Here is a 111,853-nt window from a genome sequence, read left to right as displayed (position 1 = left end):
ATGGAGGCCGAGCTCCGAGTCCGCGGGCTGGGCCTGCCCGGCTACCGTCAGGTGCGCATCGGTCTGCCCGCCACGGCGGCCATCCAGCGCCTGTGGCGCCAGCAGCGCCCGACGGCCGTCTACCTGGCCACCCAGGGGCCGCTGGGCTGGTCGGCCCTGCGCGCCGCCGAGCGGCTGGGCATCCCGGTGGTCAGCGGCTGGCACACCAACTTCGACCACTACTGCCGCGACTATGGCCTGCCCTGGCTGGCGCCGCTGGTGCTGCGCCGCCTGCGCCACTTCCACAACCGCACGGCTGCGACCCTGGTACCGACCCGTGCCCAGGCCGAGGCGCTTGCCGGCCGCGGCTTCGCCAACCTGCGGGTCATGGCGCGCGGCATCGACGGCGAACGCTTCTCGCCGGCCCATCGCGACCCGGCCCTGCGTGCCGCCTGGGGCAGCGATGACCATCGTCCGGTGGCGCTTCATGTCGGACGCCTCGCCGCCGAGAAGAACCTCGACCTGCTGCGCGACACCTTCACGGCGATGCTCGCCGCCCGCCCGGATATCACCCTGGTGGTGGTCGGTGACGGCCCGGGGCGAGCCGCACTGGAGCGCGCTCTGCCCGACGCCCACTTCGCCGGTTTCGTCGACAGGGAAAGCCTGGTGCGCCACTACGCCAGTGCCGACCTCTTCGTCTTCCCCTCGATCTCCGAGACCTGGGGCAACGTGGTCCTCGAGGCCATGGCCAGCGGCCTGGCCGTGGTGGCCTTCCGCCATGCCGCCGGCGCCGAGCTGATCGACGACGATCGCAACGGTGTCAGCCTGGCGGTGGGGGACGAGGCCGGCTTCCGGGAAGCCGCCGCGGCCCTCTGCCAACAGCCTGCCCGCTATGCCCGTCTGGGTCGCGCCGCCAGGGAGCGCGCCCTCTCCTATCGCTGGTCGGCAATTGCCGACACCTTCCTCGCCACCCTGGCCCAGCCCCGGGAGACTCACGATGAAGCCGCATCCACCTGCCGTGTTTGAACGCCTCGACCTCATCGAGTGGCAGCTCTGCCGGCGCCTGGCCGGCTTCAACGTCCACCCGCCCTGGCTGGCCCTGCTGCGACTTTCCAGCAAGCTGGGAGACTGGCCACTGTGGGTTGCGCTGATCCTCGCCCAGCCGCTGCTCCACCCCACCAGCGGCGGCCAGCGGATGGCCCAGTACACCGCCACGGCCCTGGTGGCCATCGGCCTCTACCGGGTGCTGAAGACCCGGCTGTGTCGCGAACGCCCCTTCATCACCTTCCGCGGTATCATCCGCTGCAGCGAGCCCGCCCGGGACCGCTACAGCTTTCCCAGCGGCCATACCATGCATGCCGTGCTGTTCTGCGTGATGACCGCCGCCCATGCCCCCTGGCTGCTGCCCTGGCTGGTGCCCGTCGCACTGCTGATTGCCATCTCGCGGGTGGGCCTGGGGCTGCACTACATCAGCGATGTGCTGGCCGGCGCTCTGCTGGGGATGGGCTTTGCCCTGGCCAGCCTGCACCTGGCCGGCTGACGCTGGCCGCCAGGACGGTCGGGATGGCATCCTGGCGTCATGACGTTACCCCCTCGCCTGCCGGGCGAGCGCCTGCTCGACGCGCCGGCCCTGACCCTCCTGCCCGGCCTGCTCGGTGAACCCGCTGCCACCGAGACGCTGGCACGGCTCGACCGCGAACTCGCCTGGCAGCGCCCTACCCTGCGCCTCTACGGACGCGAGCACCCGATCCCGCGCCGCCAGCTCTGGATGGGGGACCGCGACGCCCGTTACCGCTACTCGGGCCGGGACTTCCTGCCCGAGCCCTGGCATCCCGCCGTGGCGGCGCTGCGCGACCGGGTGGTCAGCGCGCTGGCCGACGCCGGCACCCGGGCCCGCTTCAACAGCGTGCTGCTCAACCGCTATGCTGGCGGCGAGGAGCGCATGGGCTGGCACAGCGACGACGAGCCCGAGCTTGGCCCGGCACCGCTGATCGCCGCGGTGAGCCTGGGGAGCGAGCGGCCGCTGCGCTTCCGCTGGAAGGACCGCTCCCATGAGGCCTTCAACGTCTGGCTGCCCCATGACAGCCTGCTGGTGATGGGGGCCGGCGTGCAGGAGAGGCTGCAGCATGCCCTGCTGCCACGCCGGCTCCCCGGGCTGCGCATCAGCCTGACCTTCCGCCTGGTGAACCCGACGTCGTCGCCTGCCTGACACGCCGCAGCCGTCGACGCTTGTCCTTCATGACAGAACGGCCACCCCGGACTGGGATGGCCGCTTATAGGCACTCGAAAGATAACGGTATAAAAAGAGGGGTATCAGCCCCGGTGGTAACCGGGCGTGACGAAGGGCATCCTGGTCACCGTCATCGGCAGGCGCTTGCCGCGCACCTCGGCATACACCGTGGTGCCGACCTCGCTGGCCTCGATGGCCACGTAGCCCATCGCCACCGGCCGGCCGACGCTGGGACCGAAGCCGCCGGAGGTCACGTGGCCAAGCCGGTTGTCCTCGGCATCATAGAGTTCGGCCCCCTCGCGCACCGGGGCGCGGCCCTCGCCGAGCAGGCCCACCCGCTTGCGGCAATGGTCCTTCTCCGCCACCTGGTGCAGGATCAGGTCGGCCCCGGGGAAGCCGCCGGCCCGCTCGCCGCCGCGACGGCGCGGCTTGCCGATGGCCCAGATCAGCCCCGCCTCCACCGGCGTGGTCCCGGTGTCGATATCGTGGCCGTAGAGGCACAGGCCCGCCTCGAGGCGCAGCGAGTCACGGGCGCCCAGGCCGATCGCCTCGACCTCCTCTTCCGCCAGCAACAGGCGCGCCAGGGCCTCTGTCTCCTCGGCGGCCACCGAGATCTCGAAGCCGTCCTCGCCGGTGTAGCCGCTGCGGCTGGCCCAGACCTCGATGCCGCCGATGGTGAAGTGGCCATGCTGCATGAAGACCATCTCGCAGGCCTCGGGGCACAGGCGCTGCATCACCTCGGCAGCCTGGGGTCCCTGCAGCGCCAGCAAGCCGCGGTCGACCACCTCCACCTGGTGGTCGGGCAGGCCGCGGCGCAGGTGGGCGATATCCTGCTCCCGACAGGCGGCGTTGACCACCAGGTAGAGGTGGTCGCCGGCATTGACCACCATCAGGTCGTCCAGGATGCCGCCCTCCTCGGCGGTGAACAACGCATAGCGCTGCATGCCCTCGGCCAGCCCGGCGATGTCGGCCGGCACCAGGGTCTCCAGCGCCTCGGCCGGATTCGGGCCGCGCAGCAGGATCTGCCCCATGTGGGAGACATCGAAGAGCCCGCAGGCACGGCGGGTATGCTCGTGCTCGCGCTTGACCCCCAGCGGGTACTGCACCGGCATGTCGTAGCCGGCGAAGGGCACCATCTTGCCCCCCAGTTCCACGTGCAGGGCGTGCAGGGGGGTATGCTTGAGTTCACTCATGTCGTCATCACTCATGGCTTGGGGGCCAACGCAAGAGAGGTGCCCCGAGGGCACCTCTCTTGCTGGACGCACCCTCAGGATTTGTCGTGGTCCAGCTCCTCGCCCGGCAGGATCTCCTTGCCGTCGAAGTAGTCACGGGCCAGCTTGAAGACCACCGGCGACAGCAGCGCCAGGGCAATCAGGTTGGGGATGGCCATCATGGCGTTGAAGACGCTTGCCAGCACCCAGACAAGATTCAGGTTCGCCATGGCCCCGAGCGGGATCGCGATGATGAACAGCACCCGGTAGAGCATGATCGAGCGGGTACCGAACAGGAACTGAAAGCACTTCTCGCCGTAGAAGGACCAGCCCAAAATCGTGGTAAAGGCAAAGACCGCCAAGGCAAAGGTCACCACATACTCACCGACACCCGGCAGCGCCAGGTCGAAGGAAACCGCCGTCAAGCGTGCACCAGTCTCGCCTCCGCTCCATTCAACGCTGGTAAGAATGACCAGGGCGGTGATGGAGCAGACGATGATGGTGTCGATGAAGGTACCCAGCATGGCGATCAGGCCCTGCCTGATCGGATTCTTGGTCTGCGCCGCGGCGTGGGCGATGGGGGCGCTGCCCAGGCCCGCCTCATTGGAGAAGATACCGCGCGCTACGCCGAACTGGATCGCCATGGCCACCCCGGCACCCGCAAAGCCCCCTGCCGCCGCGATGGGATTGAAGGCATGGTAGAAGATCATGCTGAACGCCGCACCGAGCTGGCTGGCATTGAGGATCAACACCAGGATACCCGCCAGCACATAGGCGATCCCCATGATCGGTACCAACTTGCCCGCCACCTTGGCGATGCGCTTGATGCCGCCGAGGATCACCGCACCGGCCAGTACCATCAGGATCAAGCCCGTCAACCAGTGGGGCATGCCGAGCGACTCGCTCAGCCCTTCGGCCACCGAATTGGACTGTACGGTGTTGCCGATGCCGAAGGCAGCCACGGCGCCGAACAGAGCAAAGGCGCCGCCCAGCCACAGCCATTTCTTGCCCAGGCCGTTCTTGATGTAGAACATCGGACCGCCGACATGGTAACCGGTGCTGTCGGTCTCGCGATAGCGCACCGCCAGCACCGCCTCGGCGAACTTGGTCGCCATGCCCACCAGGGCCGTGATCCACATCCAGAACACCGCCCCCGGGCCACCCAGGAAGATGGCGGTGGCCACGCCGGCGATGTTGCCGGTGCCGATGGTGGCGGAGAGCGCCGTCATCAGGGCATTAAAGGGCGAGATCTCCCCCTCTTCTTCCTTGGTCTTCTTCTCGCCTGGTGCCAGCTTGCGGTCACGCCCCTGCCACATCAGCTTGAAGCCGGTACCCAGCTTGCGGATCGGCATCAACTTCAGACCGGCCTGCAAGTAGATACCGACCCCCAGCAGAAGGACCAGCATGGGAACACCCCATACGAGGCTCTCCACCGAACTCAAGAATGTCATTAATGCTTCCACGAGAGTCTCCCTTATTCACGCTTGTTGTTGTGACCCGCCATGCACTCCGGGTATCGCCTGACCTCGGGAAAGACGAAATGGCATGGACGGGCCAGGCTTCGACGAAAGATCGACAGGACGAACGCCTTCACGATAGCGGATCCTGCCACTGATGCACCAGCCCGATGAACCTGGGGAGACACCTCGGCGGCACCGCTTACCATGACGCCAGCTGTTTCCGATCGGAAACGCGGCAAGCCTACTGTCGACGACGCCATGGAGCAAGGAGATGGTGCCTGGCACCGCCGGACGCCGGGGCGCGGCCAGGATCCCGACCGCCATGCGCCGTGCGGCCCGGCGGCATCCCGGTGCCCACCGCCGGCAGCAGGCCTCCCGCCGGGCCCGGCACTGGACGAACCGGCGCCGGCGAACCAACCTGTGAACGGGTCGAGAAGCGCCAGGCGTCGAAACGGCCCACCGGGAGGACTCGCCAAATGCCGACAATGGCGTTAGCATTCGCGAATCCGAAACCATTTTTCGTATAGGAAATCACGATGAGCTCTATCCCCGCCAACCTGCGCTATGCCGAAAGCCATGAATGGGTCCTCGACAATGGCGACGGCACCGTGACCATCGGCATCACCGACCATGCCCAGGAGGCACTGGGCGACGTGGTCTTCGTCGAGCTTCCCGAGGTGGGCCGTACCCTGGCCGTGGGCGACGAGTTCGGCGTCATCGAATCGGTCAAGGCCGCCTCCGACCTCTATGCGCCGGTGGCCGGCGAGATCCTCGCGGTCAACGAGGCCCTCGAGGACGCCCCCGAGACCGTCAACGAGTCGCCCTACGAGGATGGCTGGATCATGAAGGTGCGCCTCGAGGACGCCAGCGTCCTCGACGACCTGCTCGATGCCGACGCCTACCAGGCCGTCGCCGCCGACGAGGAGTGATCCTCACCCCGGCGCCCCTCGGCACCGGCCAGCCGTGCCAGCCGTGCCGGCCGCCGACGACGGGCGCCCTACCCGGCCTCGTCCCTGACGGGGCCGGCCCGTTTCGATGATTCCCCGGGGCGAGGCCCCATCACGCACACAGGGTGTTCCATGTCTTTCGACAACCGCCGTCTGGCCGATCTGGCCGCTCACGATGCCTTCCTCCAGCGCCACAACGGACCGGCCGGCGCCGACGTGGACGGCATGCTCACCTCCCTCGGCATGGAGAGCCTGCCCTCGCTGATCGAGGCTACCGTCCCCGCCGACATCCAGCTGGGACGTGAGCTGGACCTGGACCCGCCCAAGGGCGAGGCCGAGGCCCTGGACTACCTGCAGCGCCTGGCCCGCCAGAACCGGGTCGTCAAGAGCTACATCGGCCAGGGCTACTACGACACCCACCTGCCGACGGTGATCCAGCGCAACGTGCTGGAGAACCCCGGCTGGTACACCGCCTACACGCCCTACCAGCCGGAGATCTCCCAGGGCCGCCTAGAGGGGCTGCTCAACTTCCAGCAGATGGTCATGGACCTCACCGGCATGGAGCTGGCCAACGCCTCGCTGCTCGACGAGGCGACGGCCGCCGCCGAGGCCATGGCGCTGTGCCGGCGCGCCAACAAGAAGGCGAAAAGCGACACCTTCTTCGTCGCCGAGGACGTCTTCCCCCAGACCCTGGACGTGGTGCGCACCCGCGCCGCCTGGTTCGGCTTCGAGCTGGTGGTGGCCCCGGCCGAGGCGCTCGCCGAGCATGAGGTCTTCGGCGCCCTGCTGCAGTACCCCGGCGACAGCGGCGAGGTCCGCGACCTGGCGCCGCTGATCGAGACCGCCCGCGAGCGCGGCGTGATGACCTGCGTGGTCGCCGACCTCATGGGCCTGGTACTGCTCAAGGAGCCGGGGGCGCTGGGCGCCGACATGGTGGTGGGCTCCTCGCAACGCTTCGGCGTGCCGATGGGCTATGGCGGCCCGCATGCCGCCTTCTTCGCCACTACCGACAAGCTCAAGCGCTCGATCCCCGGCCGCATCATCGGCGTCTCGAAGGACAGCCGCGGCAACACGGCGCTGCGCATGGCCATGCAGACCCGCGAGCAGCACATCCGCCGCGAGAAGGCCACCTCCAACATCTGCACCGCCCAGGCCCTGCTGGCCAACATCGCCGGCTTCTACGCCGTCTACCACGGCGCCGAGGGGCTGCGCACCATCGCCTCGCGGATCCACCGCCTGACCACGATCCTCGCCGAGGGGCTCAAGGCCAAGGGCGTCACCCTGGTCCACGACAGCTGGTTCGACACCCTGCGCCTGACCGGCGTGGACGCCGGCAAGCTCCATGGCCGGGCCATGACCCACGACCTCAACCTGCGCTACTTCGCGGGCGGCGACGTGGGGCTGAGCCTCGACGAGACCACCACCGCCCACGATGTGGACGTGCTGTTCGACGTGCTGCTCGGCGAGGAGCACGGCCTCTCGGTGCGCGAACTCGACGACCGGGTGCTGGCCGAGGGACTCACCGGCATCCCGGCGGCCTGCCGGCGCGAGTCGGACTTCCTGACCCACCCGACCTTCCGCCGCTACCACAGCGAGACGGAGATGCTGCGCTATCTCAAGCGCCTGGAGAACAAGGATCTGTCGCTGGCCCACGCCATGATCCCGCTGGGCTCCTGCACCATGAAGCTCAACGCCACCAGCGAGATGATCCCCATCACCTGGCCGGAGTTCGCGCGCATCCACCCCTTCGCTCCCCGCGACCAGGTGGCCGGCTACCGGCAGATGATCGACGAACTGGCCGCCTTCCTGGTGGAAGTCACCGGCTACGACCACATCTCCATGCAGCCCAACTCCGGGGCCCAGGGCGAGTACGCCGGCCTGGTGGCGATCCGCCGCTACCAGGCCGCCGAGGGCGAGGGGCACCGCGACGTCTGCCTGATCCCGAGCTCGGCCCACGGCACCAACCCGGCCTCTGCCGCCATGGCGCGGATGAAGGTGGTGGTGGTGGAGTGCGACGGCGACGGCAACATCGACATCGAGGACCTGCGCGCCAAGGCCGAGCAGCACAGCGACGCCCTCTCGGCGATCATGATCACCTACCCCTCCACCCACGGGGTCTTCGAGGAGAGCGTGCGCGAGGTGTGCGACATCGTGCATGGGCACGGCGGCCAGGTGTACATCGACGGTGCCAACATGAACGCCCAGGTGGGCCTGACCCGCCCCGGCGACTTCGGCGGCGACGTCAGCCACCTCAACCTGCACAAGACCTTCTGCATCCCCCACGGCGGTGGCGGCCCGGGCATGGGGCCGATCGGGGTCAAGGCCCACCTGGCACCCTTCGTCTCCAACCACGTGGTGACGCCGCTGGAGGGGGTCGAGGCAAGCTGCGGCGCGGTCTCGGCGGCGCCCTTCGGCAGCGCCTCGATCCTGCCGATCTCCTGGGCCTACATCAAGATGATGGGCGCCCGCGGCCTGCGCGAGGCCACCGAGCTCGCGATCCTCAACGCCAACTACGTCGCGTCGCGCCTCGAGCGCCACTACCCGGTGCTCTACAAGGGCCGCAACGGCACCGTGGCGCACGAGTGCATCATCGACATCCGCCCGCTCAAGGCCGAGTCGGGCATCAGCGAGGAGGATATCGCCAAGCGCCTGATGGACTACGGCTTCCACGCCCCGACCATGTCCTTCCCGGTGCCCGGCACGCTGATGATCGAGCCCACCGAGTCGGAGTCGCGCTACGAGATCGATCGCTTCTGCGACGCCATGATCAGAATCCGCGAGGAGATCGACGCCGTGCAACGCGGTGACTGGCCCGCGGACGACAACCCCCTGGTCAATGCCCCGCACACCATGGCCGACCTGATGGACGCCGCCTGGGAACGCCCCTACTCCCGCGAGCTCGGCGCCTTCCCTTCGAAGGCGGTCAAGGCCGCCAAGTACTGGCCGGCGGTCAACCGTGTCGACAACGTCTTCGGCGACCGGCAGCTGATCTGCTCCTGCCCGAGCATCGACGAGTATCGTGACTGAACGACGCGACTGACGACGCCCATCGCCCGCGCGCCCCGCGGCAAGAGACAGGCCCCGCCATGGCGGGGCCTGCTGCCGTCAGGCCTCGTGGCGCTCCGGCCCCTCGCCGAAACCGAAGCGCTCGTGACGGCGCTGCTCGCGATAGCCCTCGAGCAGTCGCACGTAGCGCCGCGGCATCTGCTCGCCGGCACGCATGACCAGGTGCAGGGTCTCGTGGACCGGCTGAGGCAGGGAGAGCTCCTTGACCTGGCGCTGCCAGGGGGAGGTCTCCAGTACCACGCGCGAGACCACGGTGAACCCCAGCCCGCGCGCCACGGCATCCAGCACCATGCTCACCTCGTTGGTGAAGCCCTGGCGCGGGAAGTGGCTCATGGAGCGGAAGTCGGGAAAGTTGGCCCTCAGCAGGGCCCCGGCGTGGTCCTCCCCGCCCGAGTAGTTGATGAAGCCGATCCCCATCAGGTCGGCCAGGCCGTTGCCGGCGAAGTCCGCCGGCACCACCAGGCAGAGTGGCTCCTGGTGCCATGGCTCGCAGTCGAGGTCAGGATGGCGCACGGCCTCGGTGATGATCCCCAGGTCATGACGGCCACCCAGCACGTCGGCGACGATCTCGCCATTGAAGGCAAAGCTGTAGCTCACCGTGAGACCCGGCTGCATCTGCTGCTGGCCGAGGATGAAGGGATAGAGCATCAGGCCGACACTGCCCGGCGAGGCGAGGCGGCACTCGCCGCTGTCCAGGCTCTCGTCGTCCAGGGAGTGGCGGAACTGCTCATGCTCGGCGAACAGCTTGAGCGCGTAGTCGTAGGCACGCCGCCCGCTCTCCGTGAGCACGAAGCGCCGCCCCTGGCGATCCAGCAGCGGCTTGCCGAGGTACTCCTCGAGCTTGCGCACGTGCTGACTGACCCCGGGCTGGGTCATCTCCAGGCGGCGGGCAGTGCGCGTGAAGCTGCCGGTCTCGACCAGGGTGATGAAGGTGCGGAAATAGCGGGCGTTGAACATGGGCATCACGTCGCGGACAGTGGCCTGGCAGCCCGGATTCTACCAGCTTGCCGTCAGGCCCGCAGCGCTGCCCGCCCGTGGCGCGGCGTGGTAGCATCGCAGGACGAGCAATGCCGCCACGACGACAGGGAACGCCAAGCATGCCCGACACCATTTCCACCACCATCTCGCCGGAAGGCAGCCTCGAGATCCTCTCCCAGCAGGAGGTCGAGCGCCTCCACGACACCTCCCGGAGCGGCCTGCATGAGCTGCTGCGCAACTGCTCGCTGGCGGTACTCAACTGCGGCAACCCGACCGATGATGGTCTGGCCCTGCTGGAAACCTATCGGGACTTCGACATCGAAGTGCTGCAGCAGGACCGCGGGGTGCGCCTCAAGATCACCAATGCCCCGGCCGAGGCCTTCGTCGACGGCAAGATGATCCGCGGCATCCGCGAGCACCTCTCCGCGGTGCTACGCGACATCGTCTACGTCTACAACGAGATCCAGACCCGCCATCGCTTCGACCTGCGGACCGCCGAGGGCACCACCAACGCGGTCTTCCATATCCTGCGCAAGGCCGGGACCCTCAAGCCGGGACGCGACCCCAGCCTGGTCGTCTGCTGGGGCGGCCACTCGATCTCCCGCGAGGAGTACGACTACACCAAGTCGGTCGGCTACCACCTGGGGCTTCGCGAGCTGGACATCTGCACCGGATGCGGGCCCGGTGCCATGAAGGGGCCCATGAAGGGCGCCAACGTGGCCCATGCCAAGCAGCGCCGCACCCAGGGACGCTACCTGGGGGTCTCGGAGCCCGGCATCATCGCCGCCGAGGCACCCAACCCCATCGTCAACGAGCTGGTGGTGATGCCCGACATCGAGAAGCGCCTCGAGGCGTTCGTGCGGCTGGGACACGGCATCATCGTCTTCCCGGGGGGCGTGGGCACCGCCGAGGAGATCCTCTACCTGCTGGGGATCCTGCTGCACCCGGACAATGCCGACATGGAGCTGCCGGTGATTCTCACCGGGCCCGCCGATTCTGCCGACTACTTCAGGCGCATCGACGAGTTCCTGGTCTACACCCTGGGCGAGGAGGTACGCCGCCTCTATCGCATCGTCGTCGACGACGCCGTCGAGGTCGCCCGCACCATGCGCAAGAACATCGACGCGGTGACCGAGTACCGCCGCAACCGCCAGGACGCCTTCTACTACAACTGGCGCCTGACCGTGGCCCGGGACTTCCAGGAGCCCTTCGAGCCCACCCACGAGGCCATGGCCGGCCTGGCGCTCCACCGCGACCAGCCGGTCCACGAGCTGGCCGCCAACCTGCGCCGCGCCTTCTCGGGCATCGTCGCCGGCAACGTCAAGGAGAAAGGCATCCGCGCGATCGAGGCCCATGGCCCCTTCCGGCTGCATGCCGAACCGGAGCTGATGGCGCGCCTCGACGAGCTGCTGGCCTCCTTCGTCGATCAGGGCCGCATGAAGCTCGCCGGGGACTATGTGCCCTGCTATACGCTGGGCTAGGGGCAAGGGGCAAGGGGCAAGGGGCAAGGGGCAAGGGGCAAGGGGCAAGGGGCAAGCACCGTGCGCCCACACTCTGACAGACTACAAGAGTGTCTTTGTAAGATTTCCTTGTGACTTGCTCCTTGAACCTTGTAGCTGGGGCCGAGCTCAGCGAGGCACCCTGATCCACAGCCATAGGGCATGCAGCAGCAGTCCCAGGGTGGCGCCGTGGGAGACCAGCAGCTCCCAGCCGAAGAAGTCGCTGGTCAGGGCGTGCCAGGCCGCCATCACGACCAGGCCCGCGCCCAGGCAGAGGCCCAGGCGACGCAGCAGGGCGGGAAGGCGCGAGCGCGCCTCGCCCGGGAGCTGCCGCCACTGCATCACGGCCACCACGCCCACCACCGCCAGCGCCATCAGCATCAGCGACAGTTGCGTCTCGTGCCCCCCCACCTGGTAGCGCGGCAGGGTCGCCAGCATCAGCACCCCGAGCCCCAGCAGCAGGCTGAGACGCTCCGGTGTCGGCGTCGCGCCCACCTCAGGCCACCTTCAGCTGCTGGTTATCGATCCACTGCTCGACCCAGGGCAGGGCCTCGTCATCCGCCATGAAGGTCTCCATGGCATCCACCTCGAGGCGCTCGCCGAGGCGCTGGGCCCCCTGCCCCTCGAGCAGCGCATCGAGATGGCGTCCGGCACCGCAGAAGGTGTCGCCATAGGAGCTGTCGCCCAGGGCGATAAGGCCGTAGCGCAGACCACCAAGGCCGGGACTCTGCTCCTCGAGGTCGCGGGCGAAGGGCACGATGTTGCCGGGCAGGTCGCCGCTGCCGGTGGTGGAAACGCAGAACAGCGCCAGGTCGGTGGGCGAGCCGATGAGGTCGTCGAGGGTCGGCTGGTCGAAGATGGCTACCTCGTAGCCGGCCTCCTCGAACAGCGGCTTGACCTGCTCGGCGACGTCCAGGGCCCCGCCGTACATGGTACCTACGAAGATCTTGAGCATGGGCATGTCATGGATTTACCTGAGAATTTCGGTCGGATATTAACATGGGGGTGCGGCATGGGGCCACGCCCTGGCGCCTGCAGTGCCGCCAGAGCCCGAGTACAATGGTCGGACTTTCCCCTGAGGCGTGCACGGAGGCATCATGCAGCAGACCTTCGAGACCTGGATCACCCCGATCATGATCGGCGGGCTAATCCTCTTCATGTGCTTCATCATCTGGGACCTGGCGAAGAAGTCCCAGGCCGGCCGCTTTGGCACCATCATGCTCTTCGTGGTGCTGGGTGCCGGGATGCTGGGCTATGTTCTGAAGGTGGTCATCACCTGGATGCTTGAGAGCGGCAACGGCGTGTGACGACATGCCGAGCAACCATCCACGAAAAACGCCACTCCTGGGAGTGGCGTTCTTCATGGTCGCCAAGGAGATCAGTGAGCCTCGCCGCGGTACCCCTCGACCTGGCTCTTGAGCTTCTGGCCGGGCCGGAAGGTGACCACCCGCCGCGCCGAGATCGGGATCTCCTCGCCGGTCTTGGGGTTGCGACCAGGTCGTTCACGCTTGTCGCGCAGGTCGAAGTTGCCGAACCCCGAGAGCTTGACCTGCTCGTTCTCGCGCAGGCAGCCGCGTATCTCCTCGAAGAACGCCTCCACCATGGACTTGGCCTCGCGCTTGGAGAGGCCAAGCTCGGCGTGCAGATGTTCGGCCAGTTCCGCCTTGGTCAACGCACCCATCTTGTCGTCCTCGTGGCGCTGGTCGTGCCGATCGACGAGACACCCGGGCCTCAAGCGCGCAGCTCAGCCCCCAGATGCTGACGGGACTCCGCGACGATGGCATCAACCAACTGATTGATTTCCTCGTCATTAAGCGTGCGCGATGGATGCTGCCAGGTCAAGCCCAGGGCCACGCTCTTGAGGCCGTCCGGCACCCCCTTGCCCTGGTAGACATCGAACAGGTGAGACTCCACCAGCCACTCGCCGGCCTGGGCCCGGATGGTGTCGAGCAGCGACTGCACCGGCAGCCCCTCCTCGACCAGGAAGGCCAGGTCGCGGCGCACCTCGGGATGGCGCGAGAGCGGCGTGAAGGCCGGCACCCGCCCCTGGGTCAGTGCATCGAGGCGCACCTCGAAGAGCAGCGCATCGACCTTGAGGCCGAGCCTGGCGCGCACCGCCGGATGCAGGGTACCGATCCAGCCGGCCTCCTCGCCGCGATGCAGGACGCGTGCGCACTGGCCGGGATGCAGGGCCGGGTGCTCACCGGGCTCGAAGCGCCAGGCCTGGGGCTCGCCGAGGGCCAGCAGGCTTTCGAGGTCCCCCTTGAGGTCGAAGAAGTCGACCGGTTCCCTGCCGCCGGTCCAGCCCTCCGGCTCGCGCGGCCCGCAGACCAGCGCCCCGAGCATCGGGGTCTGGTGCAGATGGTCGAGCTCGCCGCGGAACACGAGGCCGGTCTCGAACAGCCGCACCCGGTCCTGCTGGCGATTGAGGTTGTGCTGCAGGGCCCGCACCAGCCCGGGAAAGAGGCTCGCGCGCATCACCGAGAGGTCGCTGGAGATGGGGTTGGCCAGCGCCGGCGAGACCGCCTCGGGATGCAGCGCCTGCTGCAGCTCGGGGGCGACGAAGCTGTAGGTCACCGCCTCCTGGTAGCCGCGTGCAACCATCTGGCGGCGCAGCCGTGCCAGCGGCGTGTGCGCCTCGTGGGCCGGGCGCAGGGCCAGACGGACCTGGGGACGGCGCACCGGCAGGCGATTGTAGCCGTGGATGCGCGCCACCTCCTCGATCAGGTCCTCCTCGATGGCGATGTCGAAGCGCCAGCTCGGGACCTGCACGGTCCAGTCCTGCTCGCTGACCGTCACCCCCAGGCCGAGGCGCTCGAGGATCTCGGTCACCTCGTCACGCGGCAGCGACTTGCCCAGCGCCTGCTCCAGTCGCGCGGCACGCAGGGTCGCCTGGCGGCCGTCAGGCAGGTGTGCCTCGCTTGCGACCTCCACCAGGGGCCCCGGCTCGCCGCCGGTGATCGCCAGCAGCAGGGCGGTAGCCCGCTCGGCGGCCTCACGGGGCAGGCTCGGGTCGACACCGCGCTCGAAGCGGTGCGAGGCGTCGGTGTGCAGGCCATAGGCGCGCGCCTGGCCGGCAACCGCCAGCGGCGAGAAGAAGGCGGCCTCGAGGAAGATGTCGCGGGTCTCGGGGCTCACGCCGGAGTGCTCGCCGCCCATCACGCCGGCGATCGCCAGCGGGCCACGCTCGTCGGCGATGACCAGCGTGGAGCCCTCCAGGGTGATCGCCTGGCCGTCGAGCAGCACCAGCTGCTCACCTTCCCGAGCCAGCCGCACGACCACGCTGCCGTGCAGGTTGGCGCGGTCGAAGGCATGCAGGGGCTGGCCGAGCTCGAGCATCACGTAGTTGGTGACATCCACCACCGGGTCGATGGCGCGGATGCCGCTGCGGCGCAGCCGCTCGACCATCCACAGCGGGGTCTCGGCGGTGACGTCGACGCCCTTGATGAGGCGACCGATGTAGCGCGGGCAGCGCTCGGCATCCTCGACGCGTACCGGGAAGGTCTCATCGAGGCTGGGCGCCACAGGGGCGAGCTCGGGGCCCGAGACGGCCAGCCGGTTGAGCACCCCGACCTCGCGAGCCAGCCCCTTGAGGCTCAGGCAGTCCCCGCGGTTCGGCGTGAGATCCACCTCGATGGTGTGGTCGTCGAGGCCCATGAAGTCACGGAAGCCCTCGCCTACCGGCGCGCCGGGCGGCAGCACGAGGATGCCCGCGGAGGCTTCCTCCTCGAGGCCCAGCTCGGAGGCCGAGCAGATCATGCCGCGGGACTCGACGCCGCGAAGCTTGGCCTGCTTGATCGTGAAGTCACCGGGCAGCACCGCCCCGACCCGGGCGAAGGGGACCTTCTGCCCCAGGGCCACATTGGGTGCCCCACAGACCACCTGGACGGGCTCGCCGCTGCCGTCATCGACCCGGCAGACGTTGAGCTTGTCGGCATCGGGATGCGGCTCCTTGCCGACCAGTTCCGCCACCACGACCTCGCTGAAGGGGGCGGCCACCGGTTCCACGGCATCGACCTCCAGGCCGGCCATGGTGATCTGGTCGGCCAGCGCCTGGGTGGAGAGCGCTGGCGAGACCCAGTCACGCAGCCACTGTTCGGAAAATTTCATGTCAGATCCTATCGCTGTGTTCTGCTTGTCCGGGGGTCGATCAGGCGAACTGGCGCAGGAAGCGCAGGTCGTTGTCGAAGAACAGCCGCAGGTCATTGACGCCGTAGCGCAGCATGGCCAGCCGCTCGGCGCCCATGCCGAAGGCGAAGCCGGTATAGCGCTCGGCGTCGATGCCGGAGTGGCGGAACACCTCGGGATGCACCATCCCGCAGCCCATCACCTCCAGCCAGCCACTGTGGGAACAGACCCGGCAGCCCTCGCCACCACACATCACGCACTGGATGTCGACCTCCGCCGAGGGCTCGGTGAAGGGGAAGTAGGAGGGCCGGAAGCGCACCGAGAGGTCATCACGCTCGAAGAAGGCGTGCAGGAAGTCCTGGATGGTGCCCTTGAGGTCGGCGAAGCTGACGTCCTCGTCGACCAGCAACCCCTCGACCTGGTGGAACATGGGGGTATGGGTCAGGTCGGAATCGCTGCGGTAGACGCGGCCGGGACAGACGATGCGGATCGGTGGCTCGGCCTCCTTCATGGTCCGCACCTGTACCGGCGAAGTATGGGTCCTCAGCAGTCGGGTGGCATCGAAGTAGAAGGTATCGGCCATGCCCCGTGCCGGGTGGTGCGCGGGGATATTGAGGGCCTCGAAGTTGTGGTAGTCGTCCTCGATCTCAGGACCGACCGCCACGTCATAGCCGATGCGGGTGAAAAGCCCCTCGATGCGCTCCAGGGTCAGGGTCACCGGATGCAGGCCCCCGCTGGGCTGGCCTCGCCCCGGCAGGGTCACGTCGAGCCGCTCGGCGGCCAGGCGCGCCTCGAGGGCCGCCTTCTCCAGGGCCTGACGCCGCTCGTCCAGTTCCTTGCCCAGGGCCTGCTTGGCCTGGTTGATGCGCTCGCCCGCGGCCGGGCGCTCCTCGGCAGGCAGCTTGCCGAGCCCCTTGAGCAGCGCGGTGATCTCGCCCTTCTTGCCGAGATAGCGGACGCGCAGCTCGTCCAGCGCGGCCAGGCTGTCGGCGGCGTGGATGGCGTCGCGGGCCTCGGCAACCAAAGTGGGAAGGTGGTCCATCCGTTGAGCTCCGAAGTCTTTCAAAAAAACAGGGGAAGAGCGGCTGCTCTTCCCCTGCGACGATCATGGTCCGGCGTCACGGCATATGCCGCGGCCGGCCAAGGGTCGACGTCCCTTACTGGGCAGCCTTGGCCTTCTCGACGATGGCGGCAAAGGCAGCCTTCTCGTTGACGGCCAGATCGGCCAGCACCTTGCGGTCAATCTCGATACCGGCCTTCTTCAGGCCACCGACGAAGCGGCTGTAGGACAGGCCGTGCTGACGGGCACCGGCGTTGATGCGCTGGATCCACAGGGCGCGGAACTGGCGCTTGCGCTGGCGGCGGTCACGGTAGGCGTACTGGCCGGCCTTGATGACAGCCTGCTTGGCCACGCGGAAGACGCGTGAACGGGCACCATAGTAGCCCTTGGCCTGCTTGAGGATCTTCTTGTGACGGCGACGTGCAACGACGCCACGCTTGACGCGAGTCATGGCTTACTCCTGACGGTAGAGGGTTGCGACCAAGGGGTTACAGGTTCGGCAGCATGCGCTGCACGAGCTGCTTGTCGGCGTCGTGGATCTGCTTCATCCCACGCAGCTGACGCTTCCGCTTGGTGGACTTCTTGGTCAGGATGTGGCTGCGAAACGACTGCTTGTGCTTGAAGCCGTTGGCCGTCTTCTTGAAGCGCTTGGCAGCGCCGCTGTTGCTCTTGATTTTCGGCATGAGGTTAACTCCGCTCGAGGTTTCTTCAGAAAATCCGTGGCCGACGGAAGGGCCTTGCGCCTTCCGCCCGTTGGACTGGCCGTCGGATCACTTCTTCTCTTACTGCTTCTTCTTGGGGGCAATGATCATGATCATCTGGCGCCCTTCCATCTTGGGGAAGGACTCCACGGTCCCGATCTCCTCGAGATCGGCGGCGATCCGCTCCATCAGCTTGCGGCCGATGTCCTGGTGCGCCATTTCGCGACCGCGGAAGCGCAGCGTGACCTTGCCCTTGTCGCCACCTTCGAGGAAGCGGATCAGGTTCTTCATCTTGACCTGATAGTCCCCCTCGTCGGTGCCAGGCCGGAACTTGACTTCCTTGACCTGAATCTGCTTCGTCTTCTTCTTCTGAGCAGCCTTCTGCTTCTTCTGCTCGAAGACGAACTTGCCGTAGTCCATGATCTTGCAGACGATGGGGTCGGCATTGGAAATCTGCACGAGGTCCATACCGGCCGCTTCGGCTCGCTCCAGCGCCTCGCTGGTGGGCACGATGCCCAGCTGCTCGCCGTCGCTGTCGATCAGGCGAACCTGATCCTCGGTAATCCGCTCGTTCATGGGGGGGCGCTTGTCTTGAACACGCCCTCTTGGGTTGCTTCGCTTGATGGTTCCGTCTCCACTTCAGCTTGGGAAGATGTCGCTATTGCCGCTCGGCCCGAACACGGTCGATGAAGGCATCCACCCCCATCGTACCAAGGTTCTCGCCACTGCGCGTACGCACGGCCACCGAGTCGGACTCGACTTCCTTATCTCCCACCACCAGGAGATAGGGGACCTTCTGCAACGTATGCTCGCGGATTTTAAAGCCGATCTTCTCGTTCCTCAAGTCCGACTTGACGCGCAGGCCGACTTTCTGCAGTCGCTCCATCACCGACATGGCATGGTCGCGCTGCGCATCGGTGATGGTCATGACCACCACCTGCTGGGGTGCCAGCCACAGCGGCATGGCGCCGGCATAGTGCTCGATGAGGATGCCGAGGAAGCGCTCGAAGGAGCCGAGGATCGCCCGATGCAGCATCACCGGGGTCTTGCGGACACCGTCCTCGTCGACGAACTGTGCCCCCAGCCGGCCCGGCAGGTTGAAGTCGAGCTGCAGGGTGCCGCACTGCCAGACCCGGTTGAGGCAGTCGCGCAGCGAGAACTCGATCTTGGGCCCGTAGAAGGCACCCTCGCCCGGCTGCAGCTCCCAGTCGAGACCGGTAGCGTCGAGCGCGGCCTCGAGACCGGCTTCGGCGCGGTCCCAGAGCTCCGGCTCCCCCAGGAAGTCGTCGTCGGGTCGGGTGGAGAGCTTGAGCTCCACGTCATCGAAGCCCAGCTCCCGATAGACCTTCATGGTCAGGGCAATGAAGGCCTCGGCCTCGGACTGGATCTGCCCCTCGGTGCAGAAGATATGCGCATCGTCCTGGGTGAAACCACGCACCCGCATCAGGCCGTGCAGCGCACCGGAGGGCTCGTTGCGGTGGCAGCTGCCGAACTCGGCCAGGCGCAGTGGCAGGTCACGGTAGCTCTTCAGCCCCTGGTTGAACACCTGGACATGGCAGGGGCAGTTCATCGGCTTGACCGCGTAGTCGCGCTTCTCCGACTCGGTGGTGAACATCATGTCACTGTAGTGCCCCCAGTGACCGGAGGCCTTCCACAGCGAGAGATCGACGATCTGCGGCGTCTTGATCTCCTGGTAGCCATTCTCGACCTGGACCCGGCGCATGTACTGCTCCAGGGCCTGGTAGATGGTCCAGCCGTTGGGGTGCCAGAAGACCATGCCCGGCGCCTCTTCCTGGAGGTGAAAGAGGTCCATCCGCTTCGCCAGCTTGCGGTGGTCGCGCTTCTCGGCCTCCTCGAGCCGCTTCAAGTAGGCCTTGAGCTGCTTCTTGTCGGGCCAGGCCGTGCCGTAGATCCGCGTCAGCATGGGGTTCTCGGCGTTGCCGCGCCAGTAGGCACCGGCCAGCTTGGTCAGCTTGAACGCCTTCAGGTGCCGGGTATTGGGCACATGCGGCCCCCGACACATGTCCACGTACTCCTCGTGATGGTAGAGCCGGATGGTCTCTCCCTCGGGGATCCCGCGCACGATCTCCTGCTTGTAGGGCTCCTCGCGATGCAGGAAGGTCAGCATCGCCTGGTCACGGTCGACGTACTCGCGCACCACGTCGTACTCGTGGTCGATCAGCGCCTTCATGCGGGCCTCGATCGCCTCGAGGTCATCGGGGGTCACCGAACGCCCGAAGTCGACGTCATAGTAGAAGCCGTCCTCGATCACCGGGCCGATGGCCATCCTGGCCTCGGGATAGAGCTGCTTGACGGCGTGGCCGATCAGGTGGGCGCAGGAGTGCCGGATGACCTCCAGGCCCTCCGGGTCGCGGGCGGTGAGGATCGCCACCTCGGCGTCACGGTCGATGACATCGGCGGCATCCACCTGGACACCGTCGATCTTGCCGGCCACGCAGGCCTTGGCGAGGCCGGGGCCGATGCTCTCGGCCAGCTGCATCACGGTGAGGGGGGCGTCGAAGGATCTCTGGCTGCCGTCGGGCAGGGTCACGATGGGCATGAAGGGTTCCTTGTGCGCAGTGGTGATCCATACCAGGGATCACGTGTCGCCAGCAGAATGGTCGTGGAAAAAACGACGCCTAGCCTAGCAGAAGCGCCCCCTGCGGCGCCATGGGGGCGCAGGGGGCGCAGGGGGCGCAACACGAGAGAAGGCGCCCGGAAGGCGCCTTCTCTCTTTCTCTTTCTGCCGTCAGCCCCGGGACGCGCCCGGGGCCATGGGCCGGGTCAGGGCAGGATCACTCCCACTCGCCCAGCTCCACGCGACGGTTCTCGGCACGGCCCGCATCGGTGTCGTTGGTGGCAACCGGCTGGGACTCGCCGTAACCGATGGTGCGCATGCGATCACTCGAGACACCCTGGCTGGCCAGGTAGTCGGCGACAGAATCGGCACGACGCTGGGACAGGTCCTGGTTGTAGGCATCGCTGCCCACGGAGTCGGTGTGACCCTCGATGCGCACGCGAACGTTCTCGTTGGCCCGCAGTTTCTCGGCCACGCCGTCGAGGATCTGCTCGGCGCCCATGGTCAGAGTCGCGGAGTCGAACTCGAAGTTGACGTCACGCAGCACCAGGTCCTCCTCGCAGCCCAGGGCATTGACCTCGGCACCGGCCGGGGTTCCCGGGCACTGGTCCTGGTAGTCCGGCACGCCATCGTTGTCGGAGTCCAGCGGACAGCCCACGGCATCCACGGCCACGCCGGCCGGGGTTCCCGGGCACTCGTCATTGGCATCGATGACGCCGTCACCGTCGGTATCGCGCGGCGCCGGCTCGACCGGTGCCGGCGAGGTATCGGCACACAGCATGGCACCGATGGTGGCACCCGCAGTGGCGCCGATGGCCGCCCCCTGGTCCTCATCGGACTCGCCACTGGTGCCGTAGCCGATGCCGCCGCCGATCAGGCCGCCGGCCAGGCCGCAGACGGTCGGGTGCTGGTACCAGGCGCGATCGGATGAGGCAGAGGCGCCATCACCGGATTGGGAAGCGGAGCTGGCACAGCCGGACAGGCCGACCACCAGCGCGGAACCGAGCAACAAGCCAGTCGTGGATTTTTTCATGTAAGACTCCTTCTTCTTGACGTCATCCCGGGTGGCAGGCAAATGCCGATATCACCCGGGGTTCCGAGGAATGACCCTAGGGAAGCGGTCCCCGACCCGCTTCCTGCACTTACCAAGAAAGCACGGAAGTGCCGTCTCGGCCAGTCAGGTCCACCGATGGCCGTGGCCTCCAGCCAGATATCAGCCATCTACGTGACGCGACAAGCTTGCCGCAGAGAACGGGTGGATGCAATCGAAGGATGGTGCGCCACCGCACAGAAGGGCGACGCGTGACGGTCGCGGCGACTGGCCTGCAGCGCTCAGTGCAGGCTGCCTGGCCAGCCCCGACGGAACTCCATCACCGCCGCTGCCGCCTTGAGCACCGGCTCCCGGAACTCCTCCTCCACGGCCAGTCGCTCGCGATCCTCGCGGACGCGTTCGCGGGGGCTGAGCGCCTGGCGGGCGGAGTGGGTATGCAGGTGGCGGGTGCGCTGATGCACCTCGTCGAAGGCGCGGAAATCGGGGCGCTCGGTCAGCCGCTGGTCGAGGATCTCCAGCAGCACCTTGCAGCGCCAGCTACCCTCGGTGATATCGACCTGCTCCTGGACCAGCGCCGAGGCGACCATCCCGAGGTTCTCCAGGCAATTCTGATGGGCGCGCTGCAGTTCCTCCTCGCGGAAGGCCTTGCGCCGCCGAACCTCCTTCCAGAGGGTGAAGGCGTAGGCCCCGAGGCCGGCGATGATGGCCAGTGCCAGGCCGAGAAGCGTCAGTGCCAAGGTAGAGGTCATGGGCGTATCCCAGTCGGTTCAGTGCATGTACAAATATTATACACGATCAGGTTGCCTCCCAAAATTAACAGCCGTGATGATTGTGACCGAGATGAAGGCGCCGTGTTGCATACCGGGCCCTGCACGACATCTGCAATCTGCGTATTATCTCCTCCCCTCCCACCCCGCAAGGAGCGATGATGCCCACCCGCGACACCTCTCACGAGCCCCCTTCGGCGCCTCCCCTCTCCGCGCGCATCGGCCTGTGGCTGGGCCCCCTCTGGGTGCTGATGACCCTGGTACTGCCCACCCCGGCCGGCATGGCCGAACCGGCCTGGGCCTGCGTGGGACTCGCCCTGCTGATGGCCACCTGGTGGTCCACCGAAGCGATCCCGATCCCCGCCACCTCGCTGCTGCCGCTGGCCCTGGTGCCGGCACTGGGGATCGGCGGCATGAGCGAGACGGCCGCCAGCTATGCCAACCCGATCATCTACCTGTTCCTCGGCGGCTTCCTGCTCGGCATCGCCATGCAGCGCTGGAACCTGCATAGGCGCATCGCCCTTCACGTGCTGCGCCTGGTCGGCCACAAGCCGCGCCAGCAGATCGGCGGTTTCATGCTGGCCACGGGCTTTCTCAGCATGTGGGTGTCCAACACGGCCACGGCCATCATGATGCTGCCGATCGGCATGTCGGTGGTCAGCCTGCTGGACAGCAGCGATCCGGAGGAACTGCGCCGCTACGCCACGGCACTGCTGCTGGCCATCGCCTACTCCGCCAGCATCGGCGGCGTGGCCACCCTGATCGGCACGCCGCCGAATGCCCTGCTGGCCGGCTACCTGGCCGAGGACCGCGGCATCGACATCGGCTTCGCCCAGTGGATGATGATCGGCCTGCCGATCAGTGTCGCCATGATGGTCAGTGCCTGGTGGTGGCTGACTCGCCGCGGTTTCGCCCTGGACACCGGAGAGGACAGTGCCGGCATGGTCCGCGACGAGCTGGCCAAGCTCGGTCGGACCAGCTCCGCCGAGCGACGGGTGGGCCTCGTCTTCCTGCTCGCCGCGGTGACCTGGATGCTGCGTCCGCTGCTCAATGACGCCGGGCTCGACTGGCTCTCCGATACGGGCATTGCCATCATCGCCGGCATTGCGCTGTTCCTGGTGCCGGCCGGCCGCGAGCCCGGGGTACGCCTGATGGACTGGGAGTCGGCACGCGAGCTGCCCTGGGGGATCCTGCTGCTGTTCGGTGGTGGCCTGGCCCTGGCCGGCTCGATCAGCCGTTCGGGCCTGGCGGAGTGGATCGCCCAGCAGCTCGGGGTGTTCGGCACCTTCCCGCTGCTGGCAATGGTCGGCGTGGTGGTGCTGGTGATCATCTTCCTCACCGAGGTGACCTCCAATACCGCCACCGCCGCCGCCTTCCTGCCGCTGCTCGGTGCCCTCGCCCTGTCGCTGGACATCTCGCCACTGCTGATTACGGTGCCGGCCGCCATTGCCGCCAGCTGCGCCTTCATGATGCCGGTGGCCACGCCGCCCAATGCGATCGTCTTCGCCACCGGCCACATGAAGATCCAGTCGATGATCCGTGCCGGCTTCGTGCTCAACCTGATCAGCACGGTGCTGGTGACCCTGATGGCCTACTTCCTGATCATCACGCTCTGGTAGGTGGACCTCGGTGCCCAGAACGTGACGAGCCCGGCCATCCGGCCGGGCTCGCTGCCTCCAGGGGGGGTAACCCGATGTCCCCACAGTGCCTCAGCCGGCCAGCATCCAGGCGGCGCCGTAGTGGTCCAGCAGCAGCACGCCGAAGACGCCGAGGATGTAGCGGATGGAAAACCAGAAGGCCGCCAGGGGGGCCTGGGGGTCATGGCCGCGCCAGACCCGCCAGTTCCACACCATGAAGCGCAGGTTGAGCGCCGTCACCCCCACCAGGTAGAGCACACCGCTCATGCCGATGGTGAAGGGCAGCAGGGTCACCGCCACGGTCAGCCAGCCATAGAGCCACACCTGCAACCGGGTGAAGGCCTCGCCATGGGTAACCGGCAGCATCGGCACCCCGGCACGGGCATACTCGTCGCGCTTGTGGATCGCCAGCGCCCAGAAGTGCGGCGGCGTCCAGGCGAAGATGATCAGCATCAGCAGCAGCGGCTCGGGGCCCAGCTGCCCGGTGACCGCGGTCCAGCCCAGCAGCGGCGGCGCGGCCCCCGCGACCCCGCCGATGACGATGTTCTGCGGCGTGGCATGCTTGAGGAAGGCGGTATAGATAAGGGCATAGCCGATCAGCGAGCCCAGGGTCAGCCAGGCCGTCAGCAGGTTCACCTGCCAGGCCAGCAGCCCGATGCCGCAGGCCGAGAGCAGGGTCGCCCAGGCCAGGGCCAGCGGCGTGGGCATGCGCTGGGTCGCCAGCGGGCGGCGGGCGGTGCGCAGCATCAGCGCATCCAGGCGGCGGTCGACCACATGGTTGAACGCCGCGGCGCCACCGGCGGCCAGGCCGATGCCGACCAGGCCGAAGATCACGGCCCCGGGGTCCGGCAGCGGCGCGGCCAGCAGCATGCCGACCAGGGTGCAGACCAGCATCACCGCCACGACCCGGGGCTTGCACAGCGTGTAGAGGTCTCGCCAGCCCCAGCCAGCGAGATGGCCGACCGTCCCACGCTCCATCATGACTTCAGACATGCGCCAACTCCTCCTTCGTTGCAGTATCCCGGGCACCCATCGGTTCGAGGGTCGTCGACCAGCGCCAGTGCCACAGGGCCAGGGTCATGGCCACGACCAGCAGCACCGCCCCGGCGGTATGCAGCAGGGCCAGCCACAGGGGCAGCCAGGCCAGCACGTTGGCAATGCCCACCACCACCTGTGCACCATAGGCCCCGCCCAGCAAGGCCAGCCAGGGGCGCATCTCCGCTGCTCGCCGATGGCGCCAGGCAAGCAGCAGCAGGCTCAGGCCCAGGGCAAGGGCTCCGAGCCGGTGCCCGACCTGGATGGCACTGCGCGCCTCGGCATGCAACTGGCCGTGCAGGTAGTTGGGACCCACCATCTGGGTCAGGTGGAAGCCCTCACTCCAGTCCAACGCCGGCCACCACTGGCCGTTGCAGGTGGGAAAGCCCTGGCAGGCGATCCCGGCATAGTTGCTCGAGGTCCAGCCACCCAGTGCCAGCTGCGACACCAGCAACAGCACCGCCAGCCCCCACAGCGGTGTCAGGCGCCGGTACCTGCCCGCCCTGCCCGCCCTGCCCGCGCTTGATGCGAACCGCCGCAGGCGCAGATGCAACCACAGGAACAGCACCATCACCGTCAGACCACCCAGCAGGTGCAGGGTGACCACCTGCGGCCACAGCTTGAGGGTCACCGTGAAGGCACCGAACGCGCCCTGCAGCAGGATCATCGCCAGCAACGCCAGGCTGGTGACCCAGGGATAGCCCGCTTCCCGGCGCCACCGCGCGCCCAAGGCCACCAGGGCGATGACCACAAGCCCAAGGGTCGAGGCCAGATAGCGGTGCACCATCTCCACCCAGGCCTTGGCGGACTCCAGGGGCACCTCGGGGGTGTGCGCCAGCGCCCGTTCGGCATCCGGCACCACCAGGGCCCCGTAGCACCCCGGCCAGTCGGGACACCCCAGGCCGGCATCCACCAGCCGCGTCCAGGCCCCTACCAGCACCACCACGGCGGTGAAGACGACTCCTGCCAGGCTCAACCCCACCAGCCATCGACGGCGGCTCGCATCGCCGGTGGCCAACGCGCTACTCGCCATCGGCGCCACCTCCCACCACGCTCGAGGCCTGGTCGAACCGTGCCATGGGAGGCTCGGGGTTCATGCGCAGCAGGCGTCGCAGGTCGTCGAGCACGTCGGCAGTCGCGACATCCGGGGCATAGCCGAGCACCGGACGACCCTCGGGGTCGAGGATCCACAGGCGATGGGGAGCGCGCCAGCCGGCCTCTCCGGTCCAGCGTGCCACGGCTGCGCCGGGAAGCGGCTCGCCGCCACCGCCGATGCGCAGGCGACTGACCCGGTCGGCCTCGCGCCCCAGGGCGCGGTGCAGCCGCCACCAGCGGTCGGCGTTGTCGTCACACGCCTCTGGGCAGTCGAAGGCCAGCAGCCAGTCGCCCTCCCCCTGCTTCTCCACGGACGACAACGGCCACTGCGCCAGGAGGGGCAACGAAGGTTGCAGCTCGCCATGGGCCGTGCGCTCCTCGGGGATGCCGATGCGCCACTCCACCATGCCCCAGGCCACGGCCACCGGCAGGGCGAAGATCGCGAAGAAGGCCAACAGCTTGAGGCGCTGGCGTCCGGCGTGGGTCATCGTGGGGTCTCCTTGCTCGGAATGGACTTCGGGTCGGGGCGGCGAGCCTGGCGGCGGGCGCCCACCAGCATGATCACCAGGGCGGCCAGGGCCAGCCCCCACCATTGCAGGGCATAGCCCAGGTGGCGCTCCGGCGGCACGACGCTGGGCTGCCACCAGGATTCTAGATGGCCCGGCCCCTGCTCGAGGTGCAGCCAGCCGGGGTGCACGAATGCCGATTCCAGGTTCCAGGCCGAGAGGTCGATGCGCTGCAGGCGGGTGCCCTCCCGGTTGGGGCCGAACAGCGGTGCCGCCTCGCCGGCCGTCTGCCAGCGGCCTTCCAGGGTCACCCTGCCCTCGGGCGTCTCCACCGAGGGGGCCGCCCGGCTGGGGCCGGTCGGCAGGAAGCCGCGCTGGACCAGCCACAGCCTGCCCTCGACGTCACGAAACGGGCTCAGTGGCGCCACGCCGAGGCGCCCCTCATGGGTGCGATTGTCGAGGAACAGCGTCTCCTCGGCGAGGTATTCGCCCGTCAGGACCAGCTGCGCGCCTTCGGGCGGAGCCGACGCCGGCGACTCGATGCGCGGCGCGGCGGCCAGGCGGGCCAGGTAGTCGCGCTTGTCCGCAGCACGCTCCCACTGCCATAGTCCCAGTGCGAGGCCCAGCACCACCAGGCAGGACCAGAACCCCCACCAGCCCATCCGACGTGTCGCTGAGGGGCCGCGATGCGCGCCGGATGTCGATCCTCTACGGGAGCCGTGAATGTTACTCAAGATATCGATTGCCCTTGTCTTCCTGGCCATGGTGACCAGCCTGGCCGTGGGTGCCGGCTTCCTGGTCCGGGACGGCAGCCGCTCACGGCGGGTGCTGATCTCCCTCAAGGTCCGGGTGGCCCTGGCCACCCTGCTGCTCGCCCTGCTGGGCTACGGCTTCTATTTCGGCGACCTCGGCCTCTAGCCTCAGAACACATAGACGAAGATGAACAGCCCGATCCAGACCACGTCGACGAAGTGCCAGTACCAGGCCGCCGCCTCGAAGCCGAAGTGGTCATCGGCCGTGAAGTGCCCGCGGAATACCCGTACCAGCATCACCGCCAGGATGATGGTGCCGATGATCACGTGCAGCCCGTGGAAGCCGGTAAGCAGGAAGAAGGTGGCGCCATAGATGCCCGCCTGCAGGGTGATCCCGTAGTGGGCATAGGCCTCGTAATACTCCACTCCCTGGATGGTGATGAAGCATAGCCCCAGCAGCACGGTCACCGAGAGCCAGAAGCGGGCACTGTCGCGGAACCCTTCCTTGATGCCCTCGTGGGCGATGGTCAGCGTGATGCTGGAGGAGACCAGGATCAGGGTATTGACCAGCGGCAGGTGCCAGGGACTGAAGGTCTCCGTCGGCCCCTCGATGGAAGCATCCGGCGGGTTGAGCAGCGGCCAGCTGGCGGTGAAGTCCGGCCACAGCAGGGCCGCCACCCCCTTGGCGCCCTCGCCGTCGAGCCAGGGCAGCGCAAAGGTCCGCACATAGAAGAGCGCGCCGAAGAAGGCAGCGAAGAACATCACCTCCGAGAAGATGAACCAGCCCATCCCCCAGCGGAAGGAGCGGTCCATCTGGTCATCGTAGAGCCCGCCCCGGGACTCGAGGACGACATCGCGGAACCACAGTGCCATCACCGCCAGCACCCCGACCAGGCCGAGCGCCATGACCGGCATGCCGGCCGCACCATGCACCAGCAACGTGCCGGTGCCGATCATCATCGCCCCCAGCGCCAGCGACGCCAGGATGGGCCACTTGCTGGACTCCGGAACATAGTAGCTGCCACCACTCATGCGCTGTCTCCTTCTTTGAACGGCCCGCGGGGCAACACCGCTGCCTGCGCCGGCTGCACGGGATAGAGGGTGTAGACCAGGGTCACCGTCTTGATGTCGGCCGGCAGGTCCCGGGTCAGCTGGAAGACCAGCGGTGCCTCCAGTCGCTCGCCGCCCTCCAGGCGCTGCTCCTGGAAGCAGAAGCAGCTCAGCTTGCGCAGGTGCACCGAGGCCTCCGAGGGAGAGACACTGGGCACTGCCCTCGCCCGGCTCGCCTCGCCCCCCCGGTTGCGGAAGGTGAAGGACACCTCGTTGCTCTGTCCCGGATGGACCCGGACCTGGCGCGTCTGCACGTCGAGCTCCCAGGGCAGGCCGGCGCTCGCCCGGGTGATGAACTGCACCGTTACCATCCGCGAGGTGTCGACCTCCTCGTGCACCAGCATCTGGGCGCTGTTGCTGGTCTTGCCGTTGAGGCCGGTGACCTCGCAGAAGACGTCATAGAGCGGCACCAGCGCGAAGGCGAAGGCGAACATGCCGGCCAGCACCACCAGGGTGCGGGTCACGGTCCGGCGCACCCCTTCGCGCCCGGTTGCCTGTTCGTCATGGCTGGCCATGCCTGCCTCCCGCGTCGCTGCCGACGCTGCTCAGTGCTGCCGATGGGGATGGAAGTCCGGGGGCGTCTCGAAGGTATGCAGCGGTGCCGGGCTCGGCACGCTCCACTCCAGGTCCTCGGCGCCCTCCCAGGCCTTGGCCGGGGCCTTCTCGCCACCGCGCACGCACTTGATGATCACCAGCACGAAGAGCAGCTGGGAGGCGCCGAACAGGAAGGCGCCGAGGCTCGAGGCCACATTGAAGTCGGCGAACTGCAGCGCATAGTCGGGGATGCGCCGCGGCATGCCGGCGAGCCCCGAGAAGTGCATCGGGAAGAAGGTCAGGTTCACGCCGATCACCGACAGCCAGAAGTGCCACTGGGAGAGGCGCAGGTGCGGGTAGTGGCCGGTCCACTTGGGCAGCCAGTAGTAGGCGCCTGCCAGGATCGCGAACAGCGCCCCGGGCACCAGCACGTAATGGAAGTGGGCCACCACGAAGTAGGTGTCGTGATACTGGAAGTCGGCCGGCGAGATGGCCAGCATCAGCCCCGAGAACCCCCCCACGGTGAACTGCACCACGAAGGCCAGGGCAAACAGCATCGGCGGCTCGAAGCTGATCGAGCCGCGGAACATCGTCGCCACCCAGTTGAAGACCTTCACCCCGGTGGGCACCGCGATCAGCATGGTGGTGTACATGAAGAACAGCTCAGCCACCAGCGGCAGTCCGACCACGAACATGTGGTGGGCCCAGACCAGGAAGGAGAGGATGGCGATCGCTGCCGTGGCATAGACCATGGAGGCGTAACCGAACAGCCGCTTGCGGGAGAAGGTCGGGATGATCGCCGAGACGATGCCGAAGGCCGGCAGGATCATGATGTAGACCTCGGGATGCCCGAAGAACCAGAACAGGTGCTGGAACAGTACCGGGTCACCGCCGCCGGCCGCGTTGAAGAAGCTAGTGCCGAAGTTGATGTCCATCAGCATCATGGTGATCACCCCGGCCAGCACCGGCATCACCGCGATCAGCAGGAAGGCGGTGATCAGCCAGGTCCACACGAACAGCGGCATGTCCATCATGCGCATCCCCGGCGCACGCAGGTTGAGGATGGTGGCGATGATGTTGATGGCACCGAGGATCGAGCTGATGCCGGCGATATGCAGCGAGAGGATGAAGAAGGTGGTGGACGGCGGCGCGTAGGTGGTGGAGAGCGGCGCGTAGAAGGTCCAGCCGAAGTTGGGCCCGCCGCCCGGCATCAGCAGGGTGCTGAGCAGCAGCGTGAAGGCCACCGGCAGCAGCCAGAAGCTGAAGTTGTTCAGGCGCGGCAGGGCCATGTCCGGGGCGCCGATCTGCAGCGGCACCATCCAGTTCGCCAGCCCTACGAAGGCCGGCATGATTGCCCCGAACACCATGATCAGGCCGTGCATGGTGGTCATCTGGTTGAAGAACTCGGGCTGCACCAGCTGCAGGCCGGGCTGGAACAGCTCGGCCCGCACCACCAGGGCGAAGATCCCGCCGATGAAGAACATGGTCAGCGAGAAGATCAGGTAGAGGCTACCGATCTCCTTATGGTTGGTGGTCAGCAGCCAGCGCATCAGCCCGCGGGGCCTGGCATGGCCGGCCTCGGCCATGCCACCGGCAGTGGCCGTGTTGTGCTGCGGGGTGGGCTTGGGAGGCAGGTGGGAAGCCATCGGAAATCTCCCTGTTGGCAATCACGAAAGAGAAACGGAAAGGCCGGTCACTCGCCCTGGTCGGCGAGGCGTTCGGCGATTTCCGACGGTTGCACGCTGTCGCCGGACTCGTTGCCCCAGGCATTGCGTTCGTAGGTGACCACCGCGGCAATCTCCACCGGATTCAGTGTGCTACGGAAGGCAGGCATCGCCGCACCCGACACACCGTTGATCACGGTATCGACATGCCAATCGAGATCATCGAGCATCTGCTGGTTGCCGGCCAGTGCCGGGAAGGCCGGCGGATTGCCGCTGCCATCCGGCTGGTGGCAGGTGGCACACACCGAGCCGTAGACCTGCTCGCCACGTTCCATCAGCTCGTCCATTCCCCACTCGCGATCGACGCCCTGAGCCTCCTGCGCGGCGGCCTCCTTGCGCTCGGCCAGCCATTCTTCGAAGCGCTCCTGCTCGACGGCCTCGACCACCACCGGCATGAAGGCGTGGTCCTTGCCGCACAGCTCGGCACACTGGCCGCGATAGATCCCGGGCTCCTCGATGCGCACCCAGTTCTCGTTGACGAAGCCGGGAATGGCGTCCTGCTTGACCGCCAGATCGGGCACCCACCAGGAGTGGATGACGTCGTCGGAGGTCAGCAACAGGCGCACCTTCTGCCCCACCGGCAGCACCAGCGGCTCGTCCACCTCGAGCAGGTAGTGCTCTCCCTTCTCGTCGGCGCCACTGATCTGCTCGCGGGGCGTCCCCAGGTTGGAGGTGAAGGCGACCTCCTCGCCCAGGTACTCGTAGCGCCAACGCCACTGCTGGCCGGTGACCATGATGTCGAGATCGGCCTCGGAAGTGTCATACATGTTCTTGAGGGTCGCGGTGGCAGGCACCGCCATGCCCACCAGGATCAGCAGCGGGATCGCCGTCCAGATCACTTCCACACTGGTGTGCTCGTGGAAGGTGGCGGCCTTGGCGCCGCGGGAATGGCGATAGCGGAACAGCGAGTAGAACATCGCCCCGAAGACGATGACCCCGATGATCACGCAGATCCAGAAGATGATCATGTGCAGGGAGTAGATGTCACGGCTGACCGCCGTGACGCCAACCGGCATGTTCCAGCCATTGGCCAGCGCGAGCGGGGTCAGGGCTGCGGAGGCCAGCCCCCCCGCCATCCACACGAGCAACGTGCGCATCGGCGCCTCCTCAGGGTCATTGTTGTATTAGCGAGCGCTTGCAGCAGTATAGAAGAGTGCGACAGTTCGTCACGCCTGCCGTCCGGGGCCAGGTAAACGGGCTCGTCAACGCTGCCGCTCAGCGCGCGGCCAGCACCGCCACGAGTGCCACCAGCACCACGAACACCACTCCCATGAGCAGCCCCGCCGCGATGAAGGTGCCCGGGCGGTTGGACGCGAAATCCTCACGCCGTCTCGCATCCTTCTGCACCCCCAGAAAGGCCGCCAGCACTGACTTGATCGCCTGCCACATCCCGTTTCTCCTCCCTCTACCGCTGACGAACTCCCCACCACCCTAGACCATGCCGACAGAAGCGACCCGTGGAGGCATTCCACGCCACGCGTCCCAGACGACGAACTCTCCTTCGCTGCAACGCACAAAACCGCGATCATCTTCTATACTCAAGATGAGAGCCGATTCGACCCCAGTCCCCTCCGCGAACCGAAGGGGAACCGAAGGAGACCGATCATGACCAAGCCAAAAGACACCACGGCCAACCCTGCCCTGGCCGCGACCCAGCCGGTGCTGGAGTGGTGGCAGAAACAGTTCAGTCAGGGGGCCACGCCCATGGCCCACATGCAGTTGGCCTGGATGCAGAGCATGGCCGATGCCATGCAGTTCGAGGCCGAGTTCCTCCAGGCACTTGCCGAAAGCGGCCAGAAGATCGCCCAGTCCTTCGACGGGGAGACCCCGCAGACCCCGACCGAGATGCAGGAGCGCTACCAGCAGCTCATCAAGGAGGTGACCGACGCCCAGATGGAGCGGATGCAGAAGGCGGCAGAGCTCTCCCATGACTTCCGCAAGCGTCTCTGGGAGGAGATCTGAGCCCTCCTCGATGATACCCGGGGCAGGGCCCCGCACGTCACGCAAGGTGGAGAGCGGCACGGCAGGGTCACCTGCCGTGCCGTCCTTTTGGTGGGGCGACCATCGCCGCGAGGCGGGAGTTCAGCAGATCTCCTCCCAGAGACGCTGACGGAACTCCTTGGGCAGCCGGGTCACCCTGTCGATCCTAGCCCCCTGGGCATCGACCACCTCCTTCGCGGCGTCCTGGTAACAGCGGCTCAGGACGGCCGGATTACGTAGCGCCCGCGGGTCGGCGAAACAGCTCGCCACCCTGCTGTTTGCCATGGCGCAGATGGAGAGGAACTCGGCCTCCAGCTGGGTCGCCTCGACCAGCGAGGCCATCCAGGCCTGCTGCAGCCGGATCATCGGATGGGTCGCATCCATCCAGTGGTGGCGCCACCAGTCGCAGACCGGCAGCGAGGCCTCGACCCACGACATCGGCGTCGGACCGGGACCAGCGGGCGATGCCGGCGGGGAAACCACCGGGTCGGGCAAGACTTGCTCTGGCACGACGTGTCTAGCGGTTGACATCTTGATGTCCCTCGAAAAGGGCGTAGTGGTGCAACCGAGAAGTGTAGTACCAGCACGCCTCGCCCGGTCAGACGATTTTCGCACGTGGTTATCCAGTCACGCCATGTCCGGACCTCCCCTGTGCGCAAGGCTCAGCCGAAGCCGAAGAGGCGAGTGATCAGCGGCAACAGGAAGGCGGTCAGCAGGCCCGTCAGCCCCATGGCCAGGCCGGAAAAGGCACCGGCCACGGCGCCCAGGCGAGCGAAGGCGTGGGCGGTGCCGAAGCCGTGGGCGGCAAGCCCGAGGGTGAAGCCCTGCACCACCGGGTCCTTGATGCGCAGCAGGCGGAAGATCCAGGGCCCCAGGGCGCAGCCAATCGAGCCGGTCAACAGCACCAGGCCGGCGGCGAGCGACGGAATCCCGCCGATCTGCTCGGCGATGCCCATGGCGATCGGCGAGGTGACCGAGCGGGGCGCCAGCGACAGCAGCGTCTCGGTGCCCGCGTCGAGCAGCATGGCCAGCCCCAGGGTAGAGGCCACCGCCGTGAAGATCCCCGCCCCGCAGGCCAGCAGCAACGGCCACAGCAGGCGCCGGACCCGTTCGCGATGGTCGTACAGGGGGATCGCCAGGGCCACCGTGGCCGGCCCCAGCAGGAAGTGGATGAACTGGGCCCCCTCGAAGTAGGTGCGATAGTCCATGTCCACCAGCAGCAGCAGGGCGATCAGCATGACGATGGAGAGCGTGACCGGGTGCAGCAACGGGGTCCCCCCCACGGCGCGGTTGATCCCTACCGCCAGGGCAAAGACCAGCAGGGTCGCTAGCAGCGAGAGCAACGGATTCCCCGAGAGGTAGACCCACAGCTGGTCGAAGGTGGCGATGTTCATGCCTTGCCCCCCGGTCGGCCGTTGCGCCGGGCATGGCCATGCTGCAGGCGCTCCAGCACCCAGGCCGTCACGCCCAGGGTCACCGCCGTGGAAGCCACGAGGGTCACCACGATCGGCCAGAGGTCGGCAGCGATCAGCTCGAAGTGCACCATCAACCCCACCCCGGCGGGCACGAACAGCAGCGTCAGGTAGCGCAGCAGCCCCTCCCCCGTCAGGCGCAGGCTCGAGGGCACCTTGCCGCGGATCATCAAGGCCACCAGCAGGATCACCATGCCAATCACCGGCCCCGGAATCGGCAGCGTGAGCCCCCGCGCCACCAGTTCGCCGGCAAACTGGCAGGCCAGCAGCATGCTCATTCCCATGATCAACGGCATCTCCGCCCTCCTCTCGGCAGCTGTTCTCGTGGCTGACAGTGTGACAGAAGCGGCGGGATCCGGGGCCTCGTCGAGACATCCGGCCAAGCAATTGATAAGGAAGCGCAAAAGGGACTTTTCATTTGCCCCGCGACGCGCTAGTATACGCCTCGTTCTCGGGGGCCAGGATCCACAGGCCAGGTAGCCCGAAAACGGAATCGGAGCGTGGCGCAGCTTGGTAGCGCGTTGCAATGGGGTTGCAAAGGTCGCAGGTTCGAATCCTGTCGCTCCGACCAGAAACATCAAGAGAAACCGCCACTTACGGATCATGCCGGGTGGCGGTTTTTTGTTGTGCCTGGTGCTAGGTGACATATGGATGACAAGCGTCGGAAACTCTCAGGGCACGTTGAGCAGTAACGTGAACATGACCACATGCCACTCCGGCCACGAGCGCCACCACCCCGGCCAGCGAACACCCGCCATATCGCGCTCCTGCTCAACGACTCGCCATCACCTGGCTTAGTGACAGCTCCAGGGTTTCTGCTTGGCATTGTCCTTCACGTTCTGATCGATGAAGCGGTAGTAGTCCTCCTTGATCCGGTTCCAGCGTCCGGAGCTGATGTCCACACCATGCCGTGCCAGTACCTCCTCAATATCATCGATACACAACCGCTTGGCATCGTAGGCCAGGTGGAGCTTTCGGTGGTCCGCGTCGTAAGACACGCTGTCGAGGCCAGACAGCGTGTCGATCTCGGTTACCGCCGCCGAGATATGCCCTGCCGCGTCGGGTTTTACCTTCAACTTTCGAGTGACCAGCGACGCTTGTGAAACGCCGGGACGATGATCGTGATGTGACATGATCAACCTCCATTCCCTGTTAGCCGTGATTCAGTTGCCATCGCCTTGATCGTGCCGGCCACCATGGTGGTGATGCAGGAAGAGCTGCATCAGGGGGCAAACGAGCATAAACAGCAGAGGCAACGCCTGATTAGAGATGTAGCTGATGGCCTGTCGCCATCAGGTAGCCGCCCACGTCGACGATGCCTGCCAACGGTAGCCAGACCATCAACAGGCGATGTTGTACTCTCTTGTCCATGGGTACCTCCCGGTGCCACCGGGTCTATCTGGGGGTAGGGCACCATGCGCTGCTCCTGTGATGATTCACCATCCACCGCCAATCGCCTGACGATGTCTCCTGTGCCTGTCAGTGTGGCGGCGGTCTCTGAATTCAGGCTGAACGTGATGGTTGAGGCGATTGACCCGGATCAATCCATGTGACGATCGCCAGAGACGACGACGCCACCGGGTGGTGGCGTCGTGCGCGAGATAGATCAGAGGGTCAGAACATCAGCCTCGCGCCGGCGACGACGCCGGTATCCTCGGTGGGATCGCCATGGTGGCGGGCGATGTCGGCGGTATCGCCGTACTGCTTATCCCAGTAGGCGCCGACATAGGGCGCGAAGCGGCGGGTCACCTCATAGCCCAGGCGCATGCCCACCCGAACCGAGTTGAGCCCCTCACCAACGCCGAACTCCTCGACGTCACTCGCGGCCACGGCGATCTCGGTACGCGGCTGAAGATAGAGGCGCTGGGTCAGGCGCAGATCAAACTCGCCCTCAAGGCTCGCCGAGACGTCACCCTCGTCGCTCACCTGCAGCGCCAGGTCGGTCTCGATGCCGTAAGGCATCACACCCTGCAGGCCGATCACCCCGTAGCCGCGCTCGGTGTGGTCGTCGGAGAAGACGCCGCCCTGGTAGCCAACGCCACCCTGCAGCTCCCAGAAGTCGGCGATCAGCCGACTGTAGAGCAGCTCCAGCGATTCGAATTCGGCATCCTCGCCATCGCCCTGGACGTTCTCTCCCTCGGACTTCAGGTAGACCCGGTTGACGTCCCCGCCGTACCAGGCCTGGAAGTCCCAGACCAGTTCCTCGTGCCCTTTGTCGGGCACGGCGTATTCGAGTCGGTCGAACAGCGCCATGGCCATGTGGTGCTCGGCCATGGGGGCGGGCCAGTCGTCCGGGGCATCATAGCCGCCCTGGGCCTGGGCGACGGAGAGCGTGGCCGTGGCCAGCACGACACCGGCCACGATCATGGGGATTCTGGTATTCATGCCTTCTCCTTACGAGACCTTGACGACCCGGAACATGCCGGCATCCATGTGGTAGAGCAGGTGGCAGTGGAAGGCCCAGCTGCCCTCGGCGTCGGCGGTGATCAACGCCGAGACTCGCTCGCCGGGCTTGACGTTCAGGGTATGCTTGCGCGGGATCAGCTCGCCCTGGCCGTTCTCCAGCTCCATCCACATGCCGTGGAGGTGGATGGGGTGCTCCATCATGGTGTCGTTGACCAGGATCAGGCGCAGCCGCTCGTCCTTCTCTAAGCGGATGGGCCCCGTCACCTCGCTGAACTTCTTGCCGTCGAAGGACCACATGTAGCGTTCCATGTTGCCGGTGAGATGCAGCTCCAGCTCACGCTGCGGCTCGCGGCGGTCCGGCCAGGGGGTGAAGGCCCTGAGGTCGCGGTAGACCAGCACCCGGCGCTCATCGGGGGCGATGCCGATGCCCGCCTGGCCGTAGCGAGACCCCGGCTGGGCCACTCCCGCCGCCAGCATGCCGTTGGCATTCATTCTGCTGCGCTCCTGCGCCATGCCCTGCATGCTGGCATGGTCCATGTCGCTCATCCCCGCGTGGTCCATGCTCGACATCCCGGCCTGGTCCATGGCGGCCATGTCGCCATGGTCCATGCCATGGGCCCCCATGGCCTCCATGCCGCGATCGGCAATCCTGCGTCGCTCGGGAATCTCCGCCGCCATGCCTTCACGCGGCGCCAGGGTGGCCCTGGCATAGCCGCTGCGATCCATCGATTCGGCGAAGATCGTATAGGCCGTGTCGTCCTCGGGTGCGACCAACACGTCGTAGGTCTCGGCCACCGCGATGCGGAACTCGTCGACCGGCACCGGCTGCACCGGCTGTCCGTCGGCCGCCACCACGGTCATCTTCAGGCCGGGAATGCGCACGTCGAAGTAGCTCATCGCCGAGCCGTTTATCACCCTCAGGCGGATCCGCTCGCCGGCCTTGAACAGCGCCGTCCAGTTCTCTTCGGCGGAGTGGCCATTGAGCAGGTAGGTGTAGGTGCTGCCGGTGACATCGGCGATGTCGCGAGAGCTCATGCGCATTTTCGCCCACATGCCACGCATCTGCGCCGTCGCCGCGAAGCCCTTCTCCCTGACATCGGCGAAGAAGTCGGCGACGGTGCGCTCCTGGAAGTTGTAGTAGCCCTCGGCGGTCTTGAGGTTGCGGAACACCGCCATGGGGTCCTGGAAGGTCCAGTCGGTGAGCAGCAGCACGTGCTCGCGGTCGTAGCGGAAGGGTTCACCCTTGGCGGCATCGATGATCAGCGGCCCGGCATGGCCGAGCTGCTCCTGCAGGCCGGAGTGGCTGTGGTACCAGTAGGTGCCGTTTTGGTGCACCGGGAAGCGGTAGGTGAAGGTCTCGCCGGGAGCGATGCCGGCGAAGCTGACGCCGGGGACGCCATCCTGGTCGGGTGGCAGGATCAGGCCATGCCAGTGAATGGACGTCGGCTGGTCGAGCAGGTTGGTCACCTTGAGCACGGCATCCTGGCCTTCCTTGAGCCGGATCATCGGGCCGGGGCTTTCGCCGTTGATGGTGATCGGCTGCGCCGCCTGGCCATCGATGGTCAGTGATTCGCGACGGATGGCCAGCGTAACCTCCGGTCCTTTCTCGACCCCCTTGGCGTAAACGTTGGTTTGCCCCCACGGATCGGCCCAGGCAGGGCGCAGGCCAAGGGCGGCTACCGAGCCGATGCCCAATGCGGCCCCGCCCTTGAGCAACTGTCGGCGCGACAGCGGATGCGTAATGACGCTGGAACGTGCCATCTGTGACTCCCGTCGATGTCTGAATGCGGCATCATGACGGGGCAAGCTGAATCACGCCTGAAAATGCCAGGTTACGGCGCTTCCTTTGCATAGGGCACGTGAATCTCCACGCTTAGGCCACCCAGGGTGCTGTGCCCGAACTGGACCTTCCCGGCATAGCGTTTCAGGAGCTGGTTCAGGATCGAGAGGCCCAACCCATAGCCGGGACGTGACTCGTCCAGGCGCCACCCGCGCTCACCGAGACGGGCGAGATCATCATCTGCTACCCCAGGGCCGTCATCCTCGACCCGCAGGCTGAGGCCATCCTCCAGGGCTATCTCGCAGTGAACCTCCTCGGTCGCCCATTTGCCAGCGTTGTCCAGCACGATACCGATCATCTCCGAGAGGTCCTGCGACTCGATGGGGATGCGGTGGCCAGTGCCTTCGGGCATTTCCAGGATGAAGCGCTTGTTCGGGTAAATCGTCCGGAACATCTCGATCAGTCGGCGAGCGTCGCGACACGGATCGGCAAGGCGCCCGGCATTGGGACCCGCGATGCGCGAGCGGCGAAGCTCGACATCGAGCTGAGCGTGAATCTCCTCCAGGCGCTTCACCAGGCGTTGGCGACGCGAGGCATCGATGGGGCGCGAGCCGCGCAGCACCTGAATGACCGCGGCCAAGGGCGTCTTTAGCGCGTGAGAAAGGTTGGCTACCGAGTCCCGGGAGCGCTGCAGACGGCCATCGATCTCGTCCATGAAGTGGTTGAGTTGGCCGACCAGACTGTCGAGCTCGGAGGGGACGTCCAGAGAGAGATGATCGCGTTCCCCGGCCCGCAGCTCACTGAGCTGGTCGCGCAACCGCGATAGCGGCACCATGCCTCGGCTGACGGCCAGCAGGTTGAGCACCACCAGCAAGATCAGCAGGCCGGCGGCGATGCCACCGACCCACCAGTGCAGACGATGAAGACCTGCCTCCACCTGGGAGAAATCCTCCCCGATCAGTAGCACCCCCTGTTCGTTGTCGAGGGTGAAGGGCTGGCGAAAGACCAGCAGATGCTGACCTGCCTCACGAACCTCGACCAGCGACTCGTCACTGTCCAGCAGTGACAGCAGCGCATCCTGCCAGCGTGGATGAGAGGCCGAGACCTCATCGCCCAGACGCAGCACATAGAGGTGATGGAAAATCTCGAAACCGCGGCTGGCAGAATCCAGGACACGGGCGGTGGCCAGGTGGTCGCGGCGCAGTTGCTCGATGGCGTGATCGGCTTCGCGTTCGAGCCGTTCCCCCAGAAAGTCCCGAGCCAGGTCATTGAGCAGGATGCCGTGCAGCAGCCAGGTCAACCCGGTGACCAGCAGGGCGATACCTGACAGCCACGCCAGCAACCGGATACGCAGGCTGCGACGATCAATCCGTAACGAAGACATAGCCCTGGCCGCGACGGGTCTGGATGCTCGATTTGCCCAGGTAGCGGCGCAGCCGCGCAATGTAGACCTCGATGAGATTGGGAGCCGCGGCATCCTGCTCCAGTGCGTAGAGCTGGTTGAGGAGGTGCTCCTTGGAGAGCACCCGCCCCGGATGATGCATGAAGTAGCGCAGGAGCACGAACTCGGTGCCCGTCAGGGGGTGCCAGGGGCCGTCGGCCACCCGGACGCATTGGTTGGCCTCGTCCAGGGAAACGCCACCCAGCGTCAGCTGAACGGAGAGTCTCCCCGACTTGCGGCGCAGCAGCGCCTTGACCCGGGCGATGAGCTCTGCTTCGTGGAAGGGTTTGGTCAAGTAGTCATCCGCGCCGCCTTCAAGGCCGACGACCTTGTCTTCCCAGGTATCACGAGCCGTCAGGATCAGCACCGGCAGGTCCCGACCCGATTGGCGCCATCGCTTCAGCAGGTCGAGACCCGAGCCATCGGGCAGGCCCAGGTCCATGATCGCCAGCTCGTAGGTCTCGGTGGCCGTGAACGCCTCGGCCGCTCTCAGGGACGTAGCCAGGTCGACCCGAAAACCGTTGTCCTTGAGGGATTCGGCGAGGCTCTCGGCCAGCAAGTCGTCATCTTCGAGCAGCAAGAGCTTCATGCGTCCAAGTCACCCGCCCAGGTTGATCTCTCCGAACATCCCGGATTCGTAATGGCCCGGAATGTTACAGGCATAGACGAGCGTATCTACGTCAGCGGGAGCGGTCCAGATCAGCTCGGTGGTCTCGCCCGGCGCCAAGGTGATGGACGGCATCTCACCGCCATGCGCGCCCTCCGCCATGTCATGCCCACCGTGACCATCGTGGCCATCGCCATGACTATCCCCCATCGCCTGCATCATCTCGCGATGCGCTTCCTGGGCCTCGGCATCACCGATCACGAACTCGTGCTGCAGGTTGCCGGTATTGGCGACCTTGAAGCGGACGGTCTCTCCAGCGGTGATGCTGAGCTCCTCGGGGCCAAACCACATGTCGCCCGCTTCGATCTGGACAGTACGGTCAACCTCGGCCACAGGCGTGGCGGAGTGGGAGCCACCATGTTCACCGGCGGCGAAGGCGGAGGCAGTGGCCAGGTACAGTGTCATGGCCAGCAGTGACTTGCGCATAATCTAACCTCTTAAATCGTATCAGGGGAGCCTTGGTTATACCGCAGGAACCTGAAATGAGACTGAACTCATCCCCCTCAACCCTTGGGAATTCGGGCACTTCGTCGACATGACAGCGACATCCTGGTCTGAGTCGGACAGCACCGTTTCGCAGCACGAGGTGTGAACGGCCTGCTGTGCAATCCTTGACCTTGAGCGCCAGTGGATCTCCCCTCCACGACATAACAGTACCTGATTACGCATGAGAGTCAGCCATCTTCAGGAACCGGTACGGCATCGGCGGCGTACTCGCCGCCACCGTCAGGAAGCGCGGGATCATGGACTTGAATTCAGGACCCAAGTCCCATGGCCTCATGGTGTAACCAGCGGTCTGCCGCTGTTCTATCACCCTCAAACAATTCGATGGCCGCCCGCCAGACTGCGATTGTGATGTGCTCTTCCGGCTCATCAGTGCCGAGCATCGCCCAACTCTCCTCTTCTGCATCAGGCTCCAGCGGGGGCTCATACTTGATGACGCTCCCCCGTAGCCGTTCAGGTGGCGTATCGCGTCGATTCGTCACCGCAGCCTCCATCAGATAACCGAGTAACGGGGGGTAGCTCTCCATTGACAGGCTTGCCAAATGGATCGGCGTACCATCAGGACTGAGCCTCGTGAAGAACTACCGAAGAACTCTTAGCAGTTGCCGCCTCATCCAAGCCAGCCGGCATCCAGTGACCGCAGATAGCGGCACAGCGCCTCGGTGCGACCGGCAGCCACAAGCTGATCAGCGGTTTGGTAGTCGAACACATCAATTGGTTCGTTGTGGAACCAGTTGCGATATTTAATCCTAGAGCCACAGATGCGTTCGGCGGCGTCCAGCACTGCCGCTGTGTGTTTTTCAATAGTGCTAGGCTCTGCACGCATCTGCTGTCCCTCGGTATCACTGCGAGTAGATGAAATTATGGGCACCTTTCTTCAAGGATAATTCAAACTCATGATGTAAAGAAAACGTAGTGTTTCTTATCGGATGCAACCAGAAAGGTCATAGCCACCGTGGGCGGTATCGTGGGCGTCTATAGGGGAGTCGGCGTTTATCCATCAAGGAGTTCCTTGCGCGTTGATCAGCGCCTCCTGGGTAGCGAAGTCCTCCTCTGCGATCTGCTCGTCCAGGAAGTCGAGCAGCGCCCGCACCGCCGGCAGCAGCCCCCGCCGCGAGGGGAAAACCGCATGCAGGATTCCACCCCGGGGTTCCCAGCCTGGCAGGACGTCGATCAGGCGCCCGGCCTGGATATCCCGAGCGCCCACCAGTAGCCCCAGCTTGACCACGCCGAGCCCTTTCAGGGCGGCTGCATGCAGGGTCTCTGCGCTGTCAGTGACCAGCCGCGGCCAGTGGAGGATTTGCGCGCTGGCCCCCTCTGGCCCCACGAGGTCCCAGCAGTGGCGATGGTCGTACTGTTCGAAGTCGAGGCTCGGCAGCTCGGCGAGATCCGCTGGGCTGCGGGGCCGTGACCGGTTGTCGAACAGGGCGGGGGCGGCCATCAGCCGCTGAGGGCTTGAAGCGAGTACCTTCATGGTCAGGTCGCTGTCCTCAAGCGGCGGGAAGCGTACGCGGATGGCCAGATCGAAGCCCTCCTTGATCACGTCCACCCGCCGGCTGGTGGCCTCCACCTGAACCTCCACCTTGGGACAGCGCGCCATGAAGTTCACCAGCAGCGGCGTGATCAGGTAGTGCAGCACGCTGGGCGAGCAGCTCAGCCGCACTGTGCCTTGGGGCTCGGCGTGATGGCGCTGGATCAGCTCCTCAGCGGCTTGCGCCTCCACAAGCATGGCCAGGCAGTGGCGATAGTAGGCCTGTCCCAGCTCGGTGACCGAGACGTGACGTGTCGAACGGTTGATCAACCGCGTGGCGAGGCGTTCCTCGAGCTGGGTGATGCGACGGCTCAGCTTGGACTTGGGAATGCCCAGGGCGCGCCCGGCAGGGGCGAAGCCACCATGGTTCACCACCTGAACGAAGTAGTAGAGATCATTGAGGTCCTGCATGCTTTCGTCCCATCCATGAAACGCTGAGTGCCATTTTCAGCGTATACCGATCAGATCGTTCATGAAATAGGCTTTCTTCATCGGGAAGTGACTCTCCCTTGTCATCACAGGAGCCAACGATGAAGAAGATCCAGGCAGTATACGGTGCCCCACGCGGCCATTGGGTCGGCGACGGTTTTCCGGTGCGCTCCCTGCTCAGCTATGACCGCCTGGGCGCCGATCATATCAGCCCCTTCCTGATGCTCGACCATGCCGGCCCACATCGCTTTGGCCCGACTCGCCATCGGCGAGGCGTGGGGGCCCATCCCCATCGGGGCTTCGAGACCGTGACACTGGTCTACCAGGGAGCTCTTGAACACTGCGACTCGGCGGGGCATGGCGGCCAGATCGGCGAGGGCGATGTCCAGTGGATGACCGCCGGCGCTGGCATCGTCCACGAGGAGTACCACGCTTCGGCCTTCGCCGAGTCTGGTGGCCTGCTGGAAATGGTGCAGCTCTGGGTCAACCTGCCGGCCCGGGACAAGTCCGCCTCGCCGGCCTACCAGACCCTTCTCGACAGCGAGATCCCCCGAGTCAAACTGCAGAGCAATGCCGGCCAGCTCAGAGTGGTGGCCGGCAGCTATCTCGATCGGCAAGGCCCGGCGCGCACCTTTACCCCCATCAACGTCTGGGACCTGCGCCTGGTGGCCGGCGGCGATGTCCGGCTCGACGTGCCCGAGGGCCATACCACCCTGCTGGTCGTGCTGGAGGGCACGGTACTCGTCAACGGCGAGCGCATCGTCCGCGACGAGAGCGTCGTCGCCTTCGAGCGACGCGGTGAGGCGCTCCATTTGGAAGCCAACAACGACGCCAAGCTGCTACTGCTGAGCGGTGAGCCCATCGACGAACCGGTGGCCGGGCAGGGTCCCTTCGTGATGAATCATGAGACCGAGCTCCACCAAGCCTTTGCTGACTTCCAAGCCGGGAAGTTCGGCAACCCGAGCGGCGCATGAATCGACTCATGCCCCACTACTGCTCGGCGATGGTCGCCGGGCAGCCCCCTGACTGCCAAAGACAGCGAAAGGAGAAAGACCATGTCCTTTACCTACAATCGACTCGACAAGGATAACGTGGCCCTGCTGATGGTGGACCATCAGGCCGGCCTGCTCTCCCTGGTGCGCGACTTCAGCCCGGACGACTTCAAGAACAATGTCCTGGCCCTCGCCGATATCGCCAAGTTTTTCGAACTCCCCACCATTCTCACCACCAGTTTCGAGGATGGTCCTAACGGCCCCATGGTGCCGGAGCTCAAGGAGATGTTCCCGCAGGCGCCTTATTTGGCCCGCCCGGGGCAGATCAATGCCTGGGACAACGAGGAGTTCGTCGCCGCCATCAAGGCAACCGGCAAGAAGCAGCTGCTGATCGCTGGGGTAGTCACCGAGGTGTGCGTGGCCTTCCCGGCGCTCTCGGCCCTGGAGGAGGGCTATGAGGTCTTCGTGGTCACCGATGCCTCCGGGACCTTCAACCAGACCACCCGGGACGCCGCCTGGGATCGCATGTCCCAGGCCGGCGCCCAGCTGATGACCTGGTTCGGGGTGGGCTGCGAACTGCACCGTGACTGGCGCAATGATATCGAGGGCTTCGGCGGCTTGCTGGCCGGCCATCTGCCCGCCTACGCTAACCTGATGCAAAGCTATTCTCAGCAGAACCAGCTGGGTTAAACAGCGCCTGGCCAGGCCCTCGGAACGTCGAGGGCCCGGCCCCTGGCAAGGCCTAGCAGGGCTTATGCCGGGGGCCCAGCCCTTCTCCCTTGACTGACAGGAATCCCGAACCATGAGCGATCTCGTAAAAGAACGCGAGCTCGCCACCTCCCTCAACAGCCCCGTTGTCGACGGAAAGCGTAAGGTGCAGCAAGTCACGCCGCCTGACGCCGATGTAGGCTATATGGTTGCAAAGTAGCAGGTTCGCCCCCTGTCGCTTCGACCAGCAACATAAGTAAAACCGCCCCCTACGGATCATGCCGGGTGGCGGTTTTTTGTTGCGTGTCATCATGCTGCCCCCTGGACGTCATCTGACTGAAATCTCCCGCCGCTAGCGTCGATTGGAGGCACCCTGCCGGGAGGGACATGACATGTCTGAGCACAGGCGTCGGCCACTCGACCACGATGAAATCGAGTTCCTGGTGCAGTTGGCCAACGGCAACGCCCTGGCCCGCCAACGGCGCCGTGACAGGGAAGCCCGCCGTCCACGACCGCGTCATCGGCAGGACGAATAGCACCAGCGCAGCCACCCTGACCTAGGCTGTGCCAAGAAGGCCATCGTCGGGGAGGCACTAATGAAAGAGCTCTACCTGCTGCGTCACGCCAAGGCATCGAGAGCCAGCGGCGGCATGGAGGACTGTCACCGGCCCCTCAGCCGACGCGGACGACGCCAGGTGGCGGCCATGGCGAAGCCCCTGCAGCGCCTGGGCGCCCTGGATGGCGAGATCCACGTCAGCACGTCGACCCGCACCCGCCAGACCCTGCTGGGCATCGCTGAGCAGTTGCCTGGGTCATCCCTCGACAGTCGCACCCGATACACAAAGGCGCTTCACACCTTCGACTGGAAGGCGCTTCGCCGATGGCTGATGGCCCGCCCGCCCGACTGTGACAGGATAATGCTGATCGGCCACAACCCGGCCCTGACCAAGCTCGCCCGTTGGCTGTGCAGGCAGGCGGCCGCCGAGCTGCCCACCGGCGGGCTGCTCAGCCTCTCCCTGCCCGTGGAGAGCTGGCAGGATCTCCGCAAGCACCGGGGCGAACGGGTCTTCCGGCTGACGCCGAGCGAGGCGAGCCATGCGCTGTTCAGGAAACAGGCCCCGCGGGCACCCGACCTCGACCGCGCACGCACCGACAAGCGCCTCCTCGGACTGCTGACCCATCAATACCGCATGGTGAGGGTCCTGGAGCCCGGCGTGATCGCCGGCTTCGACCCGGAGTTCCTGCACCAGTATCGCGTCAACCTGCGGCGCAGCCGCGCCATCGGGGAGTCCCTGAGGGCCATCTTCCGGGTACCCGGCCTCGGCAAGGTCCTCAAGCGCCTGAAGCATCGCGCACGGGCCACCAGCGAACTGCGGGACCTGGATGTGTTTCTCGAGACCCTGGACCAGCAGCCAGCTTCGCTATCGGAGCAGGCCCGCAAGAGGCTGCAGGACTGGCTGGAGCATCAGGCCCGGGAGCGTCACGCGACCCTCTGCCACGCCATGGCACAGCAGGGCTATGCCCGCGACATGGCGCGATGGCGGGAGTTCCTTTCGGACAAGGGGTTTCGCCAGGCGCTCGGGGCGGTAACGCCGGAACAGGTCGAGGCGGTGCTGGCCAAGCGGATCGTGCAGCATGACGCCGACCTGGCGGCCCTTGCCGACGACTCCCCCGACTCTTCGCTCCATGAACTGCGCAAGACCGTCAAGCGCATTCGCTACCTGGCGGAGCTGGATCCACAGCGACACGGCCCCTTCCTCGCCGGCCTGAAGCAGCGCCAGACGCTGCTCGGCGAGTTTCAGGATCTCTGCGCCCAGCAGGCCTGGGTCCGGGCATGCATCGCGTCGATGCCCGACACCCCCCCTCCAGGAGGCGTTAAGAAAGAGTGCCTCGATTGGCTCGACTGCCTCGAGGCGCGCAAGGCCGAGCTCCACCGGGCGGTCATGGGGCTCGACCCGCTGACAGAGGCTACGCGCTCGCCATGAAGTGGCGCTCTGGCCCGCACCACCTGGATAAGGCCTTGCCCCTCACCCAGGCTCGTCCGACGAGGGCTTGAGCACCGACGCCTCGGCAACGGCGTGCCGTCGCCGCGCCTCCCGCGGCGACAGGCCATAGCGGGCCTTGAAGGCTCGGGCGAAGGTGGAGCCTGACGTGAAGCCGCAGGCCAACCCCACCGAAAGGACATCGCTGTCCGTCTCGGCAAGCAGGTGCCAGGCTCGCTCCAGTCGCAGGTTCAGGTACCACGCCCGGGGGGACGTGCCGAGATGCTGTTCGAAGAGGCGCTGCAGCTGGCGCAGGGAGACCCCGCTGCGGCTGGCCACCGCCTCCAGCGAAAGGGGCACCTGCTGGTGGCGCTCCATCAGGGAGACGGCCTCCACCAGGCGGCGGTTATGGATCCCCAGGCGCCTGGCCAGCGACATGCGTTGCTGGTCACTGCGGGTGCGGATCCGCTCGTGGATCAGCTGCTCCGAGACATCGACCGCCAGGCGCGACCCGTGGCGGCGGGCGATCACCTCCAGGGCCATGTCCATCGCCGCCGTGCCACCGGCACAGGAGAAGCGCCGCTGCCCCAGTTCGAAGAGCTCGTCGGAGGTCTCGATGCCCGGAAAGCGCTCCTGGAAGGCCGGCAGGCTTTCCCAGTGCAGGGTGACGCGCTCGCCCTCCAGCAGGCCCGCCTCCGCCAGCAGGAAGCCACCGGTATCGAGCCCGCCAAGCACGCAGCCGGCCTGGTCCAGGCGGTGCAGCCAGGCCATCAGGGGACGGCTCAGGCTGTCCTCGGGACCGAAGCCGCTGCAGACCGCCAGGGAGGGCAGTCGATGCACCTCCCCAATGGCACGGTCGGCCAGCAGCGTCATGCCGTTGGAGGCCGTGACCGGCGCGCCGTCCTCGCTGATCAGCGTCCACTCGAACAGCGCTCGCCCCGTGATCCGGTTGGCGATCCGCAACGGCTCCACCGCCGAGAAGAATGCCATCATCGAGAAGCGCGGCAGCAGCAGGAACCCCACCGCTTCGGGCAGCAGCCCCTGATAGTCCAGGCGCAAGGCGCATCTCCTCCATCCCGCGGCCGACCTGCTCGCCCCCGTCACCGGGCCGGCGCGCCACGGCCGCATCCTGATTCATCGCCGTGAGGATACCCGCTGTCGTCGGGCGGATCACCACCCGCGGCACGGGGCAATGGAAGACGCCCGCCGGCCGCGGCTAGAATGAACCCCAGGCTTGTCCATCCGAGGTGTCCCCGTGTCCAGAAACGAGAGAACCATCCTGGCCTTCGACCAGGCCGGCAACGAGTATTTCATCGACATGTTCGTCAGCGTCCGGGATCTCAGCGACCTGCAGCACGCCGGTGCGACCCGCAGCGGCCTCCCTGCCTTCCGGACCAGGGAGGGCCACTCGGTGACCCACCTCGGCGGGGGCGAGTTCGCCGTGATGGTGCCCGGCGAGGAGGAGGCGATCACCGTCAGGACGGAGGATCCTGAGTTCGTGTAGCCGCGCCCGTGCCCTCGGAGTTGGCCGGTTTTCCCGGTGAGGTCGCCATGACATGACCGGGGTCATGCGCCGCGCCGAAATCGCCTTGCCACGTGACGCGAACGCTATAATTCAGCACACGCCATCCCGCTACGTCCACCGCAAAGGAGGGACGATGATGAATCGGTCGACGCACCACGTAGTACCGAATGCCAAGGGGGGCTGGAGCGTGCAGAGGAGCGGTTCCGGGCGAGCCACCCGGCACTTTGCTACCAAGAAGGCGGCCGAGGCCTACGGCCGGAAGGTCAGCTTCAACCAGAAGACCATCCTCGTGATCCATCGCGAGGACGGCACACCCCCGCCCTCCAGCGACCAGGGCTAGCCCCGGCCCCCCGACGACACGGGCACGGGGCAGGCGTCCTCGTCGCCTCAACCATCACACGCTCTCGCCTCGCTGGTGTAGACTTCCCTGCACCATGAATAACTGATCTACCCGGCGGGAGACGGCCATGAAATACCTCGGTGCCCACGTCAGCGCGGCAGGCGGTGTCGACCAGGCAGTGCAGCGTGCCGTGGAGATCGGTGCCGACGCCTTCGCGCTGTTCACCAAGAACCAGCGCCAGTGGCAGGCCAAGCCACTCTCCGACGCGGTCATCGAGGCCTTCCGCTCCGCCTGCCACGAGCACGGCTTCGGGCCGGGCCAGATCCTCCCCCACGACAGCTACCTGATCAACCTGGGCCACCCCGAAGCGGAGGGGCTCGCCAAGTCCCGTGCTGCCTTCCTCGACGAGTTCCAGCGCTGCGAGCAGCTGGGCATCGACCGCCTCAACTTCCATCCCGGCAGCCACCTGAAGAAGATCAGCGAAAGGGACTGCCTCTCGCGCATCGCCGAGTCGATCAACGAGGCGCTCGCCGAGACCCGCGGCGTCTCCGCCGTGATCGAGAACACCGCCGGCCAGGGGAGCAACCTGGGCTGGCGCTTCGAGCATCTGGCCGAGATCATCGCCCAGGTGGAGGACACGTCACGCGTCGGGGTGTGCCTAGACACCTGCCACGCCTTCGCGGCCGGCTACGACCTGCGCACCCCCGAGGCCACCACCGCCACCCTGGACGAGTTCGACCGGGTAGTGGGCGTCAGCTACCTGCGCGGCATGCACCTCAACGACGCCAAGAGCGAACTCGGCAGCCGGGTGGACCGACATCACAGCCTGGGCCAGGGCAACATCGGGCTCGACGCCTTCGCCACCCTGATGCGCGACCCGCGCCTCGACGGGATGCCCCTGATTCTGGAGACCATCGACCCGACGATCTGGGCCGACGAGATCGCCTGGCTGCGGGCGCAGCAGGCCGCCTGACCTCCCCTCCCCCCTTTCGGCAAGGAGCCAACACATGATCCGCATCCGCCCCTACCAGCCCGAGGACTGGTCAGCCCTGTGGGCCATTCTCGAACCGGTCTTCCGTGCCGGCGAGACCTATGCGGTGCCCCGCGACATCAGCGAACAGGACGCCCATCGGATGTGGATCGAGCTGCCCCGCGCCGTACGCGTGGCCGTCGATGACGCGGGCCGGATCACCGGCAGCTATACCCTCAAGGCAAACCAGCCCGGTCCCGGCGACCATGTCTGCAACTGCGGCTACCTGGTCGCCGACCACGCCCGCGGCCAGGGCATCGCCGGCGAAATGTGCGCGCACTCCCTGGCCCTGGCCCGGGAACTGGGCTTTCTCGCCATGCAGTACAACCTGGTGGTCGCCAGCAACGAGGTGGCCATCCGGCTGTGGCAGGAGCACGGCTTCGCGACCGTCGGCATCCTGCCCCGGGCCTTCCGTCACCCCGCGCTCGGCCTGACGGACGCCCATGTGATGTACCGACTGCTGTGAGGCACCCCGGCCCGGTTTGACCGCCGGCACCGGCCTCGGGCATGCTCACCAAGTGACTGACACACCGAAGGAAAAACGACAATGAAAGGATATGCACGCAGCACGCTGGCACTCGCCGTCTCGCTGGCCATGGCCGCCGGCGCCAACGCATCCGAGTTCGCCGACATGGACCCGGTCACCCTGCGCCTGGCCCACGTGGTCAACGAGCAGGACGGCTTCCATATCGCCGCCATGAAGTTCGAGGAACTGGTGGAAGAGCGCACCGAGGGCAAGGTGGACATCGAGCTCTATCCCAACGCCAGCCTCGGCGACGAGCGCACCCTGCTCGAGGGCATGCAGATCGGCACCGTCGACATGGGCGTGATCACCAACGGGCCGGTGGCCAACTTCGTCGAGGAGATGGCGGTCTTCGAGCTGCCCTTCCTCTTCCCCTCCCCGGAGGCCGCCTATGAGGTGCTCGATGGCCCGATCGGCCAGGAGCTGCTCGACCGCCTCGCCGAGGTCAACCTCAAGGGCCTGGCCTACGCCGAACGCGGTTTCCGCAACCTCACCAACAGCGAGCGCGCGGTTCACAGCCCGGCGGATATCGACGGCCTGCGCATCCGCGTGATGGAGAACCCGGTCTACGTGGACAGCTTCCGGGAGCTCGGCGCCAACGCGGTGCCCATGGCCTGGACCGAGGCGCTGACCGCCATGCAGCAGGGCACCATCGACGGCCAGGAGAACCCGGTCAACGTCATCCACTCCTTCAAGCTCTATGAGACCCAGGACCACATGACGCTGTCGCGCCATACCTATGCCCCGGCGATCTTCGTGATGGGCATGCCCGCCTGGAACAAGCTGCCGGAGGCCGCCCAGACGGTGCTCGAGCAGGCGGCACAGGAGGCCGCCGAGCACGAACGCCGGATGAACGCCGAGATGCAGGCCGAGCAGCTGGCCGAACTGCGCGAGGCAGGCATGCAGATCGTCGAGGAGCCCGATATCGCCGCCTTCCAGGAGGCCGTGGCCCCGGTCTACGAGAAGTACGGCGAGCAGTTCGGCGACTACCTGCCGCGCATCCAGGAGGCGCTCGAGTAAGTGTCCGCTCTCGCCCATTCCCTGCTGCGACCGCTGCGGTGGAGTGAGCGCGCCCTCGAGGCCGTCATCGCGCCCGTGGTCTTCACGGCGATGGCGGCGTTGATCGGTGTGATCACCCTGCAGGTGGTCTCGCGGGTCTTCTTCACCGCGGTGGGCTGGACCGAGGAGGTGGCCCGCTTCCTGCTGGTATGGATCACCTTCCTCGCCGCCACCCTGGCCTTTCGGCGCGGCCGGCATATCGCCGTGACCTTCGTGGTGGATGCCCTCCCCGGCCTCCCCCGGCGCCTCGCGCGCATCGCCGCCCTGCTGGTGTCGCTGGGCTTCCTGCTCGCCCTGATGGCCATCGGCTGGGAGTACATGCAGGTGCAGAGCTTCCAGAAGTCCGCCTCGCTGCGCCTTTCCATGACCTGGGTCTACGCGGTCATGCCGCTGGCCGCGGCGATCATGGCCTGGTACGCCCTGGTGGACATCATCGCCCTGGCGCTGGGCGCCCCCCCTCCCGATGCCGAGGAGCCCGGTGCATGACCGCCCTGCTCTTCGTGCTGTTCCTGCTCTTCATGCTGCTCGGCGTGCCCATCGCGCTGGCCATCGGTGCCAGCGCCCTGGTGGCGCTCCATGCCCAGGGCGTGCCGCTGATGGTGGTGCCGCAGCAGATGTTCCAGGGGATCAACTCCTTCGCCCTGGTGGCAGTGCCGATGTTCATCCTGGCCGGTGACCTGATGGCCCAGGGCAAGGTGAGCGAGAAGCTGGTGGCCTTCGCCGACTCGCTGTTCGGCTTCCTCAAGGGCGGCCTCTCCATCGTCTCGGTGGGCGCCGGCATGTTCTTCGCCGCCATCTCCGGCTCCGGCGCCGCCACCACCGCGGCGGTGGGCTCGAGCCTGGTGCCGGAACTTCGCAAGAAGGGCTACGACCCCGCCTCGGCGGCCAGCCTGATCGCCGCCAGCGGCACTATCGGCGTGGTGATCCCGCCCTCGGTGCCGATGATCATCTACGCGGTGATCGCCCAGCAGTCGGTCTCCAAGCTCTTCCTCAGCGGCATCCTGCCCGGCATCGCCATGGGCCTGGGACTGGCCACCATCGCCATCGTCCAGGCCTACCGGCGCAACTATCCCCGCGGCACGGCCTTCTCGCCGGCCACCATCTGGCGCACCTTCAGGAGCGCGAGCTGGGGCCTCATGACACCGGTGATCATCCTCGGCGGCATCTTCTCCGGCGTGTTCACGCCCAGCGAGGCCGCGGTGGTAGCGGTCAACTATGCCCTGCTGGTGTCGCTTTTCGTCTACCGCGACCTGGGCCTCGCCGACGTCTACCGCATCCTGATCCGCTCGGCGATCACCACCTCGGTGATCATGCTGGTCATCGCCACCTCGGCGGTACTCAGCTGGACCCTCTCCAGCTGGCAGGTACCCGGCGCCATCGCCCAGGCGGTGCTGTCGCTCTCCACCGACCCCTACGTGATCATGCTGCTGGTAGTAGCGGTGATCCTGCTCACCGGGGTGTTCATCGAGACGGCCAGCGCCCTGATCATCCTCACCCCGGTGCTGCTGCCGCTGGTGACCCAGCTGGGCATCGACCCCATCCACTTCGGGCTGATCATCGTGGTGGGGCTTGCCATCGGCATGATCACCCCGCCGGTGGCGATCAACCTCTATGTGGCGTCATCGGTGACCCGGCTGCCGCTGGAGCGCATCACTCGCGCCATCATTCCCTACCTGCTGGGGCTGGTCGCGGTGCTGCTGCTGGTGGTCTATGTCCCGATCCTGCTGGGCCTCTCCGGCTAGCCTCACCCAGGCCGCCAGTGCACCAAGCAACGAGGAGTCTCCGATGCATCGATCGATACCGCCTATCGCCGGCCTGCTTGCCATGACCCTGCTGGCCGGCTGCACCACCTACACCTGGGAAGACGGTCGCCGGGAAACCGTGTGGGGCGTGCCCGCCGAGGACGAGACCAAGACCCGCGAGGAACGCCAGGCCGAAGGCGTCGAGTACCAGGTGCCCGGCGAGATCCCCGAATGAGGGCCCCTTAATGCGGCACTAACCGCGACCGGGCATGCTGGAGCTCACATTCCCGACAGGCGTGAGCGACCATGAATCTCCTCTCCCAGAGCATCGCCATCGGCCCACTGGGCCTGAGCCTGGGGCATCTCTTGATCCTCTTCGCCCTGGGCGTCGCCCTCATCACCGGCCTGCTGCTAGGCCGGCGCCAGCGCCTGGGGATCGGCGACACCCTCTCGACGCTTTGCCTGGTTGCCCTGGTCGGCGCTCGACTGGTCTTCGTGGCGCGCTACCATCAGGACTACGCGGGGCCGCTCGCGATGCTCGACATCCGCGACGGTGGCTTCGATCTCCTCGGCGGCATCGCCGCCGGGACCGCCTATGCGGGCTGGCGCCTGTGGCGGCAACCCGCACAACGCAAGGCCCTTGGCGGCGCGTTGGTCGCCGGGATACTCACCTGGGGTGTCACCGCTGGCACCCTCGGCCTGTTGGCCGGACAGAGCCGCCCCGTGCCCGAGACCGAGCTCACCACCCTCGCCGGCGAGACCATCCGCCTCCCCGAGCTGCAGGCCGCCGAGGGCCAGCCCATGGTGGTGAACCTCTGGGCGACCTGGTGCCCGCCCTGCCGTCGCGAGATGCCGGTGCTCGCCGAGGCCCAACAGGAGGAGGGGGACATCACCTTCGTGTTTCTCAACCAGGGCGAGGACCCCGCTCAGGTCCGTCGCTTCCTGGACCACGAGTCCCTCTCGCTCGACCACCTGCTGCTCGATACCCAGCTAGCCTTCGGCGATCGCGTGGGTGCCAGGGCTATGCCAACCACCCTCTTCTACGATGCCGACGGCCGACTGCTCGATACCCACTTCGGCGAGCTCTCCCGGGCAACGCTCAATCGAGAGCTGGAGCGGCTGCGCTAAGCGGGTCACGTCAGATACCCGCCAGATACCCAAAGCCCCCGCCCCCGAGGCCAGCCCGCTACCTGGCGGGCATAAGTGTTGCCTGGCCGGCCTGCGGCTGGCGGAACACCAGGCTGAGATTGTTGGCCGGCATGGTCACTACCCTGTCGAGCTTCAGTCCATGGCGCCCGGCCGCGGCCGTCACCGCCTCCAGGTCACGGATCCCCCAGCGCGGGTCGCGGGCACGCAGATCCGCATCGAAGGCCGCATTGCTGGACGCCGTATGACGTCCCTCCCGCCGGAACGGGCCATAGAGGTAGAGCACGCCACCGGGCAGCAGAGCATCGCCGGCGCCCGCCAGCAGCGCCTCGGCGACCGTCCAGGGCGATATATGCAGCAGGTTGATGGCCACCACCGCCTCGAAGGGCCCCGCCGGCCAGTCGCCGGTCACGTCCAGCTGCTGGGGCTCGAGCAGGTTCACCCGGCCCGCGGCCTCGCGCCAGGCGAGGATGGAGGCCAGCGCCCGGGGATTGGGATCACTGGGCTGCCAGCGCCAACCGGGCATTGCGCCGGCAAGGTAGAGGGCGTGCTCGCCGCTGCCGCTGGCGACCTCCAGGATCCGGGCACGCTCGGGCAGCACCTGCTGCAGGACCTCGAGGATCGGCTGTCGGTTGCGGGCCACGGCGGGGCTCTGCAGGCGTGGGTCGTTCATGGCGCTCCTCATGGCCTGGGCCTGGGCCTGGGCCTGGGCCTGGGCTTGGGCCTGGGCCTGGGCCTGGACTTGGGCTTGGGCAGGCGGCTACTTCCTGCCCCTGGGCTTGCGGGATGGGCCGGCGGCCTTCGAGCGGGGTCCCTTCGCCGGCTTGGCGTCGGGCTTCCGGGCCTTCCCGGGCTTGGAGGGCTTGGAGGCCGAGGCCGGTTTGGCGCCGCGGGCCCTGCCGGGCGCGGTCTTGCCGCCTGCCTTGCGCTTCGCGGCCTGGCCCGCAGTGGCCTTCCCGCCCTCACCTCGGCGGCTCGCGCCAGCCTTGCCGGTGCCTGACGCCCCGCCACCGGCCCTGGCGCCCTTGCCTGCCTGGCGCCGGGCCGACCGGCGGCCGGGCTGCCGGGCCTCGGAGGTGGAGTGCTCGGTCAGGGAGAGGATCGTCGCCACCTCGGTGGGCGTCAGGTCCCGCCACTCACCCGTCGCCAGCCCGTCGAGGGACACGTTCATGATGCGGATCCGCTCGAGCTTCACTACTTCGAAGCCGAACACTTCGCACATTCGGCGGATCTGGCGGTTGAGACCCTGCACCAGGGTGATGTTGAAGACGAACCGGGACTCCTTGACCACCCGGCACTTCCGGGTGACCTCGCCGAGGATCGGCACGCCAGCGCCCATTCCGGCGATGAACTCGTCGGTGATGGGCCTGTTGACGGTGACCCGGTACTCCTTCTCGTGCTGGTTGCTCGCCCGGAGGATGCGGTTGACCAGGTCGCCGTTATTGGTCAGGAAGATCAACCCCTGGGAGTCCTTGTCCAGCCGGCCGATGGGAAAGATGCGCGCGCCGTGCCCGACGAAGTCGACGAGATTGGCCTTCTCGCCCGGGTCGGTGGTGCTGACGATGCCCACCGGCTTGTTGAGGGCGATGAACACCAGGTCCTCCTCCTCCAGTGCCAGCGGCTCGACGACCTGGCCATTGACCTTCACCACGCTGCCGGGAAAGACCTGGTCACCGGGGGTGGCGCGCCGGCCGTCGATCCGGACGTTGCCCTGCTCGATGTAGCGGTCGGCTTCCCGCCTCGAGCACATCCCGCTCTCGCTGATGTACTTGTTGATCCGTTTCGAGAGGGTCTGGGCCATGGGACGCGTCCGGGACGAAGATAAGGGGGCCGAGGAGGCACGGCACGTTGCCGCGCAGTGTAAGGGGTGCACCGCCTCACGACCAGCGAGGCAGGGAACGGCTATCCCACGCCGCAGCAGGCCTTGAACTTGCGGCCGCTGCCGCAGGGGCAGGGAGCGTTGCGACCGGGCTTGAGCCGGGTGACCGTGGGGCTACCATCCAGGTAGGTCCACCGACCGGCCTCACGCCGGAAGCGCGAGCGCTCCTCCAGCACTCCCCAGCGACGCCCCTCACAGAAGGTCGCCCGGAAGTGCACGACGCCCTCGTCCCCCTCCTCACGGCTCTCCAGGATCTCCAGCGCCACCCAGCGGGTCGAAGGATCCGGGGCGAGACTCGCCGGGCGGGTGTCGGAATGCCAGCTCGCCAGCAGGTAGTCGGTAAGATCCAGAGCGAAGGCGCTGTAGCGCGAGCGCATCAGGGCCTCCGGGGTGGGGGCCGGCTCGCCGGCATGGTAGCGGCCGCAACATCGGGCGAGGGGCTGGCCGCTGCCGCAGGGGCAGACATCGGCGCATGACGGCATGACGACTCCTGTACAAGTCACGATAGAATGACAGCTCATGTCTAACTTAGGATGATTACCATGATACCCCTGGATGCCCCCGCCCTGCCCGACCGCCTGACCCTGGGAGCGCTGGCCAAGCGCCTCGACCCGGATGCGCCGCCCGCCGTGGAGGTGCAGTCGCTGGACATGGGGGTCTACCTGGTCCGCCTGCACCACGCCGGCGGCGAGAGCCTGCTGGTGGACGAACATGGCGAGGGTCGGCGCTTCACCGGCACCCAGTGGATCAGCCGCGCCCTGGCGCCGCTGGGCCTGACCCATGGCACCCTGACCTGGGCCGACGTCACCGACGAGATGGTGGGCCTTCCGGAAACCCCTGCCGTCGAGCCGGCGGCACGCCTGGCCCACGGCACCCGCGTCGCCTTCATGACCCAGGGCTGACAGGCACTTGCCGGCCCTGCTTGTCCTGGATCACTGCACTGCAGCATGTTGTATGGTAGTTATCTATCCAGCAGCCTCCTGACAGTTGCCGGAGTAAGAAGATGACAGAGCCGAGACACAGCGAGCCCACCGCCTGGCATGCCCTGGGCGAGGATGCGTCCCTCGACCGGCTGGAGAGCACGCGGGACGGGCTGGGCGGCGAGGAGGCCCGGCGCCGGCTGGCCGAGCACGGCCCCAACCAGCTGCAGCAGGCCGAGGCACGCCCCTGGTGGAAACGCCTGCTGGAGCAGTTCAACAACATCCTGATGCTGGTGCTGATCGTCGCCGCCCTCGCCAGCCTGGGACTGGGACACACCCTCGACGCGGGCGCGATCTTCGGCGTGGTGCTGATCATCGCCCTGATCGGCTTCTTCCAGGAGGGCAAGGCAGAGCAGGCCCTGGAAAGCATCCGCCAGATGCTCTCGCCCCAGGCCCAGGTACTGCGCGACGGCAGGCGCGAGACCATCCCCGCCGAGGAGCTGGTGCCGGGTGACGTCGTGCTGGTGGAGAGCGGTGACCGGGTGCCGGCGGACCTACGCCTGCTGGAGGCCCGGCGCTTTCGCACCGAGGAGGCCTCGCTGACCGGAGAGTCCACGCCGGTGGACAAGGCCACCGATGCGGTGGCCCAGGACGCCGACCTGGGCGACCGCAGCAGCATGGCCTATGCCAGCACCATCGTGGTCCAGGGCAACGCCCGTGGCCTGGTGGTGGAAACCGGTGCCAACACCCAGATCGGCCTTATCTCGGAGATGCTGCGCGGCGTGGAGCAGCTCAAGACCCCGCTGCTGAGCCAGATCGACCGTGCCGGCCAGGTGCTGGCGTTCTTCATCCTCGCCGCCGCAGTGCTCACCGGGGCCTTCGGCGCCCTGGTGCATGGCCAGCCGCTGGTCGAGATGTTCATGGCCGCGGTGGGACTGGCCGTGGCCGCCATCCCCGAGGGCCTGCCGGCCATCGTCACCATCGGCCTGGCGCTGGGCGTACAGGCCATGGCCCGGCGCAACGCCATCATCCGCCGGCTGCCCGCGGTGGAGACCCTGGGCTCCATCTCCACCATCTTCTCGGACAAGACCGGCACCCTGACCCGCAACGAGATGACCGCCCAGGCGATCTGGCTGCCCCAAGGAGAGGTGCACATCGAGGGAATCGGCTTCGCGCCCGAGGGCAGCTTCCACCGCGTCAGCGACGGCGAGGCCGAGACGGAAGCGCTGGACCTCGAGGACGACCACGCCCTGCGCCACTTCCTCAAGGTGGGCGTGCTGTGCAACGACGCCGAACTGGCCGAGGAGGAGGGCCGCTGGCGGATCCACGGCGACCCCACCGAGGGTGCCCTGGTGGTGGCCGCGGCCAAGGCCGGGCTGTCCACGGAGAAGCTGCGCGGCGACCACGATCGCCACGATGCCATCCCCTTCGAGTCCGAGCGCAAGTACATGGCCACCCTTCACAAGGTGGACGGCGAACCGCTGCTGCTGGTCAAGGGCGCCCCGGACCGTCTGCTGGAGATGTGCCACCGGGTGCGCACCGAAGAGGGGGACCAGGCGCTGGATGTCGAGACGTGGGAGGCGCGCATCCATGACCTCTCCTCCCGGGGCCTGCGGGTCCTGGCCCTGGCCGAGCGATCGATCAAGGACGTCCACGAACTGACCGACGAGCACGCCGAGGAGGAGTTGGTACTGCTGGGACTGGTGGGGCTGCTCGACCCGCCTCGCGACGAGGCCATCGCGGCGGTGAAGGACTGCCTGGCTGCCGGCATCCGCCCGGTGATGATCACCGGTGACCACGCCGTCACCGCCCTGGCCATCGCCAGGCAGCTGGGCTTCGCCCACACCGATCGCGCCCTGGCGGGACACGAGATCGAGGCGATGTCGGACGCCGAACTCGAGGCGATCATTCTCGAGGTGGACGTCTTCGCCCGCGCCGCGCCGGAGCACAAGCTGCGCCTGGTCCAGGCCATGCAGGCCCGAGGCGGGATCTGCGCGATGACCGGCGACGGGGTCAATGATGGCCCGGCGCTGAAGCGCGCCGACGTCGGCGTGGCCATGGGCATCCAGGGTACCGAGGCCGCCAAGGAGGCTGCCGAGATGGTGCTGGCCGACGACAACTTCGCCACCATCGTCGGCGCCATCCGCGAGGGCCGCAAGGTCTACGACAACATCCGCAAGACCATCACCTTCCTGCTGCCCACCAACGGCGGGCAGGGCCTGGCGATCATGCTGGCGGTGCTGGCCGGCTCCACCCTGCCGGTCACCCCGCTGCAGGCGCTGTGGGTCAACATGGTAGTAGCGGTGACGCTCGGCCTGGCGCTGGCCTTCGAGGAAGCCGAGCCAGACATCATGACCCGCCAGCCCCGCGACCCGGACGCCTCCCTGCTGGACCTCTTCCTGCTGTGGCGGGTGGTGTTCGTCTCCATGCTGCTGCTGGTGGGCGTGTTCGGCATGTTCAGTTGGCTGCAGGCCCAGGGCGGCAGCATCGAGCTGGCCCGCACCGGTGCCGTCAACATGCTGGTGATGGGCAGCGCCGCCTACCTGATCAACAGCCGTTTCCTGCTGCGCAGCACCCTCTCGTCATCCGGCCTCTTCGGCAGCCGGCCGGTGTGGGGCTCGATCGGGATCATCGTGATGCTCCAGCTCGGCTGGACCTACCTGCCGGTCATGCAGGTGATCTTCGGCAGCGAGGGACTGGACCTGGGCCACTGGGCGATGATCCTGGTCGGCAGCCTGGCGATCTACCTGATCGTCGAGGTCGAGAAATGCGTGCTGCGCGCCCGCGGCGTTCGCGGCCAGCCGGCCGCCAGCCCCGGCGGTCACGATCGCACGGGGGTCGAGTCATCGTGAGGGGGAGCGCCGCTTGGTGCGGGCGGTGGCCTCGGCGTTGGTGGGATCCTCGGGCCAGGGGTGCTTGGGGTAGCGGCCACGCATCTCCTTGCGCACCTCCGGGTAGCCATTGGCCCAGAAACTCGCCAGGTCGGCGGTGACCTGCAGCGGGCGACGCGCCGGCGAGAGCAGGTGCAGCAGCACCGCCTCGCGGCCCTCGGCCACCCGCGGGGAGGCCTGCCAGCCGAAGCACTCCTGCAGCTTCACCGCCAGCACCGGCGGCTTGTCCGCCAGGCACGGCGTATAGTCGACCCGATGGCTGGCGCCGCTGGGCACCGCCAGGCGGCGCGGCGCCAGCACATCGAGCCGCGAGCGCAGCGCCCAGTCGAGGCCGTCCAGCAGCAGGCGCGCCAGCGGCAGGCGCTCCAAGGCCTCGAGCCGCGTCATTCCCGCCAGATGCGGACCCAGCCACGCCTCGAGCGTATCCAGCAGGGCCGCCTCGGACCATTCGGGCCAAGTCTCACCCAGGACGCGGCGCAGCAGCGCCACCCGGCCCTGCAGCTGTCTCAGTTCCTCATCCTGCGGTAGCCCTCGGCGACGCAGTGCCTCGAGCAGCGCGCGGCGCACCGCCTCCGGCGGCAGCCTGGCCAGCGGCTTCCTCGCGAGCACCACCGCCCCCAGGCCACGCACCTGCTCGCCCACCAGGCGCCCCTGGTCGTCGGACCACTCGAGGCTAGGGCGCCACTCGCCGCACTCCGGATAGAGCGCTTCGAGCCGCGCTCGAGAAAGCGCTACGGCGCGGAAGACCCGTGCCCCGCTGGCCTGGCCGTCCAGCTCGGCGGCCACCAGCAGCTCGGCATGGGCCAGGGGGTGGCCCTCGGGAAGGGTCGCCAGCCCCCCGCCGGCCAGACGAAAGCGGCCCGGCTCGAGCCGCTGCGCCACCCGCTCCGGATAGGCCAGCGCCAGCAGCTCGCCCAGTGGTGCCAGGCGGGTCACCCGGAGTGACACGCCGGCGACTCGCGCCAGGCGTTCGGCGTCGCGCTGCCACTGGCGATGCTCCCCCGGGGTCTCGATACGCGCCTGAAGGGCCTGCTCGAGGTCGCGCTCCCCGTCCAGGCCCCGCCCCTCGAGCAGCGCCACCAGGGCACAGGCCAGGGGGCGGGCCTCAAACTCGTCGGAGCGCTCCAGCATCACCGCCAGGCGCGGGTGGGTCGGCCAGCGCACGCAGGCGCGCCCCAGCGGGGTCAGGAGGTACCCCTCGTCCAGCACGCCCAGCCGGGCCAGCAGGTCGCGACCGGCGGCCAGTGCCGCGGCGGGTGGTAGCGTGACCCAGGCCAGCCGGCGCGGATCACTGATGCCCCAGCGCGCCAGCTCGAAGGCCAGCGGCGCCAGGTCAGCCTGCAGGATCTCGGGCTCGCCGTGGGGCACCAGCGGCTGCTCCTCGGCCCATAGCCGCAGGCACAGGCCCGGGCCCTGGCGTCCGGCGCGGCCACGGCGCTGGTCGGCGCTGGCCCGATTGACGCGGCGTGTTTCCAGCCGGGTGAGCCCGCTGCGCGGCAGGAAGACCGGCACGCGCTCCTGGCCGGCATCCACCACCAGGCGTACCCCGTCCACTGTGACACTGGATTCGGCGATCGCCGTGGCCAGCACCACCCGACGACGCCCGTCGGGGTCGGGGCGCAGCGCGCGCCGCTGGTCCTCGAGGGTCAGGCGGCCGTGGAGCTCCAGGACGGCAAGCTGTGGCGCACGGTCGCCAAGCGCCCGCGACAGCCGACGGATCTCCGCCACCCCGGGCAGGATCACCAGGGCATCGCCTGCCTGCTGCTCGAGGCTCTCCAGCAGCGCCCGGGCCTGCTGGGCCGCCGCGTCTTCGCGACCGCTCAGCGACCGGTAGCGGGTCTCGACGGCAAAGCTCCGCCCCGGGCAGTCGATCACCGGCGTGGCCTCGCCCAGCACGCCCAGCAGGGCCTCGACGTCGAGGGTCGCCGACATCACCAGCAGGCGCAGCTCCTCGCGCAGCCCCTGCTGGGCATCGAGGGTCAGTGCCAGGCCCAGGTCCGCCTCCAGGCTGCGCTCGTGGAACTCGTCGAAGATCACCCCGGCCACGCCCTCGAGCATCGGGTCCTCCTGGAGCATGCGGGTCAGCACTCCCTGGGTGACCACCTCCAGGCGGGTCGAGGGTCCCACCCGGCTCTCCCCGCGCATCCGGTAGCCGACGGTCACCCCCACACGCTCGCCGAGCTGTTCGGCCATGAAGCCGGCGGCCAGGCGCGCCGCCACCCGCCGCGGCTCCAGCAGCAGCAGCCTGCCGCCCTGGCGGCACCAGGAGGCCTCGAGCAGCGCCAGCGGCACCCAGGTGGTCTTCCCCGCCCCGGGCTCTGCCACCAGCAGGGCGCGCGGGTGCCTCTCGAGGGCTTCGAGGATAGCGTCGAGACGGGCATCGATGGGAAGTTCAGCCGAGGCTGGAAATGGCGACATGGTGAGCATCCTGCCTAGTGACGAAAACGCTGCCGCAGCGGGGGCACGCAGTGGCAGCGAGGCAGAATACGCCGGCAGTATCACCGGCCACAAGGCAGGCTCAGCCCTGGTCCGGCGTCTCGACCAGGGCAACCTCGGGGAAGTCGATCGGCGGTTGCATCACGTTATTGAGCCAGTTGCTGTAACTGTTGAGGCCTACCAGCGCGACGACCTCCACCAGAGTAGCATCATCCACGCCAGCCTCGCGCGCTGCAGCCACCTGGGCATCCTCGAGATGACCGTGCTGGCGCAGTACCGCCAGACCAAGGTCCAGAACGGCCTGGTCCAGCGGCGCCGTGGCACGCCCCATCTGGGCGTGACGAGCTTCCTCGTCCGACAGGCCCGCCCCCTTGGCCGCCAGCGTATGGCCGCTGACGCAATAATGGCAGCCGTTTTCATTGGCGATTGCCAGCGCCAGGCGTTCGCGCTGTGACTTGTTCAGCCGACTCTCCTTGCCCAGTTGCTGTTCGAACGCCAGGTACCCGTTCAGCGCACCGCCATGGTGGGCCATGCCGGCAAAGAAATTGGGCAGCATACCCAGCTGCTTATGGATACCGCGCAGCGTCGGAGCGGCCTGCTCACAGGCAGTGTCGGCACAAAGAAGGGGGACACGGGACATGGAAGACTCTCCTCGACTCAGAGTGGGCTCCGGCCATCGGCCAGGAGTGTACAGATCTGTAGCGTTTGGCACATCATAGGCATACAGATCTGTAGCGTCAAGCTATCCAGTAGACCTCGATGCCACCGCTGGCCTTCGCGGCACAGGGAAGCGACAATTCATGAGTCGTTGAATCAGGAGCGTTTCATGGCATCACCTCGGCGCGAACGGCTGCTCGATACAGCCGAGCAACTGTTCTACCGTGAAGGCTTTCACGCCATCGGGATCGATCGAATACAGGCGGAATCCGGTGTGGCCAAGACCACGCTCTACAAGCACTTCCGCTCCAAGGATGCCCTGATCCTGGCTGTGCTGGAGCGCACAGCAGCTCGCGTCCAGGAGAAGCTGCTCGCGCTTGTCGAGCCGCTGGATGGCCAAGGCAGCCGGCGCGTGACGTGCTTGTTCGATGAGCTGCACCACATCTGCGAGGCCCCCGACTTCAATGGCTGCCTGTTCAGCAATGCCGCGGCCGAGTTCATGTACCTCAATGCCTCGATACGCCAATGCGTCAGTGATCACCTGACCTGGCTGGAAGCCCTCTTCGCACGCCTGCTGCAGGAAGAGGGGCTACCGTCATCACGCGCCTCGATGCTGTTGGCGCTCTATCAGGGCGTGCTGAGCACGGCAAGGGTCAAGCAGGCACCCGAGCTGGTCGACCAAGCCAGCGCGCTGGTGGCGGAACTGCTGGAAAGAGAGTGACGCCACCGTTCCACAACCCTACTAGCGCGGCGTCGGTATCGGCCTCTGCCCTCTGGCGGGTCAGCCCGGCGTCCCCCTATCTCGCGCAACGCCGCACCCCTTGAGGATCACCCGGGTGAGGAAGGTGGTGATCTCTTCGACGTCGGCATCGCTGAGGGCGTCGCGGCCGGTGATGCCCAGCACTTGGGTCTCGAAGTCGGCGTAGTGCTGGGTGGCCGACCAGATCAGGAAGATCAGCCATACCGGGTCGACGGGATCCATCAGGCCACGTTCGGCCCACTGCTCGAATACCCTTGCCCGGGCCAGGACCCAGTCGCGAAGCTCGCCGCGCAGGTACTCCTGCAGGAAGGGCGCACCGCCGAGGATCTCGGCGGCGAAGAGGCGCGAGCCCTCCGGATGACGCCGCGACAGCTGCATCTTGCTGCGGATGAAGGCCTCCAGCACCTCGGCGGGGTCATCCTCCACCGAGATGTCGTCGAGCAGCGCGTTCCAGCGCTCCATCATCCGCTCCAGCAGCCGGACGTAGAGGCCCCGCTTGCTGCCCATGTAGTAGAGGACGTTGGACTTGGGCAGGCTGGCCTGCTCGGCAATGGCCTGCAAGCTCGCCCCCCGGTAGCCGTGACGGGCGAACACCCGCTCGGCCGCCGCCAGGATCTCCCGCTCGTTGCGCCGGCGGGTCACCCCGTTGGCCTCGCCCTGCTCTCTCGCCACCCGCTCGGCGGGCGCGTTCCCCTCTGTCATCGGCCCTGTCATCGGCCACCTCACTGCCCCATGGCGGATCAAAGCCAAGGATAGTGCCCCACCCCCGTGCCGGGTGCAAACGGGCTTGCAACGCGGACGATTCTGGACCAAGCTGAAAGCATCCTGACCGAATGGTCAGGAAGTGGACCCCCTGAACCCGGGCGCCTCGGCGCCAACGCTTACGCGCCAACAACAGAGACAAGGCGATGATCGACTTCCTGCTCAACGGGCAGCCCCGCCACTGCGCGGCCTCGCCCGATACCAGCGTGCTCGAGCTGCTGCGCGACTCGCTCGGCCAGACCGGCACCAAGGAGGGCTGCGCCTCCGGCGACTGCGGCGCCTGCACGGTGGCCATCGGTGAGGCCGGCCCCGACGGCACTGTCCGCTTCCACAGCGCCAACGCCTGCATCACCCCGGCCCATCAGCTCCAGGGACACGTGCTGGCCACCGTGGAGGGCCTGGCCCGGGGCGAGAGCCTCCATCCCGCCCAGGCGGCCATGGTCGAGTGCCACGGCAGCCAGTGCGGCTTCTGCACCCCGGGCATCGTGATGTCGCTGTTCACGCTCTATGAAGACCAGCACGAGGACGGTACTACGCCCCCGGCGCCGCTGACCCCACAGCGCCTGGAGGCAGCGCTGGGCGGCAACCTCTGCCGCTGCACCGGCTACCGGCCGATCCGCGACGCGGCACTCTCCATGGGCGACTACCCCCATGCGCGTCCGGCATGGCTGGAGCAGTGCACCGACGCCGCGGCAACGTCGCCCTCATCGCCCATCGAGCACCATGGCGATAGCGCCTTCGTCCAGCCGGAAAGTCTGGCGGAGCTGGTCGACGAGCGCACCCACCACCCCGAGGCACCCATCGTCGCCGGCGGCACCGACCTCTGGCTCGAGGTGACCCAGCGCCTTGCGCGCTTCGCACGGGTGGTGGACGTCACGCGCGTCACCGAGCTCAACGCCATCGAGGAGGTGACCCTGGAGGATGGCCGCGAGGGGTGGTGGATCGGCGGTGCCGTGACCTACTCGCGCCTGGAGCCGCTGCTGGCCGACCACTACCCGGCCTTTGCCCATCTGCTGCATCGCCTGGGCTCGGCCCAAGTGCGCAACCGCGGCACCCTGGGCGGCAACATCGCCAATGCCTCGCCGATCGGCGACACCCCGCCGGTGCTGCTGGCGCTGGGCTCCCGGCTGTGGCTGGCCGGCCCGGAGGGCGAGCGGGAACTGCCGCTCGACGACTTCTTCCTCGGCTACAAGAAGACCGCGCTCCGCGAGGGCGAGGTGATCCGGGCGACCTTCCTGCCCCGTCACGAGCCGAGCCGACACCTCAGGGTCTGGAAGCTGTCCAAGCGTCGAGAGGACGACATTTCCGCGGTGCTTGGCGCCTTCGGCTGGCGCCTGGAGGATGGCCTGCTGCGCGATGTCCGCCTGGCCTTCGGGGGCATGGCGGCGACGCCGAAACGGGCCACCGCGGCCGAGGCCGCCCTCGAGGGCCAGGCGCCCTCCGCCGCCGCCTTCCAGGCCGCCCGGCTGGCGCTGGCACAGGACTTCCAGCCGATGAGTGACGTGCGCGGTAGTGCCCACTATCGCCGGCTCTCCGCCGCCAACCTGCTCGAACGCCTGCGCCTGGTCATGGCACAGGAGACGACCGACTCTCCCCGGGAGGTGATGCTCCATGCGTACGCTCACTAAGCTGGACGCTCCGTCCAGGGCGACGAACGACCTCGATGACGCCACGACACGAGTGCGCGAGGAGCAGCAGGGTCGCATCAAGGGCGACGGCCCCCTCGCACGACAGGCGGACGCCCGCAAGACCGAGCCCGCCATCTCGCGTGGTGGTGCCGGCAGCGCTCGCGCCCACGAGAGCGCGGTCAAGCACGTCACCGGGCGCGCCGCCTATATCGACGATATCGCCGCCCCCGCCGATGCCCTCCACCTGGCCCTGGGACTCTCGCCGGTGGCCCATGGTCGCCTGACCCGCCTCGACCTCGAGGCAGTGCGCGCGCGGCCCGGCGTGGTGGACGTGGTCGCCTTTTCCGACGTGCCGGGGCACACCGATATCGGCCCGGTCTTCCCCGGCGACCCGATCTTCGTCGAGGACGAGATCAGCTATGCCGGCCAGGTGCTCTTCGCGGTGGCGGCCGAGACCCATCGCGCCGCCCGGGAAGCGGTCAAGGCGGCGATCGTGGAAGTCGACGAGCAGCCCGCCAGCCTCGACCCGGTGGGCGCCGCCGAGCGCGGCGAGGCCGTGCGCCCCACCCATGTCCAGCAGAGCGGCGACTGGCAGCGCTCGCTGGCGGACGCGGCCCATGTCATCGAGGGCGAGCAGTTCGTCGGTGGCCAGGAACACTTCTACCTGGAGGGGCAGGCCTGCCTGGTCCAACCCACCGAGGACGAGGGGGTGATCGTCCATACCTCCAACCAGCACCCCAGCGAGACCCAGAAGCTGGTTGCCGAGGTGCTGGGCATTCCCTTCCACGCGGTGACCGTGGAGGTGCGCCGCATGGGCGGCGGCTTCGGCGGCAAGGAGACCCAGGCCTCGCCCTGGGCCTGTATCGCCGCACTGGTGGCCCGGCGCACCGGGCGCACCACCCGCCTGCGCCTGCCCCGCGCCGAGGACATGCGCGTCACCGGCAAGCGCCACCCCTTCCACAACCGCTACCGGCTGGGCGTGGACGCGGCGGGCGTGATCCAGGGCGGCGAGCTGACCCTGATCGGCGACTGCGGCTACTCCCCGGACCTCTCGGACGCCATCGTCGACCGGGCCATGTTCCACGCCGACAACGCCTACTCCCTGGGCGAGGCGCGGGTCACCGGCCACCGGGCGCGCACCCACACCGCCTCCAACACCGCCTTCCGCGGCTTCGGCGGCCCCCAGGGCATGATGGTGATCGAGGCGGCGATGGATGACATCGCCAGACGCCTCGGCGAGGACCCACTGACGATCCGCAAGCGCAACCTCTATCGCCCCGGACGCGAGACCACCCACTACGGCCAGACCGTGGAGCAGGTCGCCCTGCTGCACCATGTCGTCGAGCGGCTCGAGGCGAGCAGCGACTACTGGGCACGCCGCGAGGCGATCACCGCATTCAACGCCGAGAGTCCCGTGATCCGGCGTGGCATGGCCCTGACCCCGGTGAAGTTCGGCATCTCCTTCACCGCCAAGCACCTCAACCAGGCCGGCGCCCTGCTGCACGTCTATACCGACGGCAGCGTGATGATCAATCACGGCGGCACCGAGATGGGCCAAGGCCTGCACACCAAGATCTGCCAGGTGGTGGCCCGCGAGCTCGCCCTCGACCTGGAGACGGTACGCATCACCGCCACCCGCACCGACAAGGTGCCCAACACCTCGCCCACTGCCGCCTCCAGCGGCGCCGACCTCAACGGCATGGCCGCCCGTGACGCCTGCCTCAGCCTCAAGGCGCGGCTGTTCGACTTCGCCAGCGAGCACTATGCCCTGGACCGCGAGGACATGCGCCTGGAGGCCGGTGCCCTGGTGGCCGGTACCGGCGAGAACGAGCGGCGCATCCCCTGGGGCGAGCTCGTCCAGGCCGCCTACCTCGGACGGGTGTCACTCTCGGAGAAGGGCTTCTACGCCACCCCGCTGATCCACTACGACCGCATGACCGGCCAGGGACGCCCCTTCTACTACTTCGCCCATGGCGCGGCCGTCGCCGAGGTCAGCGTCGACACCCTGACCGGCGAGTACCAGGTCGACCGGGTCGACATCCTGCATGACGTGGGCGACTCCCTGAACCCGGCCATCGACATCGGCCAGGTGGAGGGCGGCTTCATCCAGGGCATGGGCTGGCTGACCAGCGAGGAGCTCAGGTGGAACGACGGGGGCCAGCTGATCTCAGACGGCCCGGCCACCTACAAGATCCCCACCTACGGCGACCTGCCCCCGACCTTCAATGTCGAGCTGCTCCAGGGCCATCCCAACTCCATGGCCAGCATCTATCGCTCGAAGGCGGTTGGCGAGCCGCCCTTCATGCTCGGCATCTCGGTATGGGCGGCGCTGCGCGACGCCCTCTCGAGCCTCGCCGACTACCGCGAGGCACCGCGGCTCGACACCCCGGCCACGCCGGAGCGGGTCCTGCTGGCTGCCGAGGCGCTGCGCCACCGCGGGGAGTCGACGCCATGAGCACGCAGGCGGAGAGCTGGCACGCTGCGCTGCACCGGCTGCAGCGCGAGGGGGTGCCCCATGCCCTGGCCACCCAGGTGACCAGCGCCGGCTCAACGCCACGGGAGCCCGGGGCGCGCATGGTGATCACCGCCGATGCGGTCTACGACACCCTGGGCGGCGGCACCTTCGAGTGGCAGACCATCGCGGCGGCGCGCCAACGCCTGGCCGATGGCAGGGCGGGGATGAGCCTGGAAGCCTTCAGCCTGGGCGGGCGCAGCGGCCAGTGCTGCGGCGGCTTCGTCAACGTGCTGCTCGAGGTCTTTCCCGGCAGCACCACCACGCTGGCGGTCTTCGGCGCCGGCCATGTGGGCCGGGAGCTGGTGCGCCTGGCCGCGCCGCTGCCCTGGCGGGTGCGCTGGCACGACAGCCGGGTGGACGCCTTCCCGGACTGGGCGCCGGACCAGCCGCGCCTCGCCTGTCGCCATGCCCCCGACCCGGCCGAGGCCGTGGCCGCCCTGCCGCCCGGCGTCCACGCCCTGGTGCTGACCCACGACCACGCCGAGGACCGCGCCCTGGTGGATGCCCTGCTCGCCCGCGGCGACACGGCCTCGCTGGGCCTGATCGGCTCGAAGAGCAAGTGGGCCAGCTTCCGCCGCCGGCTGCACGAGGCCGGCCACGGCGAGCAGGCGCTCGCCGGCGTGCGCTGCCCCATCGGCACCGCGGCGGGCCCGAATCAGGGTGAAAAGCGGGGCGGCGACAAGACGCCCTATGCCATCGCCATCGCCGCCATCGCAGAGCTGCTGCCGCTGGTCGTGTCGCCCGAGCGAGGCGATCAGCGCGGCCTCGACCCGGCCAGGCTGCGCAGCATGCTCACCGATGAGCCCCACCAATAGGTAAAGTACCAGGGGCGCCGGGGAGAGGCCGAAGAGGAGGTCCTACGCCATGGGTGAGGAGGATTCCTCCGAACGGGCTGGCCATGGATGGCCAGCACCGGCCCTGCAAGCGAAGCAGGATGCGAGAGCGCAGCAGGGCGTCGGTAGCGTACAGGGAGGTATTCACAGCGCCTCCGGAAGGCCGGCCCCGCTCTCAGGCCTACCCCCGGGTCAGCCCCGGTGTGACGAATAACGATGAGCCCTGAAAAGATGACCAACAACGATTCGCGCGTGCTGCGCGGCGAACTGCTGAGCTTCGATGCCGACCCCGGCGAGGGCGATACGCCTGCCGAGGGCAGCATTTGCCACCACCCGGATGGTGCCCTGTGGATCGAGGACGGCCGCATCCGCGCGGTGGACGACTACACTACCCTGGCCCCCGAGCTCCCCGAGGGGATCGAGGTGATCGACCACCGCGGCAAGTTGATCTTGCCTGGCTTCATCGACAGCCACGTGCACTACGTGCAGCTGGAGATCATGGCCTCCTACGGTCGTCAGCTGCTCGACTGGCTGGGCGACTACACCTTCCCCGAGGAGTGTCGCTTCGCGGCACGCGAGCACGCCGACGCGCTGTCGGAGGCCTTCCTCGACGAGATGCTGAGGGTCGGGACCACCACCGCGCAGGTGTTCTGCTCGAGCCACCCGGTCTCCGTCGATGCCTTCTTCTCGGCCAGCCGCCGGCGCGGGCTGCGCATGCTGGCCGGCAAGGTGCTGATGGACCGCCATGCCCCGGACGCGCTCTGCGACGATACCCTCGGCGGCATCCGCGATACCGAGCGGCTGATCGGCGACTGGCACGGCAAGGGGCGACTGGGCTACAGCCTGACCCCGCGCTTCGCCCCCACCTCCAGCCGGGCCCAGATGGACGCCACCGGGGGCCTGATGCGCAACGACCCCAGCCTGTGGCTGCAGACCCACCTGGCCGAGAACACCGGCGAGCTGGACTGGGTGGCGGAACTCTTCCCCGACAGCCGCGACTACCTTGAGGTCTACGAGCAGTCGGGCCTGGTGGGCCCGCGCAGCACCTTCGCCCACGGCATCCACCTGGACCAGGCGATGCGCGGCCGGCTGGCGGAGCGGGGGGCGAACCTCGCCTTCTGCCCGAGCTCCAACCTCTTCCTCGGCAGCGGCCTCTTCGACCGCCTGGCGGCCCGCGAGATGGGCCTCAACATCACCTACGCCAGCGACGTGGGCGGCGGCACCGACCTTTCCGGCCTGGCCACGCTGAAGGCCGCCTACCAGGTGGGCCAGCTGCGCGGCCAGCCGCTCACCGCCTGGCAGGGCTTCTACGGGCTGACGCTGGGCAACGCCCGGTCGCTGTCGCTGGACGGCCACATCGGTCGCCTCGCCCCTGGCATGGAGGCCGACCTGGTGGTGCTCGACCCGGCTGCCACCCCGCTGCTGGCACGGCGCACGGCCCGCAGCCGTTCGCTTGCCGAGACACTTTTCGCGCTGATGATGCTGGGCGACGATCGCTGCGTGGCCGAAGCCTGGGCCGGCGGGCGCCTGGTGCACCGCAGGGCATGACCCGGAGAGGGCCTAGGAGCCTGTCGGGCTTGACCAATCGTAGCAAGAGATTCGGGTTTCGAGACAAGTTTATCGATCTGTTGAGGCGAATAGCGTGCTCTTTAACGAAACAGATCGAATGAAATTGGCCGAAAAACCGGATTTCGCAGTAGATTAGCGTTAAGTCCGATAGGCTCCTACACGGCCACCCGGGCCCGGTTGCGCCCCTCGGCCTTGGCCTGGTAGAGCGCCTCGTCGGCCCGCTTCAACAGGCTGTCGAGGTCCTCGCCGGGAATCGCCAGGCAGGCCCCCACGCTGATGGTGACCGCTGAGCCCTCCACCTCGATCGAGGCGACCGCCTGGCGCAGGCGCTCGGCCACCCGGGTCAGGGTCGGCTCGTCGCAGGGCGAGAGCAGCACCAGGAACTCGTCGCCTCCCCAGCGCGAGGCCCGATCGTAGGGACGCAGTCCATGCCGCAGCGCCTCGGCGACACGCACCAGGGCCTGATCTCCCGCGGCATGACCGAGACCATCGTTGAGCTCCTTGAAGCGGTCGAGATCCAGCCAGATCAGCCCGAAGTGACTCCCCTCCCGGGCCCCCCGCAGGATCTGCTCCTCCAGCCATTGCTGCATGCCGCGGCGGTTCATGAGGCCCGTCAGCACATCGCGGATGGCCACCGCCTCGAGCTCCTCGGTGCGCTCTCGGACCCGCTCCTCGAGATCCCGGGTATGGCGCTGGATGGCCTCGGCCATGGAATGGAAATGGCGCATCAGCCGGCCCATCTCACCCCGCCCCCGGGGCAGATCGGAGGGCGACATGTCCCCTTGCTTGACCCGCTGCATGGCGGCTTCCAGGGCCGCGATGGGCACCAGCAGCTGACGGCGCAGCGCCAGGTGGAAGACCAGCAGCGTGACCAGCAGGGTGAGCACGAACACCACCGCCACCGGCGTGAAACCGTCCAGCGGCATCAGCACCTCCAGGTCGAGCAGCGTCACCTCGAACCAGCCGAGAGCCGGCAGGAAGGCCACGCCGGCCAGGTGACGCTGGCCCTCCACGGTCACGAACTCGGTGCGCACGTTCGGCGACTGGTCCGGGGCCTCGCGCAGCTCGCGCATCATGCCGAACAGCGCCTCGGCGTCACGGGGCAGGTCCACCAGCAGGTCCAGGGTACGCTTCTGCCCCTCCGGCTTGACGAAACTGGCGTAGTCGATGAGGCGACGGTCGCGGTAGAGCTGGATGGCGCCGTTGTAGTCGACGAACAGGGTGGTGATGCCGGGCTGCTGGATATCCACGACCTCCTCCAGGAAGCCCTCGAGTTCCATGCCGGTGCCCACCACCCCCAGGATCTCGCCATCGGCGTCCCGCATCAGGACATCGATCCACAGCTTGGTGACGCCGAGCTCCACGTCCGGATTGACGTTGAGGTGGAAGTCCCGGCCCTCCTCGATCAGCCGAAAGAACCAGGCGTCGGCCGGCCGGTCCGCCCTCAGCCGGTAGCGAAGGCGCGCCTCGACATAGTCGTTGGCGGCATTGTTGTGGTAGTAGCCACCGCTGTCCCGGAGGGCGACGAAGTAGCTGTTGTCGCTGAAGTTGCGACGGAAGCTTTCCATCTCGGCGAAGGCCTGGGCCTCGAGCGCCGGGTCGTCGGGGTCTCGTGCCCAGCGCTGCAGCACGATGGAGTCGGCCATCTGGCGCGCCAGGGCAATTTCCCGCTCCAGGGGCTGCAGCAGGCGCCCGCCGTCGTACTGCACCTGGATGGCCGCGACGCGCTCGCCCCACTGCTCGATGATGCCCTCGGTGATGCGGTGGAATACGGTCCAGGCGGCCGCCGACGCCACGAGCACGAGGCAGGCAGCCAGCAGCAGGAAACGGGTCTTAAGGCTCAAGCACGGCTCTCCCCGAACGGCCCCGGTGACAGGATGAGAGCTTTCCTTTTACACGATCTTACAGGCTGTTGCACACCGGCCGCTCAACGCTGGAGTCCCCGCAGGCCCACGGGGCATCGCGTGCCGCCCGGCCCGGCCCAGGGCCACTCGCTGGCGGGAGGCTAGAGGCATGCCGCCAACTGGCGATGCAGGTCGAGGCGGCGCGTCTCGTCGATTAAGGCGGCCTCGATGGCGGTACCGGCCAGCTGGATGAAGACCTCCTGCGACCAGCCGAAGGCCTCGGCGCAGGCCTCGAAGTTGGCCAGCATGCCGCCACCGAAATAGGCCGGGTCGTCGGAGTTGAGGGTCAGGCGCAAGCCGGCATCGAGCAGCTGCGGCAGGGGGTGGTCGGCCATCCGCTCGACGACCCGCAGGCGCACATTGGAGAGCGGACAGACGGTGAGCACCACGCCCTCGTCGCGCAGCCGCACCACCAGTTCCGGGTCCTCCAGGCAGCGCACGCCATGGTCGATGCGACAGACATCCAGCAGGTCCAAGGCCTCGCGGATATAGGCGGGCGGCCCCTCCTCGCCGGCGTGGGCCACCCGGGGGATACCGAGCTGTCGCGCCCGTTCGAACACCTCGACGAATTTCGACGGCGGATTGCCCTGCTCGGCGCTGTCGAGCCCCACGGCGTCGAGCATCTCCCAGTAGGGGGCCGCGCTCTCCATCACCGCCATCGCCTCCTCGGCCGGCCGGTCGCGCAGGAACGCCATGATCAGTGCCGTCGACATGCCCAGCTCGCGCCGTGCGCGGCGTCGCGCCAGGGAGAGCCCCTCCATCACCACCGGCAGCTCGATGCCGCGCACCAGGTGGGCCTGGGGGTCGAAGTGCATCTCGACGTGCACCACCCCCTCGGCGCTGGCCCGGCGAAAGTAGTCCATGGCCAGGTCATGGAAGTCCTCGGCGGTGCGCAGCACGCTCATGCCCCGGTAGTAGAGGTCGAGAAAGGACTGAAGATCGGAGAAGTCATAGGCCGCCCGGACCTCCTCCACGGAGGCATAGGGCAGGCTGACGCCGTTGCGCTCGGCCAGGGCAAACATCAGCTCGGGCTCAAGCGAGCCCTCGATGTGCAGGTGGAGTTCGGCCTTGGGCAGGCGCCTGAGGAAATCACGCATGGCACACCTCATCCGGGGGAGTCGTGGGTCTCATCCTGAAACATCCTGACCAGTCGTGCAAAGTCCGTCGCGCAGGGTCAGGCAGCGGTCGATGGCGGGCGGGTCGACGGCCTCGCCGAGCTGGTGCACCAGGTAGATGACGGTGCGCCCGGCCAGCCAGGCGTCGAGGCGGGTGGCGAGTCGTGCCGCGGTCCCGGCGTCGAGCCCGGCGAAGGGTTCGTCCAGCACCACCAGGTCCGGCTCTCGCAGCAGCAGCCGGGCCAGGGCGACGCGCCGGGCCTGGCCGCCGGAGAGCCGTCGGCCGCCCTCCCCCACCCGGGTATCGAGGCCTTGCGGCAGGGCCCCGGCCCAGTCGGCGAGTTCCACCATCGCCAACACCCGCCACAGCCGGGCCTCGCCCGCCCCGGGGTCGCCCAGGCGCAGGTTGGCGGCCAGGGTATCGTCGAACAGGTCCGTCTGCTGGGTCAGCAGGGCCACTCGGGAGCTCAATGCCCCCGCCGGCCACGACTCCAGCACCACGCCACCCAGCCGCACCTCGCCCGCCTCGGGGCTGAGCTGTCGCGTCAGCAGCCCGGCCAGGCTGGACTTGCCGGCCCCCGACGCCCCGCACAGGGCCAGCCGCTCGCCGGGCTTCAGGGCGAGGCCGACCTCGGCCAGGGCCGGCACCAGGGCATCCGCATGGGTCAGGGTGACATCCGTGAGGGCTACCGACAGCGCCCCCGACGGCAGGCGTGCCGGCGATTCCACCGTGGCCACGCGACCCTGCTGCGCTTCCAGCGCATTGAGCCGCTCGGCGGCGCCCCGCGTGGCCCCCAGCCAGGTGAAGGCGGCTGGCAGCGGGGCCAGCGCCTCGCTGATGGCCAGCACCGCCAGCGGCATCATCACCGTCAGCGGCCCGGAGAGCAGCCCGGCGCTCCAGGCCTCGGCCGCGAGCCAGAGGGCCAGGAGCATCGCCAGCCCCACCACCAGCGATGCCAGCGCGTTGCCCAGCGCCACCCGCTCTCCCAGGCGACGCTGATCCCGGTAGAGTCGCACCTCGATGGCGGCCAGCCGTGCGCGGTGGTCCGCCAGGCTACCATAGGCCTCCAGCTCCGCCAGGCCCTGCACCTGCTCGATGAGTCGCCCCCTGAGCCGCTCCAGGTCGTCGACCTGGCGACGGCTGGCAGCCATGCCCAGGCGGGCCTGGCCCGCCGTCAGCCAGAGCCAGCCCAGCATCAACAGCGCCCCGGTCGCCGCGCCGACCCGCGGCGACCACAGCGCCAGGAATCCGGCCAGGCCGAGGATCGCCAGCAGCGCCACCACCGCCGGCGCCAGCAGGCGCAGGTAGAGGCTGTCCAGGGTATCGATATCCGCCGTCAGGCGGTTGAGCCAGTCGCTGGCACGCCGTCGCGACAGGGCGTGGGCGTCGAGGCCGGACAGCACGGCGAACAGCCGTGAACGCAGGTCGGCGAGCAGTCGCAGCACGGTATCGTGGTTGTAGAGGCGTTCCACGTAGCGCGACACCGTGCGGGTCACCGCGAAGAAGCGGATCCCGCCCCCGGGCACATACACCTCCAGCGTCGCGGCGATGCCCGCCGCCACGAGCAGGCCGGTCACCGCCGTCGCCGTGATGAACCACCCCGAGAGGGCCAGCAGGCCGATGGCCGAGCCCAGGGTCAGCCCCATCAGCAGGGCGCCCAGGATCAGCCGGCGGCGACGCTGCCCGAGCAGGGAAAGCCAGGGGCGCAGGACCCGCCAGAGCGAGGCATCAGGCGGAGGCATCGTCGGGCTCCTCCTGGGGGGTGGCCTGGGCCTCGAGCGACAGCCGCCGCCTCGCCAGCGCCATCAGGGCGGGATGATGGGTCGCGATGACGAGTGTTCGCCCCTCCTCGGCCAGCCCCTGCAGCGCCTCGATGAGATGGCCCTCGGTCTCGGCGTCGAGGCTGGCCGTGGGTTCGTCGAGCAGCACCAGCGACGCCCGGGACAGGAAGGCCCTGGCCAGGGCCAGCCGCTGCGCCTGGCCCCCGGAGAGACCGACGCCGCGCTCGCCGAGGCGTGTCTCCAGCCCCAGAGGCAGCATTGCCAGCAATTCGCCGAGGCCCGCCCGGGCCAGCGCCCCGCGCATCTCCGCCTCGCCGGCGTCGGGGGCCGCCAGGCGCAGGTTATCCGCCAGGCTGCCCTGGATCAGCAGCGGGCGCTGGTCCATCCAGGCCAGGCGGAGCCCCTCGACCCTGCGAATACTGCCGCTGGCGGGCGCGACGAAGCCGGCCAGCAGCTGCAGGAGGCTTGACTTGCCGACGCCCGACGGCCCGGTGACGGCTACCACGTCGCCCGCGGCCAGCGTCAGGTCGACGGGTCCCAGCACACGGCCTCGCCCGGGATAGTCGACGCTGGCGGCCTCGAGCTCGACCAGCACATCCCGGGAGGGCACCGGGACGGCCTTGCCCGGCAGGCGCCCGGCATCGGGGGCCTCGTTGAGCAGGGCCACCAGTCCCTCGGCGGCCCCCAGTGCCGCCGCCCGGTCATGGTAGTGCTGGGAGAGGCTGCGTAGCGGCTGGAAGAATTCCGGTGCCAGCAGCAGCACCAGCAGGCCGCTGAACAGGGTCAGCTCCTCTGCGGGGCCATACTCGATGTAGCCCAGCAGGCCAAACCCGACGTAGATCGCCACCACGGCGATCGCCACCGAGGCGAAGAACTCCAGCACCGCGGAGGAGAGAAACGCCAGGCGCAGGGTACGCATGCTGCGTTGCCGATAGTCATCGGCGGCGGCATGCACCTCGCGGGTGGCCTGGGCCGTGCGACCGAACAGCTGGAGCGTGGTGATGCCCCGCACGCGGTCGATGAAGTGGCCCGAGAGGCGCGCCACGGCGGCAAACTGCTCCCGGTTGAGCCGCTCAGCCCCCATCCCGACCAGGGCCATGAACAGCGGGATCAGCGGCGCCGAGGCCAGCAGGAAGATGGCCGCCAGCCAGTCCAGCCATAGCGCCGCCAGCAGGACCGCCAGCGGCAACAGCACCGCCAGCCAGAGCTGCGGCTGGAACCGGGCGAAGTAGCCGTCCAGGGCCTCCACCTGCTCCACCAGCTGGCTGGCAAGCGATGCACTGTGCCGCGAGGTCAGCCTTACCGGACCCAGTCGCGCCAGGTGATCGAGCAGTGCACGCCGCGCGCGCTGGCGGATCCGCAGGCTCGCCGCCTGGGCCAGGGTTTCCTGCAGGTAGAGTGCCAGGGCACGCAGCGCCAGCATGGCGAGCAACCCCGCCAGCAGCGGCACGAGCTCGCCAGGTGACGCCCCGTCGACGACCAGGCGGCTGATGAACCGGGCCAGCAACACCAGCTGGGCGATGGTCAGCAGGCCCGCCGCGGTCCCTGCCAGGACGGCGAGACGCAGCCGCCGGCGTTCGCCGGCGGCCAGGTCCTTCAGGTAGCGGCGCGCGGTCAGCTCGCCCGAGGCCGCGTCGTTCGCGCCCATCGGCTCAGTGGTACCCCTCGCCGGGGCGCACCTTGCCGCGGAACACCCAGTAGGTCCAGGCGGTATAGGCCAGCACGATGGGGATCACGAAGAGGACCCCGATCAGCAGGAAGAGCTGGGAGCCCGGATCCGAGGCGGCATCCCAGATCGTGTAGTCGGGCGGCACGATCACCGGCCACTTGCTCACCACCAGCCCCAGGTAGGTGAAGAGGAACAGGCCCAGGGTGGCGATGAAGGGTTGTCCCTCCCGGCGCTGGCTGACGGCACGCCACAGCAGCGCCGCACAGGCCAGCGCCAGCACCGGGAAGACCCAGATCAGGTGCAGGTGGCCGAACCAGCGCTCGCGGACCCCGGCATCGACGAACGGGGTCCAGACGCTGATGATCGCGAACACCGCCAGTACCGCCAGCAGCAGGCGCGGCGCCAGCCGGTAGGCCCAGGCCTGGACCGCCCCTTCGGTCTTCATGATCAGCCAGGTGGCGCCGAGCAGGGCATAGCCGGCCATCAGCCCCAGGCCGGTGAGCACGCTGAAGGGCGTCAGCCAGTCCAGCGGCCCCCCCACGTAGACGAAGTCCTCCACGGCGAAGCCCTGGATATAGGCGCCCACCACCACGCCCTGGGCGAAGGAGGCCACGGCGGAGCCCCAGCAGAAGGCGCGGTTCCACCAGCGACGGTTGCGGTGCGACTTGAAGCGGAACTCGAAGGCGATGCCGCGGAAGATCAGGCCGGCGAGCATCAGGAAGACCCCGATGTAGAGCGCCGGCAGGAACACCGAGTAGACCAGCGGGAAGGCCCCCAGCAGGCCCGCCCCGCCGAGCACCAGCCAGGTCTCGTTGCCGTCCCACACCGGCGCCACCGAGTTCATCATGACATCACGCGATTCTTCGTCGGGCGCGAAGGGAAAGAGGATCCCCACGCCCAGGTCGAAGCCATCCATCAGCACGTACATGATCACCCCGAAGCCGATGATCAGGGCCCAGATCAGGGTCAGGTCGAACGCTTCCATGATTCAGCTCCTTCCCGGTTGGCGAGAGGCGTCTTCGAAGGGCACATGGGCGGCCGACAGCGGGCGCTTGGGCCGTTCCACCTCGTGGTCATGGGGCGCTTCGGGCAGCATGCCCTGGCGTACCACCCGGGTCAGGTAGTAGACGCCGGCCCAGAACACCACCGCGTACACGGCGATGTAGCCGACCAGGGTAAACAGCGCCATGCCGCCGGTGAGCGATGGCGTCAGCCCCTCTGCATGGGTCATCATGCCGTAGACCAGCCAGGGTGCCCGGCCGGTCTCGGTGACGAACCAGCCCGCCAGCACCGCGATGAAGGGCGTCACCGTCATCACCCGCATCAGTTGCAGGAAGCCGCGATGCTCGTAGACCCGTCCGCCGCGGCGCAACCAGAGTCCCGCCAGTGAGACGGCGATCATGACCAGGCCGATGCCGACCATCACCCGGAAGGACCAGAACACCAGCCACACCGGCGGCTGCTCCTCGGGCGGCACCTCGCTGATGCCGGGCACCTCGCCGTCGGCATGGTGGGTCAGGATCAAGCTGGCGAGGCTCGGGATGCCGACCTCGAAACGGTTCTGCTGGGCCTCCTGGTCGGGCCAGGCGAAGAGCAGCAGCGGCACATGGGAACCGCGCTCCCAGTTCCCCTCCATGGCCGCGACCTTGGTCGGCTGGTGCTCGAGGGTATTGAGGCCGTGGAAGTCGCCCAGCACGGCCTGAGCCGGCGTGAGGACCAGCAGCAGCCACAGGCACATGGAGAGCGCCTTGCGGTTGGCCTCGACGTCGCGCCGGATGAGCAGGTACCAGGCGCTGACCCCAGCCACCACGAAGCCGCCGGTCAGGAAGGAGGCCAGCACCATGTGCCAGAAGCGGTACCAGAAGGAGGGGTTGAAGATCGCCTCGCTCCAGGAGGTGACGTGGAAGCGGCCGTCGATCAGCTCGACGCCGGCGGGGGTCTGCATCCAGCTGTTGGCCGAGAGGATCCAGAACGAGGAGATGAAGGTCCCGGTGGCCACCATGATGGCGGCAAAGAGATGGACGCCCTGGGGCACCTTGCCACGCCCGAAGAGCAGCACCCCGAGGAACGCCGCCTCGAGGAAGAAGGCGGTGACCACCTCATAGCTGAGGACCGGCCCGAGGAAGTTCGATGCCGCCTGGGAGAAGTTGCTCCAGTTGGTACCGAACTGAAAGGACATGACGATGCCCGACACCACCCCCATGCCGAACACCACGGCAAAGACCTTGGTCCAGAACAGCGCGAGGCGGTCCCATGCCGGGTTCTCGGTCTTGAAGAAGAGCCCGTTGAGCAGGGCGATATAGGATGCCAGGCCGATGGTGAACACCGGGAAGATGGCGTGGAAGGCGACCACGAAGGCGAACTGCAGTCGCGACAGCAGCAGGGGATCCAGTTCCATGAAGCACTCCTCGTTCCTGCGATTCATGAGTACGAGATGCGTCAGGCACTGGACGTGCTCTTGTGCGTGGGGCCTCGAGGACCCTGCCGCATTCTGGTCTGATCAGGGAACAACGTAGCGCATTCTACTTACGTGCGTGGCGAACAGCCGATAATAACAAAATAGAATAAACTAATTCCCTGATCACGTGCCTATCATACGCCTACGACCCACGCGCGGGGAGGTTGTTCGGATCACCTGACTGTGTCGCGTTGTCGCAGCCGGGCGCTCAGGTCGAGCTACCGACGATCACCATGCTGACCATATAGGCGGTGTAGCCGAGGAACATGGCCAGCAGGGCGGCGCCCTCCACCCGGTTGATGCGGCCCTCGCGGCCGCGCCAGCCCATGGCGAAGACCGCCATCATGACCGTCATCGCCATCATCAGGCTCCAGTCACGCAGCAGCACCTCGCGACCGGCCTCGATGGGCGCGATCACCCCGGCCAGGCCCACCACGCCCAGGGTATTGAAGAGGTTGGAGCCCACCACGTTGCCCAGCACCAGGTCGTGCTCGCGGCGGCGCAGCGCACTGATCGACGAGGCGAGCTCCGGCAGCGAGGTGCCCACCGCCACCACGGTCAGGCCGATCACCAGGTCGCTGACGCCAAACCCCTCGGCGATGGCCACCGCGCCCCAGACCAGGATGCGCGAGCTGACCACCAGCAGCACCAGCCCGACACCCGTCCAGACGAGCCCGGCCTTCAGCGACATCGGGTGCACCGCCAGGCTCTCCTCGGTGTCGCTGGAGAGGGCATCGCTGCCGTCGCGCAGCGCAAGATAAATGGAGACGCCGATGAAGGCGGCCAGCAGCGCCAGCAGCAGGATGGCCTCGAGGCGGCCGATCACGCCACCCCACAGCAGCAGGGCGGAGAGCAGGGTGACGCCGCCCAGCACCGGCAGCTCGCGACGCACCACCCCGGAGTGCACTGCCAGCGGCGAGATCAGCGCCACCAGGCCCAGGATCAGACCGATGTTGGCGATATTGGAGCCGTATGCGTTGCCCAGCGCCAGGCCGGGGTTGCCCTGCGCGGCCGCCAGGGCGGAGACCACCAGTTCCGGTGCCGAGGTACCGAAGCCGATCACCAGCATGCCGATCAGCAGCGGCGACAGCCCCAGCCGGGCGGAGGTCGCCGCCGCCCCGTCGACGAAGCGCTCGGCGCTCCACACCAGCAGGACAAGGCCTGCCAATACCGCCACGGCGGGAAGTAACATGTCGTCTCCTCGGGAACATTCAGGCCCGCATGTTTGTATATGGTGTCCCCCTCGTCAACGTGCCACACTGACTTTTCTGATCTTGTCGTCATGAGGAGACCCCATCGCGGTGCCCAGGCTCGCCTTTCGCGCCCCCCCCCCTGCCCCGGGGAGAACCGCTGGTGGACCGCTCGCCACCGGAGACGCGCACCTCGCGGCGACGGCTGCGGGCCTGTCACGAGTGCGACTGGCTGGTGGCGCTGCCACCGCTGCACGCCGGCGAGAAGGCCGAGTGTCCGCGCTGCGGCCATACCCTGGCCAGCCGCCATCACCGACCGGCCCAGCGCAGCATGGCCCTGGCCCTGGCCGCCCTGGTGGCGCTGGTGCTGGCGGTCTCCTTTCCCTTCGTCAGCTTCAGCGTCGGGGGCATCGGCAACCGCATCGAGCTCTCCCAGACGGCCACCACCCTGATCGGCTTCGACCAGCCGCTGGTGGCCATCGCCGTGCTGCTGACCATCGCCGTGCTGCCTGCCGTCTACCTCGCCGGGGTGGTCTGGCTGCAGCTCGGCCTGCTACGCCAGGCCCCGCTGCTGGCCAGCCGCAGTATCGCCCGGTCGCTTTCCCACCTGCACCCCTGGATGATGGCCGACGTCTTCATCGTCGGCGCCCTGGTGAGCCTGATCAAGATCGCCGGCATGGCCGAGATCGAGCTGGGCATCTCCTTCTGGGCCTTCTGCGTCTTTGCCCTGCTGCTGCTGGCCACCACCCAGTCGCTGGATGCCGACTGGCTATGGTTCTCGCTTTCCGGCGAGCCCCTCGCCCCGGAGGGCGCGCGCACCGGTGAACCCGCCGCCCCCCAGGGCCTGGCCGGCTGCGCCACCTGCGGGCTGGTCAACCGCCTGGACGGCGACGGCCACGGTCGCTGCCGACGCTGCGGCGAGGGCCTGCATGCGCGCCTGCCCCACAGCCTGCAGCGCACCTGGGCCCTGCTGGCCGCCGCCACGGTGATGTACCTGCCGGCCAACCTCTACCCGATCATGACCACCACCAGCCTGGGGCACTCCTCGCCCTCCACCATCATCGGCGGGGTTGTGGAGCTGATCCAGATGGGCTCCTGGCCGGTGGCGCTGGTGATCTTCGTGGCCAGCGTGATCGTGCCGGTGGGCAAGCTCGTGGCACTCGCCTGGCTGTGCCTGGTGGTCCGGCGCAGCGATGAACTCAATGCCGCGACCCGCACCCACCTCTACCGCCTCACCGAGTTCATCGGCCGCTGGTCGATGGTCGATGTCTTCGTGGTGGCGATCCTCGTGGCGCTGATCCGCGCCGGGGCGCTGATGTCGATCACCCCGGGCCCTGCCGCCCTGGCCTTCGGCGCCGTGGTGATCAGCACCATGCTCGCCGCCATGACCTTCGACCCGAGACTGCTCTGGGACGCGCCCCTGCCGCGTGAGTCCCGCCCCGCACAAGGAAGCCCGCGATGACCGAGCCCCCCGAGACGCCCGACCGGGACAGCCACCGCGCCCATGCCACGCCCCAGGCCCGGCTCTCGCCGATCTGGATCGTGCCCCTCGTGGCGATCCTGATCGGCGCCTGGCTGGTCTACGACAACTACCGCAGTCGCGGCCCGCAGATCACCCTGATGATGGACAGCGCCGAGGGCATCGAGGCGGGCAGCACCCTGATCAAGACCCGCAACGTCGAGGTCGGACGGGTCGAGCGGGTCCACCTCTCGGATGACCTCTCCCGGGCGGTCATCACCGCCCGCATGAGCCCCGACACCGATGCCATGCTGGTCGAGGACAGCCGCTTCTGGGTGGTCAAGCCACGCATCGGTCGCGAGGGCATCAGCGGCCTGGGCACGGTGCTCTCCGGCGCCTACATCCAGCTCGAGCCGGGCCAGAGCGAGATCGACGCGCGTGAGTTCGAGGTCAGCGACCAGCCGCCGGTCTCGCCGGCCGGGGCGGAGGGGTTGCGCATCAACCTGGTCAGCCAGCTGGGCAACTCGCTGAACGTCGGCGACCCGGTCACCTACCAGGGCCTCATCGTCGGCCGGGTCGAGGAGGCCAGCTTCGATGCCGCGACCCGGCGCATGCACCACCGCATCTTCATCGAGAGCCCCTACCACGACCTGGTGACCGACAGCACCCGCTTCTGGTCGGCCAGCGGGTTCGACCTGCGCCTGGACTCCGAGGGCTTCCGGGTCAATATCGACTCCCTGGAGACACTGCTCGGCGGCGGCGTCACCTTCGGCGTGCCGGAGGACCTGCCCCGCGGCATGGCCGTGGAGGCCGACGCCACCTTCACCCTTCACCCCGACGAGGAGAGCGCCCGACAGGGGACCTTCAATCGCTACCTGGAGTACGTGCTGCTGGTGGAGGACACCGTGCGCGGCCTCTCGCGAGGTGCCCCGGTGGAGTTTCGTGGCGTGCGGATCGGCACGGTGGCGGCGGTGCCCTGGAACTTCACCGCCCCCCAGCCGGACTCCCGCGCCAACTTCGCCATCCCGGTGCTGATCCGCATCGAGCCCCAGCGCCTGGGCATCGACTCCCAGGAGCTCGATCTCGAGGAGTGGCGCACGCGCCTCGAGCGCCTCTTCGGGCTGGGACTCAAGGCCTCGCTGAAGAGCGGCAGCCTTATCACCGGCGCGCTGTTCGTCGACCTCAACTTCCAGCGCGACCAGGCCGGCGACTATGTCGCGGAGACCTTCGCCGAGCGCAGCGTCTTCCCCACCACCTCGAGCGGCTTCGCCCAGATCGAGGCCCAGGTGACCGCACTGCTCGACAAGCTCAACGGCCTGGAGCTCGAACCGCTGCTGGAGGGGCTGGACCGCAACCTGGCGACCTCCGAGGCCATGCTCGTCGAGGTCCGCGAACTCACCGCCAGCGTGCGCACCCTGGTCGACGACCCTGGCACCCGGGCGCTCCCCGGCAACCTCAACCAGACCCTGGAGGAGCTGCGCGCCACCCTCGAGGGGGTCTCGCCGGATTCCGCCGCCTACGGCGACTTCACCGGGACCCTGCAGCAGCTCGAACGGCTGCTGCGCGACCTGCAGCCCACGGCGCGCACCCTGCGCGACAACCCCCGCGCCCTGCTCTTCGACAGCCTGGACGGCGAGGACCCGCTGCCCAGGGCACCGCAACGCCAACCCCGAGGGAGCAGCCCATGACGTCCATCAAGGCCCTGATCGCCGTCGGCCTCGCCCTGTGGCTGGCCGGCTGTGCCGCCAGCGGGCCCGCGCCGAGCCGCTACACCCTGCCCGCGGACGCCGGCGGTGACCCGCCACGCATCGCCGGGGCAGACGCCACGCACCGGCTGGTCGTTGGCCCGCCCCGGCTGGCCCGTTTCCTCGACGTCGACGGCCTGGTGCTGCAGCTCGATGACATCACCCTCAACGAGGCCAACCATCACCAGTGGGCGGAGCCCCTCGGCATGCAGCTCGAGCGCGGTCTGCGCACTCGCCTGGCCGTGCGCCTGCCGGACACCCGGGTCATGCAGGCCGATGCCGACAGCCGCCGCGGCGCGGCCCCCACCCTGCGCCTGGAGGTGGACCGCTTCCATGGCCGCTTCGACGGCCAGGCCGTGGCCGGGGGCCAGTGGCAGCTGCGCGACGGCGGGGGCGAACTGCTGGCCATGGCTCCCTTCGCGGTGGAGGTGGCACTGGCCGAGGACGGCTACCCCGCCCTGGTGCGTGCCCTGGGTCGCGGCTGGGACCGGGTGGCCGACGAGATCGCCGCGGAAATCAAACGGCTGCGCTGAACCGCGCACTGTGGCATACTACCGCCACGCGGCGATCGCTGGTCCCTCCTGCCGCGCCAGATTCCTTTTACACGCCTCGGCCCGGGACTGACCACGTCGACCATCGACGCGGCGCGACCGGGGCGTCTCTGCGGAGACCGCATGACCTTTTCCGACCTCGGCCTGCGTGCCGAACTGCTCCGTGCCGTCGAGGCACAGGGCTATACCACCCCGACCCCGATCCAGCTCAAGGCGATTCCCGCCGTCCTCCAGGGCGGTGACCTGCTGGCCAGCGCCCAGACCGGCACCGGCAAGACCGCCGGCTTCACCCTGCCGATGCTGCAGCGCCTGGCCGGCGGCCCGCGCCCGGCCAAGCGCCAGGTCCGCGCCCTGGTGCTGACCCCGACCCGCGAGCTCGCCGCCCAGGTCGGCGAGAGCGTGGCCGACTATGGCCGCCACCTGACCCTGAAGAGCCACGTGATCTTCGGCGGCGTCGGCCAGCAGCCCCAGGTGGACGCCATCCGCGCCGGCCTCGATGTGCTGGTCGCCACCCCCGGGCGCCTGCTGGACCTGCAGCAACAGAAGCACGTGGACCTGTCGAAGGTCGAGATCCTGGTGCTCGACGAGGCCGACCGCATGCTCGACATGGGCTTCATCCACGACATCAAGAAGATCCTGCGGGTGCTGCCCGAGAAGCGCCAGAACCTGCTGTTCTCGGCGACCTTCTCCAACGAGATCCAGGCGCTGGCGGGCAAGCTGCTCGACGACCCGGCGATGATCGAGGTCGCCCGACGCAACACCACCGCCGAACTCGTCGACCAGGCGATCTACCGCGTCGACCGCGAGAAGAAGCGCGAGCTGCTGGCCCACCTGATCACCGAGCACGACTGGCAGCAGGTGCTGGTCTTCACCCGCACCAAGCACGGCGCCAACCGCCTGGCCGAGCAGCTCTCCAAGCAGGACATCCCGGCCATGGCGATCCATGGCAACAAGAGCCAGTCGGCCCGCACCAAGGCGCTGGCCGCCTTCAAGACCGGCGATCTTCAGGTGCTGGTGGCCACCGACATCGCGGCCCGCGGCCTGGATATCGAGGAACTGCCCCACGTGGTCAACTTCGAGCTGCCCAATGTGGCCGAGGACTATGTCCACCGCATCGGCCGCACCGGCCGGGCCGGCAGCGAGGGCCAGGCGGTCTCCCTGGTCTGCGTCGACGAGCACGGCCTGCTCAAGGGCATCGAGCGGCTGATCAAGCGCGACCTGGAAAAGCGCATCGAGCCGGGCTTCGAGCCGGACCCCAATGCCAGGCCGGAGCCCATCGAGAACGGCCGCGGCAAGCGAGGAGGAGGCGGCCGTAACAGCGGCCAGGGCCAGCGACGCCAGGGCCAGGCCGCGGGCCAGCGCCGCGGTGGCGACGAGGCCCGTGCCCCGCGCCGCCGCCGCGGTGGCGGCGGTTCGGGCTCTCGCCAGGCCTGAGCCCCGTGACTGGCGGGCTGCATCGGAATGTGCGAATGTAGCCCGCTGATCCCCCTTACCCCTACCACCGTCCAAGACAGGGCGCTTCCATGGATGAAAAGAACCTCGTCACCTCTTATCGGCGCTGGCTGACCTTCCAGCAGCAGGCCCGACTGGACCGTGAACACCACGGCGCCCGTCAACGGCTCGAGGAGTCGCAGGCCTCGGCGACGCGCATGACCGAGGCCTACCGCAGCATGGCCGCCAAGGGCGCCAGCGAAGGCGCCAGCTACCGCACCCTCTTCCTGCGTGACCACGGCGACACGGCGCTGGCCTGCGAGGGCTGGCTGTTCGTGCGACGGGTGCTGGCGGAGGGCGGCTCGACCCGCGTGCGTGCCACCCTGCTGACTACCTTCACCCTCGAGGAGGGCCGCATCGAGCCCGGCACCCATCCGGCCGAGAAGGTCACCCTGGAGATCTTCGACCAGTTGAACATCGACCGCGGCATGAGCAGCGTGGTGCGGGTCGACCGCATCGACGGCGACCGCGACACCCGCTTCATCACCCTGCTCGACGCGGTGCGAGGCGACCTGCGCCGCCACATGCGGTGAGCGCGGCATGCTGAAGACGCTGTTCGGCAGGTCCCCCGTGGAGGTCTGGGTCATCAAGCAGGTCGATGATGGCCTGCTGCACCTGTGCGGCCAGGGCATCCTCGAGAGCCGGGAAAAACGCAAGGCCGTGCTCGCGGCCCTGGCGCAGGGGCGGTACCAGGGCGCCGTGCGCCTGGCCGGCGGCGGCCTGGTGCTCAACGCCCGGCTCTTCGCCGCCCTGGTGCCGCTGGACGACCTGACGCTGACCGACGACGGCCAGGCCCACTGGCAGGGCCGCCTGTGGCGCGTCTCCCAGGTGCCGCAACGCTGCTGGGGCTTCGACGGCAGACTGGTCGCCCAGCAAGGGGTCAACCTCGGCGGCCTGGGCCTGGTCAGCGCCGAGGATGTCTCCGGCATCCGCCGGCGCGTGGACCCTGACACCCCGCAGCCGCCCGGCGAGGTCACCTTCCGCGCGGTCAACGAGCTCGAGGACCACCCCCTGATCGCCGAGCCCCGTGACGAGCGTCGCCCCGTGCGCCCGGCGAGCCGTCGCGAGTGGCGTCATCATGACGAACGGCACTGAGGCGACCCGGCCCGCTGCCCGCCAGCTGGCGCTGTTCATCGGCCTGATGGTGCTGGTGGGGCTCAACCTGCGCCCCGCCCTCTCCACCCTGGCACCGCTGCTCACCCGCATCCAGCAGGAGACCGGCCTCTCGGCGCTGGCCATCGGCGCCCTGACCACCCTGCCGGTGCTCTGCCTGGGCATCTTCGCCCCGCTGGCCCCCTGGCTGGCCAAGCGCTTCGGCCCCGAGAACACCCTGGCCGCCGCCCTGCTGCTGCTGGCCGGCGGCCTGCTGCTGCGCGGCGTGCCGGCCGTCGTGGCGCTGTTCGGCGGCACCCTGATGGTCGGCGCCGCCATCGGCGTGGCCGGCACCCTGCTGCCGGCGCTGGTCAAGCGCGAGCTGCCGGCCGGCGCCGACCTGATGACCGGCGTCTACACAATGGCCCTCTGCCTCGGTGGCGCGCTGGGCGCGGGGCTGAGCATCCCCCTGGCCGACGCCCTGGGGAGCTGGTCGGCCGGGCTCGCCAGCTGGGCCCTGCTGGCGCTGGTGGCCCTGGTGGCCTGGCGGGTGCTGATGCCGCGCCATGACGCCACCGCGGCCCTCCCCGGCGGGGCCGGCTCCACCCGGGAGCTGCTGGGCCAGCCGCTGGCCTGGCAGGTGATGCTGTTCATGGGCAGCCAGTCGTCGCTGGCCTACATCGTCTTCGGCTGGCTGCCCACCCTGCTGGTGGCCCGCGGCTACAGCGAGGCCGAGGCCGGCTGGATGATGGGCGCCTCGGTGATGGTGCAGCTGCTCTCCGCCCTCTCGGCGCCCTGGCTGGCACGCCTGGGCCGTGACCAGCGGCCTGCCCTGCTGATCGTGCTGGGCATGGTCGCCGCCGGCTTCTGGCTGCTGCTGCAGGCGCCGACGATCTGGCGCTGGCCCGGCGTGGTGCTGCTGGGGCTCGGCCAGGGCGGCGGCTTCAGCCTCGCCCTCACCCTGATCGTGCTGCGCACCGCCAGCTCACGCCTGGCCGGCAAGCTCTCGGGGCTGGTCCAGGGAGGCGGCTACACCCTGGCCGCCATGGGACCGCTGGCGGTGGGCGTGATGCTGCAGCTCGAGGTGGGACTGGCGTCGGTGACCCGCGTGCTGCTGGGCATCATCGCCGTCAGCATGGGCTTCGCCCTGCTCGCTGGCCGCAACCGCCGCCTGGAGGTCGACGACGCGGGATCGCTGGTCACCCGCTAGACTCGGAGCAGGGGGAAGGAGGGGATGCCCGGCGGATGGACAACGACAAGGACGAGGTCTTCACGACGCGGGGACTGACTCGCCTCTACCGCATGGGCGAGGTCACCATCCGGGCGCTGCAGGGCGTCGACCTGGCGCTCTACCGCGGCGAGCTCACCGTCATGCTCGGCGCCTCGGGCTCCGGCAAGTCCACCCTGCTCAACATCCTCGGTGGCCTCGACAGCCCCAGCGGCGGCGAGGTGCACTATCGCGACAGGGCCGGGCAGGCCCACGACCTGACCCGCGCGACCCAGCGCCAGCTGACCCGCTTCCGTCGCCACCACGTGGGCTTCGTCTTCCAGTTCTACAACCTGATCTCGAGCCTCACCGCCCGGGAGAACGTGGCCATCGTCACCGACATCAGCCGCGACCCCATGCCCCCCGAGGCCGCCCTGGCCCTGGTCGGCCTCGCCGAACGCCTCGACCACTTCCCCTCCCAGCTCTCCGGCGGCGAGCAGCAGCGCGTGGCCATCGCCCGGGCCGTGGCCAAGCAGCCCGACGTGCTGCTCTGCGACGAGCCCACCGGCGCCCTGGACTTCCGCACCGGCATCCGCGTACTGGAGGTGCTCGAGCACGTCAACCGCGAGACCGGCACCACGGTGGCGATCATTACCCACAACGAGGTGATCGGCGAGATGGCCGACCGCATCATCCGCCTGCGCGACGGCCGGGTGGACGAGATCCACGCCAACGCCCGCCGCCGTTCGCCCGGTGAGCTGCGCTGGTGATGCCATGCTGACCCTGGACCGCAAGCTCCATCGCGACCTCTGGCGCCTCAAGGGCCAGGCCCTGGCCATCGCCGTGGTGATCGCCGGCGGGGTGATGACGCTGATCCTTGCCGTCACCACCCTGGAGGCGCTGACGGGCTCCCGTGACCGCTTCTATGCCAGTCACCACTTCGCCGAGGTGTTCGCCGACGTCAAGCGCGCCCCCGCGGGGCTGATGCCCCGGCTACAGGAGATCGAGGGGGTCAACCGGATCGAGCCCCGGGTCAGGGCTGCGGTGCGACTGGCCGTGCCCGGCTTCGCCGACCCCGTCCGTGGCCTGCTGGTGTCGATTCCCGACGGTCGCCAGCCGACGCTCAACCGCCTGAAGCTCCTCGCCGGCGCCCTGCCGGAGGCTGGCCGCGACGACCAGGTGGTGGTCAGCGACGCCTTCGCCGAGGCGCACGACCTGGCGCCGGGCGATACCCTCGAGGCGATCATCGACGGTCGCCAGACGCGGCTTCGGCTCTCCGGCATCGCCCTGAGCCCGGAGCACCTCTACCAGGCCGCCCCTAGCGACCTGATGCCGGACTACCGCCGCTATGCCGTGCTGTGGATGAACGAGCGCGCCCTGGCCAACGCCTACGACATGGAGGGGGCCTTCAACAGCCTGAGCCTGACCCTCCAGACCGAAGCCCGCCGGGAGGACGTGATCGACGCCCTGGACCTGGCCCTGGCCCGCTACGGCGGTACCGGCGCCCAGACCCGCCACGACCAGCAGTCCCACCGCTTCCTCGAGGAGGAGCTGGCCCAGCAGCGCATGATGGCCACCGTGCTGCCGGCCATCTTCCTCTCGGTCTCGGCCTTCCTGCTCAACGTGGTGATGGGGCGCATCATCCAGACCCAGCGCGAGCAGCTCGCCGTGCTGAAGGCGTTCGGCTATCGCGACGTGGAGCTGGCCCGCCACTACGCCCTGCTGGCCGGCGCCATCGTGCTGGCCGGCTGGGTGCTGGGCGTCACCCTCGGCGCCTGGGCCGCCAGCGGGATGGCCAGCCTCTACCGCGAGTACTTCCGCTTTCCCGAGATGGTCTTCCGGGTGCCGGCCTGGGCCCTGGCCCTGTCACTCGGCGTGGTGCTCCTGGCCGCACTGGCCGGCACCTGGCAGGCGGTGTGGCGGGCGGTCAGCCGCCCGCCAGCCGAGGCCATGCGCCCGCCGGCGCCCGCGCGGTTCCGCAAAAGCTGGCTCGAACGGGCGCTGCCGGCCGCCCTGCTCGGCCACGAGGGACGCATCATCCTGCGCAACCTCGCACGCCACCCGGCCAGGGCCGGCCTCTCGGTGGCCGGCATCGCCCTCTCCTGCGGGCTGCTGATGGTGGGCGCCTACCAGCTCGATGCCGTGGAGGCGATGCTCGACCAGCAGTATCGCAACGTGCTGCGCATGGACGTCGAGCTCACCTTCGTCGATGCCACCCCGGCACGGGCCGTCGGCGAGCTTCGCCACCAGCCCGGCGTGATGGCGGTGGAACCCTGGCGCCGGGTGCCCGCCACCCTGGTCCATGGTCACCGCGAGGTCCGCACCAGCCTGCTGGGCCTGGAACCCATGCCGCAGCTGCGCCAGTTGCTCGACGCCGACGGCCATGCCAGGCGGCTGCCCGAAGCGGGCCTGACCCTGACCCGCCACCTCGCCGGGGAACTCGACGCCCGCCTCGGCGACACCCTGGAGGTGGCGATCATGGAAGGCCGGCGTCGCCGGGTCGGCCTGCCGCTGGTGGCCCTGGTGGACGAGCCCCTGGGCACGGGCGCCTACCTGCGCCGGGAGCGCCTCAACGCCCTGATGGGCGAGGGGCCTGCCATCAGCGGGGCCTGGCTGCTGGTCGACCCCGGACGCATGGACGAGCTCAATGCCGCCCTGTGGGCCATGCCGGGCGTCGCCGCCATCGGGCTGCTCGCCGAGGCCGAACGCGGCATCCGCGACTATCTCGACGAGACGCTGCTGATGGTCGCCCTGATCTTCGTCACCGTCGCCGGCTCGATCGCCTTCGGGGTGGTCTACAACGATGCGCGTATCGCCCTTGCCGAACGCGCCCGGGAGCTGGCCACCCTGCAGGTGCTGGGCTACACCCGGGCCGAGGTGTCGCGCATCCTGCTCGGCGAGATCGCCCTGCTGACGCTGGTCGCCATCCCGCTGGGCTGGGCCATCGGCATCGCCTTTGCCCGGCTGCTCAACCAGGCCTTCAGCAGCGACCTCTACCGGATACCGCTGGTCTTCACGCCCCAGGCCTTCGGCATCGCCGCTGGCGGGGTGCTGGGCGCCTCGCTGCTGGTGGGCCTGCTGGTGGTCCGCCGCCTGGGCCGTCTCGACAAAATCCGCGTGCTCAAGGCCGTGGAGTGACCCGCACCGCACCACAGGAGAGCCTTCATGACATCACGCCAGCGCTGGACCCGACGCCTGCTGTGGACCGCCATGGGGCTGGCCCTGGTCATGGCACTGGCCTGGGCTCTACGCCCGGCCCCGGTGCCCGTCAGCGTGGTACCGGTGAGTGTCGGGCCCTTCGTCGACTCGATCACCGAGGAGGGTCGTACGCGGCTGCGCGACACCTGGAACGTCTCGGTGCCCATCGCCGGCTATCTCCAACGGGTGCTGCTCGAGGTGGGCGACGAGGTCGAGCGGGGCCAGGTGCTGTTTCGCCTCGAACCCAGCCCGGCCCCGGCCCTCGACCCGCGCTCCCGCCAGCAGGCCGAGGACGCGCTGCGGGCCGCCGAGGCGCGGCTCGGGGCGGCCCGCGCCAACCTGGAGACCGCCCGGGCCGAGCGCCGCTTCGCCGAGGCGGAGTACGAACGCTACCGCCAGCTCCACCAGCGCAACCTGGTCTCCACCACCGAACTGGAGCAGCGCCAGAGCCAGCGTGACCGCCAGCGCGCCCTGGAGCGGGCCGCCGCGTCCAGCGTCGAGGCGGCGAGCTTCGAGCTGGAAAGTGCCCGGGCCGTGCTGGCGGTGGCCAGCGGCCAGCGTGGCGACATCGAGCACCCGGAGCTCGAGGTGCGCGCCCCGATCGATGGCGTGGTGCTGGGCCGCTATCGCTGTTGCGAGGGGAGCGTGGCCGCCGGGGCCCCGATCCTGGAGCTCGGCCGCCTCGACGACCTGGAGATCCAGGTGGACCTGCTCTCCATGGACGCCGTGCGCCTGCGCCCGGGAATGGCAGTGCGCATCACCGGCTGGGGCGGCGAGCCCCTGGCGGGGAGCGTCCGGCGCATCGAGCCCGCCGGCTTCACCCGCATCTCCGCGCTCGGCGTCGACGAGCAGCGCGTGCCGGTGATCGTCGACTTCGACGCGGCGGTCGATCCCGCCGCCCTGGGGCTGGGCAGCGGCTTCCGGGTCGACGTCGAGTTCCTGGTCTGGCAGGCCGAGGAGATCCTGCAGCTGCCCACCGGCGCGCTATTCCGCGAGGCCGGCCAGTGGACGGTGTTCGTGGTCGAGGACGGGCATGCCATCAGCCGTCGGGTCGCGATCGGCCGGCGCAGCGGCCTGGCCACCCAGGTCGTCGCTGGCCTCGAGCAGGGCGAGCGGGTCATCCTCCATCCCGGCGAGCGGGTGGCGAATGGCGTGCGGGTCCGCCCGGACGCCTGAGGGCCGTGGCGCCGCCTTGCCCCCTCGCGAGGCACCGGTATCATGGCGCCATCGCGTTTCCCATCCGCCGCCGACAGGAGCCCCCATGCCCACCCCGGTTTCCGCAGACTCTCCCGTGCTGGTGATCTACACCGGCGGCACCCTGGGCATGGTCGAGACCGCCCGCGGCCTGGCTCCGGCTGGCCACATCGAGGAGCGCCTGCGGCGCGCCCTGGCCAGCCTGCCGCCGGGTCGTCAAGCGAGCCTGCCGGCCTTCGAGGTGCTCGAGATCGACCGCCCCATCGACTCCAGCAGTGCCACGCCCGATGACTGGCAACGGCTCGCCGCCCTGGTGGCGCAGCACTACCGGCAGCATGCCGGTGTCGTCATCCTCCACGGCACCGACACCCTGGCCTGGACGGCCTCGAGCCTGGCCTTCCAGCTACCGGGACTGGATCGCCCGGTGATCCTCACCGGGGCCATGCGCCCCCTGGAGGCCGAGGAAAGCGATGCCGCGGCCAACGTCGAGGACGCCCTGCGCTTCGCGGTCACCCCGCGCCTTCAGGAGGTGGCGATCTGCTTCGCCGGCCGCCTGCTGCGAGGCTGCCGCACCCGCAAGTGGCGGACCCGGGAGACCGACGCCTTCACCAGCCCCAACCAGCCGCTGCTCGGCGAGCGAGTCGACGACGAGGTCGTGCTCTATCCGGGGCGCGGCCTGGCGGATCACCAGCGGGGCGCCCCGCGCTTCGAGCTGGCCGACTATGCGCCGCTGGCGGCGGGGGGTGTCGTGCGCCTGGCCCTCTGGCCCGGCATCCAGGCCTGGCAACTGGAGGCCTGGCTACGCGACGACCGGGTCAGGGGCGCCGTGCTGGAGGTGTGGGGAGGCGGCAACCTGCCCGACGACCCGGCGCTGGCCGGGGCGCTCGCCCGCGCCAGCGGCGAGGGCAAGCTGCTGACGGCCCTCAGCCAGTGTCCCCATGGCCCGGTGGCGTTCGGTGCCTACGCCGCCGGTCAGGGGCTGGCCGAGGCGGGGGTGCTCTCGGCGGATGACATGACCCCGGAGGCCACCTTCACCAAGCTGGTCCACCTGCTGGCCCTTCCGCTCCGGGAGGAGGAGCGGCGACGGCGCTTTCTCACCCCGCTCGCCGGCGAGCGATGAGGCGTCGACGGCAGCGTTGACGGGCGTCAAGCACGATACCCCGGAAGTCGCTAAGGTGGGGGTATCCCGACAGGACAGCAGGAGTCGCGCCATGGAACACCCCGACCACCCCTTCACCGAACTCTTCGAGCAGCTCGGCCTCGCCTCGGACCCCGCGGCCATCAAGCGCTTCATCGACCGCCATGCCCCCCTTCCCGAGGATGTCGCCCTGCCCGATGCGCCCTGCTGGAACGAGGGCCAGGCGGAGTTCCTGCGCGAGGCCCTGGAGGAAGATGCCGACTGGGCCGAGGTGGTCGACCACCTCAACACCTCGCTGCGCAAGGGCTGAGCCGGCGGCCATGGTCGTCAGGCAGGCGGAGAGGCCCCGCCATGGGGATCCTCGGAGGGAGAGAGCTCTTCCGGGGGCAGGCGTGGCATGGACGCCACGCGTCGATCCACCAGGTGCAGCAGCCAGAGCTGCCCCGCCAGGACGACAAGACACCAGAGCAGGCCAGTGATCATGGAAGGATCCTCGCGCAGGCCGACGGCCTGAGTCCCCCCATCATAGCCCTGGCACCGGGCGGCGGTAAGATAGGCCGCTAATTGATTTTGTCGATCGCTGCCGCCGGATTCATAGCCGCGCCTCGACCCGCTCCAGGATCTGGCGGCTGACCTTGCCGACCAGGGGTCGAGCCGCCCGGTTGACGGCCTTCTCCAGCAGGCGATTGCGGATGGCGTAGGTCAGGGTCAGGGCCACCTCGGTGCCCCCCGCCACGGGCGTGAGGCGATAGCACCCGCGGTTGTGCACCCCGTCCAGCGATTCCCAGGCCAGCACCTCCGGGGCTCGGGCCTCGGTGATCGCCACGTCGAAGGTCCAGTCCATGCCCACCGCATGGACGTGCCAGCGATAGCGGTCCTCCCCCAGCGGCTCGATAGCCTGGATCAGGTCGGAGTAGTCGGCAAAGTCCTCGACCCGCTCGAGCAGGGCGAAGACCCGCTCGGGGGATGCCTTGAGAATCGCGCTGTGTTCGATGGTGGCCATGCCGCTCCCTGTTCGACGAACAATCGATGCCTACCATGTCGCCGGTGGCCGTGGATGTCCAGCCACCACCCGGCTCAGAGGTCGCGCATCAGCAGCGCGAACTCGATCCGCTCCGGCGCGATCGCCTCCCCGGGGACCGGGATGCGCACCACGTGGCCGGAACCGGGCGCGGCGCCCACGGATTCGCCGCGGCGGTTCTCGATATGCTCGAGCACGAAGCGACGGTTGCCGCCGGGCAGCATCAGCTCCATGGAATCCTTCACCTCGAAGCGGTTCTTGACGTCGACCTCGAGCACGCCGCGGTCCGGATCGTAGCCGATCACCTCGCCGACGAACTGCTGGTGCACCCCCACCGAGTTGCCCTGCTCGTAGTTCTGGTACTCGTCGTGGACGTGGCGGCGATAGAAGCCCTCCGTATAGCCGCGGTTGGCAAGGTTGTCGAGCTCGTCCATCAGGCGCATGTCGAAGGGGCGGCCGGCCACGGCGTCGTCGATGGCGCGGCGGTAGACCTGGGCGGTGCGCGCCACGTAGTAGTGGGACTTGGTGCGCCCCTCGATCTTCAGCGAGGTGACGCCCATCTCGGTGAGCCTGGGGACATGCTGCACGGCGCGCAGGTCCTTGGAGTTCATGATGTAGGTGCCGTGCTCGTCCTCGAACACCGGCATCAGCTCGCCCGGGCGGGTGCGATCCTCGATCAGCGCCGAGAGTTCGTCCTGGCCCTCCACGCCACCTGCGGTAGCGGTGCTTGCCGTCGCCTCGACCCGCTGGGCACTGCCGCCCCCGGAGGCAATCAGGCCGCCCTGCTGCCCTCCGTCCTGGGGCGTCCAGATGCCACTGCCGGCATGGGCGCGGGCCGAGTTGGCCGGCACCAGGTCGCCGGTCTCGTCGTGGGCGGCGGCCACGGTGTTGTACTTCCAGCGGCAGGCGTTGGTGCAGGTGCCCTGGTTGGGGTCACGGTGGTTGAAGTAGCCGGAGAGCAGGCAGCGGCCGGAATAGGCAATGCACAGCGCGCCGTGGACGAAGGTTTCGATCTCCAGGTCGGGACACTCGGCGCGGATCTCGGCGATCTCGGCGAGCGACAGCTCACGCGACAGGATGATGCGGCTGATGCCCTGCTGCTGCCAGAAACGCGCCGCCGCCCAGTTGACCACGTTGGACTGCACCGACAGGTGGATCACCTGGTCCGGCCAGCGCTCGCGGATCATCATGATCAGGCCCGGGTCGGACATGATCAGCGCATCCGGGCCGGCCTCGATCACCGGCTCCATGTCACGCAGGTAGGTCTTCAGCTTGCTGTTGTGCGGCGCGATGTTCGAGGCCACGTAGAACTGCTTGCCCCGCGCGTGGGCGTAGGCGATGCCCTTGTGCAGGTTGTCGATCTTGAAGTCGTTGTTGCGCACCCTCAGCGAGTAGCGCGGCTGGCCGGCATAGACCGCATCCGCGCCATAGGCGAAGGCGTAGCGCATGTTCTTGAACGTTCCCGCGGGGGAGAGCAGTTCGGGGGCTTGCATAGAAGGTCACCGTTGTCAGGACGATGGCGCACGTCGGCGCAGGGTGTGAAGGGGGCAAGATTATAGCAGGAGAAGGGCCGAGCGCCGAGCGCCGGAGACTGGAGTTCCCCGGGGCCGGCAGGTCACGTAGACTGTGGCCGTTTCCGGACCGGACCCCGGATCGCCGCGCAAGCGGCCCGACAAATTCTCCGACCAGAGTTCCCGCCATGAACGACGCTTCCACACCTGCCACCGTGGTGATCTACTCCGGCGGCATGGACTCCTATACCGTGCTGCACCGGGCCCTGCGCGAGCGGCGTGAGGTCCACGCCCTCTCCTTCGACTACGGCCAGCGCCACGCCCGCGAGCTCGAGGTGGCCGCGCGCGTCTGCCGCAAGCTCGGCGTGCCCCACCAGGTGGTGGACATCCGCGCGATCCATGGGCTGATCGACGCCTCGGCGCTCACCGACGCCCGCCGCGAGCTGCCCGAGGGCGACTACGCGGAGGACACCCTCACGGCCACCGTGGTGCCCAACCGCAACATGATCCTGTTGTCGCTGGCCATCGCCAAGGCGGTCAACATCGGCGCCGGACGGGTCGACTACGGCGCCCACGGCGGCGACCACGTGCTCTACCCGGACTGCCGCCCCGCGTTCGTCGAGGCGATGAATGCGGTGGCCGCCATCGCCAACTTCCAGGCCGTCGAGATCCACACGCCCTACCTGCGCGCCGGCAAGGCGGAGATCCTCGCCGAGGGGCTGGCCATGGGGCTCGACTACGCCGACACCTGGACCTGCTACCGGGGTGAGGAGCTTGCCTGCGGACGCTGCGGCAGCTGTCGCGAGCGCCTGGCCGCCTTCGCCGCCAACGACGCGACGGACCCCCTCGGCTATTGTCAGCGGCCCGACCCCGCCGCCGAACCGGCCAAGGGGAGCGAGTGATGTACCACGTCAAGGAGGCCTTCTACACCCTGCAGGGCGAGGGCAGCCAGGCGGGGCGCGCCAGCGTCTTCTGCCGTTTCTCGGGCTGCAACCTCTGGTCCGGCCGCGAGGCAGATCGCACCACTGCGGCCTGTCGCTTCTGTGACACCGACTTCGTCGGCACCGACGGCCAGCACGGTGGGCGCTTCAGCAGCGCCGAGGCACTAGCCAACCACCTGGCCGTGCTGTGGCCCGACCAGGACGGCCATAATGCGAGAGCCACCACCCCCTATGTGGTCTTTACCGGCGGTGAGCCGCTGCTGCAGCTCGACGAGGCGCTGATCCGCGAGATGCACGCCCGCGGCTTCGAGGTTGCCGTGGAGACCAACGGCACCCTGCCCGCCCCTGCCGGTATCGACTGGCTCTGCGTCAGCCCCAAGGGTAACAACGCCCTGGCAATCACCGCGGGCAACGAGCTGAAGCTGGTCCATCCCCAGGCCGACGCTCCGCCGACGCGCTTCACCCGGCTCGACTTCGACCACTTCTTCCTGCAGCCGATGGCTACCGGGCCGACCGTTCCCTCGGGCGACGCCCTGCCCGACACCATGGCCGAGACCGTGGCCTACTGCCTGGCCCACCCCCAGTGGCGGCTGTCGCTGCAGACCCACAAGATCGCGGGGATCGACTGATGACGCTCTTCGTCAACCGCCTTACCCACCTCGATGTCTCGCTATGGTGCCCGCAGCGGGGCCTGGTCGGCGCCAGCTGGCAGGTCGATGTCGAACTCGACGGCGAGCTCGGTGAGGACGGCATGCTGTTCGACTTCGGCGAGGTGAAGCCCTGGATCAAGTCGCGCCTGGATGGCGACCTCGACCATACCCTGCTGGTCCCCACCCGGGCCCCGGGGATAACGCTGCACGACTGCCGGGAGGGGCTCTGCGTGCGCAGCGAGCGACCCTACCCGCTGGAGGTGCGTGCCCCGCGCCAGGCGCTGAGCCTGCTGCCCTGGCGCGAGATCACCCCGGAGCGACTCGCCGGCCACCTGGCCACCGAGCTGATGCGCCGCCCGCCGCCGCGGGTCAGCGACATCCGCCTTAGGCTTCGCGAGGAGGCCATCGAGGGGCCCGCCTACAGCTACAGCCATGGCCTGAAGCAGCATGCCGGCAACTGCCAGCGCATCGCCCATGGCCACCGTTCGCGCCTGGAGGTCTGGCAACAGGGGCAGCGCGTCCCGGCCCTCGAGCAGCACTGGGCCGAGTGGCTGGCCGACCGCTACCTGGTGGACGAGGCGGATGTCGTCGACGACGACGCGCCCGGCTTCCGCGACCAGTTGAGCTGCCGCTACCACGCCGAGCAGGGCCACTTCTTCATCCGGCTGCCGCGCAGTCGCTGCGCAGTGCTGCCGACGCCGACCACGGTGGAACACATCGCCGCCTGGCTGGCCGGAGCCATCGCCCGGGAGAGCGGCCAGGCCACGCGGGTCCGGGCCTTCGAGGGCATCGACAAGGGCGCCATCGCCGAGGCCCGGCCATGACCGGCACGCCCACAGCCGAGGGCTGCCGTCCAGGGTGCGGCGCCTGCTGCATCGCGCCCTCGATCAGCTCGCCGATTCCCGGCATGCCCGACGGCAAGCCGGCGGGCGTACGCTGCGTGCAGCTCGATGACGCCAACCTCTGCCGGCTGTTCGGTGACCCGCGTCGCCCCGCGGTGTGCGCGCGGTTCGACTACGACCCCGAGCTGTGCGGCACGCGACGCGACGAGGCACTCCGGCGCATCGAGGCACTGGAACTGGCCACCTGAGCCCCGCCCTCCCAACCGCAACGGCGCCCCCATGGGCGCCGTTGTGCTCTGCGAATCGGCTATCGGGGCGTCAGGAAGAGAGGTCCGCGGCATGGGGCAGGCGGCGGTCGAGCAGGGTGCGCCAGCGCGTCAGCACCGGTGCATCGCTGTGGCTCACCTCGCCCAGCAGGGCGCGGAACTCCGACCGGGAGGCCTCGTCGCGGGGATCGATCAGGGTCAACCAGAGCTCCAGGGCGGCGAGCTGCTGGTGGAGGTTGCCGTCCTCCCGGGCCTGCAGCAGGGCCTGCTCGGCAAGGCTCTTGACCTCCTCGCGGGAGTGCCCCAGGCGATGGCGGACGCGCGCCAGGTGCACGGCCAGTTCGGGGACGAACAGGGTGGTGCGCTCGCGGGCGATCATCAGGCACTGGTCGAGGTAGTCCTCGGCCCGGGAAAGCTCCCCCAGGGCCAGGCAGGCATCGACGTACCACAGGGCCGGGCGCTGGTAGGGGTCACGCCCGGTCACCTCGGCCAGCTCCTCCTGGGCCGACTCGATCTGGCCCAGACCATCGCGGTCGCCGGCCAGAGCCCGCTGCCAGCCCAGCACGCTGCGCGAGGCCACCTGCCAGAGGTGCAGGTCGGGGGTGCCGGTCAGCTCGAAGGCACGCTCCGCCCGCATGGTGGCCAGGTGCACATGCCCCAGCTGGCGATAGAGGGCCGCGGCGTACATCAGCGCCATGGCCAGGCTCCCGGGGTGGCCGATCCGCTCGGCCAGCCGGATGGCCGATTCCACCTGCCGCTCGGCACGCTGGTAGTCGCCGCGCAGGCAGAGGGTCCAGCCCTGGAAGCAGGCGGCCGCGACCTGGGGGTGGTCGGAGAACGGCAGCCACTCGATCATCATCGGGGCGTTGAGCGGGTCGATCTCCTCCAGGTGGTCATAGGCCTGGGAGATGCGCCCGGCCCAGTACTCGCAGCTGGCCCGGGCGAAGTCGGCCAGGCGCCGGTAGCGCGGGTCCTCGAGGCGGTCGGCGAGGCCTGCCAGGCGCGAGGCCAGCGAGAAGGCATCGGCATGGGCATGACGCTGGCTGCAGCCGACCCACAGGCCCCACTGGACCAGGAAGGCCTGCTCCAGGTCGCCGGCGTCGTCCGGGCCAGCCTCCTCCTGGGCGAGAAGTTCCCGGGCCCGCACGAAGCTCTCGTGGGCGGTGGGCGAGCCGTGCCCCTCCAGGGCGAAGGCGGCCTGGCCACGCACGGTGAGCAGGCTGATCTCGCGCTCGGCCTGACCCTCGACGTGACGCAGGCTGGCCAGGCCGAAGTCGGCCATCTTGAGCGCCGTGCGGTTGGCGCTGACCTTGAGGGCCTCCCGCGCGGCCAGCTCGAAGTAGCGGGCGCCGCGGGCATAGTGGCCGCTGCGCCGCAGGTGGGTGGCGAAGTCGCCGGGATGGCGGCTGATCCACATCGGGAAGTGCTCCTCGATCAGGCTGACCACCTGACGGTGGATGCTCACCCGCACGTCCCGGGGGCAGGAGAGGTAGGCGGCTTCCTGCAGCAGCTGGTGGGTGAACTGGTATTCGCGCTCGCCCTCCTCGCCCTCGGCCGGCTCGATGATCTCCAGACGGCGCATCTGCTCCAGCGCCGGCGCCAGGCGGCTCATCTCCCAGCCACTGCACTCGGCCAGGAAGTCGAGGCGGAAGCGGCGTCCGAGCACCGCCGCCACATGGGCCACCTCGCGGTCGGCGTCGAGCTGGTCGATGCGGCTGGCCAGCAGCCCCAGCAGGCCGCGCGGCAGCTCGTCGAGCTGTACGCTGCGCCCCTCGCGGCGGTCCATGTCGACCCGGCGGCAGATCTCCTGGAGGTAGAGCGGGACGCCATCGCAACGCTCGATGATCTGGCCGCGCAGCCGCGGGCTGAGGTGGATGCGATAGCGGCGCGCCAGCTGGGAGAGCAGCCGGGAGGACTGCATGGCATCCAGCCGCCCCAGGGAGATCTGCTGGTCCCAGTGCAGCTTCGCCGGCAGCGCCTCGCGGCCATGGTGGCTGGCCACCAGCAGGAAGGGGCTGTTGATCGGCAGCCGCGCCTGGAGGCCTGCCAGCACCTTGAAAGAGGGCTCGTCGAGCCACTGCAGGTCATCGATCATCAGCACCAGGGTGCGCTCACGGGAGAGCTCGCGGATCAGGCGATGGATGAGTCCCACGACCAGCTCCACGGCCTCCCCGCTCTGGGCGAGCACCGCCATCTCGCGGGGCTCGCGCACGCCGAGGGCCTCCTCCAGCAGCAGGCGGTGTTCGGCGTCGGGCGCCTCGGCATCATCGGCGGCCAGCAGGCGCGACAGCGCCTCGGCGTCGATTCGCCCCCCCAGGTGCCAGCGCAGCAGCTGCCGGGCCACCCCATAGGGCTCCTGGACGGAGAGCCGCGTGGTGGGCTGCCAGCAGATCGCCGCCTCGCGGCTCTGCTCGAGCTGGCGGAAGCCCACCAGCAGCGCCGACTTGCCGAGCCCCGAGGGGCCCCGTACCAGCACGCTCTGGCGCAGGCCGATGCCGGCCCGGGCCAGGGCATCGCGCAGGGTGCGCAGGGAGCCCTCGCGCCCCACCAGACTGGGCGGAGGCGCCTCGCGCCCGCCCTCGTTGGTGCCGAGGACGAGGGCCCGCAGGCGCACCCGACCGTCGCTGGCCACCAGCCGCGTGGAGAGCCGTGGCTGGAGGTCGAGGGCCGGTGGCATGTGCTGGCTGGCGTCCTGGGAGATGACCAGCTCGCTGCCCTCGGCGGCGCTCATCAGGTCGAGGGAGCCCTGGGTCACCTGGCCGAGCGGGTCGACCAGGTGTCGCTCGGGGAGGTAGACCACCCGGCCGCTGTCCAGGCCGGCGGCCAGCTCGATGCGCGGCGGCTCGCCCTCGCCGCTCCAGTGGCGCTGGGACTCCTCGGGCAGCACGCGGCGACAGTGCTCGTAGAGCGCCACCAGCTCGGCCAGCTGGTGCGCCGGGCCATGGGTGCCGAAGCAGGCCAGGCCCAGGCCGCCGGTTGCCCCGGGCAGCCAGAAGCCGCCGAGGTGGTGGCACTGCTGCTCGAGCCAGCGCATCAGCTCGACCTGCAGTGCCAGGCAGGCCCGGGCATCGGCGCGGGCCGAGAGGTCGGCCTTGAGTCGCAGGCGAATGGCCATCACCGAGAGCTGGCGCTGCTCGATCTCGTCCTCGCGCAGGGGAGCGCTGTCCATGGCCAGGGTGCGCGAGAAGGCCCCGCTGGGGCCGAGGTGGGCGCCCTCGGCCTGGGCATCGGACCAGTAGCGGGCCAGCTGCAGGAAGGAAGGCTCCGGCTGCTGGCCGGAAAGCGCCAGCAGCTGCAGGTAGGCGTTGTACTGCTCGTGGGCGGCGGCCAGCTGGCCCTGCTCGGCCAGCTGGCGCACCAGGCGTTCATGGAAGGGCCCGTAGCCGGAAAAACGGCTGACCAGCGACTCCAGCACCCCATCCGGCAGCGGCTCCTGGCGCTCCAGGACGCTCTCGGCGAAGCGGATCACCCGCTGGCGCCACTCGTTGCGCACCTGGACCAGCCAGCGCTGGTACTCGGCACAGCTGGTGAGGTGCAGCTCCTCGGCGAGGTCGCCGCGGTAGCAGGCCAGCACCGCCTCGAGGGTGGCCACCTCGGCGGGGCCCTCGAGCAGCGTCTGCAGCCGGTGCATGTCAAAGTGCCAACGCTCCGGCAGACGGAAGGCGATGGTCTGGCGCGAGACCGACAGCACCCGCTCGGCCTCTTCGCCCAGGGACTGACGCAGGCAGTGCAAGGCGTGGCGCAGGTTGGTACGTCCCGACGACAGGCCCTGGTCGGGCCACAGCAGTTCGGCCAGGGTGGCGCGACTGACCGGCTGGTCGTGGAGCAGCAGGTAGACCAGCAGCGCCTTGACCTTGTCGTAACTGAACTGGGTCAGGACATCGTCGCCCAGACTCAGTGAAAAGTGGCCGAAGAGTGCCAGGTGGTCCCGGTCATTGTCGTGTACGTCGTCGGCAGCATCCCGCATGGTGATCATTCCTGCGTGGCGGAAGTGATGGCCTCAGGCCGGCACGCCGCTGTGAAAACGAAAGGCCGTGTCCGGCATGGTGACCAGCTCGGCCTCGCGATCGGAGAAGAAGGCGATACGCGCGTCGATGGGCGCCGTGGCCAGGCGGCGCGCCAGCATCAGGTAATCCTCGAAATGACGGCCTTCCGACTTAACCAGACTGCGATAGAACTTGGCAAGTTCATCATCCAGATGCGGAATCAGGCGGGCAAAGCGCTCGCAGCTGCGTGCCTCGATCAGCGCCCCGATGATCAGGATGTCCACCAGGCGCTCCGGTTCCACTCCCCGGACGTGGCGACGCAGCCCCTCGGCGTAGCGCGAGGCACTGATATGGCGATAGACGATGCCCCGCGCCTCCATCAGCTTGACGACCTGCTCGAAGTGCAGCAGCTCCTCGCGGGCCAGCTGGGACATCTTGGTGAGCAGCAGCGGCTGGTCCACATAGCGGTAGAGCAGGCTCATGGCCGTGGAGGCCGCCTTCTTCTCGCACTGGGCGTGGTCGATCAGCAGCAGCTCGGGGTTGGCCAGGGCCCAGTCGACCCACGCCTCCGGGGTGGCACAGGGCAGGAACGCCAGCAGCTCGGCAGGCAGCAGGTCCCGGCAATCGGTCGTCTCGAGGGTCGGCATCGGGGGCATCATGGTTCCTGTGTCGGCGGGTCAAGGGGGTCGGGAAGCAGCGCCTGTCGCCGCTCGGCGGCGGCCAGCAGGTCGATGGTGATGCGTTCATGAAGCGCGGCCGCGTCCTCGCCGTCGCGACCGACCAGCCCGTAGCGCGACAGGTCGCGGATACGGCCGCGTCCCACCCGCAGCAGCTCCACGGCGCGCGAGAGCGGCGGCTGCTCGTCCCGGAAGCGGATTCGGTGACGGCGCAGCTGGGCCTCCAGGCTCTCGGGGTCGACGACCTCCAGGAAGCGCCCGGCGACCTCGGCCCGCAGCCTGTCCAGCTCGGCCATACGTTGCTGTCGCTGCTCGCCGGAGAGGGCCGGCCAGTCGCGGATCTCACCGTCGACGCGCTGACAGCCACGGCACACCCGGTCGCCCAGGGTGGTCGAGCAGAGACCGACGCACGGCGAGGTGATGCGCTCTCCCATGTCTTCTCCCGTTGACGTTAACGTGCGTTGACATAACGTCATGGTAACGCGGGAGACACCGGGCTGGCAGCCCGAAGTTGCCGCCGACCAAAGTTCAAGGCCGCCACGGCGGGCCCAGCTTAACATTGTCGACAGTTTCCTCTATGATCGCGGCACCGCTGACACCTTGGTAACAGGAAGGGTCTGCCAGACGTTTTCCCGCGCCGAAGCGTGCCTTACGTCGAAGCTCGACAAGGTCTGCCGGCTTCGGCCACCACCACCGATGAGGGCCCCAACGTGCTTGAAGCCTATCGCCAACATGTCGAGGAGCGCGCCGCCGACGGCGTGCCGCCGAAGCCGCTGAACGCCGAGCAGGTCGCCGCACTGGTCGAGCTGCTGAAGAACCCGCCGGCCGGCGAGGAGGAGTTCATCCTCGACCTGCTCACCAATCGCGTTCCGCCCGGCGTCGACGAGGCGGCCTACGTCAAGGCCGGTTTCCTCACCGCCATCGCCAAGGGCGAGGCCGAGTCCCCGCTGATCGACAGGGTCCACGCGGTGAAACTGCTGGGCACCATGCAGGGCGGCTACAACATCGTCTCCCTGGTGGAACTGCTCGACGATGCCGACCTGGCCAAGGAAGTGGGCGAGCAGCTCAAGCACACCCTGCTGATGTTCGACGCCTTCCACGACGTGGAAGAGCGCGCCAAGGCCGGCAACGCCGTGGCCAAGGGCGTCATCGAGTCCTGGGCCGAGGCCGAGTGGTTCCTCTCCAAGCCGGCCCTCGAGGAGAAGATCACCCTCACCGTCTTCAAGGTGCCGGGCGAGACCAACACCGACGACCTCTCCCCCGCCCCGGACGCCTGGTCGCGCCCCGACATCCCGCTGCACGCCAACGCCATGCTCAAGAACGAGCGCGACGGCATCGAGCCCGAGGTGCCCGGCACCACCGGTCCGCTCAAGCAGATCGAGGAGGTGAAGGCCAAGGGCTTCCCGGTCGCCTACGTCGGCGACGTGGTGGGCACCGGCTCCTCGCGCAAGTCCGCCACCAACTCCGTGCTGTGGTTCTTCGGCGACGATATCCCCAACGTGCCGAACAAGCGCGCCGGCGGCTTCTGCTTCGGCGGCAAGATCGCCCCGATCTTCTTCAACACCATGGAAGATTCCGGCGCCCTGCCCGTGGAGATGGACGTCTCCGGCCTCGAGATGGGCGACGTCATCGACGTCTACCCGTATGAAGGCAAGGTGTGCAAGCACGGCACCGACGAGGTCGTGACCACCTTCGAACTCAAGACCCAGCTGATCCTCGACGAGGTGCGCGCCGGCGGCCGCATCCCGCTGATCATCGGGCGCGGCCTGACCACCAAGGCACGCGAGTCCCTGGGCCTGGCCCCCTCCGACGTCTTCCGCCTGCCCGAGCAGCCGGCCGACACCGGCAAGGGCTACACCCTGGCCCAGAAGATGGTTGGCAAGGCCTGCGGCATGGAGGGCGTGCGCCCGGGCATGTACTGCGAGCCGAAGATGACCACCGTGGGCTCCCAGGACACCACCGGCCCGATGACCCGCGACGAGCTCAAGGACCTCGCCTGCCTGGGCTTCCAGGCCGACCTGGTGATGCAGTCCTTCTGCCACACCGCCGCCTACCCCAAGCCGGTCGACGTGGACACCCACCACACCCTGCCCGACTTCATCATGAACCGCGGCGGCGTCTCGCTGCGCCCGGGCGACGGCATCATCCACAGCTGGCTGAACCGCATGCTGCTGCCCGACACCGTGGGCACCGGCGGCGACTCCCACACCCGCTTCCCGCTGGGCATCTCCTTCCCGGCAGGCTCGGGCCTGGTGGCCTTCGCCGCGGCCACCGGCGTGATGCCGCTGGACATGCCGGAGTCGGTGCTGGTGCGCTTCAAGGGCAAGCGCCAGCCCGGCGTCACCCTGCGTGACCTGGTCCACGCCATCCCCTACTACGCCATCCAGCAGGGGCTGCTGACCGTCGAGAAGTCCGGCAAGAAGAACGCCTTCTCCGGTCGCGTGCTGGAGATCGAGGGCCTCGAGGACCTCACCGTCGAGCAGGCCTTCGAGCTTTCCGACGCCTCCGCCGAGCGCTCCGCAGCGGGCTGCACCATCACCCTGTCCGAGGACAGCGTGAGCGAGTACCTCAAGTCCAACATCACCCTGCTCAAGTGGATGATCGCCAACGGCTACGGCGACCGCCGCACCATCGAGCGCCGCATCCAGGGCATGGAGGAGTGGCTGGCCGACCCGAGCCTGATGCGCGCCGACCAGGACGCCGAATACGCCGAGGTGATCGAGATCGACCTCGAGGAGCTCAGGGAGCCGGTCCTGTGTGCGCCGAACGACCCGGACGATGCCCGCCTGCTGTCTGATGTGGCCGGCGAGAAGATCGACGAGGTCTTCATCGGCTCGTGCATGACCAACATCGGCCACTTCCGCGCCGCCGGCAAGCTGCTCGAGAAGCAGCCGGCCGGCAGCCTGAAGACCCGCCTGTGGCTGGCCCCGCCGACCAAGATGGACCAGCACCAGCTGACCGAGGAGGGCTACTACGGCATCTACGGTCGCGCCGGGGCACGCATGGAGATGCCGGGCTGCTCGCTGTGCATGGGCAACCAGGCCCGCGTCGCCGCCAAGTCCACCGTGGTCTCCACCTCGACCCGCAACTTCCCCAACCGCCTGGGCGACGGTGCCAACGTCTACCTCGCCTCCGCGGAGCTGGCGGCCGTGGCCGCCGTGGAAGGTCGCCTGCCCTCCGTCGACGAGTATCGCCGCTACATGGGCGAGTTCGACGCCATGGCCGGGGAGATCTACCGCTACATGAACTTCCACGAGATCGAGGAGTATCAGAACGCGGCCTCCAACGTGATTCCGATCGCGCAGGAAGCCTGATACCCCGATTTCTGATAGAGTCAGATTCGACTCCGATGCTCGCAACATCGAAGGCCGTCGCCCGCGGCGGCCGGAGCCGATGAACGAAGCGCCCCATCCGGGGCGCTTTTTTTGCGCCTGCCCCTCCAACCCACCCCTGCCACCGGTCCGTCCCACCAAAGGGGACTTCCGTTCTGCCCGCACCGTGGCATCATCGAGGGATCACCCATGTCACGAGGAGCCCCACCGTGAGCCATATCGTCACGCCGGACATCTGCGATGCCTATCCCGAGGTCCAGGTGCTCGACCCGATCTTCGTCAACGTCGGCGGACACGAGGCCTTCGCCGGCCCGATCCGCACCGTCAAGTGCTTCGAGGACAACTCCCTGGTCAAGCAGGCAGTGGCCGAGCCCGGCGACGGCGCCGTGCTGGTCGTCGACGCCGGCGGCTCCACCCGCTGCGCCATGCTGGGCGACATGCTGGCCGAACAGGCCGCCGGCCACGGCTGGGCCGGCGTGGTGATGTATGGCTGCGTGCGCGACGTCGACGTGCTGGCCGAGACCGAGCTCGGCATCCAGGCCCTGGGGGCCCATCCACGCAAGAGCGAGAAGCGCGGCGAGGGACAGCGGGACATCCCGGTCAGCTTCGCCGGCGTCACCCTGACGCCAGGCCAGTGGCTCTACGCCGACAACAACGGCATCCTGGTCGCCGACGAGCAGCTTGACCTGGAGCGCTGACGCACGACGAGGCCCACGGTAACAGGCACTTGCCCGTGACGGGGCAGCGGTGTCACCCTGACACGAGATCCCCGTCGCGCGCCTGTCCATGCTGCACCTGTCACGATTGAGCGGCGACGTGCTGCGCACCCTGCGCGAGCACCTGCGCCCGCTGATCGCCTATCACCTCTTCTTCACGCTGCTGGCCTCGAGCCTGCTGCTGCCGGCCGTGGGCTGGACCCTCTCGGGCCTGCTCGCCCAGTTCGGCCGCCCGGTGATCACCAACAACGAGCTGATCGCCCTGCTGATGAGCCCCGGCGGCCTGCTCTGGCTGCTGGCCGCGGTGGGCCTGACCTTCCTGGTGCTCTACCTCCAGCAAGCCGGCATGATCCTGGTGGCGGTGCGCCCCCGGGACCACCATGTCCGCCTTGCCTTCGAGGCCCTCTGGGCTACGCTGCGCCGGCTGCCGGCCCTCAGCGGCCTGGTGGTGCTGCAGGTGGGGGCCCAGCTGCTGCTGCTGGTCCCGCTGGCCCTGAGCCTCGCCTGGCTCCACGGGTTCTTCCTGGGCGAGCTGGACCCCTACTTCGTGCAGAGCGTGCGCCCACCTGCCTTCTGGGCCTTTCTCGGCAGCAGCCTGGTGCCGGTGCTGGCGTGGCTCCTGCTCGCCGGCAGCCTGTATGTCCGCTGGCACCTGGCCCTGCCGGTGCTGACCCTGGAGGAACTCTCGCCGCCGGCGGCCCTGGCACGCAGCATGCAGCTGACCCGAGGCCGGGGCCGCCATATCGCGGCGGCGGTGGTCCTGCTGCTGCTGGGCATCGTCATGCTGCCGCTGCTGGCCACGGCGCTGTTCGACCGGGTCGTCACGCCGCTGCTGTGGTGGCTGCCCGAGCGCAATGCGGTGCTGGTCCCGGCCATGCTTGCCTATCTCACCGCCTACCTGCTGGTGGCCCTGGCCATCACCTTCGGCGGCATCGCCGCCAACGCCCTGCAGGCCACCTGTCTCTATCTGCGCCTGGCCCATCGCGAGCCGAAGCCCAAGCCACCGCCGCCCGGCACCCACCCCGGTCGCCTGGCCTGGACCGTCGAGTTCGCCGTCGTGCTGTTCGCTATCGGCCAGGCGTGGCTGATCGTCAATCGCTTCGAGATCCGCGACGAGATCGCCATCATCGCCCACCGCGGCAGCTCGCTGCATGCTCCGGAGAACACCCTGGCCGCGGTGGAGCAGGCGATACGGGATCGCGCCGATGGCGTCGAGATCGACGTGCGCCTCACCGACGATGGCGAGGTGGTGCTCTACCATGACGAGAGCCTGAGGCGGCTGGCCGGGGACGAGCGCCGGGTCGGGGAGCTGCCACGATCGGAACTCGACGAGGTGGATGTCGGCAGCTGGTTCGGGGACCCCTTCATCGGCGAGCGGATCCCGGGGCTGGACGAGGTCCTGGCGGCGGTGCGCGGACGCGCCACCCTGATGATCGAGCTCAAGCCCGACCCCGGCCGCGAGCTCGAGCTGGTCGAGGCGGTAATCGACACCCTGGCGAGGGAGAGGGAGCTGCGCGTCGCCTGTCGGCATCGCGCCGAGGATCGGGTGACCGCCCTGGCCTGTGGCGACCCAGACGTCATGGGCGAGATGCGCGTGGCCGCCATGTCGCCCTGGCTGCTGCGCGAGGTCGGGCTGCGCGCGCCGCGCCTGCGCACCACCCTGCTCGCCCAACTGGTGATGTCGGGCACCCTGGAGCGCCGGGGCTTCGATGCCCTGGCCCTTCGTCACAACCGCATCGACGAGGAGGAGGTGCGCCTTGCGGGATACTACGGCTACGAGCTGCATGCCTGGACCATCAACGACCGCACCCGGATGTCCCAGCTGATCGACCTCGGCGTGGACGGCATCATCACCGATCGGCCGGCGATGCTGGCCGCGCTCATCGGTGAGCGCCGCCGCCTGGGTGACGGCGCCCTGCTGCTGGTCAAGCTGCGCAACTGGTTGCGGGGCTAGGCGCGCGCTCAATCCCCCATCACCACCCCTTCGCGGCGCGGGTCGGCGCCGCCGAAGAACCCCTGCTCGGTGCGCTGGATCGCCTGCAGGCCGCTGGTGAGCTCGCGCTCCTCCACCTCGTGGCCCCGCTCGTGCAGCGCCTCCCGGGTGGCCGGCGGAAAGCGTCCCGCCTCCAGGTAGACCGGCCCGCCCAGGGTGATGGCATGGGGCAGGTCCAGCGAACGCTGGGCGTCCAGGCCCCAGTCGAGCATGGCTACCAGCGAGCGGGCGGTGTAGTGGATGATGGCCGCGCCCCCCGGCGAACCGAGGCTCGCCACCAGGTCGCCGCTGTCTCGGTCGAAGACCAGCGTCGGGCTCATGCTGGAGCGCGGACGCTTGCCGGGCTCCACCCGGTTGGCGATGGGGGTCCCCTCCTCATCCGCGGGGGTGAAGGAGAAGTCGGTCAGCTCGTTGTTGAGCAAGAAGCCCCCTGGCATGCCGGTCCCCCCATCGGAGAGGATGCGCGCGCCGAAGGCCTGCTCGATGGAGCTGGTCATGGCCAGGGCGTTGCCGTGCTCGTCGACGATGCTGACGTGGCTGGTGCCGAATTCCGGCTGCGTCGGCTGCACGGCCCAGGCGGTGGCGAGGGCACCGGGGTTGCCCGGGCTGGCACCGCCACTGCCCATGCTCTGCTCCGCCTCGATCAGCTCGGCGCGCTCGGCCAGGTAGTCGGGGTCGAGCATCAGCGACCAGTCGCCGCCGGGCGCCTCGACGAAGTCCGGGTCGGCGATGTAGCGCCCTCGGTCGGCGAAGGCCAGCCGCGAGGCCTCGAGGAAGCGGTGCAGCCAGTCGACGCCGGGCAGGTCTTCCTCCAGGGCCGCCTCCAGCAGCGGGAGCTGTTCCAGCATGCCGAGGATCTGCATCACCGTCAGGTGGCCCGACGAGGGGGGCGGGAAGCCGCACACCCGGTACGCCTGCCAGTCGGTGCAGAGCGGCTCGCGCTCCTTCGCCGTGTAGGTGGCCAGGTCCTCGCGGCTCAGGCTGCCGGGAATGGCGGGATGGTTCTGCACCCGCCCCACGATGTCCTCGGCGATCTCCCCGGTGTGCAGCGCCGAGCTCTCCTGCTCGGCGATCCGCTCGAGGATAACGGCCAGGGCCGGGTTCTTGAGCGTGTGCCCTACCGGCAGTGGCTCCCCCTCCTCGGTGAAGTAGAAGGCCGAGGCCAGGGCGTCGTCACGCAGGCCCTCGGTGTCGGCCAGGCTCCGGTGCAGCCGGGGGCTGACGGGAAACCCCTCGTCGGCCAGGGTGATGGCCGGCTCGAAGAGCTCGGCCCAGGGCAGGCGACCATGCGCCTTGTGGGCCCTCTCTAGCATGCGCAGGGTGCCGGGCACGCCGACCGAGCGGCCGCTGGCCACGGCCTTCATGAATGCCAGGGGCTCGCCCTCCCCGTCCAGGAAAAGCTTCTCATCCACCGAGGATGGCGCGGTCTCGCGGCCATCGTAGGCCGTGACCTCCTCGCCGTCGTGATACATCAGGAAGGAACCCCCACCGATGCCGCTGGACTGGGGCTCGACCAGGGTGAGCACCATCTGCACCGCGATGGCGGCATCGATGGCCGAGCCCCCCGCCTGGAGGATCTGGTAGCCGGCATCGGTGGCCAGGGGGTTGGCCGCGGCCACGGCGAAGGTCTCGGTGGCCCAGCCGGGCTTCTCCTCGCTGCCGGATGCCGACTCCGGGGCGATCTCGGGACGCTGGTACTGGAAGTCCACCTCGCCGAGGGCCGCCGGGGAGAGCAGCAGCGGCGAGAACAGCAGACACGACGCCGCGCGACGCCAGGCGGTGGGGATGACCATGATCATGACTCCTTGTCTCGATTCGGGGTCATGACAGCATAGGTGAGTCAGGCCCGGTCGTCGCCACCCGACCGGTGACAGCGCCAGAGGGCCAGCAGGTTCATGCCGGCGAGGGCCAGCAGGATGGCGGCCACCCAGCCCAGGGTGCTGACCAGGCCGTGGAACTCGCCGGGGGCGGCCTGCGGTCGGAAGGTCATGCCGTATTCGGCCAGGCGGCTGCCCGCATAGAGCAGCAGGACCAGCAGGCCCAGCGGCAGCGGCGAACGCCGCCGTGCCAGCCAGCGGGTCAGTCGCCAGGGTTCCCGCGGCGCCTTGGCCGGTGCAGCCTTCCGCGTTCTGGTCCGTGGAGCGGCCCTGGGCCGGCTGGGCGCCTTGGGCCGGCTGGGCGCACGGCGGGCCGAGCGCTGCGCCGGCTTGCGGCCCACCCCCGGCAGACGCCCCAGCATCCAGCGCGTGCCCCGGACCACGCCCCACCCCAGGGTGAAGCAGACGGAGAGCCCCAGGGCCCCCATCACCAGCAAGTATGCCATCCCGGCAGATCCCCCTTCAGCTCGTTGGAGGCGCTATCTTGCCAAATTCTCGCCGCCCCGTGGGCCGGAAACGCTCGAATCCTCAGGGCACCACGATGACCGGGATCGGCAGGCGGGCCAGCAGGTCGGCATCCTGGTCGGCCAGGCGGGCGAGCTGGGGGCGGTGAAGCAGCAGGGCACCGTTGTCCACGTGGGCCAGCTGCCGCTCCAGTTGCCGGGCATCGCTCGCCTGCAGGACCTCCCTGCC

Annotated in this window: 106 protein-coding genes and 1 tRNA gene (2 of these 107 running past the window's edge); 50 read left to right on the top strand and 57 right to left on the bottom strand. The window is 68.5% G+C overall.

Going from position 1 to position 111,853, the window contains the following annotated elements; translation table 11 throughout:
- The 3 genes in view from P8934_RS09145 to P8934_RS09135 are tightly spaced (at most 39 nt apart) and all read left to right on the top strand, a layout consistent with a single transcriptional unit that may run on beyond the window.
- Positions 1-1,005: the 3' portion of a glycosyltransferase family 1 protein gene (locus P8934_RS09145; RefSeq protein WP_278033907.1), read on the top strand. It extends 156 nt beyond the left edge of the window; 1,005 of the gene's 1,161 nt are visible here — the last part of the coding sequence; its start codon lies off the left edge, out of view; the stop codon is at positions 1,003-1,005.
- Positions 977-1,519, top strand: coding sequence for a phosphatase PAP2 family protein (locus P8934_RS09140; protein WP_278033906.1), 543 nt, complete (start codon positions 977-979; stop codon positions 1,517-1,519). Before P8934_RS09145 ends, P8934_RS09140 begins: the two co-directional genes overlap by 29 nt.
- A gap of 39 nt (positions 1,520-1,558) precedes the next feature.
- Complete coding sequence (locus tag P8934_RS09135; RefSeq protein WP_278033905.1) at positions 1,559-2,188, top strand: alpha-ketoglutarate-dependent dioxygenase AlkB; 630 nt, start codon at positions 1,559-1,561, stop codon at positions 2,186-2,188.
- Between the two features lie 104 nt (positions 2,189-2,292).
- On the opposite strand, the gene gcvT is transcribed toward P8934_RS09135, so the two are convergent.
- Both gcvT and P8934_RS09125 read right to left on the bottom strand, forming a co-directional pair.
- Positions 2,293-3,402: a glycine cleavage system aminomethyltransferase GcvT gene (gene gcvT, locus P8934_RS09130; RefSeq protein WP_278033904.1), complete on the bottom strand. Its 1,110-nt coding sequence runs from the start codon at positions 3,400-3,402 to the stop codon at positions 2,293-2,295.
- A gap of 74 nt (positions 3,403-3,476) precedes the next feature.
- The gene (locus P8934_RS09125; RefSeq protein WP_278033903.1) at positions 3,477-4,826 is read right to left on the bottom strand and encodes a sodium:alanine symporter family protein; all 1,350 of its coding nucleotides are present in this window, start codon (positions 4,824-4,826) and stop codon (positions 3,477-3,479) included.
- A gap of 590 nt (positions 4,827-5,416) precedes the next feature.
- Between P8934_RS09125 and gcvH the strand changes: the two genes are divergently transcribed.
- Entirely contained in the window at positions 5,417-5,809 is a 393-nt protein-coding gene (gene gcvH / locus P8934_RS09120; RefSeq protein WP_133637758.1) for a glycine cleavage system protein GcvH, read from the top strand.
- Positions 5,810-5,959: 150 nt separating this feature from the next.
- Positions 5,960-8,854 (top strand): aminomethyl-transferring glycine dehydrogenase, encoded by a 2,895-nt coding sequence (gene gcvP / locus P8934_RS09115; protein WP_278033902.1) that lies wholly within the window; start codon positions 5,960-5,962, stop codon positions 8,852-8,854.
- A 78-nt stretch (positions 8,855-8,932) separates the two neighbouring features.
- Here the strand turns inward: gcvP and P8934_RS09110 are convergent, their stop codons facing one another.
- Positions 8,933-9,850, bottom strand: a complete 918-nt coding sequence (locus P8934_RS09110; RefSeq protein ID WP_278033901.1) for a LysR family transcriptional regulator — start codon at positions 9,848-9,850, stop codon at positions 8,933-8,935.
- A gap of 140 nt (positions 9,851-9,990) precedes the next feature.
- Here P8934_RS09110 and ppnN point away from each other — a divergent pair, with 140 nt between their 5' ends.
- Positions 9,991-11,352 (top strand): nucleotide 5'-monophosphate nucleosidase PpnN, encoded by a 1,362-nt coding sequence (ppnN, locus tag P8934_RS09105; protein WP_278033900.1) that lies wholly within the window; start codon positions 9,991-9,993, stop codon positions 11,350-11,352.
- A gap of 147 nt (positions 11,353-11,499) precedes the next feature.
- Here ppnN and P8934_RS09100 read toward each other — a convergent pair whose 3' ends face one another.
- On the bottom strand, positions 11,500-11,865 hold the full coding sequence (locus P8934_RS09100; RefSeq protein WP_278033899.1) for a hypothetical protein: 366 nt from the start codon (positions 11,863-11,865) through the stop codon (positions 11,500-11,502).
- Position 11,866: 1 nt separating this feature from the next.
- On the bottom strand, positions 11,867-12,331 hold the full coding sequence (locus P8934_RS09095) for a flavodoxin (protein ID WP_278033898.1): 465 nt from the start codon (positions 12,329-12,331) through the stop codon (positions 11,867-11,869).
- A 136-nt stretch (positions 12,332-12,467) separates the two neighbouring features.
- On the opposite strand from P8934_RS09095, the gene P8934_RS09090 reads away from it, so the two are divergent.
- A complete protein-coding gene (locus P8934_RS09090; protein WP_106230962.1) occupies positions 12,468-12,677 on the top strand; it encodes a DUF2788 domain-containing protein in 210 nt (69 codons plus the stop codon).
- Between the two features lie 71 nt (positions 12,678-12,748).
- Here the strand turns inward: P8934_RS09090 and ihfA are convergent, their stop codons facing one another.
- From ihfA to P8934_RS09045, 9 genes are all read right to left on the bottom strand, one after another.
- Complete coding sequence (ihfA, locus tag P8934_RS09085; RefSeq protein WP_106230963.1) at positions 12,749-13,051, bottom strand: integration host factor subunit alpha; 303 nt, start codon at positions 13,049-13,051, stop codon at positions 12,749-12,751.
- A gap of 50 nt (positions 13,052-13,101) precedes the next feature.
- A complete protein-coding gene (gene pheT / locus P8934_RS09080; RefSeq protein ID WP_278033897.1) occupies positions 13,102-15,480 on the bottom strand; it encodes a phenylalanine--tRNA ligase subunit beta in 2,379 nt (792 codons plus the stop codon).
- 40 nt (positions 15,481-15,520) lie between these two features.
- A complete protein-coding gene (gene pheS / locus P8934_RS09075; RefSeq protein WP_106230965.1) occupies positions 15,521-16,540 on the bottom strand; it encodes a phenylalanine--tRNA ligase subunit alpha in 1,020 nt (339 codons plus the stop codon).
- A 115-nt stretch (positions 16,541-16,655) separates the two neighbouring features.
- On the bottom strand, positions 16,656-17,009 hold the full coding sequence (gene rplT / locus P8934_RS09070; RefSeq protein ID WP_013332273.1) for a 50S ribosomal protein L20: 354 nt from the start codon (positions 17,007-17,009) through the stop codon (positions 16,656-16,658).
- A 37-nt stretch (positions 17,010-17,046) separates the two neighbouring features.
- The gene (gene rpmI / locus P8934_RS09065) at positions 17,047-17,241 is read right to left on the bottom strand and encodes a 50S ribosomal protein L35 (RefSeq protein ID WP_016854829.1); all 195 of its coding nucleotides are present in this window, start codon (positions 17,239-17,241) and stop codon (positions 17,047-17,049) included.
- 99 nt (positions 17,242-17,340) lie between these two features.
- Positions 17,341-17,883: a translation initiation factor IF-3 gene (infC, locus tag P8934_RS09060; RefSeq protein ID WP_278034017.1), complete on the bottom strand. Its 543-nt coding sequence runs from the start codon at positions 17,881-17,883 to the stop codon at positions 17,341-17,343.
- A 34-nt stretch (positions 17,884-17,917) separates the two neighbouring features.
- On the bottom strand, positions 17,918-19,819 hold the full coding sequence (gene thrS / locus P8934_RS09055; protein WP_278033896.1) for a threonine--tRNA ligase: 1,902 nt from the start codon (positions 19,817-19,819) through the stop codon (positions 17,918-17,920).
- Between the two features lie 235 nt (positions 19,820-20,054).
- Positions 20,055-20,870 carry an OmpA family protein gene (locus tag P8934_RS09050; protein ID WP_278033895.1) on the bottom strand — a complete coding sequence of 272 codons (816 nt, stop codon included), beginning with the start codon at positions 20,868-20,870 and terminating at the stop codon, positions 20,055-20,057.
- Positions 20,871-21,169: 299 nt separating this feature from the next.
- A complete protein-coding gene (locus tag P8934_RS09045) occupies positions 21,170-21,637 on the bottom strand; it encodes a DUF2489 domain-containing protein (protein ID WP_278033894.1) in 468 nt (155 codons plus the stop codon).
- Between the two features lie 179 nt (positions 21,638-21,816).
- Here P8934_RS09045 and P8934_RS09040 point away from each other — a divergent pair, with 179 nt between their 5' ends.
- Positions 21,817-23,274: a DASS family sodium-coupled anion symporter gene (locus P8934_RS09040; protein WP_278033893.1), complete on the top strand. Its 1,458-nt coding sequence runs from the start codon at positions 21,817-21,819 to the stop codon at positions 23,272-23,274.
- 90 nt (positions 23,275-23,364) lie between these two features.
- Here P8934_RS09040 and cyoE read toward each other — a convergent pair whose 3' ends face one another.
- The 4 genes from cyoE to P8934_RS09020 are packed head-to-tail and all read right to left on the bottom strand — an operon-like array spanning position 23,365 to position 26,590.
- Complete coding sequence (gene cyoE / locus P8934_RS09035; RefSeq protein ID WP_278033892.1) at positions 23,365-24,285, bottom strand: heme o synthase; 921 nt, start codon at positions 24,283-24,285, stop codon at positions 23,365-23,367.
- A complete protein-coding gene (locus tag P8934_RS09030) occupies positions 24,278-25,360 on the bottom strand; it encodes a COX15/CtaA family protein (RefSeq protein WP_278033891.1) in 1,083 nt (360 codons plus the stop codon). The genes cyoE and P8934_RS09030 overlap by 8 nt, the downstream gene beginning before the upstream one ends.
- Entirely contained in the window at positions 25,350-25,910 is a 561-nt protein-coding gene (locus tag P8934_RS09025; RefSeq protein ID WP_278033890.1) for a hypothetical protein, read from the bottom strand. Before P8934_RS09025 ends, P8934_RS09030 begins: the two co-directional genes overlap by 11 nt.
- Positions 25,907-26,590 carry an SURF1 family protein gene (locus tag P8934_RS09020; RefSeq protein ID WP_278033889.1) on the bottom strand — a complete coding sequence of 228 codons (684 nt, stop codon included), beginning with the start codon at positions 26,588-26,590 and terminating at the stop codon, positions 25,907-25,909. The genes P8934_RS09025 and P8934_RS09020 overlap by 4 nt, the downstream gene beginning before the upstream one ends.
- Before the next feature lie 61 nt (positions 26,591-26,651).
- Here P8934_RS09020 and P8934_RS09015 point away from each other — a divergent pair, with 61 nt between their 5' ends.
- Entirely contained in the window at positions 26,652-26,846 is a 195-nt protein-coding gene (locus P8934_RS09015) for a DUF2909 family protein (protein ID WP_106230975.1), read from the top strand.
- 2 nt (positions 26,847-26,848) lie between these two features.
- On the opposite strand, the gene P8934_RS09010 is transcribed toward P8934_RS09015, so the two are convergent.
- The 5 genes from P8934_RS09010 to P8934_RS08990 form a co-directional block, all read right to left on the bottom strand.
- On the bottom strand, positions 26,849-27,712 hold the full coding sequence (locus P8934_RS09010) for a cytochrome c oxidase subunit 3 (protein WP_278033888.1): 864 nt from the start codon (positions 27,710-27,712) through the stop codon (positions 26,849-26,851).
- Complete coding sequence (locus P8934_RS09005) at positions 27,709-28,305, bottom strand: cytochrome c oxidase assembly protein (RefSeq protein ID WP_278033887.1); 597 nt, start codon at positions 28,303-28,305, stop codon at positions 27,709-27,711. Before P8934_RS09005 ends, P8934_RS09010 begins: the two co-directional genes overlap by 4 nt.
- Before the next feature lie 30 nt (positions 28,306-28,335).
- Positions 28,336-29,970: a cytochrome c oxidase subunit I gene (gene ctaD, locus P8934_RS09000; protein ID WP_278033886.1), complete on the bottom strand. Its 1,635-nt coding sequence runs from the start codon at positions 29,968-29,970 to the stop codon at positions 28,336-28,338.
- A gap of 47 nt (positions 29,971-30,017) precedes the next feature.
- Positions 30,018-31,145 (bottom strand): cytochrome c oxidase subunit II, encoded by a 1,128-nt coding sequence (gene coxB / locus P8934_RS08995; protein WP_278033885.1) that lies wholly within the window; start codon positions 31,143-31,145, stop codon positions 30,018-30,020.
- Between the two features lie 118 nt (positions 31,146-31,263).
- Positions 31,264-31,437: a DUF2970 domain-containing protein gene (locus tag P8934_RS08990; protein WP_106230980.1), complete on the bottom strand. Its 174-nt coding sequence runs from the start codon at positions 31,435-31,437 to the stop codon at positions 31,264-31,266.
- 216 nt (positions 31,438-31,653) lie between these two features.
- On the opposite strand from P8934_RS08990, the gene P8934_RS08985 reads away from it, so the two are divergent.
- Complete coding sequence (locus P8934_RS08985; protein ID WP_278033884.1) at positions 31,654-32,010, top strand: hypothetical protein; 357 nt, start codon at positions 31,654-31,656, stop codon at positions 32,008-32,010.
- A gap of 120 nt (positions 32,011-32,130) precedes the next feature.
- Here P8934_RS08985 and P8934_RS08980 read toward each other — a convergent pair whose 3' ends face one another.
- The 3 genes from P8934_RS08980 to P8934_RS08970 form a co-directional block, all read right to left on the bottom strand.
- On the bottom strand, positions 32,131-32,466 hold the full coding sequence (locus P8934_RS08980) for a hypothetical protein (RefSeq protein ID WP_278033883.1): 336 nt from the start codon (positions 32,464-32,466) through the stop codon (positions 32,131-32,133).
- Between the two features lie 224 nt (positions 32,467-32,690).
- Entirely contained in the window at positions 32,691-33,422 is a 732-nt protein-coding gene (locus P8934_RS08975) for an LrgB family protein (protein ID WP_278033882.1), read from the bottom strand.
- Entirely contained in the window at positions 33,419-33,796 is a 378-nt protein-coding gene (locus P8934_RS08970) for a CidA/LrgA family protein (protein WP_278033881.1), read from the bottom strand. The genes P8934_RS08975 and P8934_RS08970 overlap by 4 nt, the downstream gene beginning before the upstream one ends.
- 198 nt (positions 33,797-33,994) lie before the next feature.
- Between P8934_RS08970 and P8934_RS08965 the strand changes: the two genes are divergently transcribed.
- Positions 33,995-34,071: transfer RNA gene (locus P8934_RS08965), tRNA-Pro, on the top strand.
- Between the two features lie 223 nt (positions 34,072-34,294).
- On the opposite strand, the gene P8934_RS08960 is transcribed toward P8934_RS08965, so the two are convergent.
- The 8 genes from P8934_RS08960 to P8934_RS08925 all read right to left on the bottom strand — a co-directional run bounded on the left by P8934_RS08960 (position 34,295) and on the right by P8934_RS08925 (position 42,240).
- Entirely contained in the window at positions 34,295-34,633 is a 339-nt protein-coding gene (locus P8934_RS08960; RefSeq protein WP_278033880.1) for a cation transporter, read from the bottom strand.
- A gap of 481 nt (positions 34,634-35,114) precedes the next feature.
- Positions 35,115-35,885 carry a copper resistance protein B gene (locus P8934_RS08955; protein WP_278033879.1) on the bottom strand — a complete coding sequence of 257 codons (771 nt, stop codon included), beginning with the start codon at positions 35,883-35,885 and terminating at the stop codon, positions 35,115-35,117.
- A gap of 9 nt (positions 35,886-35,894) precedes the next feature.
- Entirely contained in the window at positions 35,895-37,667 is a 1,773-nt protein-coding gene (locus P8934_RS08950; RefSeq protein WP_278033878.1) for a copper resistance system multicopper oxidase, read from the bottom strand.
- Between the two features lie 71 nt (positions 37,668-37,738).
- On the bottom strand, positions 37,739-39,130 hold the full coding sequence (locus P8934_RS08945) for a sensor histidine kinase (RefSeq protein WP_278033877.1): 1,392 nt from the start codon (positions 39,128-39,130) through the stop codon (positions 37,739-37,741).
- Positions 39,051-39,716: a response regulator transcription factor gene (locus tag P8934_RS08940; protein WP_278033876.1), complete on the bottom strand. Its 666-nt coding sequence runs from the start codon at positions 39,714-39,716 to the stop codon at positions 39,051-39,053. The genes P8934_RS08945 and P8934_RS08940 overlap by 80 nt, the downstream gene beginning before the upstream one ends.
- 9 nt (positions 39,717-39,725) lie before the next feature.
- Positions 39,726-40,220, bottom strand: coding sequence for a plastocyanin/azurin family copper-binding protein (locus tag P8934_RS08935; RefSeq protein WP_278033875.1), 495 nt, complete (start codon positions 40,218-40,220; stop codon positions 39,726-39,728).
- A 688-nt stretch (positions 40,221-40,908) separates the two neighbouring features.
- A complete protein-coding gene (locus P8934_RS08930) occupies positions 40,909-41,124 on the bottom strand; it encodes a hypothetical protein (RefSeq protein WP_278033874.1) in 216 nt (71 codons plus the stop codon).
- 174 nt (positions 41,125-41,298) lie between these two features.
- The gene (locus P8934_RS08925; RefSeq protein ID WP_278033873.1) at positions 41,299-42,240 is read right to left on the bottom strand and encodes a LysR substrate-binding domain-containing protein; all 942 of its coding nucleotides are present in this window, start codon (positions 42,238-42,240) and stop codon (positions 41,299-41,301) included.
- A 119-nt stretch (positions 42,241-42,359) separates the two neighbouring features.
- Between P8934_RS08925 and P8934_RS08920 the strand changes: the two genes are divergently transcribed.
- From P8934_RS08920 to P8934_RS08905, 4 genes are all read left to right on the top strand, one after another.
- Positions 42,360-43,232: a pirin family protein gene (locus P8934_RS08920; protein ID WP_278033872.1), complete on the top strand. Its 873-nt coding sequence runs from the start codon at positions 42,360-42,362 to the stop codon at positions 43,230-43,232.
- Positions 43,233-43,313: 81 nt separating this feature from the next.
- Positions 43,314-43,940 carry an isochorismate family cysteine hydrolase YcaC gene (ycaC, locus tag P8934_RS08915; RefSeq protein ID WP_278033871.1) on the top strand — a complete coding sequence of 209 codons (627 nt, stop codon included), beginning with the start codon at positions 43,314-43,316 and terminating at the stop codon, positions 43,938-43,940.
- Positions 43,941-44,052: 112 nt separating this feature from the next.
- The gene (locus P8934_RS08910; RefSeq protein ID WP_278033870.1) at positions 44,053-44,178 is read left to right on the top strand and encodes a hypothetical protein; all 126 of its coding nucleotides are present in this window, start codon (positions 44,053-44,055) and stop codon (positions 44,176-44,178) included.
- A gap of 376 nt (positions 44,179-44,554) precedes the next feature.
- Positions 44,555-45,943 carry a CHAD domain-containing protein gene (locus tag P8934_RS08905; protein WP_278033869.1) on the top strand — a complete coding sequence of 463 codons (1,389 nt, stop codon included), beginning with the start codon at positions 44,555-44,557 and terminating at the stop codon, positions 45,941-45,943.
- Positions 45,944-45,985: 42 nt separating this feature from the next.
- Here the strand turns inward: P8934_RS08905 and P8934_RS08900 are convergent, their stop codons facing one another.
- The gene (locus P8934_RS08900; protein WP_278033868.1) at positions 45,986-46,999 is read right to left on the bottom strand and encodes a GlxA family transcriptional regulator; all 1,014 of its coding nucleotides are present in this window, start codon (positions 46,997-46,999) and stop codon (positions 45,986-45,988) included.
- Between the two features lie 196 nt (positions 47,000-47,195).
- Between P8934_RS08900 and P8934_RS08895 the strand changes: the two genes are divergently transcribed.
- The 9 genes from P8934_RS08895 (at position 47,196) to P8934_RS08855 (ending at position 53,287) form a co-directional block, all read left to right on the top strand.
- Positions 47,196-47,444, top strand: a complete 249-nt coding sequence (locus tag P8934_RS08895) for a hypothetical protein (RefSeq protein ID WP_146131980.1) — start codon at positions 47,196-47,198, stop codon at positions 47,442-47,444.
- A gap of 157 nt (positions 47,445-47,601) precedes the next feature.
- Positions 47,602-47,805 (top strand): DUF2188 domain-containing protein, encoded by a 204-nt coding sequence (locus P8934_RS08890; protein WP_278033867.1) that lies wholly within the window; start codon positions 47,602-47,604, stop codon positions 47,803-47,805.
- A 127-nt stretch (positions 47,806-47,932) separates the two neighbouring features.
- Complete coding sequence (gene nfo, locus P8934_RS08885; RefSeq protein WP_278033866.1) at positions 47,933-48,778, top strand: deoxyribonuclease IV; 846 nt, start codon at positions 47,933-47,935, stop codon at positions 48,776-48,778.
- Positions 48,779-48,812: 34 nt separating this feature from the next.
- The gene (locus tag P8934_RS08880) at positions 48,813-49,301 is read left to right on the top strand and encodes a GNAT family N-acetyltransferase (protein WP_278033865.1); all 489 of its coding nucleotides are present in this window, start codon (positions 48,813-48,815) and stop codon (positions 49,299-49,301) included.
- A gap of 81 nt (positions 49,302-49,382) precedes the next feature.
- Positions 49,383-50,378 carry a TRAP transporter substrate-binding protein gene (locus P8934_RS08875; RefSeq protein ID WP_278033864.1) on the top strand — a complete coding sequence of 332 codons (996 nt, stop codon included), beginning with the start codon at positions 49,383-49,385 and terminating at the stop codon, positions 50,376-50,378.
- Positions 50,379-50,903: a TRAP transporter small permease gene (locus P8934_RS08870; RefSeq protein ID WP_278033863.1), complete on the top strand. Its 525-nt coding sequence runs from the start codon at positions 50,379-50,381 to the stop codon at positions 50,901-50,903.
- Complete coding sequence (locus tag P8934_RS08865; protein WP_278033862.1) at positions 50,900-52,159, top strand: TRAP transporter large permease; 1,260 nt, start codon at positions 50,900-50,902, stop codon at positions 52,157-52,159. The genes P8934_RS08870 and P8934_RS08865 overlap by 4 nt, the downstream gene beginning before the upstream one ends.
- A 43-nt stretch (positions 52,160-52,202) precedes the next feature.
- Complete coding sequence (locus P8934_RS08860; RefSeq protein ID WP_278033861.1) at positions 52,203-52,394, top strand: hypothetical protein; 192 nt, start codon at positions 52,203-52,205, stop codon at positions 52,392-52,394.
- A gap of 71 nt (positions 52,395-52,465) precedes the next feature.
- Positions 52,466-53,287, top strand: a complete 822-nt coding sequence (locus P8934_RS08855) for a TlpA disulfide reductase family protein (protein WP_278033860.1) — start codon at positions 52,466-52,468, stop codon at positions 53,285-53,287.
- A gap of 58 nt (positions 53,288-53,345) precedes the next feature.
- Here the strand turns inward: P8934_RS08855 and P8934_RS08850 are convergent, their stop codons facing one another.
- From P8934_RS08850 to P8934_RS08840, 3 genes are all read right to left on the bottom strand, one after another.
- A complete protein-coding gene (locus P8934_RS08850; protein ID WP_278033859.1) occupies positions 53,346-53,978 on the bottom strand; it encodes a DUF938 domain-containing protein in 633 nt (210 codons plus the stop codon).
- A gap of 87 nt (positions 53,979-54,065) precedes the next feature.
- On the bottom strand, positions 54,066-55,106 hold the full coding sequence (rluF, locus tag P8934_RS08845) for a 23S rRNA pseudouridine(2604) synthase RluF (protein ID WP_278033858.1): 1,041 nt from the start codon (positions 55,104-55,106) through the stop codon (positions 54,066-54,068).
- Between the two features lie 101 nt (positions 55,107-55,207).
- The gene (locus P8934_RS08840; RefSeq protein WP_278033857.1) at positions 55,208-55,666 is read right to left on the bottom strand and encodes a YchJ family protein; all 459 of its coding nucleotides are present in this window, start codon (positions 55,664-55,666) and stop codon (positions 55,208-55,210) included.
- A gap of 60 nt (positions 55,667-55,726) precedes the next feature.
- On the opposite strand from P8934_RS08840, the gene P8934_RS08835 reads away from it, so the two are divergent.
- Both P8934_RS08835 and P8934_RS08830 read left to right on the top strand, forming a co-directional pair.
- Positions 55,727-56,086, top strand: a complete 360-nt coding sequence (locus P8934_RS08835) for a DUF6482 family protein (RefSeq protein WP_278033856.1) — start codon at positions 55,727-55,729, stop codon at positions 56,084-56,086.
- Between the two features lie 101 nt (positions 56,087-56,187).
- Positions 56,188-58,956, top strand: coding sequence for a cation-transporting P-type ATPase (locus tag P8934_RS08830; protein ID WP_278033855.1), 2,769 nt, complete (start codon positions 56,188-56,190; stop codon positions 58,954-58,956).
- Here P8934_RS08830 and hrpB read toward each other — a convergent pair.
- Positions 58,948-61,413 carry an ATP-dependent helicase HrpB gene (hrpB, locus tag P8934_RS08825; protein WP_278033854.1) on the bottom strand — a complete coding sequence of 822 codons (2,466 nt, stop codon included), beginning with the start codon at positions 61,411-61,413 and terminating at the stop codon, positions 58,948-58,950. The genes P8934_RS08830 and hrpB overlap by 9 nt on opposite strands.
- A gap of 100 nt (positions 61,414-61,513) precedes the next feature.
- Entirely contained in the window at positions 61,514-62,071 is a 558-nt protein-coding gene (locus P8934_RS08820) for a carboxymuconolactone decarboxylase family protein (protein WP_278033853.1), read from the bottom strand.
- Positions 62,072-62,257: 186 nt separating this feature from the next.
- Between P8934_RS08820 and P8934_RS08815 the strand changes: the two genes are divergently transcribed.
- On the top strand, positions 62,258-62,809 hold the full coding sequence (locus P8934_RS08815) for a TetR/AcrR family transcriptional regulator (RefSeq protein ID WP_278033852.1): 552 nt from the start codon (positions 62,258-62,260) through the stop codon (positions 62,807-62,809).
- 60 nt (positions 62,810-62,869) lie between these two features.
- Here the strand turns inward: P8934_RS08815 and P8934_RS08810 are convergent, their stop codons facing one another.
- Entirely contained in the window at positions 62,870-63,550 is a 681-nt protein-coding gene (locus P8934_RS08810) for a TetR/AcrR family transcriptional regulator (protein WP_278033851.1), read from the bottom strand.
- A gap of 206 nt (positions 63,551-63,756) precedes the next feature.
- On the opposite strand from P8934_RS08810, the gene xdhA reads away from it, so the two are divergent.
- From xdhA to guaD, 4 genes are all read left to right on the top strand, one after another.
- Positions 63,757-65,238, top strand: a complete 1,482-nt coding sequence (gene xdhA / locus P8934_RS08805; RefSeq protein WP_278033850.1) for a xanthine dehydrogenase small subunit — start codon at positions 63,757-63,759, stop codon at positions 65,236-65,238.
- Positions 65,222-67,693: a xanthine dehydrogenase molybdopterin binding subunit gene (gene xdhB, locus P8934_RS08800; protein ID WP_278033849.1), complete on the top strand. Its 2,472-nt coding sequence runs from the start codon at positions 65,222-65,224 to the stop codon at positions 67,691-67,693. Before xdhA ends, xdhB begins: the two co-directional genes overlap by 17 nt.
- Positions 67,690-68,568, top strand: coding sequence for a xanthine dehydrogenase accessory protein XdhC (xdhC, locus tag P8934_RS08795; protein ID WP_278033848.1), 879 nt, complete (start codon positions 67,690-67,692; stop codon positions 68,566-68,568). Before xdhB ends, xdhC begins: the two co-directional genes overlap by 4 nt.
- 249 nt (positions 68,569-68,817) lie before the next feature.
- Positions 68,818-70,134 (top strand): guanine deaminase, encoded by a 1,317-nt coding sequence (gene guaD / locus P8934_RS08790; RefSeq protein ID WP_278033847.1) that lies wholly within the window; start codon positions 68,818-68,820, stop codon positions 70,132-70,134.
- Positions 70,135-70,310: 176 nt separating this feature from the next.
- Here the strand turns inward: guaD and P8934_RS08785 are convergent, their stop codons facing one another.
- The 7 genes from P8934_RS08785 to P8934_RS08755 all read right to left on the bottom strand — a co-directional run bounded on the left by P8934_RS08785 (position 70,311) and on the right by P8934_RS08755 (position 80,275).
- On the bottom strand, positions 70,311-71,999 hold the full coding sequence (locus P8934_RS08785; protein WP_278033846.1) for a diguanylate cyclase: 1,689 nt from the start codon (positions 71,997-71,999) through the stop codon (positions 70,311-70,313).
- A gap of 161 nt (positions 72,000-72,160) precedes the next feature.
- Positions 72,161-73,156, bottom strand: coding sequence for an adenosine deaminase (locus P8934_RS08780; RefSeq protein ID WP_278033845.1), 996 nt, complete (start codon positions 73,154-73,156; stop codon positions 72,161-72,163).
- 30 nt (positions 73,157-73,186) lie between these two features.
- The gene (gene cydC, locus P8934_RS08775; RefSeq protein WP_278033844.1) at positions 73,187-74,917 is read right to left on the bottom strand and encodes a thiol reductant ABC exporter subunit CydC; all 1,731 of its coding nucleotides are present in this window, start codon (positions 74,915-74,917) and stop codon (positions 73,187-73,189) included.
- The gene (gene cydD, locus P8934_RS08770; RefSeq protein ID WP_278033843.1) at positions 74,904-76,604 is read right to left on the bottom strand and encodes a thiol reductant ABC exporter subunit CydD; all 1,701 of its coding nucleotides are present in this window, start codon (positions 76,602-76,604) and stop codon (positions 74,904-74,906) included. Before cydD ends, cydC begins: the two co-directional genes overlap by 14 nt.
- A gap of 4 nt (positions 76,605-76,608) precedes the next feature.
- Positions 76,609-77,610, bottom strand: coding sequence for a cytochrome d ubiquinol oxidase subunit II (cydB, locus tag P8934_RS08765; protein ID WP_133634882.1), 1,002 nt, complete (start codon positions 77,608-77,610; stop codon positions 76,609-76,611).
- Positions 77,611-77,613: 3 nt separating this feature from the next.
- A complete protein-coding gene (locus P8934_RS08760) occupies positions 77,614-79,023 on the bottom strand; it encodes a cytochrome ubiquinol oxidase subunit I (protein ID WP_278033842.1) in 1,410 nt (469 codons plus the stop codon).
- A 268-nt stretch (positions 79,024-79,291) separates the two neighbouring features.
- Positions 79,292-80,275, bottom strand: a complete 984-nt coding sequence (locus P8934_RS08755) for a calcium/sodium antiporter (protein ID WP_278033841.1) — start codon at positions 80,273-80,275, stop codon at positions 79,292-79,294.
- A 161-nt stretch (positions 80,276-80,436) separates the two neighbouring features.
- Here P8934_RS08755 and P8934_RS08750 point away from each other — a divergent pair, with 161 nt between their 5' ends.
- The 12 genes from P8934_RS08750 (at position 80,437) to P8934_RS08695 (ending at position 93,658) form a co-directional block, all read left to right on the top strand.
- Entirely contained in the window at positions 80,437-81,735 is a 1,299-nt protein-coding gene (locus P8934_RS08750; RefSeq protein WP_278033840.1) for a paraquat-inducible protein A, read from the top strand.
- On the top strand, positions 81,732-83,420 hold the full coding sequence (pqiB, locus tag P8934_RS08745; protein ID WP_278033839.1) for an intermembrane transport protein PqiB: 1,689 nt from the start codon (positions 81,732-81,734) through the stop codon (positions 83,418-83,420). Before P8934_RS08750 ends, pqiB begins: the two co-directional genes overlap by 4 nt.
- Positions 83,417-84,010 (top strand): ABC-type transport auxiliary lipoprotein family protein, encoded by a 594-nt coding sequence (locus P8934_RS08740; RefSeq protein ID WP_278033838.1) that lies wholly within the window; start codon positions 83,417-83,419, stop codon positions 84,008-84,010. The genes pqiB and P8934_RS08740 overlap by 4 nt, the downstream gene beginning before the upstream one ends.
- Positions 84,011-84,151: 141 nt before the next feature.
- The gene (locus tag P8934_RS08735; protein WP_278033837.1) at positions 84,152-85,462 is read left to right on the top strand and encodes a DEAD/DEAH box helicase; all 1,311 of its coding nucleotides are present in this window, start codon (positions 84,152-84,154) and stop codon (positions 85,460-85,462) included.
- Positions 85,463-85,551: 89 nt separating this feature from the next.
- A complete protein-coding gene (locus P8934_RS08730) occupies positions 85,552-86,052 on the top strand; it encodes a hypothetical protein (protein ID WP_278033836.1) in 501 nt (166 codons plus the stop codon).
- 7 nt (positions 86,053-86,059) lie between these two features.
- Positions 86,060-86,614, top strand: coding sequence for a hypothetical protein (locus tag P8934_RS08725; RefSeq protein ID WP_278033835.1), 555 nt, complete (start codon positions 86,060-86,062; stop codon positions 86,612-86,614).
- Complete coding sequence (locus P8934_RS08720) at positions 86,598-87,821, top strand: MFS transporter (protein WP_278033834.1); 1,224 nt, start codon at positions 86,598-86,600, stop codon at positions 87,819-87,821. Before P8934_RS08725 ends, P8934_RS08720 begins: the two co-directional genes overlap by 17 nt.
- Before the next feature lie 35 nt (positions 87,822-87,856).
- A complete protein-coding gene (locus tag P8934_RS08715; RefSeq protein ID WP_278033833.1) occupies positions 87,857-88,588 on the top strand; it encodes an ABC transporter ATP-binding protein in 732 nt (243 codons plus the stop codon).
- Positions 88,589-88,592: 4 nt separating this feature from the next.
- On the top strand, positions 88,593-90,956 hold the full coding sequence (locus P8934_RS08710; RefSeq protein ID WP_278033832.1) for an ABC transporter permease: 2,364 nt from the start codon (positions 88,593-88,595) through the stop codon (positions 90,954-90,956).
- A 27-nt stretch (positions 90,957-90,983) separates the two neighbouring features.
- Positions 90,984-92,192, top strand: coding sequence for an efflux RND transporter periplasmic adaptor subunit (locus tag P8934_RS08705; RefSeq protein ID WP_278033831.1), 1,209 nt, complete (start codon positions 90,984-90,986; stop codon positions 92,190-92,192).
- A gap of 85 nt (positions 92,193-92,277) precedes the next feature.
- Entirely contained in the window at positions 92,278-93,330 is a 1,053-nt protein-coding gene (locus tag P8934_RS08700; protein ID WP_278033830.1) for an asparaginase, read from the top strand.
- Between the two features lie 91 nt (positions 93,331-93,421).
- A complete protein-coding gene (locus tag P8934_RS08695; RefSeq protein WP_133634896.1) occupies positions 93,422-93,658 on the top strand; it encodes a DUF2789 domain-containing protein in 237 nt (78 codons plus the stop codon).
- 17 nt (positions 93,659-93,675) lie between these two features.
- Here P8934_RS08695 and P8934_RS08690 read toward each other — a convergent pair whose 3' ends face one another.
- The 3 genes from P8934_RS08690 to yegQ form a co-directional block, all read right to left on the bottom strand.
- On the bottom strand, positions 93,676-93,831 hold the full coding sequence (locus P8934_RS08690) for a hypothetical protein (RefSeq protein WP_278033829.1): 156 nt from the start codon (positions 93,829-93,831) through the stop codon (positions 93,676-93,678).
- Between the two features lie 109 nt (positions 93,832-93,940).
- Entirely contained in the window at positions 93,941-94,351 is a 411-nt protein-coding gene (locus tag P8934_RS08685) for an SRPBCC family protein (RefSeq protein ID WP_250058939.1), read from the bottom strand.
- Positions 94,352-94,425: 74 nt separating this feature from the next.
- Positions 94,426-95,862 (bottom strand): tRNA 5-hydroxyuridine modification protein YegQ, encoded by a 1,437-nt coding sequence (gene yegQ, locus P8934_RS08680; protein WP_278033828.1) that lies wholly within the window; start codon positions 95,860-95,862, stop codon positions 94,426-94,428.
- Between the two features lie 206 nt (positions 95,863-96,068).
- Between yegQ and queC the strand changes: the two genes are divergently transcribed.
- Genes queC through P8934_RS08660 form a run of 4 tightly spaced genes read left to right on the top strand, consistent with a single transcriptional unit; the run spans position 96,069 to position 98,561 of the window.
- Positions 96,069-96,782 (top strand): 7-cyano-7-deazaguanine synthase QueC, encoded by a 714-nt coding sequence (queC, locus tag P8934_RS08675; protein ID WP_278033827.1) that lies wholly within the window; start codon positions 96,069-96,071, stop codon positions 96,780-96,782.
- Positions 96,782-97,450: a 7-carboxy-7-deazaguanine synthase gene (gene queE / locus P8934_RS08670; RefSeq protein ID WP_278033826.1), complete on the top strand. Its 669-nt coding sequence runs from the start codon at positions 96,782-96,784 to the stop codon at positions 97,448-97,450. The genes queC and queE overlap by 1 nt, the downstream gene beginning before the upstream one ends.
- Positions 97,450-98,295, top strand: a complete 846-nt coding sequence (locus tag P8934_RS08665) for a 6-carboxytetrahydropterin synthase (RefSeq protein WP_278033825.1) — start codon at positions 97,450-97,452, stop codon at positions 98,293-98,295. Before queE ends, P8934_RS08665 begins: the two co-directional genes overlap by 1 nt.
- Positions 98,292-98,561: a YkgJ family cysteine cluster protein gene (locus P8934_RS08660; RefSeq protein WP_278033824.1), complete on the top strand. Its 270-nt coding sequence runs from the start codon at positions 98,292-98,294 to the stop codon at positions 98,559-98,561. Before P8934_RS08665 ends, P8934_RS08660 begins: the two co-directional genes overlap by 4 nt.
- Positions 98,562-98,631: 70 nt before the next feature.
- Here the strand turns inward: P8934_RS08660 and P8934_RS08655 are convergent, their stop codons facing one another.
- From P8934_RS08655 to P8934_RS08645, 3 genes are read right to left on the bottom strand one after another with little or no spacing between them, the layout of a single operon-like run.
- Entirely contained in the window at positions 98,632-102,546 is a 3,915-nt protein-coding gene (locus P8934_RS08655) for an AAA family ATPase (protein ID WP_278033823.1), read from the bottom strand.
- Positions 102,547-102,579: 33 nt separating this feature from the next.
- Positions 102,580-103,224 carry a tRNA-(ms[2]io[6]A)-hydroxylase gene (locus P8934_RS08650; protein ID WP_278033822.1) on the bottom strand — a complete coding sequence of 215 codons (645 nt, stop codon included), beginning with the start codon at positions 103,222-103,224 and terminating at the stop codon, positions 102,580-102,582.
- A complete protein-coding gene (locus P8934_RS08645) occupies positions 103,221-103,676 on the bottom strand; it encodes a DUF1289 domain-containing protein (RefSeq protein WP_278033821.1) in 456 nt (151 codons plus the stop codon). The genes P8934_RS08650 and P8934_RS08645 overlap by 4 nt, the downstream gene beginning before the upstream one ends.
- Positions 103,677-103,952: 276 nt before the next feature.
- Here P8934_RS08645 and acnB point away from each other — a divergent pair, with 276 nt between their 5' ends.
- The 3 genes from acnB (at position 103,953) to P8934_RS08630 (ending at position 109,244) form a co-directional block, all read left to right on the top strand.
- Positions 103,953-106,556: a bifunctional aconitate hydratase 2/2-methylisocitrate dehydratase gene (acnB, locus tag P8934_RS08640; protein WP_278033820.1), complete on the top strand. Its 2,604-nt coding sequence runs from the start codon at positions 103,953-103,955 to the stop codon at positions 106,554-106,556.
- Positions 106,557-106,783: 227 nt separating this feature from the next.
- Entirely contained in the window at positions 106,784-107,272 is a 489-nt protein-coding gene (rraA, locus tag P8934_RS08635; RefSeq protein ID WP_133634907.1) for a ribonuclease E activity regulator RraA, read from the top strand.
- A gap of 88 nt (positions 107,273-107,360) precedes the next feature.
- On the top strand, positions 107,361-109,244 hold the full coding sequence (locus tag P8934_RS08630) for a glycerophosphodiester phosphodiesterase family protein (protein WP_278033819.1): 1,884 nt from the start codon (positions 107,361-107,363) through the stop codon (positions 109,242-109,244).
- Between the two features lie 8 nt (positions 109,245-109,252).
- Here P8934_RS08630 and ggt read toward each other — a convergent pair whose 3' ends face one another.
- The 3 genes from ggt to P8934_RS08615 form a co-directional block, all read right to left on the bottom strand.
- Positions 109,253-111,076 carry a gamma-glutamyltransferase gene (ggt, locus tag P8934_RS08625; protein ID WP_278033818.1) on the bottom strand — a complete coding sequence of 608 codons (1,824 nt, stop codon included), beginning with the start codon at positions 111,074-111,076 and terminating at the stop codon, positions 109,253-109,255.
- Positions 111,077-111,123: 47 nt separating this feature from the next.
- Positions 111,124-111,606 carry a hypothetical protein gene (locus P8934_RS08620; protein WP_278033817.1) on the bottom strand — a complete coding sequence of 161 codons (483 nt, stop codon included), beginning with the start codon at positions 111,604-111,606 and terminating at the stop codon, positions 111,124-111,126.
- Positions 111,607-111,688: 82 nt separating this feature from the next.
- Positions 111,689-111,853, bottom strand: partial view of a universal stress protein gene (locus tag P8934_RS08615; RefSeq protein WP_278033816.1) — the 3' end only. 618 nt of this gene lie beyond the right edge of the window; the window shows 165 of its 783 coding nt (coding positions 619-783); the start codon falls outside the window, past its right edge; its stop codon occupies positions 111,689-111,691.

The sequence above is a fragment of the Halomonas sp. CKK8 genome, from assembly GCF_029625235.1.
GTDB lineage: Bacteria > Pseudomonadota > Gammaproteobacteria > Pseudomonadales > Halomonadaceae > Halomonas > Halomonas ventosae.
The sequence above is the reverse complement of the archived record's forward strand: the minus strand, read 5'-3'. Positions and strand labels throughout refer to the sequence as shown.

Excerpts from the sequence above, each read along its gene's own strand:
- coxB (WP_278033885.1), bottom strand. The coding sequence starts at position 31,145 with ATGCGCACGTTGCTCGTGTGGATGGCGGGGGGGCTGGCCTCCGCAGCC.
- P8934_RS08730 (WP_278033836.1), top strand. The coding sequence starts at position 85,552 with ATGGATGAAAAGAACCTCGTCACCTCTTATCGGCGCTGGCTGACCTTC.
- yegQ (WP_278033828.1), bottom strand. The coding sequence starts at position 95,862 with ATGCAAGCCCCCGAACTGCTCTCCCCCGCGGGAACGTTCAAGAACATG.
- queC (WP_278033827.1), top strand. The coding sequence starts at position 96,069 with ATGAACGACGCTTCCACACCTGCCACCGTGGTGATCTACTCCGGCGGC.
- P8934_RS08700 (WP_278033830.1), top strand. The coding sequence starts at position 92,278 with ATGCCCACCCCGGTTTCCGCAGACTCTCCCGTGCTGGTGATCTACACC.
- P8934_RS08815 (WP_278033852.1), top strand. The coding sequence starts at position 62,258 with ATGGCATCACCTCGGCGCGAACGGCTGCTCGATACAGCCGAGCAACTG.
- thrS (WP_278033896.1), bottom strand. The coding sequence starts at position 19,819 with ATGCCCATCGTGACCCTGCCCGACGGCAGCCAGAGATCCTTCGACGCC.
- P8934_RS08620 (WP_278033817.1), bottom strand. The coding sequence starts at position 111,606 with ATGGCATACTTGCTGGTGATGGGGGCCCTGGGGCTCTCCGTCTGCTTC.
- P8934_RS08925 (WP_278033873.1), bottom strand. The coding sequence starts at position 42,240 with ATGCAGGACCTCAATGATCTCTACTACTTCGTTCAGGTGGTGAACCAT.
- P8934_RS08780 (WP_278033845.1), bottom strand. The coding sequence starts at position 73,156 with ATGCGTGATTTCCTCAGGCGCCTGCCCAAGGCCGAACTCCACCTGCAC.
- xdhB (WP_278033849.1), top strand. The coding sequence starts at position 65,222 with ATGCGTACGCTCACTAAGCTGGACGCTCCGTCCAGGGCGACGAACGAC.
- P8934_RS09125 (WP_278033903.1), bottom strand. The coding sequence starts at position 4,826 with ATGCTGGTCCTTCTGCTGGGGGTCGGTATCTACTTGCAGGCCGGTCTG.
- P8934_RS08975 (WP_278033882.1), bottom strand. The coding sequence starts at position 33,422 with ATGAACATCGCCACCTTCGACCAGCTGTGGGTCTACCTCTCGGGGAAT.
- P8934_RS08830 (WP_278033855.1), top strand. The coding sequence starts at position 56,188 with ATGACAGAGCCGAGACACAGCGAGCCCACCGCCTGGCATGCCCTGGGC.
- P8934_RS08810 (WP_278033851.1), bottom strand. The coding sequence starts at position 63,550 with ATGACAGAGGGGAACGCGCCCGCCGAGCGGGTGGCGAGAGAGCAGGGC.
- P8934_RS08740 (WP_278033838.1), top strand. The coding sequence starts at position 83,417 with ATGACGTCCATCAAGGCCCTGATCGCCGTCGGCCTCGCCCTGTGGCTG.
- ycaC (WP_278033871.1), top strand. The coding sequence starts at position 43,314 with ATGTCCTTTACCTACAATCGACTCGACAAGGATAACGTGGCCCTGCTG.
- P8934_RS08920 (WP_278033872.1), top strand. The coding sequence starts at position 42,360 with ATGAAGAAGATCCAGGCAGTATACGGTGCCCCACGCGGCCATTGGGTC.
- P8934_RS08950 (WP_278033878.1), bottom strand. The coding sequence starts at position 37,667 with ATGGCACGTTCCAGCGTCATTACGCATCCGCTGTCGCGCCGACAGTTG.
- P8934_RS09140 (WP_278033906.1), top strand. The coding sequence starts at position 977 with ATGAAGCCGCATCCACCTGCCGTGTTTGAACGCCTCGACCTCATCGAG.
- P8934_RS08665 (WP_278033825.1), top strand. The coding sequence starts at position 97,450 with ATGACGCTCTTCGTCAACCGCCTTACCCACCTCGATGTCTCGCTATGG.
- P8934_RS08980 (WP_278033883.1), bottom strand. The coding sequence starts at position 32,466 with ATGTCGTGGGTCGAGGCCTCGCTGCCGGTCTGCGACTGGTGGCGCCAC.
- P8934_RS08820 (WP_278033853.1), bottom strand. The coding sequence starts at position 62,071 with ATGTCCCGTGTCCCCCTTCTTTGTGCCGACACTGCCTGTGAGCAGGCC.
- P8934_RS08660 (WP_278033824.1), top strand. The coding sequence starts at position 98,292 with ATGACCGGCACGCCCACAGCCGAGGGCTGCCGTCCAGGGTGCGGCGCC.
- P8934_RS08860 (WP_278033861.1), top strand. The coding sequence starts at position 52,203 with ATGCATCGATCGATACCGCCTATCGCCGGCCTGCTTGCCATGACCCTG.
- ctaD (WP_278033886.1), bottom strand. The coding sequence starts at position 29,970 with ATGGCTTCCCACCTGCCTCCCAAGCCCACCCCGCAGCACAACACGGCC.
- P8934_RS08735 (WP_278033837.1), top strand. The coding sequence starts at position 84,152 with ATGACCTTTTCCGACCTCGGCCTGCGTGCCGAACTGCTCCGTGCCGTC.
- P8934_RS08935 (WP_278033875.1), bottom strand. The coding sequence starts at position 40,220 with ATGCGCAAGTCACTGCTGGCCATGACACTGTACCTGGCCACTGCCTCC.
- P8934_RS08930 (WP_278033874.1), bottom strand. The coding sequence starts at position 41,124 with ATGCGTGCAGAGCCTAGCACTATTGAAAAACACACAGCGGCAGTGCTG.
- P8934_RS08630 (WP_278033819.1), top strand. The coding sequence starts at position 107,361 with ATGCTGCACCTGTCACGATTGAGCGGCGACGTGCTGCGCACCCTGCGC.
- rpmI (WP_016854829.1), bottom strand. The coding sequence starts at position 17,241 with ATGCCGAAAATCAAGAGCAACAGCGGCGCTGCCAAGCGCTTCAAGAAG.
- P8934_RS09015 (WP_106230975.1), top strand. The coding sequence starts at position 26,652 with ATGTTACTCAAGATATCGATTGCCCTTGTCTTCCTGGCCATGGTGACC.
- ggt (WP_278033818.1), bottom strand. The coding sequence starts at position 111,076 with ATGGTCATCCCCACCGCCTGGCGTCGCGCGGCGTCGTGTCTGCTGTTC.
- P8934_RS08725 (WP_278033835.1), top strand. The coding sequence starts at position 86,060 with ATGCTGAAGACGCTGTTCGGCAGGTCCCCCGTGGAGGTCTGGGTCATC.
- P8934_RS08940 (WP_278033876.1), bottom strand. The coding sequence starts at position 39,716 with ATGAAGCTCTTGCTGCTCGAAGATGACGACTTGCTGGCCGAGAGCCTC.
- rluF (WP_278033858.1), bottom strand. The coding sequence starts at position 55,106 with ATGGCCCAGACCCTCTCGAAACGGATCAACAAGTACATCAGCGAGAGC.
- P8934_RS08960 (WP_278033880.1), bottom strand. The coding sequence starts at position 34,633 with ATGTCACATCACGATCATCGTCCCGGCGTTTCACAAGCGTCGCTGGTC.
- P8934_RS08715 (WP_278033833.1), top strand. The coding sequence starts at position 87,857 with ATGGACAACGACAAGGACGAGGTCTTCACGACGCGGGGACTGACTCGC.
- P8934_RS08645 (WP_278033821.1), bottom strand. The coding sequence starts at position 103,676 with ATGGGAGAGCGCATCACCTCGCCGTGCGTCGGTCTCTGCTCGACCACC.
- P8934_RS08875 (WP_278033864.1), top strand. The coding sequence starts at position 49,383 with ATGAAAGGATATGCACGCAGCACGCTGGCACTCGCCGTCTCGCTGGCC.
- P8934_RS09045 (WP_278033894.1), bottom strand. The coding sequence starts at position 21,637 with ATGACCTCTACCTTGGCACTGACGCTTCTCGGCCTGGCACTGGCCATC.
- P8934_RS08855 (WP_278033860.1), top strand. The coding sequence starts at position 52,466 with ATGAATCTCCTCTCCCAGAGCATCGCCATCGGCCCACTGGGCCTGAGC.
- P8934_RS08695 (WP_133634896.1), top strand. The coding sequence starts at position 93,422 with ATGGAACACCCCGACCACCCCTTCACCGAACTCTTCGAGCAGCTCGGC.
- P8934_RS09040 (WP_278033893.1), top strand. The coding sequence starts at position 21,817 with ATGCCCACCCGCGACACCTCTCACGAGCCCCCTTCGGCGCCTCCCCTC.
- P8934_RS08850 (WP_278033859.1), bottom strand. The coding sequence starts at position 53,978 with ATGAACGACCCACGCCTGCAGAGCCCCGCCGTGGCCCGCAACCGACAG.
- queE (WP_278033826.1), top strand. The coding sequence starts at position 96,782 with ATGTACCACGTCAAGGAGGCCTTCTACACCCTGCAGGGCGAGGGCAGC.
- P8934_RS09050 (WP_278033895.1), bottom strand. The coding sequence starts at position 20,870 with ATGAAAAAATCCACGACTGGCTTGTTGCTCGGTTCCGCGCTGGTGGTC.
- xdhC (WP_278033848.1), top strand. The coding sequence starts at position 67,690 with ATGAGCACGCAGGCGGAGAGCTGGCACGCTGCGCTGCACCGGCTGCAG.
- pheT (WP_278033897.1), bottom strand. The coding sequence starts at position 15,480 with ATGAAATTTTCCGAACAGTGGCTGCGTGACTGGGTCTCGCCAGCGCTC.
- P8934_RS09090 (WP_106230962.1), top strand. The coding sequence starts at position 12,468 with ATGCAGCAGACCTTCGAGACCTGGATCACCCCGATCATGATCGGCGGG.
- P8934_RS08985 (WP_278033884.1), top strand. The coding sequence starts at position 31,654 with ATGACCAAGCCAAAAGACACCACGGCCAACCCTGCCCTGGCCGCGACC.
- P8934_RS08760 (WP_278033842.1), bottom strand. The coding sequence starts at position 79,023 with ATGGAACTGGATCCCCTGCTGCTGTCGCGACTGCAGTTCGCCTTCGTG.
- P8934_RS08905 (WP_278033869.1), top strand. The coding sequence starts at position 44,555 with ATGAAAGAGCTCTACCTGCTGCGTCACGCCAAGGCATCGAGAGCCAGC.
- cydD (WP_278033843.1), bottom strand. The coding sequence starts at position 76,604 with ATGGGCGCGAACGACGCGGCCTCGGGCGAGCTGACCGCGCGCCGCTAC.
- P8934_RS08955 (WP_278033879.1), bottom strand. The coding sequence starts at position 35,885 with ATGAATACCAGAATCCCCATGATCGTGGCCGGTGTCGTGCTGGCCACG.
- P8934_RS08990 (WP_106230980.1), bottom strand. The coding sequence starts at position 31,437 with ATGTGGCAGGCGATCAAGTCAGTGCTGGCGGCCTTTCTGGGGGTGCAG.
- P8934_RS08910 (WP_278033870.1), top strand. The coding sequence starts at position 44,053 with ATGAGCGATCTCGTAAAAGAACGCGAGCTCGCCACCTCCCTCAACAGC.
- pheS (WP_106230965.1), bottom strand. The coding sequence starts at position 16,540 with ATGGACCACCTTCCCACTTTGGTTGCCGAGGCCCGCGACGCCATCCAC.
- gcvP (WP_278033902.1), top strand. The coding sequence starts at position 5,960 with ATGTCTTTCGACAACCGCCGTCTGGCCGATCTGGCCGCTCACGATGCC.
- P8934_RS08655 (WP_278033823.1), bottom strand. The coding sequence starts at position 102,546 with ATGCGGGATGCTGCCGACGACGTACACGACAATGACCGGGACCACCTG.
- rplT (WP_013332273.1), bottom strand. The coding sequence starts at position 17,009 with ATGACTCGCGTCAAGCGTGGCGTCGTTGCACGTCGCCGTCACAAGAAG.
- ihfA (WP_106230963.1), bottom strand. The coding sequence starts at position 13,051 with ATGGGTGCGTTGACCAAGGCGGAACTGGCCGAACATCTGCACGCCGAG.
- P8934_RS08865 (WP_278033862.1), top strand. The coding sequence starts at position 50,900 with ATGACCGCCCTGCTCTTCGTGCTGTTCCTGCTCTTCATGCTGCTCGGC.
- ppnN (WP_278033900.1), top strand. The coding sequence starts at position 9,991 with ATGCCCGACACCATTTCCACCACCATCTCGCCGGAAGGCAGCCTCGAG.
- hrpB (WP_278033854.1), bottom strand. The coding sequence starts at position 61,413 with ATGTCGCCATTTCCAGCCTCGGCTGAACTTCCCATCGATGCCCGTCTC.
- gcvH (WP_133637758.1), top strand. The coding sequence starts at position 5,417 with ATGAGCTCTATCCCCGCCAACCTGCGCTATGCCGAAAGCCATGAATGG.
- P8934_RS09020 (WP_278033889.1), bottom strand. The coding sequence starts at position 26,590 with ATGGGCTGGTGGGGGTTCTGGTCCTGCCTGGTGGTGCTGGGCCTCGCA.
- P8934_RS08650 (WP_278033822.1), bottom strand. The coding sequence starts at position 103,224 with ATGATGCCCCCGATGCCGACCCTCGAGACGACCGATTGCCGGGACCTG.
- cyoE (WP_278033892.1), bottom strand. The coding sequence starts at position 24,285 with ATGTCTGAAGTCATGATGGAGCGTGGGACGGTCGGCCATCTCGCTGGC.
- P8934_RS08685 (WP_250058939.1), bottom strand. The coding sequence starts at position 94,351 with ATGGCCACCATCGAACACAGCGCGATTCTCAAGGCATCCCCCGAGCGG.
- nfo (WP_278033866.1), top strand. The coding sequence starts at position 47,933 with ATGAAATACCTCGGTGCCCACGTCAGCGCGGCAGGCGGTGTCGACCAG.
- cydC (WP_278033844.1), bottom strand. The coding sequence starts at position 74,917 with ATGCCTCCGCCTGATGCCTCGCTCTGGCGGGTCCTGCGCCCCTGGCTT.
- P8934_RS08835 (WP_278033856.1), top strand. The coding sequence starts at position 55,727 with ATGATACCCCTGGATGCCCCCGCCCTGCCCGACCGCCTGACCCTGGGA.
- P8934_RS08970 (WP_278033881.1), bottom strand. The coding sequence starts at position 33,796 with ATGCCGTTGATCATGGGAATGAGCATGCTGCTGGCCTGCCAGTTTGCC.
- P8934_RS08880 (WP_278033865.1), top strand. The coding sequence starts at position 48,813 with ATGATCCGCATCCGCCCCTACCAGCCCGAGGACTGGTCAGCCCTGTGG.
- xdhA (WP_278033850.1), top strand. The coding sequence starts at position 63,757 with ATGATCGACTTCCTGCTCAACGGGCAGCCCCGCCACTGCGCGGCCTCG.
- P8934_RS09010 (WP_278033888.1), bottom strand. The coding sequence starts at position 27,712 with ATGAGTGGTGGCAGCTACTATGTTCCGGAGTCCAGCAAGTGGCCCATC.
- P8934_RS08890 (WP_278033867.1), top strand. The coding sequence starts at position 47,602 with ATGAATCGGTCGACGCACCACGTAGTACCGAATGCCAAGGGGGGCTGG.
- P8934_RS08690 (WP_278033829.1), bottom strand. The coding sequence starts at position 93,831 with ATGATCACTGGCCTGCTCTGGTGTCTTGTCGTCCTGGCGGGGCAGCTC.
- P8934_RS09030 (WP_278033891.1), bottom strand. The coding sequence starts at position 25,360 with ATGGCGAGTAGCGCGTTGGCCACCGGCGATGCGAGCCGCCGTCGATGG.
- P8934_RS09135 (WP_278033905.1), top strand. The coding sequence starts at position 1,559 with ATGACGTTACCCCCTCGCCTGCCGGGCGAGCGCCTGCTCGACGCGCCG.
- P8934_RS08840 (WP_278033857.1), bottom strand. The coding sequence starts at position 55,666 with ATGCCGTCATGCGCCGATGTCTGCCCCTGCGGCAGCGGCCAGCCCCTC.
- cydB (WP_133634882.1), bottom strand. The coding sequence starts at position 77,610 with ATGGAAGCGTTCGACCTGACCCTGATCTGGGCCCTGATCATCGGCTTC.
- gcvT (WP_278033904.1), bottom strand. The coding sequence starts at position 3,402 with ATGAGTGAACTCAAGCATACCCCCCTGCACGCCCTGCACGTGGAACTG.
- P8934_RS08755 (WP_278033841.1), bottom strand. The coding sequence starts at position 80,275 with ATGTTACTTCCCGCCGTGGCGGTATTGGCAGGCCTTGTCCTGCTGGTG.
- P8934_RS08705 (WP_278033831.1), top strand. The coding sequence starts at position 90,984 with ATGACATCACGCCAGCGCTGGACCCGACGCCTGCTGTGGACCGCCATG.
- P8934_RS09025 (WP_278033890.1), bottom strand. The coding sequence starts at position 25,910 with ATGACCCACGCCGGACGCCAGCGCCTCAAGCTGTTGGCCTTCTTCGCG.
- P8934_RS09110 (WP_278033901.1), bottom strand. The coding sequence starts at position 9,850 with ATGTTCAACGCCCGCTATTTCCGCACCTTCATCACCCTGGTCGAGACC.
- pqiB (WP_278033839.1), top strand. The coding sequence starts at position 81,732 with ATGACCGAGCCCCCCGAGACGCCCGACCGGGACAGCCACCGCGCCCAT.
- P8934_RS09005 (WP_278033887.1), bottom strand. The coding sequence starts at position 28,305 with ATGGCCAGCCATGACGAACAGGCAACCGGGCGCGAAGGGGTGCGCCGG.
- P8934_RS09095 (WP_278033898.1), bottom strand. The coding sequence starts at position 12,331 with ATGCCCATGCTCAAGATCTTCGTAGGTACCATGTACGGCGGGGCCCTG.
- P8934_RS08720 (WP_278033834.1), top strand. The coding sequence starts at position 86,598 with ATGACGAACGGCACTGAGGCGACCCGGCCCGCTGCCCGCCAGCTGGCG.
- guaD (WP_278033847.1), top strand. The coding sequence starts at position 68,818 with ATGACCAACAACGATTCGCGCGTGCTGCGCGGCGAACTGCTGAGCTTC.
- P8934_RS08710 (WP_278033832.1), top strand. The coding sequence starts at position 88,593 with ATGCTGACCCTGGACCGCAAGCTCCATCGCGACCTCTGGCGCCTCAAG.